This is a genomic window from Amycolatopsis sp. NPDC049868 (assembly GCF_044461365.1).
Lineage (GTDB): Bacteria > Actinomycetota > Actinomycetes > Mycobacteriales > Pseudonocardiaceae > Amycolatopsis.
Window position 1 is genome coordinate 223,590 of the sequence record NZ_JBITKV010000001.1, and the last position, 99,362, is coordinate 322,951.

The window sequence follows — 99,362 nt, forward strand, 5'->3', positions numbered from 1 at the left end:
GCGAAGCACGCTTTCGGCGGCGCCACCCAGGCCTTGCGCGAGGCCATCTTCGAGGTCACCTAGCAGAACCAGGCACGCGCCCGGAGGATGTCGGTCTTCAGCACCGGGGCACCGTCGACCGGGGCGGGGTTTTCCGGAGTCGGCTTGATACCGCCGGCGGCGACGTCGTCGAGGGTTTCGAGGCCTTCGTGACCGACGGTGCCGAAGATCGTGTAGTTCGGTCGCAGCGCGGAGTCCCCGTACACCACGAAGAACTGGCTCCCGTTGGTCGCCGGGCCCGCGTTGGCCATCGCGAGGACACCGCGCGAATACACCTTGCGCGCACCGGTCGGGTCGGTCGGCGCGGGCGGCAGGCCGACGGGCAGTTCGTCCTTGTACTTGTAGCCGGGGCCACCCTCGCCGGTGCCGCTCGGGTCACCGCACTGCAGCACCTTCAACGTCGGGTACGCGGTCAGCCGGTGACACGTCGTGCGGTCGTAGAACCGATGCTTCGCCAGATGCAGGAAACTCTGCACCGTGCACGGCGCCTTCGCCCGATCGAGGGTCAGGTCGATCTTGCCCTGGTTCGTCTTCAGCTGCACCGGAACCTGGCCCCGATCCGGCGTGCGACGGGGGTCCGGCGGCAGCGGGACCGGGCGGGCGGCCGGCTCGTCCGGCGTCTGCGTGTACTGGCACGGCCCCTTCGTGACCTTCGGCGGCGCGCCCTCCGCCGACGCCGTTCCGGTGCCGGCCGCGAGCATCAGCCCGGCTCCCAGCACTGCCACAACGACCTTCGCGATCCTCTGCACGGTTCCTGCCTCCCAGCCGTGGACGAAGAAGAGAGCATAGGGTGAATCCCCGGCGCTCACACAGGTCCGGAAGTAGGTCCGCGGTTAGGGTCGAAGCCGTGGAGATCGCCGAACGACACCAATGGCAGCTGAACGCCCTGACCTTCCTGTACGCGTACACGCAGTACGTCCTCGTGCACGAGCGGGTCATGGCGGGCTTGCCGCCGGAGAAACCGGCGGAGCTCGACAAACCGCGCATGCTCAGGCTCGCCAAGGTCGTCGACGACATGATCCTCGACTTCCGCAAGGAGGACGGACTGACCGACCTCGAACGACGTCGCGTCATCCGCCTCGCCAGAGAGATCAAGTCGCACGTCAAGGAGAAGTGGCCGCCGCGCGAACCGACGCTGACCGAGTGGGTCGCCTCGGCCGCGGCGCACTTCTACTGCGAGGAGCACATCAACAACGGCTACGTCCGGATGGGCCGCGTCTTCGATCCCGAGATGGCGGACCGGTTCCTGGAGCGCGTCGAGTTCTGCCGGGGGCAGACCGTCACGATCACGAAGTACGCCCACAAGGTGGCCGAAGGCGAACAGCTCACGTACGGCGAGACCAACCAGCTCGAAGTCTGGAAAGAGGACGCGATCGCCCATTTGGACAATCTCGACAGCGACTTCGGCGACATCAAGATGTACGTCGAATTCTGACCACTCACGAACCGCGGAGGTCCGCGATGAGTTCTTCGGCCGCCGCGAACGGGTCGAGTTTCCGCGCGACCACGCGTTCGGCCAATTCGGTGAGCCGGTCCCCGGAACGCAGGTCGACGATTTCCGCGCGCAGCCGCTGCACGGCGATCGCCTCGACCTCGTCCCGGGCCCGCGCCGCACGACGGCGGGGCAGTTCGTCGCGCCGGACCAGCCAGTCGTGGTGCTCGTCGAGCGCGCGGACGACGTCCTCGACGCCTTCGCCGCGCGAGGCCACCGTTCGCACGATCGGCTGGCGCCAGCTCGGACCGCGGATCTCCCGGCGTACCAAGGAGATCATCTGTTTGAGGTCGTGCACGGTCGCGTCCGCGCCCTCGCGGTCGGCCTTGTTGACCACGAACACGTCCGCGATCTCCAGCACCCCCGCCTTGGCCGCCTGTATCCCGTCGCCCATTCCCGGCGCGAGCAGGACCACCGTGGTGTCGGCCAGTTTCACGACGTCCACTTCGGACTGACCGACGCCGACGGTCTCGATCAGCACGACGTCGAACCCGGCCGCGTCGAGCACCCGGACGGCCTGCGGGGTCGCCCACGACAGCCCGCCGAGATGGCCGCGCGTGGCCATCGACCGGATGAACACGCCGGGATCGGTGGCGTGTTCGGTCATCCGGATCCGGTCGCCGAGCAGCGCTCCGCCGGAGAACGGCGACGACGGGTCGATCGCCAGCACGCCGACGCGCAGGCCCCGCGCCCGCAGAGCCGTGAGCAGCGCCGAAGTCGATGTCGACTTACCGACACCGGGCGGTCCGGTCAGGCCGACGACCCGCGCGTTGCCGGTATGCGGCGTCAGCTTCGCCGCGACCTCGGGCAAGCGCGGATGGGCGTCCTCGACGAGCGACAGCAACCGGGCGATCGCGCGGGGGACGCCGTCCCGCGCGCGACCGACCAGTTCGTCGATGTCCAGCTGTACCGGCAAGGGCTTTACGGAACGCGGAGGAGCAGCGCGTCGCCCTGGCCGCCACCACCGCAGAGGGCGGCCGCGCCGAGGCCGCCGCCGCGACGGCGGAGTTCGTGGATCAGGTGCACGGCGAGCCGTGCGCCGGACGCGCCGATCGGGTGACCGAGCGCGATGGCGCCGCCGTCGACGTTCACCTTGTCCGCGCTGACGCCGAGCTTGTCGGCCGAGACCAGCCCGACGGCGGCGAAGGCCTCGTTGATCTCGATCAGGTCGAGCGCGTCCGCGGTCAGCTTCTCCTTGGCCAGCGCGGCGAGGATCGCGTTCGACGGCTGCTCGTGCAGGCTGGCGTCCGGACCGGCGACCACGCCGTGCGCGCCGATCTCGGCGAGCGGGGTCAGGCCCAGCTCCTCGGCCTTGGCCTTGCTCGCGACGATGACCGCGGCCGCGCCGTCGGAGATCTGCGACGCGGAGCCGGCGGTGATCGTGCCGTCGGAGGCGAAGGCGGGGCGCAGCTTCGCGAGGCCTTCGGCGGTGGTGTCGGCGCGGACGCCCTCGTCCTGCGAGAAGACGACCGGGTCGCCCTTGCGCTGCGGGATCGACACCGGCGCGATCTCGGCGTCGAAGCGGCCCTCGGCGATGGCGGCGGCGGCACGCTGGTGCGAACGCGCGGAGAACTCGTCCTGCTGCTCACGGGTGATCCCGTAGCGGCTGTTGTACTTCTCCGTCGAAGAGCCCATCGCGACCTGGTCGAAGGCGCAGAACAGACCGTCGTAGGCCATGTGGTCGACGAGCGTGGTGTCGCCGTATTTGAAGCCCGCGCGGGACTTCGGCAGCAGATGCGGCGACTGGGTCATCGACTCCTGGCCACCGGCCACGATCAGGTCGAACTCACCCGCGCGGATGAGCTGGTCGGCCAGCGCGATGGCGTCGAGACCGGAGAGGCAGACCTTGTTGATGGTCAGCGCAGGGACGCTCATCGGGATGCCGGCGGCGACCGCGGCCTGGCGGGCGGGGATCTGGCCCGCTCCGGCGGTGAGCACCTGGCCCATGATCGTGTACTGGACCGCGTCCGGCGAGACACCGGCCTGCTCCAGTGCCGCCTTGATGGCGAATCCGCCGAGTTGTGCGCCCGAGAAATCCTTCAGGGAACCGAGCAATCGCCCGATCGGTGTACGGGCGGCACCCAGGATCACGGAACCGGACACGGCGTCCTCCAAGCATCGGCGCAAGGGCAAAGGGGGTCTTCGCGACCATACCCGGGTCGCGGGCCTCTTGATGGAGCCAGTGTGAGGCGGCGCACGCCGGTCCGCCCGCCCGCACACCTATCCTGCTCTGCATGAACCAGGCGCTGAAACCGTTCGTGACGGCCATCGACCACGTCGGCATCGCGGTCCCCGATCTCGACGCCGCGATCGCCTTCCACACCGAGCATTTCGGCTTGGAGGTCGCGCACGAGGAGATCAACGAGGAGCAGGGTGTCCGCGAGGCGATGCTTCGCGCGCCGGGCACCGCCGGGACCGAGACCGCGATCCAGCTCCTCGCGCCGCTGCGCGACGATTCCGCGATCGGCAAGTTCCTCGCGAAGAGCGGGCCCGGGCTGCAGCAGCTGGCGTATCGAGTGTCCGATGTGGACGCCGCGGCCGCGGCGCTGCGCGCGCAGGGACTCCGGCTGCTCTACGCCGAGGCGAAGCGCGGCACGTCCAACAGCCGGGTGAACTTCGTCCACCCGAAGGACGCCGGCGGCGTGCTGGTGGAACTGGTCGAGCCCGCGAAGGACGGTCACTGACCGCGTGTCAGCGCGGCGGCGATGAACAGGACCTCGCGGTCGATCTCGGTGGGGTCGCCGTCCTCGGTGTGCCGCGCCGTCGCGTGGCGGTGACTCACCGCCCGCGCGAGCAGCCCCGAAGCCGAATCGACGTCGGCGATCGCGAGTTTGCCGCCGGTCGCGGCGACGATCACCGCCTTCACCTGCCGGACGAGCTGCTGGAACCGTTCGGCCAGCGCGTCGCGGACCGCGCGGTGCGTATCGGCCTCCCGCCACAGCAGATGTGAGAGCGCCAGCGACCGGTTGAACCGCCTGTCGAGCTCCACGACGAGGCCGCGAAGACTGCCCGCGAGGTCGCCGGGGACCACCACGACGGCCGGTTCGATCCGGGCGTCGGGCAGTTCGGCGACCAATGCGGCCAGCAGATCCGACTTACGCCGGAAGTAGTAGTGCACGAGGCCTTTCGGCACGCCCGCCCGCTCCGCGATCCGCGAAGTGGGCGTGGCGTCGAAACCGGATTCGGCGAAAAGCGCCTCCGCGGCTCGCAGGATGCGCTGTTTCGCCGAATCCTCTTTCACGCTGTTTCCTCCCGGGTCAGTGCTGTCCCGCCGTCTTGTGCGTCGCCTGGGCGATCGGCATCGCCGCCGCCCCGGCCACCACGGTCAGGACGCCACCGATCCAAGCGGTCCAGGACGCGCCCATGAAGTCGGCGTATCCCATCACCCATGGCGAAATGAACAGCAGGGCGCCCAGAACGATCTGGATGCCTTCGCCGTAGACCATGCCAGGCATCGCAAGCGACGCGAGACCGTCGAGGGCGACCAGCGCGCCGAGGATGACGAGCGTCCACATGGCGGTGTTGTCCGTGGTCATCCAGAGGGGTGAAAGCGCGACCACGACACCGATGACCACCTCCGCCCAGTCATGGGGACGGGTCCAAGGGCGCGTCGTGGGTTCATTCATGCGTGCTCACCTCCGAATATCGGCTGAACCTGCAGGTCGGAGAGATCTCCACCTCCGATGGTCCGCTTGGTTGGCCGGCCGGTCAAGACCGGTCGATAACACTTCGGGATGTGTACGTGCTCCACGTCTCGTACAGTTGTGGACCGGGTTACCCATGAGTAATTTAAGCCGCCAAACGCCGTCCCCCCATTCGCGGAGGTTCCGATGTCGCAGCTCGGCGAGATCCAGCAGGCCATTCTGAACGATGACCTCGGCGCCGTGGCGTCGCTCGACGTGCCGGAGACCTATCGCGGGGTGACCGTGCACAAGGACGAGGCCGGCATGTTCGAAGGCCTCGAAAGCCGCGACAAGGACCCGCGCAAGTCGCTGCACGTGGACGAGGTCCCGACGCCGGAACTCGGCCCCGGCGAGGCGCTGGTCGCGGTCATGGCGAGCGCGATCAACTACAACACCGTCTGGACCTCGATCTTCGAGCCGGTCTCGACGTTCAAGTTCCTGGAGCGCTACGGACGGCTCTCGCCGCTGGCGAAGCGCCACGACCTGCCGTACCACGTCGTCGGCTCGGACCTGTCCGGCGTCGTGCTGCGCACCGGCGCCGGCGTGCACAACTGGAAGCCGGGCGACGAGGTCGTCGCGCACTGCCTCAACGTGGAACTCGAAAGCCCGGACGGGCACAACGACACGATGCTCGACTCCGAGCAGCGGATCTGGGGTTTCGAGACGAACTTCGGCGGGCTCGCCGAGATCGCGCTCGTGAAGTCGAACCAGCTGATGCCGAAGCCGGACCACCTCACCTGGGAAGAGGCGGCTTCCCCCGGCCTGGTGAACTCCACGGCCTACCGCCAGCTCGTCTCGCGCAACGGCGCCGACATGAAGCAGGGCGACGTCGTGCTGATCTGGGGCGCTTCGGGCGGCCTCGGCTCCTACGCGACGCAGTACGCGCTCAACGGCGGCGCCATCCCGGTGTGCGTGGTCTCCAGCCCGGAAAAGGCGGAGATCTGCCGGAAGCTCGGCGCGGAGCTGATCATCGACCGCAGCAGCGCCACCGGTGAGGGCTACAAGTTCTGGAAGGACGAGCACAACCAGGACCCGAAGGAGTGGCAGCGGTTCGGCAAGAAGATCCGCGAGCTGACCGGCGGCGAGGACCCCGACATCGTCTTCGAGCACCCGGGCCGCGAGACCTTCGGCGCGTCCGTCTACGCCGCGCGCAAGGGCGGCACGATCGTCACGTGCGCGTCGACTTCGGGCTACCTGCACCAGTACGACAACCGCTACCTGTGGATGAACCTGAAGCGGATCGTCGGCAGCCACTTCGCCAACTACCGCGAGTCGTGGGAGGCGAACCGGCTGATCGCGAAAGGTCTGATCCACCCGACGCTGTCGAAGACCTACGCGCTCGAGGACACCGGACAGGCCGCGCTGGACGTCCACCGCAACGCGCATCAGGGCAAGGTCGGCGTGCTCGCCCTTGCGCCGGAAGAAGGTCTGGGTGTCCGGAACCACGAGCTGCGCGAAAAGCACATCGACGGGATCAACGCTTTCCGGAACGTTTAGCGCGCCAGAACGCGCTTTCGCCGCGCGTTGCGTGGGTGCTCACCCTTCCGTGACTCCAGCTCGACTACGGTAGAAGGATGAGCCTTGGCGAGGAACGGGAGCTAGTGCCGCTGGGAGCCGGCTTCGACGTGGCGAAGCGCGGTTACAGCCGTGCGCAGGTCGACGAACATCTCGAACGGCTGGACGCCGATCTGAAGATGCTCACCGCCGATCGCGATGCCGCCATCGGACAGGCGGGCGACCTGGCACGGCAGCTGGAGATCGCGCGCGGCGAGATCGCGGACCTGCGCGGACAGGTCGACAGGCTCGCCCAGCCGCCGACGAGTGTCGAAGGCCTTTCCGAGCGCCTGCAGCGGATGTTGCGGCTCGCGCAGGACGAGGCCGCCGACACCAAGGCGCGCGCGGAAGCCGAAGCCGGGCACATCCGCGCCAAGGCGGAGACCGACGCGAGCGCCATGCGGGCCCGCTACGAGCAGCTGCTCAACGAGCTCGACCTCCGCCGCAAGGAGATGGAGGCCGAGCACCGCGGCGTGCTGGAGAAGGCCCGCGCCGAGGCGAAAGACATCACCGACAAGGCGAAGGCCGAGCGCGACAAGCTCGACGCCGAGGCGCAGCAGCGCCGCACGCAGGTCGAAGAGGACTTCGAGATCGCGATGGCGTCGCGGCGCACCGAGGCCATGCACGCGCTGGCCGAGCAGGAGGCAGCGAGCAAGGCCGAGGCGGCCCGCCGTGTCCGCGAGGCCACCGAGGACGCCGCCGCCATCCGCGCGAAGGTGCTCGAAGAGGAGACGGCGGCCAAGGCCGACATCGAGCGCCGTCAGCGCGAGTCCGTCGCCGACGCCAACAAGCGCAAACAGGACTCGATCACCGAGGCCAACGCCCGGCTCGCCGAGGCGGCCGACGAGGCACGCCGCCGCGTCCGGCAGGCCACCGAGGAGTCCAACCGGCGGATCACCCAGGCCACCGAACGGGTCGAAGCGCTCCGCAAGGTGCGCTCCAGCCTGGCCGAGCAGGTCCGCACCGCGCGGACCGCGCTGGCCGAGGCGACGCACGTGCTCGGTGACGAGCCGCATATCCCGGCGGACCTGAAGGCGAAGCCGTCGCCCGACGCGGAAGCCACCGTGCAGCTCCGGACGGCCGATGTGCCGAAGGCCACATCCGGTGCGAAGCCTTCACCGCGACCTGCGGCAGCACAGAAACCGACTGGCGAGTAACCTCTTCACCCGACCGTGCTCACGACGGCCTGCGAGGCCGCCGACGAGCGGTTATCGTCGCTGCTCGCACGCAGGTGCGGGCTGTCAGATCGGTGGAGGTTGCGGATGGCTGCATATCGGACCGTGGTCGTGGGCACGGACGGCTCGGATTCTTCATTCGCCGCGGTCGACCGGGCGGCGGGCGTCGCCGGGGATTCCGGAGCGACCCTGGTCATCGTGTGCGCCTACTACCCCGCCACCAAGGGCGACGTGGAGAAGGCGCAGGACGTTCTCGGCGACGAGGCGTACCAGGTGGTGGGCTCGGCTCCGGCCGAGGACACCCTCCTGTCCGCCCGTGACCGGGCGGCGAAGGCCGGCGCCAAGACCATCGAGACCGCCGCGGTCGTCGGCGACCCGGTCGACTCGCTGCGCAAGGTCGTCTCCGAACGCTCCGCGGACCTGCTGGTGGTCGGCAACCGCGGCCTGAACACGCTCGCGGGCCGCATCCTCGGCTCCGTGCCGTCCGAAGTCGCGCGGAAGTCCGGGGTGGACGTGCTCATCGTCCACACCACCTGATGCCCGAACCCGGCGAGATCTCGCCCGACGCGCTGCAACAGCGCCTCGAACGGATCCTGCTCGGCGGAAAACGCAAGTACACCCGGCTCGAAGTCGCCGAGAAGGCAGGCGTTCCCGAGGAACGCTCTCGGCGGCTTTGGCGTGCGCTGGGCTTCGCGACCGTCGATGACGACGAGGTCGTCTTCACCGATGCCGACATCGAGGCGATCCGTACGGCGGACCAGCTGATGATCTCGGGCCTGATCGATCCGAGTATCGAGCTGGCCGTGACCCGCGCATTGGGCCAGCATCTTTCGCGGCTCGCGGAATGGCAGGTCCACATGCTGTGGACGATGATCACCGAGAACAAGGAGATCGGCAGCAGCGAACGCCAGATCGGGCGGCTCGTCGAACGGCTGCTGCCCGAGCTGGAGAAGGTGCAGGAATTCGTCTGGCGCCGCCACCTGGCCGCCTACGCCGGCCGGGCGCTGGCTCTGCCGGACGAAGACCTCGAAGCGAGGACCGAGGTGGTCGGCTTCGTCGACATGGTCGGCTACACCCGGCTGACCAGGCAGGTCGACGAAGAAGAGCTGACCGGCATCCTCGACCGGTTCGAATCCGTCGCCACCGAGGTGATCGCCGATCATCACGGGCGGATCGTGAAGATGATCGGCGACGAGGTCCTGTTCGTCGCCGATTCCGCCGTCGACGGTGCCGAGATCGCCCTCGCCCTGTCCGAACGCGCCGACGCCGACGAGACCCTGCCCTCCGTGCGCGCCGGGCTGGCTTCAGGCCGGATCCTCAGCCGGTTCGGCGACGTCTACGGCTCGGTCGTGAACCTCGCCGCCCGCCTCACCTCGATCGCTCGGCCGGGCACCATCCTGGTGGACAAGGAACTCGCCATCGAGCTCTCGGAATTCGCGCAGTTCGAGGTCCGCACGCGGCGGCCGGTTTCGGTGCGGGGGTACAACCGGCTGCGGCCTTCGTCGCTGCGCCGGGCGCGGGAACGGCCTTCGGGCATGTTCGCGTCCTCGCAGCAGCTCGCGGCGGAGATGCTGGGGCTGGGTGACGCCACTCCGGAGCCGGTGCCCGCTTCGGACGAGGTCGAGGAGGCCACCGCGGACTCGCTGCCGCCCCGGCCCCGGTCGAAGCGCCGGCGTCGCTGATCCCCCGCCGGGGAGAGCAAGGGACCTTTGCTACCACTTCCGCGAGCGAGCCGGTCGTGAGTTCAGGCGGGCAGCACGGCGTACTGCCGCACATAGAGGTCGGTGTAGGTGACCGGGCCACGCGGGCCGGGGACCTTGTCCAGGTTGATGCCGGTCTCGGGGACGGCGAGGAGCTTGAAGCCGTCGAGCAGCCGCGTCGGGGCGTTCCAGAAGACGCCGGTGCCGGTGTACGCGTCGAAGAACGCGTCGGCGGCTTCGCTGCTTTCGGTCGCGATGCCGGCGGCCAGGCCTGAGGTCCGCTCGTTGGCGATCTCCGCCGCTTCAGGCAGGCCGGAGACCTTCGCGACGGTGACGGTCGCTTCGCGGTCCGAGTCGAGCGCCCATTCGTAGCCGATGGCGTGCTCGTGCGGGGCGAGCGACGGCGTGACGCCGCGTTCGGCCAGCGCGCCGGAGATGCCGGGCCACACGCGGTCGTGCGCGTCTTCGTGGATCAGCAGCAGGTTCAGCCGGTTGCAGACGCCGAGCCGGTCGAGGCTGTTGAAGACCAGGTCACGCACCTTGTCGGTGTCGGCCGCTTCGTCGATGTACAGCACGCCGCCGCCGTCCGCGTGGGCCAGCGTGCGGACGCCGTGGACCGCCGCCTCGGTGGCCAGCGCCCTGGTGCTGTCACCGCTGCCGCGCAGGATGACCAGCGGCACGAGCGCGGGGAAACGGACCAGCGCGGAGGCCGCTTCACGTTCGGCGCGCGGCACCAGCTGGACGACGTCCGGGTCGATACCCGCCTCGGAGAGCGCGGGGGCGATCACGGTCTCGCGCAGGCGCTGGGCCGAGCCGAGCGCGGCGGAGCCCGTGCGGAGCACACCACCGTTGCGCGACTTCACCAGCTGCGAGGCGACGTCGACCGTGACGTTCGGGCGCGCCTCGTAGTTCGCCCCGATCACGCCGACCGGGCGGCGGCGCTCCACCAGCCGCAGTCCCCCGTCCAAAGTGGACACGTCGACGGACCGCTCCTGATGCGGCGCACCCGCCAGGAGACGGAGCTGTTCGGCCATGCCGGTCAGCCGCTCGGGGGTGATGGTGAGCCTGTCGAGCAGGCCCGCGCTCATTCCGTCTTCGCGCGCCTTGGCGATGTCGGCCTGGTTCGCCTCCAGCACGACGTCGGCGTGCTCGACGAGCTTGTCGGCCATGGCGTTCAGCGCGGCGTCGATCGCTTCCGGCGAGGCGGCGGCCAGCGACGGCGCGGCCCGTTTCGCCGATCGAGCGCATTCCTCGACGGCCTTGGCGACCTCGTCCATCTGCTGACTCCTTCCGCGCGGAACGAGCCATCAGTCTGCCGTACCGCCCCGGTCAGGCGACGGTCGGCTCCAGCAGCCACAACCCGCCCGCGAAGAGACAGCTCACCGTCAGCACGGCCATCACCAGCACCCACAGCACCGCGGGCATCCCGGTGAGCCTGCCGAGCTGGTCGGCGTCGGAATCCCTCGCCGCTCCCCGGCGCCGCTTGATCTGCAGCTCGACCACCGGCCGGACGCCACCGAACAGCAGGAACCAGGTCAGCAGGTAGACGAAGATCGCCTGGAACCACGACGGCGCCACCAGCGCGACCAGGCCGAGCACCACCGAGCTCGCGATCACGGTGAAAACCCCGTAGGTGTTGCGCACCATCACCAGCACACCCAGCAGCATCAGGGCCATCACGATCAGCACGACGGTGATCAGATCCGACGAGAGCAGCCCCGCGAACACCAGTCCGAGCACCGCGGCCGCCGGATACCCGGCCAGCGCGGTGAACGCCATCCCCGGCCCCTCCGGTTTGCCGCGGGAGACGGTGACGCCGGAGGTGTCCGAGTGCAGCTTGACGCCCTGCAGCCGTCGTCCGACCAGCACCGCCGCCAGCGCGTGGCCTGCCTCGTGGACGAGCGTGATCAGGTTGCGGGCGATCCGCCATGGCCTGCCCGAGAGCACCACGAGCAGTGCGAGACCACCGGTGACCAGGGTGATCGTGCCGGGCGGAGTGGACTGGGCGATGTCGGAAACCGTTTCGGCGGGAGACGAGCTCACCTCACCAGCTCACCACAAGCCGGATATGTCCTGTGTCAGGCGGTCATGGAACCCCCGATCCCCCGCGTGCGAAACTCCGGGTCGTTGCGCAGGGCGAAGGCCACCCAGCTGCGGAATGGCCGCCAGACCGCGGAAAGCTCCTCCAGCTCCTCGGGCGGCGCTTCCGGCAGGTCGTACGCGGCCCGCATGGCCTCCTGCAACCGTGGCTCACCGGCGGGGAAGACGTCGGGATGCCCGGCGCCCCGGATCAGGATCAGCTGTGCCGAGAACGGGCCGATCCCCGGCAAGCGCTGCAGCCAGCGCAACGCGTCCGGCACCGGCATCGCGCGCAGATACGCGGCGTCGAGCAGACCGTCCTTGGCGGCGTTGGCCACCGCGCGCAACCGCTCGGCCTTCACCTCCGGCAGGCCTCGCCCGGCTTCGGGCCCGGCCAGCACGTCCGGCCCCGGGAACGACCTGAGGACGTGCCCGCCGACGTCCACCGGCCTGCCGAACTTCTCGGCGAGCCGCCTTTTCACCGTGGCGGCCTGCGACATCCGCGTCCGATGGCTCAGGATCGCCCAGCAGGCCGCTTCGTAGGGCGAATGGAACAGCACGGGGCGCAGGCCGGGATACGCCTGTTGCAGGCGGCGCACCACCGGATCCGCCGCGCCGATCTTGGCGAAGCCGACACCGTCGACATCCACCGAGAGGATCCGCCGGACCTGGGCACCGACCTCGACGGCGAGCCCTTCCCCGGCGAAGACCTCCACCTCGATCGTGCCGGGCGATCTCTGTCTGACGGCCGCACCGACGTGCTCCCAACCCGCTTCGGCGGGAAAGGCGAAACGCAGGGTCCCGGGCTCGGCGGCGGCGTCCGCGCGGCACGCGGGCGGGAAATCGGTCAGGAAGCGGATGGACTTGCCGAGATCGAACGGGCCGCGCACCGGGATGCGAAGCGTGGTCGAAGCGGTGTGCTGCAGGATCGAGCCGGTCATTTCGGGCTCCTTCGGCTGGGGAACGGCGACTCCCTCCGACGTTAGAGACGGCCACCGACAGTTTCGGGTCGCGGCGGCGGGAATGTCGCGAACGGGCCGGTCATGGCAGATTCTCGGGTGAACATCGTGAAGGGAGCAGCCATGCCGGACCATCGCGAACGTCTGAGGAGCCTGCTGCGGCCGGGCACCACGACCACCGGCGAGGGCAAGGATTTCCTTGATCTGCTGGGAGAAATCCCGCAGGCGGGGCCACCGACCGGGCTCGCGCAGCGGCTGATGCGCACCTCCGCCGTGCCGATGATCTACGAGCGGTACTGGCGCCCGGCGCTGGGCAGGGTCGCGAAAGGACTGAGCGGGCCGAGCATGGCGGGCGAGGTCCGCATCGCGATCGAAGCGCTCGGCCTGCGCCCAGGCCAGGTCGCGCTGGACGTCGCCTGCGGGACCGGCCGGTTCACGAGGGCTTTCGGCGAGGCTGTCGGCCCGGCCGGGCTCTCCATCGGCCTCGACGGTTCGGTCACCATGCTGGAGAAGGCGCTCGCCGCGCCCAATCCCGCCTCGGTGACGTATCTGCGCGCCGACGCCGTCGACCTGCCGCTCGACGACTCCACTGTGGACGCCGTGTGCTGCTTCGCCGCGCTGCACATGTTCGCCGACCCGGACGCCGCCCTGGATTCGTTCGCCCGCGTGCTGAAACCCGGCGGCTCGCTGGTGATGCTGACCAGCGCCCGGCACGGCGATCAGCCGATGCGGCTGGCGGACACCGTCCTCGGCAGGCTGAGCGGACAGCGGATGTTCGATCGCGGCGAGATCGCGGTGAAACTGTTCCGGCGCGGCTTCGACCACGTCGACGAGCGGTACTCCGGTGTCACGCAGATAGTGACGGGCGAGCTAGGAGCTAACATCCGGAAATGATCCGCTCAGAGCACGCTTCGCCGATTCCTCCCGACGACAGCTACCTCCGTTCGCTGGTCGAAGCGACCGCGGACGCCGTCGCCGCGGCCGAACCACTCGGCTCGGCCCATGACGGCGCGGACGCCGCCACGCGGGACGCCGTCAGCACCGAGATCCACGCGCTGCAGGCGGAATTGGTGGAGTTGAGCCAAGACCTGCACGCTCACCCCGAAGAGGGTTTCGCCGAGCACCGCTCGGTCCGCGCGCTCGGCGATCTGCTCCGGCGGCATGGCCACGAGGTGACGATCGGCGCGGGCGGGCTGGACACCGCCCTGGTCGCGACCACCCCCGGCAGCGGTCCGCATATCGCGGTCCTCTCCGAGTACGACGCGCTCCCCGGGCTCGGCCACGGCTGCGGGCACAACGTCATCTGCACCGCGGGCGCCGGCGGCTTCCTCGGCGCGGCGGCGGTCGCCGAACGGCTGGGCGGCCGGGTCTCGCTGATCGGCACGCCGGCGGAGGAGGGCGGTGGCGGCAAGGAGACCATGGCCCGCGCCGGCGTCTTCGACGACGTCGACGCCGTGCTCATGCTGCACCCGTTCAGCCACGACATCGCCATGCACCCGTTCCTCGGCAGGCGGCAGCTGGAAATGGTGTTCCACGGTGTCGGGGCCCACGCGTCGGCTCAGCCGTTCATGGGGCGCAACGCGCTCGACGCCGCCGTCGCCGCATACCAGGGTGTCGCGGCGCTTCGGCAGCATCTGCCCTCCAGTGACCGCGTCCACGGTGTCTTCACCGACGGCGGCGCGCGGCCGAACGTCGTCCCCGAACGCGCGGCGCTGCTGTTCTATCTCCGGTCCGCGCAACCGGACACGCTGCGCGACCTCGCCGAACGGGTTTCGGCGATCGCGCGCGGCGCGGCGGAGATGACCGGCTGCGGAGTCGAACTCCGGTGGGACGCCCAGCCCGCGTATCTGCCGATCCGGTTCAACACCACCCTCGCCGGACGCTGGTCGGTGCATCAGGTCGACACCGGCCGCAAACCGCTGCCGCCGGGGATCGTGCCCGAATTCCTCACCGGCTCGACCGACCTCGGCAATCTCTCCTACCGGATGCCCGCGATCCACCCGATGATCGCCATCGCCGGACCGACGACCGCCTTGCACACCAAGGAGTTCGCGGCCGCGGCCGGTTCGCCCGACGGCGATCGCGCGGTCGTCGACGGGGCGCTGGGGCTGGCGTTGACGGCCGCCGACTACCTGGCTGACGCGAAACTCCGCGCCGCGGTGCACGAGGAGTTCGAGGCGTCGGGCGGAGCGCTGGACGTGCCTGCCTTCTTCGACTGAGTTTTCTCAGGTAATTCTTCTCAGGAAAGCACAGGGGGATTCCACAGGCGGCTCACAAGTACGGGCGCGAATCTTGTTCCATGACCGAGAACGAGAGTCGGCCCGGCCCCGCCTCCACCGGTGGGCACCAGCCGCCGCATCAGCAGCAGTACCCCGGCTACACCCCTTGGCAGGCCGCGCCGAATCCGCTCTTCGCCCCGCAGCCCGCACCTCGTAAGAAGGGCGGCAAGGTCGCCGTCCTCGTCAGCGCGACGGCACTCGCCGCCGCACTGGTCGGCGGGGTCGGCGGGGCGGCGATCACGGGGTTCGGCTCCGCGTCGCCGGCGTCGGGCACGGGTTCGTCCGCGGTCGCCAACGGGCAACTGGTCGGAAACAACACTTCGGGTGACGTCAGCGGAGTCGCCGCGAAGGTGACGCCGAGCGTCGTGCAGGTGAACGTGACCACCGCACAAGGTGAGGCCGTCGGCTCCGGCGTCATCCTGACGGCGGACGGGCGCATCCTCACCAACGCCCACGTCGTCGCGGACGCCGAGGGCGACGTGACCGTCACGTTGTCCGACGGCAAGCAGTACAAGGCCAGCGTGGTCGGCGCCGACACGAAGGCCGACATCGCCGTGCTCCAGGCGAAGAACGCGAGCGGGCTGACGCCGGCTTCGCTCGGCGATTCCAGCAAGCTCGCCGTCGGACAGCAGGTCGTCGCGATCGGTTCGCCCGGCGGACTCCAGAACACCGTGACCACCGGCATCGTGAGCGCGCTGAACCGCAAGCTCGACGAGTTGAGCAGCGGCCAGGAGCGGCGCTCGCCCTACAGCAGGACCACGAACGAAGCCGGGCCGAGCTACACCGCGATCCAGACCGACGCCCCGATCAACCAGGGCAACTCGGGCGGGGCGCTGGTGGACGCGCAGGGCAACGTCATCGGCATCAACTCGGCGCTGTACAACCCGGCCTCGACCGGCAGCATCGGCATCGGTTTCGCGATCCCCATCAACGACGCGAAGAAGATCGTCGAGCAGATCGTCGGCTGATCCCGCCGTCTGGACCGCGTCAGGGGGCGGCCCAGCAGGCACTGCCCGTGAAGGCCTCCTTTCGCGAGGAGGCCTTCACGGGCTTTCAGAGTTCGTACGTCAGGGTGAAGGTGTGGTTGCCCTCGTCGTCCTGGACGATCTCCGCCGTTCCGGTGATACCGGTCAGCTCACCGTGGCCCGAGCCCGGCAAGACGATCAGGTGATGCCCGTTCTCCCCCGCCGAGTGATGCAGGACGAAGCCGCCCTTACGCCCGCCGACGGAGACGGCCAGCCGTTCGAAGGCGACGTACGCCGACGACGTCTCGTTCACCGCCGTGAGCATCTCGACGGCGCTGGTGCCTTCGACGTCACCGGTGAACGTCTTGGTCAGCAGCACCCGTGAGAACTCGGCGCCTTCGGCCTTCTCCGTGGCTTGGGGATCCCAGCCGTCCACTGTGAACGACGCTGTCGCACTGTTGGTCATGCCACCGAGCCTGCCGGACATACCTGACAGATTGCGTCAGGTATTCCTCACCGCCGCCGGTTCCCGAACAGGCCTCGCGTGATCTCCCGGCCGAGCGCGCTCGCCGCCGAGCGGAGGAACGACTTCACCGCGGGGTTCTTCATCGCCTGCTCCACCATCCCCGGCTCCTGCTTCTCCGGCTTCGGAGCGGGCGCTTCGGGCGGCGGCACCTCACCGGCGGGCGGTGCGGCCACCTTCGCGGCGAGCTTCTCGTACGCCGACTCACGGTCGATCGTCTCGGCGTACTTCGCGTGCAGATCCGAAGACGTCGTCGCCGCGGAGATGGCTTCGGCGCCGATGGAACCCATCTTCGAACGCGGCGCGCGCAGGCGGGTCCAGGCGACCGGCGTCGGCGCACCCCGCTCGGAGAGCACGGTGACGATCGCTTCGCCGATACCGAGCGACGTCAGCGCCGAGTCCAGCTCGTAGTGCTTCGTCTTCGGGTACGTCTTCACCGTCTTCGTCAGCGCCGCCTGATCCTCGGGCGTGAACGCGCGCAACGCGTGCTGCACGCGCGCACCCAGCTGGGACAGGACGTTGTTCGGAATGTCCGTCGGCAGCTGCGTGCAGAAGAACACGCCGACGCCCTTCGATCGGATCAGCTTCACGGTCTGCTCGATACGCTCCAAGAACGCCTTCGACGCGTCGTTGAACAGCAGGTGTGCCTCGTCGAAGAAGAACACCAGCTTCGGCTTGTCGAGGTCGCCCTCTTCGGGCAACTCCTCGAACAACTCGGCCAGCAGCCACATGAGAAACGTCGAGAACAGCGCGGGCTTCGACTGGAGGTTGTCCAGCTCCAGCAAGGTCACCATCGCCTTGCCGTCGGCCTCGCGCATCAGGTCGTGGACGTCCAGCTCAGGCTCGCCGAAGAAGTCCTCGCCACCCTGAGCCTCCAGATTGGACAGCGCCCGGAGGATCACGCCGGCCGTCGCGGCCGAGACACCGCCGATGCCCTTGAGGTCCTCCTTGCCCTCGTCGCTCGTCAGGTGCGTGATGACCGAGCGAAGGTCCTTCGTGTCCAGCAGCGCCAAGCCACGCTGATCGGCCCAGTGGAAGATCAGGCCGAGCGTGGACTCCTGGGTTTCGTTGAGCCCCAGCACCTTCGACAGCAGGATGGGGCCGAAACTCGTGATCGTCGCCCGGATCGGCGATCCCTTGCCGCCCGTGCCCAGTGACAGGAACTGCACGGGGAACGCGGCGGGCTCCCAGGAGTCACCCAGTTCCTCCGCGCGTTTGGCGATCTTGTCGTTGCTTTCGCCCTGTGCGGCGAGCCCCGACAGGTCGCCCTTCACATCCGCCAGCACCACCGGCACTCCCGCGGCGGACAGCTGCTCGGCGATCAGCTGCAAGGTCTTCGTCTTGCCGGTACCGGTCGCGCCCGCGACCAGCCCGTGCCGGTTCAGCGTCGCCAGCGGCAGGCGGACCGCCGCAGCGGCGTCGGCCTTGCCGTCGATCACGACGGCGCCGAGCTCCACCGCCGCCCCGTCGCTCACATACCCCTGCGCGATCTCCTGGGCTGGACCCTGTTCGGCCACTGTCGCTCCCCGATCTGTGACATGACTCACCTGAGGATGCACACGGTGCCAGCAACGCGCCGAACCCGCACGTCGCGCGTCACGAATCCCCGGGTCGGGTTAGGGTTTCGGGGTGAACGACCGCCTAGTCTGGATCGACTGCGAGATGACGGGGCTCGACCTCGGCAAGGACGCGTTGATCGAAATAGCCGCGCTGGTGACCGACGCCGAGCTCAACGTCCTCGGTGAAGGCGTCGACATCGTCATCCACGCCGACGACGAAGCCCTCGACGGGATGCCGGAGGTCGTCCGCGAAATGCACGCCCGCTCCGGCCTCACCGAAGAGGTCCGGCGCTCCACGGTCACCATGGAAGAAGCCGAGCAGCGCGTGCTCGAGTACATCCGTGCGCATGTGCCGGAGGCCAACGTCGCCCCGCTCGCCGGCAACTCCATCGCCACCGACCGCGGCTTCATCACCCGCGACATGCCCCTTCTCGACGCGCACCTGCACTACCGCATGGTCGACGTCTCGTCGGTGAAGGAACTCGTCCGGCGCTGGTACCCGCGGATCTACTACGCCAAGCCCGAGAAGGGCCTCGCGCACCGCGCGCTCGCCGACATCAAGGAATCCATCGGAGAGCTCGACTACTACCGTCGCGTCGCCTTCGTCCCGCAGCCCGGCCCGACCACCGAACAGGCCAAGGCCGCGGCCGCTGAAGTGCAGGAACGCCACGAAAGGTAACCCGTTGCGAGCCCCGGAAACGGGCACGCTAATATAGTGCGGCCGAGGTGATGGGGGATTCCCCGAGCCCGGCGATGGTGGGCGTAGCTCAGCTGGTAGAGCACCTGGTTGTGGTCCAGGAGGTCGCGGGTTCGAAACCCGTCGCTCACCCCATCAACCCCAGTTCGGCCGGTTCTTCCGGCAGGCTGGGGTTTCGCTTTTTCCGGGTATCGGTAACGCGGCGTGGCGCTCGCGCGAGTTCAGGAAGGAACTCGCGCGGAGGATGCCATGAGACGCTGGCTGGTCTTGGGAGTCTTCGTGGCGGCCGGAGCCCGCACGACGTCTCCACCGAATCACGTGCCCGCACCGACACCGGTCACGAACGCCATGAGGGTCCTGTCAGGACGAAATCCGTCCTGACAGGACCCTCATGAAGAACAGGTCAGTTCCGGTCGCCGCCGGTCTTCCAGTCGTCCCACGACATCTGCCAGACCGACCAGCCGTCGGTCGGCTCCAGCACCTGCGGGCCCGAGTTGGTGACCGTGATGATGTCGCCCTTCTTCGAAGTGTCCATCAGCCACTTCGCGTTCTCGGTCGACAGGTTGATGCAGCCGTGGCTCACGTTCCGCTTGCCCTGCGAACCGACCGACCACGGAGCCGAGTGGTAGAAGATGCCGCTGTTCGACATGCGCACCGCGTACTTCACGAACGTCCGGTAGCCGGCCTTGCTGTCCGTCGGGACGCCGTACGTGCTGGAGTCCATCGTGTACCCGGTGTGCTCGCTCATCACCGTGTACGTCCCGGCCGGGGTGCTGCTCGACGGCTTGCCCATCGAGATCGGCATCTGCTTGACCTCTTGGTCGTTCACCACGACCTTCATCTGGTGCGTGCCGCCGTCCGCGGTCGCGACCAACTTGTCGCCGACGACCACCTTGGCGGGCTTGTCCTCGCGGCCGAAGGTGTTGTTGCCGAGGTTCTTTCCGTAGATCGCCGCGTTGACCGAGATCTTCGTGCCCGGCTTGAAGTACTCCTTGGGCCGCCACATCACGGTCTTCTCGCCGAACCAGTGGAACGCGCCCTCGGCCTGCGGCTCGGTGACGATCTTCAGCGCCTTCTCGGTGGCAGCCTTGTCCGGCACGTTGCCGGTGAAGGTGAAGATCAACGGCAGGCCGACGCCGACCGTCTCCCCCTCGACGAGGTTGATCGAGACGCCGATCTGACGGCCGGGCTTGGCCGTCGAGAACGTCGAGGTCGCGGTGACCGGCTTGCCGTCGGTCCCGGTCGCGGCCGCGGTGACGGTGTAGCTCTTGCCGTAGCCGAGCGGCTCCGCCGACTCCCAGCCCGAACCGTCTTCCTTCGGCTTGCCCGCGACGACCTTGCCGTCGGCACCGGTCAGTTTGACCTCGCCCACCTTGCCGTCGGCGACGGCCACCGTGACCGGCTCGCCGGGCGCGACGTTCGCCGCGCCCTGCGCCGGGGTCAGCGTCATCACGGCGGGCTTCGGCGCCGGCGCGGGCGTCCCGCTCGGCTGCGCGCCCCCGGGAGCGCCACCCGGTGACGGCGATTCACCCGACGGTGTACTGGTGCACGCGGCCAGTGTGAACCCGGCCACCAACGCCACCAAAGCCACCCGCGACCGCCCCGTCGCTCCCCAGACCCTCATGCACACCGCCCGTTTCGCGTGGTTACCAACCCCTACGTCTGGCTATAGTCTGCCTGACCGGCCGCAACGCTCGCGGCCGGATGGCCGAATACGCTCCGGCCCGTCGTTAGGGGACCCCCCTGAAACGGGCCCCAGCAACCCTGTGTTAATGTTTTCCACGTCGCCGAGGGGAACACCAAAGCGGCGGAACAAGCAGGCGCCATTAGCTCAATTGGCAGAGCAGCTGGCTCTTAACCAGCGGGTTCGGGGTTCGAGTCCCTGATGGCGCACAGTAACCCCAGGTCAGACGGCCTGGGGTTAGTTTTTTGTGGATCTTGGTTCCGCTTTACTTCCGTCATTCGCCGAACCCAGCGCCGCCAGAACAACGGCTGGGTTCCGGGACGGAGCCTTTCGTCCAACGTAGGTGTCTGTGGTCTGTGACACCCGAGAGTGACCAAGCATGTCGCTGGCCTCTCGTGCCGGAAGCTTGTCGGTGACCAGTGTCGCGACCGTCCGGCGGAAGGTCCGAGGGGTGAACCAGTCACCAATTGAGTGACGCTCCCGGAAGGCTCGCCAGTCCCGGCGCATGTTGCTGGCCTCACGAAGTCCGCCGAGGGAGTTGGGGAACACCCAGCCAGTCAAAGACTCGGGCTCAATCCCCCGTCGCGCAGCGACTCGAGCCCGGCGATCCAGCAGCATGGTGACCAGCCAGTCAGCCAAGGCCACCCCTCGTTGTGCAGTCTCGCTCTTGCCCGGGTTGATCTTCTTACCGTCCGCCTTCGTTCGCACCATGTTGCCTTCGACCCACGCAGTCTTACCGGCGAAGTCTATGTGCTCCCATCGGATTGCGATGGTCTCGCCGGTTCGGTTCCCGGTTCCCCCGAAGTAGCGCATGATGTCCGGAAGGTCTTGCCGCACAGCGACTTCATCAGCGTCGACCTTCGCAAAGATCCCCAACACTTCATCGATCGTAAGCGCCCTAGACGCCTTCTTACGCTTGCGTGTCTCAACTGGCCGAGCATCACGCACCGGATTCACCCCCAGGGCACCATGACGAACAGCCAAACCACAGAACCCTGAGATCACAGCACGACAGGTACGAGCAGTGCTCGCCGACAGTTCGCGGTTGACATCCTGAAGGATCTTGTCGATCCGCCCCGTGGTCATTTCATTAATACGCAGGCCTTCCATCCTGGGGCGCAGCAGCTTACCCCAGCGATTCTCGTAGGTATCAAAGGACGTCCCACTACGATTCCCTAGATCAACCTGCTCCCGAAACTCGGCAAACCAGCGCTCCGCAACGTCAACAACCTTGCTTTCCGGCCTGACCTCTCCCGCGTTAAGTTGCCGTTCCAACAGGGCTTCACGCAGTCGATTAGCAGCCTTCGGCCCGGTTTCAGCCCAGCGAGATACCTTCCGGACGCGACCGTCAAGATCACGAAACTGACAGGTCGCCTGCCAGCTTCGACCGTCCTTTTTGGTCTTATCCTCTTTGGTCTTGATCTTGCCATACGTGCCGACCGGCAAGGGAGGTCTAGCCATGTCTCCGTCCTTTTAGGCTACTTCGGGGTCGAGGGATTCGAACCATGCGATGACCTCTTCGGCCTTGTATCGCAAGTATTTGCCGACGCGTTTGCCCTTTGGTCCGTAGTCGCGTGTGCGCCAGTCGTACAAGGTCTTCACGGGGACTTTGAGGTACGCTGCTACGTCGTCGACCGTCCACAAGGGGTTCATGGGTTACTCCTTTCTGTTATTTGCCAAGGGTTTCTTCGACCTCCTCTCGTGCTATCTGCTTTCGTTCGCGTGCTTTGGCGGCTGCTGTGTTGGCGAGCATGGCGTCACCGAGGGTGAGCCAGCCGACGCCGTCGAAGATCCAGTTCAGGGTGACGATGGAGTCATCGCCGTCTGGGTCTGCGTCCTGGGGTAGTTCGGGCTGGGCGGGTTCGATGGGGTCGCCGCGTTTGAAGGCTTTGCGGACGGCCCGGAGTGCTCCGTGGGTGGTGGAGTAGCGGCGGCTCTTGGTGGAGAAGTGCCCGCCGTAGCCGAGCATGTGCGCCCACTTCTGGAGCTTTCCCCAGCCTTGTGCCCAGGCTTCGCGCTGGGCTTTGGTGCGGCAGTTGAGGGGGCGGGAGCCGAGTTCCCAGCAGGCGAGTAGTTGCCGGGCTTGGTGGGTGTCGTGCTCGGTGTGGAGGTCGATGCCGAGGGAGTCCAGGCGGCGGGAGATGTGGCCGGTTTCTTCGGTGGCCTTGGTGGCGTATTTGGCCAGGTAGGCGGCGACGGCCGTGGTGGTCAGGGTGCCGTGGTCGTCTGCGTCCGCCGGGCTGAGTTTAACGGTGCGGATGTCGACCTGGGCTCCCCAGTGGATCGGCCAGCCGGATGGGTTCACCGGGTGGGGTTGGGTGGTGAACGAGGTCGAGGCGGCCGCGTGGTCGACGTAGCTGCGCAGATGGTCGATCGTGATCGAGGGATCGGGTGCGAGGATCGCGTCCGGGTTGTCCAGGTCGCGGCCGTCGAGCCGGATGAGCGCGTGGAAGTGGATGACGCCGCGTCGCTGGTATTCGGCGACCTTGGCGAAGGACAGGCGGACGCGGGTGTCCCGGATTCGGCCGGCATGGGCCAAGGCCCGGTTGAGGGCGATGGTGGTGCGTCGCCAGAGTTCGCCAGCGTGGAAGTTCCAGGCGGCTTGGTGGCGGTAGTCGTAGCAGTCCCGGCAGATCGGTTCGCCGACGCGGGGATCGTGCTCGTGGTGGCGTTCCAGGCACGTCTGTGGGCGTCCGTGGGGGCATAGCTCGGTGTTCCGGCGAGCCCGGCAGGGACGAACTTGGCCGTTGTGGCCGATCACGCGGGTGTGGACCAGGCCGAAGGAGGGGGCGGTGAGGGTGACGAAGAGGCAGGGGTGTTCGGAGACGGTCTCCGGGACTCCCTTGCCACCCACGAGTCCGGCCTTGACGAGCTGGTAGGTGTCGGCGCGGTAGGTCTGGGCGCATGCCGGGCAGACGGAGGTTCGGCGGTTCTTGCAGGCCACGTACAGAGCACCGTCGGGCATCCCCGCGGTGACCTGATCGATCTCCGTTCCGGCACTGCCGTGCCAGTGGGCTTCGAGCTTGAGCCGGACCGGTCGGGAACATGCGGCGGCGGACATGACGTGCGTGAGCCACCACTGATAGCCGGGCTGGGATACGCGCCGGATGAGGTCGTGGTGAGCGGGGTGGTGCTCGGCAACGGCTCCCGCCCCCAGAACCCTGGGCGTTCCCGGGGTGCTGGGGGTGAGAGTCACTGTCGAGACGGTCATGTGTCAGGCAGTCCAGTCCGCTTTCGGGAAGCGGCACGGGTGGTCTGCCAGGTCGGCGACGGTTGCCCAGCGAAGGCTGTGCATGGGCTCGCCGGTCAGTTTCGAGATCGGGACGATCGTGTTGGTGGCGGTGAACTCCTCAGGGAAGGCCACGACTTCGGGCACTTCGAGATAGGTGGCCAGCCGGGCGCAGGAGATGACGGTGTCGCCGCACTGAACGAAGATCCACACCTGATCGGGCGTGATCGCTATCGGCATGCTGAAGGTCAACATCACAGGTCTCCTTCCGAGGGTTATTTCGTGTTCGTGGTGATCGACCACAGTTGCTGGGTGGTCAGCTCAATGACTGCCGAGCAGTCGCTACGAGGGTCGAGAATGACGATTTCCCAGACGTCTACGTTTCCGCCGGGGCGAATGCTGATTTCGGCGGATGGGTCGAGTTGGAGGCGTGTGTGCATGAATTCTTCTCCTTTAGAAAAGGGTTTCCTGGTTCTGGCAGGACTTGCAGATCAAGGTTCCTTCGGTGTCGCAGTCGAAGAGGGTTCGACAGATGCGGCAGCGAACGGAGTGGTTGACGCGGCAGTCGCGGCAGTACGGGACCTGTGCGTCCTAGGGGATGAAGGGGTGTGTGCAGTCCGGGCAGTGCCGGATGCCGGGCATGCTCGAACGGCGGCCGCTCTTGACCTGCTGCAGGGCGTGTTCGAGATAGCTCGTGGTGTGTGTGAGCGTCATCGGTCGGCCCCTTCGGGCGGTACCGGTGCGGGCTCGACGTCCTTCGAGCTGTTAAGCCGGGTCAGGTGGACCGTGGTGATCACAGCGCCGATCACGAACGCGGCGATAACGACGATGGTCATGATGAGGTTCACCACCGGGTAGAGCCCGGAGAGAAACGCCAGTGCGCAGAGCACGAACAGGGCGAGTGTGACGATGAGACGTTGGGTGTTCATGGGCAGACTCCTAGCGTGAAAGGAATTGCGAAAGGGGTGCTACGCAGCCTTTTTGGTGCGTAGTTGACGGGCGTATTCCACGAGGGAATAAATGTGCGCGTCGGTGAGGTAGGCGGACTTCATTCGCCGGGGCTGGAGCCCTTCGGAGATGAGATAGCCGATGCCCCGGGATTCCGGGGCGATGGTCGCGGCGTTGAAGCCCTGGGTGGCCCAGCCACGTCCAAGGATGATGTCCGAGGAACTGTCGGTAGTGCACCGGAACGCGAGCCGGTAGCCGAACAGGTCCCGCAGTGACGTCGGGATGATGTCCGCCGAGGGGCGTTGCGTGGCTGCCACCACGATGATCCCAGCGGCACGACCCCGGGCGACCAGGTCACGAAGCAGGCGCACAAACGCCTCTTGCTGGTCTTTGCTGCCCATGGTGGCCGAATACATCGCCAGTTCGTCAATGACGAGCGCGATCACATCAATCGGATCGGTCTTAGCGATCTTGCGACGACGAACCCGCTTAAGCTCCGTGTAACGGCGGTCCATTTCGGACTGGAGCTGTTCCAGGCGGTGAAGCGCCATGTCGATGTCGGGGCCGACGAACACGTCGGCGATGTCGCGCCACAGGCCAAGTTCGACCTGTTTTCCGTCGAACAGCCACAGCGACACATCCGGGCAAAGCGCGCAGTGCGCCACAATGTTGTTGAGAGCAACGGACTTACCCGCGCCGGGTTCGCCACCCAACAGGATGTTGCGGTAGATCAGCTCAATTTCCGCGAGCACGCCGTCTTCGAAGATGCCCAAGTGAACCAGGTCGTAGATCGACAGGCCGGACACAGGCACGATGTCAGCGCGGTGAGTGGTCTTCATGAGGGTCACCTCCTGGTGATCAGTCGATATAGTCGGAGAGGTCTTCCCCGTTGACCACCACGGACGAGCGCGCAGGCTCAACCGGCTTCACGGTGGTCTTGCGGGACTTCGCAGAGCCGGATTCGGCCGGCATCGATCCCGGCACGGGAAGCGGGGTGATCGTGGCGCCAGTGATGGGTTCGGTGCCTTCGGTCTTACCGCCGATCAGCGAGGTGAGCTTGGCCAACGGCGAGTCGATCGGTGTGGTCTTGTCCAACGGGTCCCGCCGGATCACATCCACAGCCAGCAGCGTGGACAGTTTCCGCACCCTGTGCAGACGTGCGTCCCGGGCGAAACAAGCCGGGGCGATGTACTCCAACGCGGCTTCGAGATCGCCACCGGACGAACCAGCGCGAACCCACATCCAGATTCGTTCGCCGGTCTTCGTTGGGCGTCCCCACAGCATCAAAGGCAACGCGCCATCGAGATTCATCGTGCGGATACGGGTCTGCTTCAAGCAGGTACGCAGTCGATGCCGGTCGATCACGCACCACATGCGCGCGAAGAAGAACCAGCGAGTGAACGGCACCAAGACCAGCACGAGCAGAACGCCCGCGAAGATCAGCCACGATGTCAGCGAACTGACCTGGGTGTTCAGCCACACCATGCCCGTTCCCCAGGCCGCAAGAACGATGATTTCCACGCGCCAGCGAATCAGCGCACCCATGATCACAAAGGGCATCCACTGCTTCGGCGCGTGCCAGAACTCCAGAACATCGGTACGCCGTCCCCGGGCACCACGAGTAGACTTAGCCATGACTCTCAGCCCTCCAAGGCAGAGTTGATAAAGAAACGAGCAGCACGGGGCCGAACAGGAACCGCCAAGAACCAGAACGGTCCCGTGCTACTCGACCTACTGTGTGAGCTACGCCAACAGATCGTTGAACGTCATGCCCCTGCGAGCTAGCGCAAGATGCGCATTCGCATTGCAGTACAGCGCCATGAAATGGCCATCTGCACGATCGATGTCGTCATAGATATCGATCATCTCATCGGTGTTGATGACTTCCTTGTGTCGTCGCAAGATGTCGTTTTTGATCTCGCGAACAACTCGTTTCCAGCTCAGCGCGTCCTGAGCCTCAGACTCCCAATAGCGGGTGTCCTCAGTGTCGAGAAACATGCGTCACTCCCAAGTCACGAGAACACGGGGGTCAGGACGAAGAAGCCGAACCCGCCTTCGAACCAGCGACGGCCTTGATGTCGGACGCACGGAAAGCCGTCCCGTTCTTGCCGTTCTGTGCCCACGGAATCGCCTGCAACTCCACGGGGTTGACGAGCTGACCGACTGCGACCTTGGGGGGCTGGTGGCCCGTAACGGTCACAGTGATCACCTCCGCCCCGCCGTCGTCCATGGCAACGAGCTGCACAGCCCACATCGGAACGTTGGTGTTGCGCTCGTACCGCTGCTGGCCGTTCTGGTCGGTCTTCGGCTGAACCTCACGACCCACGGTGAACGTGACCTTCGAAGTGTCGATCAAGAGACGCATCTTGCCCTCCAAGGCAGTGAACCTAGTTAGCCGCCCCGTTCTCGGGGACACATCTAGGAAACCGTCTGGAAGCTGGACGCATCACGGCTTGCAGGGACGCGGCAGGACGTCCTACACTGGTCGAAACGTCCCACAGCGTCCCTGGGGGTTACATGCCGAACGAGCGCCTTCGTGGCTGCATCTCAGATGCTGACCTGACCATCGACTCTGTAGCGAGCCACGTTGGCGTTGATCGCAAAACAGTCGAACGTTGGATCAGTACAGGTCGTGTCCCGCACCGAAATCACCGATGGAAGACATCCACCCTTCTAAAGCGAGACGAAATCTACCTCTGGCCGTCGCTGCTAGATGACAAGAGGGTTCAAGGTGCATCAGATGCGGAATTCGTGCAAATCTTCCCGCATCGCGGCGCCGTGCCCCACGAAATGTGGAAAAGTCTGATCGACGACGCGAAAGACACCCTAGATATCCTTGTGTACTCAGGCCTCTTTCTTGTCGACAATCGTCCGGACTTTACCGACGTACTGGCAGAAAAAGCTAAGTCAGGAATGCGGGTCAGGATGCTATTTGGGGACCCGGATTCAGCAGAGATTACGCGCAGAAGTGAAGAAGAAGGCATTGGAACGCACGGCTTGTCGGGTCGAATAAGTGTCACCCTTAGCTATGTATCCAAACTGATAGGCGTGCCTGGTGTCGAAATTCGATTGCATGACACCATTCTCTATAACTCCATCTATCGCAGCGACTCGACAATGCTCGTAAACCCCCATGCTTACGGCTCAGGCGCCCCCTTCAATCCTGTGCTTCACTTGCAACGCGTGCCAGGTGGCCGCATGTTCGATCACTATCAAGCTAGCTTCGATCGCGTTTGGCAAACTGGCAAACCCCTAGAGAGTATGAGGTAAATCTACGTGGCTCGAATTGACTACTTCAATGACCCAAACGCACCTAAGGCCAACAGTGTCGTACCTTCGGTCACAGTAGGCGTGCGAAACAAGCATGGAGCGATCCTGCTTATTCATAAGATCGACAATGATCTGTGGGCACTCCCGGGCGGAGGACATGATGCAGGCGAGTACATTGCAGATACGGCAGTGCGTGAAGTGCGCGAAGAAACTGGAATTACCGTAGAAGTGTCCGGAGTGGTTGGCCTTTACACTAATCCGCATCATGTCATGAAATATGACGATGGAGAAGTGCGGCAACAATTCTCCATCTGCTTCTCAGCGCGAATGCTAGGCGGTGAAGCACGGGAAGACGGAACCGAAACGAAGGAGGTCAAATGGGTTCCAATTGACGAACTTGATGGGCTCAATATTCACCCGTCAATGCGACTTCGGATCGATCACTATCTTGCGAAGCGCTCAACTCCATTCATCGGATGACAGTCGCCCTGTGAGGCGTTGTTCGACGCGCCTCACGCACGCTTCGAGCGGATCAGCAGCCTTCAACCAAGCTTGGTGGACCGGATGATCTTCTGGATAACGGACTAGAATCTCGCCAATTCGGCCACGATAGGTCAATCGTTGACCGTCTGGCCCAGTAGTAAGATCTGCTGTTACCAACGCATCCATGACTGGACTGTCTTCACAATCAAACTCAGATAGCTCGTCTTCCAAACCTCGTTCGCGTGCTTCAAAGCGAGCTCCGGAATGGTGCGCAACAAGATTGACGATCCGAGACGGGAACTCGATTGTGCGCAAGTAGCGTGCGCCATCGAGAGGGTGAAAGCCCGTGGTAGCCAGCGACGAAGCGTAACCAATGTCATGCAACCAGGCGGCGGATACCAAAACGGGCAAATCACTGTCAGCGACCGCCAAGCGGAGCTTCTCTGCTCTCTGCGCAACTGACTGGACATGAGTCCATCGACGACCCAGCGGTGCGACAAATTGCCGAGCGAGTCGTGCAGACTCAGATATCAACTCAGTTGCTTGAACCTCCATAGCCTGACGCTACCTGGTAACTCAAAGTTTGTCGGCACCGCGTAGTGCTTGTGAGAACTTTCTTTACGTCTTCAAGCCGCCCTACCGGGCGGGCGCGCGGTCCGAACAGGCGCGCGGCCGCCCTGGTCGCCTCCGTCTTGGACGGCCGCGCCGGACGCCGTCGGACACGCGCGCAGGACACGGCAGGACGGTTGGTAGAACGCGAAAGGTTGTCACATGACAGCGCGTTCGGGGACGCCACCCAACCCGATCGCCGGATGGTCGAAGCCAGGCCGGACACGGTCAACCCCGCTTCGCGCCGATCTCGCGCGTGGTCACCTTCCGTAACATCGGTCACCTTGCGTAGGTCGTTCCGGGCGCGAGATCGGTTACAGGGTTGACCGTGTCCGGCCTGGCCTCAGGCGGCTTAGGATCGGGAAGGGAGGCGCGTGGATTGGCCGGCATTGGCGGCTTCCCGAACGCGGCTCGCCTTGGCATCCTGGTTCCGTTTTACTTCCGCTAATCACCCAGTCGCATCCCGAAGCTATCCAGATCGACCGGTGTTTGCGTCAGTAAATTGCCCAGGTCATCGGCAAGGTTCGGCACTACCCGGCACCATCCGATTTAGTCGATCTTGAAACAGCGGGTTCGGGGTTCGAGTCCCTGATGGCGCACAGTAGTAGATCAAAGCCCACCGACGGTTTTATCCCGGGTTTCCGGATGCCGTCGGTGGGCTTTGTTCGTATGTGCAGCCGACGTGTCACCCCGATTCAGTTACCGACCGCGTCACGCTGATACCCCGCACGCCGGACTAGCGCCGCCGCCCGCGGCCTAGGCAACCAGCGCCCGGAACGCGCGTGAGACCTAGCTCGGGCTCCACGACCGGCCCTGATGCAGGTCGCACCGAGCGAGCCGGCGCAGCAGCGACGTCGTCCCGCGGTCCAGCGCGACGGTTCGGCAGCCGGCATCGGTCTTGGGCGGGCGAACGCCCCGACCATCTCGTTCGGCGAGTTGCCGCACCGTCCGACTCTCCGGATCGACATCGCCGTCGATTCCCATGCGGGGCACAGTCTCAACGAGGCCGTGTCATCCGCAGTTTTGTGCTTTCGCGGGGTTGCGGTCGTAGCGCAGTCCGCTTCGGCCGACCGAGTGGATCAGGTTCTCCCAGAACCGTTCGAAGGTCAGTGGTGCGCGGACGGAGTCGAGCATCTCCTGGTTGTGCGGACATGTCAGAGTTTTCCGGATGGCGTCGAGGTTGTCCTGTTTGTACTGGCCCTGTGCCGCCAGTTCCTCGGTCGTCCCGTCGGCGAGGCCGGCGACCTCCCAGTTGGAGCCGGCGAACTTGCTGTGCCCGATCCGCCGTCCTGGGATTGTGGTGCTGTGCGCCGCGACCGGGTTGGCGAGTCCGATCGGGTCGTGCACCCACGCGTCGAGCGGAAGCAGCATGCCGGGGCCGCCGATGTTGAAGTAGGTGAATACGTCGCGGCCGTTCGCGGAGGGGTACGCGACCCAGCCCGTCGACTCCGCGTACACGTGGACGGCCGGGGTCTGTTGCGCGGCCAGCTGCTTACGCGCGTCGTCGGCCATCTCGGCGAACAACCGGAAGTCGCTCGCCAGGATCGGGTGCTCGGTCCCGCTGGCCGCGACGTAGGCGGCGCGCTCGTCGGCGATGACCTCACGCTCGTCGATCGGTTCCTCGAGTCCTGCGTACGGGGTTCGCAACCAGCCGCCCGCGACCACGGCCCAGACGGCGACCGCGACGACCGGCACGAACGCCAGCTTGGTCACCCTGATCACCATCACCGGGAGCAGCAGGCAGAACGTCGCGGGAAGCAACATCCTCCCGTGCATGAAGTCCCCGCCGACGCGGACGACATACGCCGCCAGCAGGATGGCTCCCACCAGTGGCACGGCCACCAGCACCACGACTCGGCGATTCACGGACTTCCGCCACACCAGGGCCACCCCGGCGAGCAGACACGCGGCGACCGGGATCCACAGAAGGTACGGATCGGTGAAGTCACCGAAGTAAGCCCATCCGCTGTCCCACAACGCCTCGGAGGCTTCCTTCACCAGCGCCGTGTTCGGGGTGATCAGGCCGTAGTAGCCCATCCGGAACACCTGATACACCACCGGAAGCACAGCCGCGGCTGCCAGCGGAAGCACAATGTGGCGCCAGCCTCGCCAGGTGAGCACCAGCAACCCGGCCATGGCGACCACGCTGAACAAAGCGAGGTCCGGGCGAACGAGCGGCCCCAGCCCGATGACCACCGCGGTCGACCACACCGGACCGAACGGCTGCTCGGTACCGCGCCGCACCAGGAGCCACCACGTTCCGCCGAGCCACAGGCTGATCAGCCCGGTCTCCAGGCCGGAGGTGGCGAAGTCACGAAACGGCGGCAGCGCCAGGACGACCAGCGCACCCGCGGGAAACACGAAGGTGGTCGCGGCAGGTCCGGCCAGCCGCCGGGCACCGTCGAGGGCCAGGAACAGGCCGCCCGCCGAGAACACCAGCCCGACGACCACGGAGATCCACTCAAGGCTGACGCCGGGGAACCAGCCGACCAGCGCCAGCACCGCCGTCCACAGCGTGCTGGTGTTGGCCTCGACCCGCTCCCCGATGTTGAAGACCGGACCATTGCCGGCCAGGATCTGCCGGACCGTCCGCAGCACGATCAGCCCGTCATCACTCATCCAGCGCCGCTGCCAGGCAAGCACCACAAACCCGAGGACGGTGGCCGCGATGGCGACCCAGTTCCACGCCCGGACACGGCCCCGAACGCGAATTCCACCGGGTCTGTCAGGCGTGGATACGGATTCAGCGGTAACTGTGCTCAACTGGTTCTCCAGGTAACTGAAAGACGAACAATCACCCAGAGTTCTGTGATGCGACAACACTGTCCGTGACTGGGCAAGATCCGTAAACGATCTTTCCTCACTCTATCGTGTACCCGAAAAGGACCGGTGCCGGGCAGGGCCATGATGCCCTGCCCGGCACCGGCCGGTCAGTCAGAATCCGAGTGCGAACGCCCTTGGCGCGGTAACCTCTTCACCGAAGGCGAAATCGCCATGCCACAGAACGGAAGCACCCACGAACTTCGTCCCGTCGGACGCCCCGACATACACGTCCCCTCTCGTGCCTCGCGTGTAAGTGACGATGTCGGCCTTGCCGTCGCCGGTGAAGTCACCGATCGCGGGCAATTCGGTCCCATAGGCGAAGTTGTCGTGCCACTTCACGGCATTCCCGACAAACCTCACACCGTTCGACAGCGCCACATAGACATCAGACGCCGTCCCGCGGGTGAAGACCGCGATGTCATCCTTGCCGTCGCCGTCGAAATCACCCGACGCCGGGATCTCGTCACCGAAAGCGAAATCACCGTGCCACTGCAGGGAGTCACCGACGAACTTGCCGCCGTCGGAGAACGCCACGAAGAAGCGGCAGCACACGATGCGAAGGTCAGTGGACTTCTCTCGCAAGCCTCCCAGGCAGCTGCGACGGCCGCGCAGTCCGCGTCGGAGGCTCAACAGGTAGCCGCAACCGCACGTGGGGCGGCGGATGAGGCCAACGAACACGCAAAACGTGCTCACGAGAGCGCGACTCAGGCGTCGGAGTTCGCTCGCCAAGCACACGGTTCCGCACTTGAGGCCGAGGAATCGGCTCGACAGGCGGCTAGTTCAGCCGCCACGGCCGCGCGGACTGCGGCGGCGGCGGCGGACAGCGCTTCTCGTTCTGCGATACGAGCGCAGTCGTCTGCAAACTCAGCTGCTTCCTCCGCTAACACCGCGTTGAAGGCCAAGCGAGCCGCCTACGACTCCGCGATCGCTGCCGGGAAGGACGAGGCCGCCGCCAGAACGGCCGCCGACCAAGCTCTTGGCTATGCTGTCAAGAAGTACAATGACGAGCGCGCACGCTTCGCCTTCGAGAATGCCTACAGGTGTAGCCTGAAGAACAAGGGGGATGCGTCAGGCTATCAAGACTGCATCAGTTTCCTCAGCGCAGGACCGCAGGAGCAAATGCAAATTATCTACAGTCGAGGACGTTTCTGCGCAAAGACTTACGGGGATCACGGGCCCGACTTCAAAGCCTGCATCGCCAACGCGACGACGCCCGAGTTTGCGGCTGACCAGGCTTGGACCATTGTCGGCAAACTCAGCGACTACCTTGGCGTCTGGGCGTCGGGACTGGCGGCAAGCCTGGGCGCACTAGGCTGCGCGCTACTGGAACCGTGCGGAGTTCTCGCCCTGTCGATCGTACCGGAGGGAATGGCACTACTACCGTTTATCGAAGTCGGAGCCGGCGGCCTCCTTGGAAGCGCCATACCGCTACGCGTATACGAAGGACTGAAAACTGCCGCCGTCGAGAACGGCGCACTTTCATCACTTCTCGCGAATGAAGCCAGAATTTCAATGCAGCTGACAGAAACAGAACGTCTCCGACGCCTCGGATTCGACTGGGCACGAGGCGGGGAATTCAAACAACATGAATTTGAGATGGCGGTTTTAATCGAGAAGCAATTCGGTATTAGACTGACCCGTTGGCCCGATAAAAACGGAGGGCCGGACTGGGTCGGAAGTGACGGAAAATTTTACGACGGAATCGGCCCGATCCCCTCTGCGGCGTTTGATCAAGAATGGTCACTTGGGCAGATTCAAACCTCGATCCTGAGACATGTCCGCGTCAAGGCGGACTACGTACCGATCGACACACGAGGACTGACTCCTGAGCAGATCCAAAAGCTCAAGGACTTTATTCGACCACACGAACCATTCGTGTTTATTCTAAGGTGAAATGAGTTGTCCGGAGATTTCATCGTGGCCCCGCCGGGGCGCGTTCAGCCGCCGCAGATGCTGTCATGGATGCCCTCGCGGGGACTACTGCTCCGAGTAGTCGAATTTATCGCCGGCGAAGTTGCGGACGATAAACTTTCCGAAAAGCTGCACCACTTCGCCGAAGGCGGGTACAGTTTTTTCTCCCTCAGTGCATACACAAGCGAGCAAGCTGAAGAGATCATGGTTGTAATCCGAGAATCGCTCCTGCCTGCGGTTGCGGAGTGGTACCCGGACGACGAAGAAGTCTACGACTTTGTAACGGAGTTAGTCGATCTCGTGAAGCAAGCCCAAGAGCTTGAGCTGATCAATTAAACAACCGATGATTGGCGGTGGCTCCTTCTTGACTCACAGAGAAGGAGCCACCGTCACCAATTAGTGGCAATACCGGCCGGCAGACTGCTTGACATCTTCGTAACCTGCTGCGATGAGCGTGTCGAGCACACCTCAGAAGACCGGATGCCGTCGGTGGGCGTTTTTCGTATGTGCGGCCGGTTCGGTTACCGACCGTCTACGCCTCGGGGTTGCTGCCATCCACTCCGATAGCAGGTGTCCCAGCCGGCGTCGTCCACGCAGACCACGACACGGACCCGGCTGAGCTTCGTGCCCGAGTTGTGCTTCAGGTTGCTCCAGTAGCTCGTGGTGCCGCATCCGCTCTCGTTCCAGCGGTACAGCGTCGGGTCGATGACCGCGCCGGTCGCGGCCGAGGCGGTGCCGGTGAACGCCGGTGTCGCCGCCGACGCCACGACGATCGCCGTGGCCGCCCGCCGCAGGTTCCTGCTCAGAAGCTCCTTCATGTTCCCCTCCGATGTGATAAATGAATGACGACTCCAGGGGGAGGCGTCATGCTTCGTATTCACTTCACCGACCATGACCTGGCCCGTGTCCGCGTGGCGGCCGGACCGGATCCGCTGTGGGAAACCGTTCTGGCCATGCAGAAGCTCACGCTCGACGGCGTTCCCGCCTTCGCGCGCTGGCGGCGCCGGGTGCGGGAAGGCCTGCGGGAGCGCGACGCCCGGACCGCGGTGCGTTTCCTGCAGACGATCGCGCCACCCGCCCGGTACTTCCCGGACTTCCTCACCCCCGCCGAATCCGCGTGCGGGCTGAAGGCGGGGTTGGCGGCGCTCCGTGGGACGCCGGCGGATCGGCTCGGGCGCGAAGTCGGGCTGATGGCGAAGCACCACCGTCTGCCCAGTTGGACGCACGGTCTCGCGGCGGGTGCGAGCGCGGCGCTCGATCAGGTCGCCGGGGCGCTCCAGATCGCCCACGACACCCTGGTCGCTCCACAATGGACGAACGTACGGACCCAGGTCGACACCGACCGGGCCTTGCGGTCACGCCTCGCCGGCGAAAGCGGGGCTCTCGGCCTGCTCGAGTCGCTCCGGCCGGCCTTCCGCTGGGAGGCGCCGGTCCTGACCGTGCGTTACCCGATCGACCGCGACCTCCACCTCCACGGTCGCGGTATCCGGCTCGTCCCGTCCTACTTCTGCTGGGACACCCCGGTCGCCCTCGCCGACGACGACCTTCCACCGGTCCTCGTCTTCCCGGTGTCCCACGAGCACGAGCCCGCTCCCCTGCCGAAACACCTGGCCTCCCTGCTCGGCCGGACCCGCGCCACCGTCCTGTACGCGGTCGCGGGCTGCCCCACCAGCGGCGAACTGGCCGACCGGCTCGGTATTTCGGCGGCCGCGGTTTCACGGCACACGACGGTGCTCCGAGATGCCGGGCTTATCGCCAGCCGGCGCCACGGAGCCGTGGTGCTGCACAACCTCACGCCGACGGGTACCGCGCTGCTGGGCTGAGCCCTCAGCGCACGAGCCGCCAGAGCGGAAAGCCGCAGGCAGGGCAGGCCGTCCTGGCCAAGGAGCCGCCGAGAGGCCATGATCAACGGACGTGGTGGTTCCTGGGGGGTGGACAACGGCCGTGTCCGGATCATCGAACGCCAAGACCGGGACGGCGGTCGCCATCGGCGTCACCGCGTTGTGCGCGCTGGTCACCGCGGGAACGGAGTACGCGGGCGCGCTGGAACTACGGATCGGCACGTTCGCACTCGTCCTGCTTCCGCTTTTCTTCGCCTTCGTGATCACGGTCGCCTTCAGCCTGTCGCTGTCCTGGCGGCGTCCGGAGGCGGTCGCACCGATCTGGTCTTGCGCCGGACAGCTCCTGCAACTGCTGACGGTGGTCTTCGTCGTACGGGCCGGCGTCGTGCTGGGAACGTCGCTACCCACGATCATCGAGGCCGGTCCGGCGATCCTCGTGCAGAGCCTCGGAAAGCGGGGACCGCGCTGCTGGCCTTCCCGGCGGCCCTGCTGCTCGGCTTCGGACGCGCGAGTATCGGCGCCACCTTCTCCATCGGCCGCGAACCCAGCATCGCCCTGGTGACCGAGCGCTACGGCATCTCCGGCCCGGAAGGTTCAGGCGTTCTCGCCACCTACATCAGCGGCACGCTCTTCGGATCCTTGTTCTTCTCCGCACTCGCGGGCGTCGGCTCGATGATTCCGCTGTTCAGTTCCACGGCGCTGGCCATGGCCTGCGGGGTGGGCAGCGGAGGCATGACCATCTCCTGCGCGGGATCGCTCGCGCACGGCTCCCATGACCTGCCCCAGAACGACATCCTCGCGCTGGCGACGGCCAGTGACGTGCTGACCTACGTCACCACCGTGCTGCTGGGCGCCTTCGTTGTCCTTCCGGTGCTGGAGCGGCTGTACCGGTCCCCTGCCGCCGTGCGGAATCGGCTGATATCCGGGGACACGGTCGAGCCGAAGGCGACCGTCGTGCCCTCCCGGTTGGTGAGCGGCTTGGCCGTGAGCGTGCTTCTTCTCGTCACCGCGGGATGGCGTGCGGCGCCGGGAATGCTCTTGCTATTGGCTCTCGCCTTCGGGGTACGGCTTCTCGGCGACCGGACCGGCCGGTTCGTGCCGACGGTGCTGTGGGCGGCACTCGTCGGCGCCGTCTTGACCGTTCCGGGGTTGCCGTGGTCGGCGACCATGCTGCGCATCCTGTCCGCCGTCGACCTGCTGACGCTGGCCACAGCCGTGCTCAGCTGTGTCGGTCTGTGCGTGACCATCCGGCAGCTGAGGATCTTGCGGACCCTGAGCTGGCGCGCGGTCGTCGTCACGCTCCTCGTTTTCGCCGGTTCCTTCTTCACCTCGGCCCTGCTGGCACAGGGCGTCCTGTCCCTCGGCGGGTCCACCGGATGAAAGGAAAGCCATGAAGGTCCTGGTAGCAGGCGGAACCGGCTTCATCGGACAGCACGTCGTGCGTGAACTGCTGGCACGCGGGCACGACGTCACCGTGCTGGTCCGCACGCGACCCACGAACCTCCCTGCCGCGGTGACGGTCCGGCTCGGCGACCTCACCGACCTGTCCGAGGAACGGCTCGACACGATCGTCGCAGGCCACAAGGGCATCATCGTCGCATCGGCCGCCGCCGTCGCCGCACCACGCGGCGCCGACATCGCCGCGTTCTTCCACGACGCGAACGTCGCACCCGTCGCCAGGTTGCTCGCCGCCGGATGCCGGGCACAGACCGACCGCGCGGTCATCCTCGGCAGTTTCTACGCCACGCTGCAGCGCGAACAGCCGACACTCCGGCTGGCCGAACGCAGCCCGTACATCGCCAGCAGAATCGAACAAGCCGAGCGCGCCCGCGCCGCGGTCGACGCGAAAACCTCCGTGGCGGTGCTCGAACTCCCCTACGTGGCAGGCACGACTCCGGGCAGGCAATCACCTCTCGAACCCATGGTGCGCAGCATGTCCGTCGGTAGCGCGGACATGCTCGTCTACCCCGGCACCACCGCCGTCGTCACCGTCACCCAGACCGCGCGAGCGGCCGTCGCCGCGCTGGAACGCCGGGCGAACGGGAACTATCCGGTCGTGACGGCGAACCTCCCCTGGGCCGAGCTCTTCACCCGCCTCGCGACCGCGACCGGCCGCCCGCCGAAACGCATCTGGAAACTCCACCCGCGCGCCATCGAGCTTCTGCTCCGCTGGGAAGGGATCCGTCAACGCCGCCAAGGGTTCACCATCGGTTTCCACCCGGCGCAATGGAGCGACCTGCACGCCACCGCCATGGTCCTCGACCCGGACATCGCCCGCATCGAACTCGGCGTCGAGCCGGACGACCTCGGCGAAGCCCTTCGCTGAGCGGCGAGCGAGCACGAAGAGCAGTACGAGCGCCGCGACCAGGTAGGCGTTGCCGACGACGGCTTGACCGAAGCTCCACGTGCGTTCGGCACCGCCTCCACCGGGGACCACGGCGACGGTCCAGCCCGTGAACACGACGGCGGCCATGGCCATCGCCGGCCGCCTGGCGCACAGGTAGCCGATGGCGGGCACCGCCCATACCCAGTGGTGCGTCCACGAGATCGGGCTGACCAGCAAGGCGCAACCGGCCGTCACCAGCAGGGCGGCGGGGTCGTCGCCCTGCTGATGAAGACGCCGGACGAGCCAGATCATCACCACCGCGCAGAGGACGCCGAAGCAGCCGATCACCACTGTCGCGACGCGGCCCTCCGGCAGTGTCCTGGCGACGAATCCTTGCCACGACTGGTTTCCCACCCAACCTTTCATCTCCGCGAAGTGGCCGTTGAAGATCGCGGATGTCCAGTAGCGCACGGAATCCTTCGGCAGCACCACGAACGCGAGCGTCGTCGCACCGAGGAAGGCCGCCGAGGCGCGGGCCGCGTCGGCGATCCGCCGGACGAGCACGAGGTGGACGATGAAGATCAGCGGGATCACTTTGACCGCCGCCGCGAGCCCGATCCCGATCCCGCGAAACCGCGATTCGCGCAGCAGCAGCACATCCGCGATCACGACGGCCATGAGGAGAAGGTTGACCTGGCCGAGTCCGATCGTCTGCCACACCGGTTGCAGGGCGAACGCACCGAGCAGCAGGAGCGGGAGGTACGCGCGCTCGGTGAAGGGCCGGAGCGCGACATAGAGCGAAGGCGCCGCCGCGAGCGCCAGCAGGCCCCAGCACCACTGCGCGGGCAACGCGGTCAGCGGGACGAAGAGCAGCGCGGCGAACGGCGGATAGGTGAACGGCAGTTCCGGCGCCCAGCCGGGCAGCTCGGTCAGGTGGTCGTACAGCGGCTCTCCGTGGAGCACGGCGTACCCGCCGGCGCGGTAGACGGCCGAGTCGACCCCGAGCGGGGTGTCCGAAAGCCACCGGATCAGCGCGATCGCGACGAGTACGGTGGCCGCGAAGCCGACGGCGAGCATCGTCGCGTTGACGCGCGGGGCGTTGATCCGAACCATGGGGAGAACGATCTCCGCTCCGAGGCAGCGGCACATCGCCCGGCGGAACCGTCTTGGCCCGCTACCCGGGTATCACCGGACCGCGGACCCCTACCCCGGTATCACGCTCTTCGTATCCGGCCGCCGGGTGAGGACCCGCTTGCCCAGCCAGCCCGCGTAGACGGCCAGCCCGGCGACACCGGCCTTCCGGGTCGGGCGGGCCGCGATCGCCAGTCCGATGACGAGTTCGGTGGCGCCGTTGCGGTAGGTCCAGTTGCGGACGTCGTCGGCGAAGGCCATCTTCGTCACGGGTTCGAAAGCGGCCGGAGCGGCGAAGTGGGCCAGCCCCGTCGCGGCGATGCCGAGGCCGAGGAGTTTGCCGGTGCGTGTGGACATGAAGTCGCCTTCCCTGTTCAGTCGAGGACGCCGGCACGGCGCCACAGCCGGCGGCTCGGGCCGCCGATGAGGCCGATCTCGGTGAAGTGGTCGACGGCCTTGGCCGCCCACGCCGCCTTGGTCCGGCGCCAGTGCGGATTCGCGATGGCGACCTGGCGGGCTTCGCGGGGGTCGAGGCCGACGGAGGTGTATGCCTTGGGGTGCAACAACTCCGACGTCGCGACGTAGGCCATCCCGGCGATCGCCCATCGGATCAGTTCGCGGCCGACGCGACCGTGACGGGCCCAGGCCCTGCTCAGTTCGTCCTTGGCGAAGCTGATGTGGCGTGCCTCTTCGATCACGTGGATACGGGAGATCATCCGGATCATCGGCTGCAGGCTGTCGTCGCGCATCATTTCGCGTTGCATGCCGTCGGCGAGTTCTTCGACGTAGATGGCGCCGGCGAACAGCAACGCCGGGCCACAGATCGCGCCGAACACCTTGCCCGCGCGGTGCGCCGTGCGGCTCGGGCGCCGGACGATACCGCCGCTCTTCTCGATCGAGCGGGCGAACATGGTGCTGTGACGGCATTCGTCGGCGATCTCGGTGAGCGCGTACTGCGCGTTGTGAGTCGTCGGGTCGCTGTTGTAGACGTGACGCACGAGGCCCTGCATGAGGATCAGCTCGAACCAGATACCCGACGCCGCCGCGGCCGCGGCCTCCTGACGGCTCAGTTCGGCGCGCTGCCCATCGTCGAGACGCTCCCACAATTCGGTGCCGTACAAGGAACAACGCTCCGGTGCCTTGCCGTACGCCCCGTCGACCAACGGGGCCAGCCAGTCGACGTCGACGTCCGGGTCGTAGGAGAGCCGCGCGGAGGAGCGCTGCAGACGTTCGGCGACGCGTTCGCTTTCGGTGTTCGCGGTCATGACGACCTCCTCGGATCCGTGTGCTCCGGCAGCGGTCCGCCGCCGTCCGGGATGACCTGTCCGGAATCGCGGTAGGCCACCGCCTCGTGGAAACCATCGCGTTCGGCGAACTCGCGGAACCAGCGGCCTTCCGGGGTGTGCCGGGTGATGCCGTCGAAAAGCGTCGCGAGCGTCTGGGTGCCGGCCAGCCCCATGTTGTCGTAGGCCTGGTTGATCATCAGCTTCTGCATCACCAGCTGGTTCGTCGGCACGCCCGCCATCCGGTCGGCCAGTTCCTCGACGGCGGCTTCGAGCCGTCCGGGTTCCACCGCCTCCAGCGCGAGTCCCCATTCCGCCGCGGTGGCGCCGTCGATGGTGTCGCCGGTGAGGAGCATCCGCTTCGCGCGCTGGGCCCCGGCGCGGTAGACCCACATCGCGGTCGTCGGGCAGCCCCAGACCCGGGCGGGCGGATAACCGAGGCGCGCGTCGGTCGCCATGATCAGCACGTCGCACGACAGCGCGATGTCGCTGCCGCCGGCGATCGCGTGTCCCTGTACCTGGCAGATGGTGGGTTTCAGCGACCGCCACAGGCTGAAGAAGTCGTCGGTGTTGCGCTTCATCACCCGGTAGTCCTTGACCGGATCCCAGACCGGGCCCTGATTCCAGCGGCCTTCGGTGTCTTCCTCGGCGAACTGCTTGAGGTCGTATCCGGCGCAGAACGACCGGCCTTCGCCGCGCACCACGATCACCCGGACCGCGTCGTCCTCGTTCGCCCGCTCCACGGCCTGCCGGATCTCGCCGGGCATGACGTCGTTGATCGCGTTGAGCCGCTCGGGGCGGTTCAACGTCAGGTAGGCCTTCCGGTCCTCGACGCGGTAGGTCAGCGTCTCAAAGGCCATCGGAACCTCCCAGCGCGCGAAGGGTGAACGTGACCAGGTGCGGGATGGTGTCCGGTCCGCTCTCCCCCGCCAAGGGACCGACCAGCATTTCCGCGCCCGCGCCGACCAGTGCCGCGGCGGTCGCTTCCGCGTCCTGCGAAGGCAGCAGGCCCTTCCTCACGCCATCGGCGATGTTCCTGGCGATGACCTCGCGGAACGCGCGGCGGAAGACCAGTCGTTCGGCCTCCACCACGGCGTCGACCGGCTCGGCCAGCAACGCGTACGCCAGCCTCGGCGCCTTCAACGCCCGCCCGGCGAAAGTCTCGATCACGGCGACCACCCGCTCGCGGACGTCGCCTTGGGAAGCGGCGGCCTCGACGGCGTCGACCTCCCGGGAGACCACCTCGCGGAAGACCTCGACGACGAGGTCGGCCTTGGACGGGAACTGCCGGTACACGCTGCCGGTGCCCACGCCCGCCCGGGTGGCGACCGCGGCCATGGAGCAGCCCGCGTAGCCGGTCTCGGCCAGCAGCGCGATGGCCGCGGCCACGATCTCGCCTCGCTGCGAGTCCAGCCTGGCCTGCGTCTTCGGGGTCCGGCGGTACGGCATGTCAAGGAGTGAAGCACGGATTCCGCACTTCAGCAACGGGTGATTCCGCCGTAGCGCGTGAAGGCCCCCTTCCCTCGGCTGAGCCGAGGGAAGGGGGCCTTCACGCGCAGGGGCACTCAGTTGCGGTTGATCGTGAACGTGCTCGTCGTGTTCCGGATGTCTTCGGCGTTGTCGCTCAGGGCGAGCCCGGTGAACGTCGCCGAGCCGACGGCCGGGCCCTGCCCCGGTTCCGGCAGCTCGTTGACCCAGATCCCGATCCCGGACTTCGCGTCGAACTCGTCACCGCTGCGGTGCGCTCCGGTGATCGACACGTTCGTCAGCACCGTGTCCTCGACCGGGTTCTCCGGACGGTTTCCGGTGTACTTGGTCTGGAACATGATGCCGCTGTACGTCGGACTCTGGATGTCCACATCGGACACCCGGATACCCCGGAACTCCTTGGAGGCGGAGAACATCCAGATCGCGGGGAACGTCTGCTGCCCCCAGAAATGTCCGCCGGTGCGGACCAGCGAGACGTTCTGGACGGTCGTCGGCTGCGGACCGAACCCGAGGAACGGATAGCCGAAGTCGAGCGAGCTGATCGTGATCCCCGAGTACGTCAACGTGTCCGCGATGTACAGGTTTCGGAAAGTGTTGCTGTACCCGCCGTACACCGCCAGCCCGGCCGCGCGCCACGGAAGCAGCACGGTCAGATTCTCGAACACGTTGTCGTACTGGTTGCCCGCGTTGAGATCCGTGGCGGCGAACAGCGCGAAACTGTCGTCACCGGTGGAACGGGCTTCGTTGTTGGTGACCCGGTTTCCCGTGCTGCCGTTGGTGAAGTTGACCCCGTCGGCGAACATGTCGCGGATCCGCGAGTTCTTCACCGTCGTGTTGTCCACATTGGTCGCCCACAGCAGGCACATCTGGTGCTCCACCCAGATGTCGTCGATGGTCATGTTCGTGACGTTCGTGAAGTTGAAGACCTTGCCGGGACCGTCGATCCGGGACGTGTAGTTCCCGAACACGGCGAACCCGCCGAACGTCGAACCGCTCGCGCTCGCCTGCGCGTCGAATCCGATGTCGGTGTTCTCCTGCCCGGCCGGCGCGGTGAACTTCGTGAACCACGGCCCGGCGCCGAGCACCGTGATCGGCTTGCCGTACACGGTGACCTTGTTCGTCATCGGATATTGCCCCGGCGGCAGGAAGACTCCGGTGAGGTTCGGATCCTGGCGGACCTTGTCCAGCGCGGCCTGCACATCCTGCTGCGTGAACCCGGCCGGAACGGCGTAGCGCGCCGGGTCGGGGTTCGCGGTCGCCGTGGCCAGCTCGAAGTTCACGAAGTCGATCGCGTAGTTCAAGCCGTTTCCGGCGTCCTTCTGCAGCTTGATCTTGTGCCCGGCGGGCACGGTCACGCCGAGCAGCATGCTGGCCTCGTCATAGATATGGCGAGCGGGCCCGGCTCCCGGCGAGTTCTGCGGAGCGGCTTCAGGACCGTAAAGCCACGCGTGGCGCGAAGTCAGGTCGATGGCCTTCAGAAAGGTGCCGTCGACGTAGACGTTCAGCGTCGAGTTCTGCCCGCCGCCACCCGCGGCGTCCGGCATCGAGAACCGGGTCACCAGGGTGTTCGTGGCCGCGCGGGTGGTGAATTCGACCGAGGAGCCGGTCGAGTTCAGCGTCACCGCCTTACGCCCCGACGCCTCCCCCGCGAGGTCGCCGATCTTCCGGTTCGGGCCGATCACGGACGCGCCGCCAGCGACCACGCCGTCTTCGGCCTCGTACAGGTCGTAGGGCATGTTCGCGCCGCGACCGACGAACAGCGCCCACGTACTCGTGTTGTTGCCCTGTTTGGCAGGCAACTCGTTGGCGTCGTTCGCGACGACGGTCTTGATCGTGTACCGGCCGTTCCCGGCGGTCCAGGTGCCGACGTTCACCGGCGGAGCGGTGGCCCCGGCGGCGATCGCGCCGGAGTACGAACCAGTGAGTGTCTTGACGACGGCGCCGTTCTGGTCCGTGATCGTCACCGTGACGCCGTGGGCGCCGCCCGACGAGGCGACCGTGCCCTGGTTGCGCACCGTCGCGGAGAAGGTCACGGTGCCGCCCGCCGTCGGGTTGTTCGGCGACCAGGCGGTGGCCGCGACGAGGTCGGAGCTCTGGACCGGCCTGACGACGAGCGCCGTCGCGCCGGTGTAGGAGTTGTTGCCCTCGTCCTGCTCCACGACGGCGTTGGCCTCGTCGACCTTCGCGGTGACCTGGTGGCTGCCCGCCTCCCTGGCGCCGATTGCCGCCGAGACCGTCGCCGACGCTCCCGCGGCGAGTGCGCCGACCGGTGCCGTGCCGACCTTCGCCGTGCCCAGGTACAGGTTCACGTTCGTCGCGCCCGACGCCGCGGTCCCGGCGTTGCGGACGGTCGCCGACACCGTGATCGCGTCGGTCTCCACCGGGTTTTCCGGAGACCACGAAACACCCGAGACCGTGAGGTCGGGATTCGGGGCGGGGACACCGAAGACCTGGAACTCCGCGGCCTGCCCGCCCGGGGCACCGGAGTTGGCGGTGATCCGCAGCCGGACGTCGGCGGCGCGGCCACCGACCGGGATCGTCACGGTGTTGCCACTCGACGGGGTGAAGGTGTACGTCTGCGCGGGCACCAGCGTGGTGAACGCGGCCGCGCCCTGGTCACGCCCTTCGACCGCGATCGTCTGGGTGCGCTGGGCCCACACGGGATCCGGGTCGAGCTTGACCACGACGCGGTCGAGGTCGGCGTCGGCCCCGAGCGCCACGGCCAGCAGGTTCGGATACGCCGCGCCCTCCCAATAGGTGGTCACGGAGTCGTCGTTGGCGTTGGCCGCGACATACGCGTGCTGCACCGAAGACGCCGTGATCGGCTTGCCCAGCGCGAGATTCGTCCCCGCACGCGTCCCCGTCCTGGTCACCGTGCCGCTGCTCGGCGACTGGTTGCCCGCCGCGTCGCGGGCCCGCACGGAATAGGCGACGGTCGCGCTTTCCGGCTGGTCGTCGGTGTAGGTCAGAACGTCACCCGCGACATTTCCTCGCAACTGCCCGTTCGCGTACACGTCGTATCCTGCGACGCCGGTGTTGTCGGCCGATGCCGACCAGGTGAGCCGGATCTTTCCGCTCGACGGCTCGGTGTAGGCGAGATTCCCCGGCGCGGACGGCGGTTGCGTGTCGCCTCCGGCTGGACCGTGCACTTCGAACTCCGAGAGCTGCGCCGCGGGCCAGCCGGTGTTGGCGGTGATGTTCAGCCGCACGAACCGGGTGTTCCCGGTGACGTCGAGGGTGACGGTATTGCCCGTCGCCGGGTCGAACCGGTGGCCTGCCGACGGAACGAGATCGCTGAAGCTCGCGCCGTTCCCGCTGCCCTGCACCGAAAACGTCTGGGTGCGGGCTTCCCAGCCGGAGGGCAGTTTGAGCACGAGCCGGGCGATGTCCGTGGCCGCGCCGAGGTCGGCCTGGATCCATTGCGGGAACTGGTTGTTCGTGCTTTCCCAGTAGGTGGCCTGGTTCCCGTCGCCGACGTTCGAAACGGCGTACCCGGGAAGCCGGCTGCCGGCGGTGTACGTCGCGTCGGCGGCTTCGACGGCGGCAGATGTCGCGAGAGCCGTCGGGGTTTCGCTCGCGGCCATGGCGGGTGGGGTTAGGAGAAGCGACAGGGCGGCATACGTCACTGCGCGCGTCAGTGGGCGCTTCGTTCTCATGACACTCCTCTGTTCCAGGAGGGGACTGAGCGGAATCTTCCTGACTCTTGTCATGTTCTTGCGCTGAAATGTTCAAGAATTACAGCCCATGGGGCGCCTCAAGTCAACGGCCTGTCCTAAATCGCGTGACCGGCCGGAAACGCGCTGCTAACGTCCGGCCCGACCAGGTGCTTTCCCGGAAAGAAGGAGAACGGCGTGCGCCGAGCTGTCGAGTCCCCGAGCCGTATGGACCTTTCGACAGCCCTGGAGCCGTTCATCCATGGAGTACCTGAACCTCGGAATCCTCGCCCATGTCGACGCCGGTAAGACGAGCCTGACGGAGCGCCTGCTCCATCACACCGGTGCCATCGGCACCCTCGGCCGCGTCGACGCCGGGGACACCCGCACCGACACGATGGACCTGGAACGCCGTCGCGGCATCACCATCCGCTCGGCCGTCGTCTCCTTCCGCGTCGGCGACCTGCGCGTCAACCTGATCGACACGCCCGGCCACCCGGACTTCATCGCCGAGGTCGAACGCGCGCTGCGGGTGCTCGACGGCGTCGTCCTCGTCGTGTCCGCCGTCGAGGGGGTACAGGCGCAGACCCGGGTGCTCATGCGAGCGCTCAAGCGGCTGCGGATCCCCGTGCTGATCTTCGTCAACAAGATCGACCGGGCGGGTGCCCGCCACGACGGCCTCCTCGGTGACCTCGCCGAACGCCTCGGCGTCGCCTGCGTACCGATGTCCGAAGTCGACGGCATCGGCACGGCGGCCGCGAAGGTCCGGCCGCTCTCGCCGTCGTCCGGACAGGCCGAGCAACTCGCCGAGCACAGCGACGCCTTTCTCACCGCGTATCTCGAAGACACTTTGACGGCCGAGGACTACCAGGACGAGATCGTCCGCCAGACCCGGCTCGGCCTGGTCTCCCCCGTCTTCTTCGGCTCCGCGCGAAGCGGCGAGGGGATCGGCGAGCTGACTTCGGGCATCCGCGAATTCCTTGCGGGAGCGGGGAAACCCATGCCCGACGACCGGTTGCGCGCCGCGGTGTTCAAGATCGAACGCGGCCGTGCGCACGAAAAGATCGCTTATGTCCGAGTGTTCTCCGGCGAGCTCGGCGCGCGGGACCACGTCCGGTTCCATCGCCCGGGCGGAGCGGTCGCGGCGGAGGCGAAGGTGAGCGCGGTGCGCGTCTTCGAGGTCGGCGACGAGACCGTCGAAAGCCGCGCACGGGCCGGGCAGATCGCCAAGGTCACCGGGTTCAAGGAGATCCGGATCGGCGACTTCATCGGCGTACCCGAAGACGAGGGTGCGTCCACGCAGTTTCCGCCGCCCGCCTTGGAAACCGAGGTCAGCCCGGCCGTACCCGCCGAAACGGCGTCGGTGTTCGCCGCCCTTCAGGAGCTGGCGGAACAGGATCCGCTGATCACCGTCCGGCAGGACGACGAGACACGGCGGATCTCGGTGCGGCTCTACGGCGAAGTGCAGAAGGAGATCATCGCGGAGACACTCTCCGCGCAGCACGGCCTCGACGTCGGATTCAGCCTCACCCGGCCGGTCCGCGTCGAACGGCCGATCGGCACGGGGCATTCGGTGTGGCTCATCACGGAGAAGCGGAATCCGTACTTCGCGACGCTCGGGCTGCGGGTCGGCCCCGGCGTCCCTGGCTCAGGCCTGACCTTCGGCCTCGACGTCGAGCTCGGTTCCCTCCCGCTCGCCTTCCACAAGGCCATCGAGGAGACCGTCGACGCGACACTGCGGCGGGGCCCGTCCGGCAAGGAGGTGATCGACTGCGTCGTGACCGTCACCCATACCGGTTACTTCAGCCCGGTCAGCGCGGCGGGCGATTTCCGCAAGGTCACCCCGTTCGTGCTGGAAGAGGCGCTGCGGGACGCGGGAACCGAGGTGCTCGAACCGGTCAGCCGGATCGAGGTGGAACTGCCGGTCGGCTCGGTGACCGCGACGCTTTCCCGGCTGGTCGAAGGCGGCGGAACCGTCACCGGCTCGGTGGTGCGCGGCGACCGGGCCGAGCTGACGGGCCTGCTCCCGCTCGGCGAGGTCGCCCGGTTCGAGCAGCATCTGCCCGGGCTCACGCACGGCGAAGGCCTGATGACCACCGAACCGGCCGGCTACCGGCCCGGGGTTAGCCCGAATCGGCCAATACCCGGCTAGCCGGAACGAGTACGTTCGTGGTGGTCGGCGAAATCCGCCGTCCGAGGGAAAGGGCGACGATGGATCAGTTTCGCGACACCGCTTCGGCGTTGCGGGAACTCACGGAGTCGATGCGACTCGACGAGCCCCGCGACGAGTTGCTGGAACGGGTGGCGAAGAAGGTGGTCGGACTGCTTCCCGGAGCGGACGCGGCCACGGTGACGCTGTACTCCGACGGCGAACCGAGCACCGTCGCCGCCACCGACGAGTCCCTGCTCCCCCTGGACAAGGCGCAGTACAGCGCGGACGAGGGCCCATGCCTGAAGGCCGCCCAAAGCGGGACGATCGTCCGGACCCTGCTGGACGCCGACGCGGCCGCCCGCTGGCCGGACTTCGCCGTCACCGCCGACCTGCTCGGCGTGCGGACCGCGCTCGCCTGCCCGTTGTTCGTCCCGGACGAGTCGCACTTCAGGCGGCGGGAATCCGAGCCGCTGTCCGGCGCGCTCAATGTCTGGAGCTTCCAGGAGAACGCCTTCGATCCGGTGGAGGCGGCCCTGGTCGCGATGTTCACCTCGGCGATCTCGGCGATCATCCTGACCGCGTCCCGCTGGGCCGCCGCCGAACGGCAGGCGGAGACCCTGGTCGCCGCGTTGGAGACCAGGGACGCCATCGCCACCGCGAAGGGAATCGTGATGGCACGTCTGGAGCTGAACGCCGAGGAGGCCTTTCGCTGGCTCACCGAGGCGTCGCAGCACACGAACCGCAAGATCCGGGAGATCTCGGTGCTGATCGCCGAGGACCCGAGCGCGGTTTTCGGGCGTTAACCCAGCGAGATCCGGCGGCCCTCGCGTGAGGACTCGAGGCCGGCTTCCGCGAGCCTGATGCCGCGCACTCCCGCCATGAAGTCGTACGGATGCGGCGCGTCCTCCACGACGTGGCGGATGAACTGCTCCCACTGGGCGCGGAAACCGTTGCCGAAGTCCTCGTTGTCCGGCACTTCCTGCCACTGCGACCGGTAGGACCGCGTCTCCGCCAGATCCGGGTTCCACACCGGTTTCGGCGTGGCCTCCCTGGGCTGGATGACGCATTTGTGCAGACCGGCGACCGCGCTGCCCTTGGTGCCGTCGACCTGGAACTCCACCAGTTCGTCGCGGTGGACACGCACGCACCAGGACGAGTTGAGCTGGGCGATGACCCCGCCTTCGAGCTCGAAGATCGCGTACGCGGAGTCGTCGGCCGTGGCCGCGTACCGCTCGCCCTTCTCGTCGACGCGCTCCGGGATATGGGTGACGGCCTTCGCGGTCACGGCGTTGACGGCGCCGAAGAGGTTCTCCAGCACGTAGTTCCAGTGGCAGAACATGTCGACGACGATGCCGCCGCCGTCTTCGGCGCGGTAGTTCCAGCTGGGACGCTGCGCGGACTGCCAGTCGCCCTCGAAGACCCAGTAGCCGAACTCGCCGCGCACGGAGAGGATCTCGCCGAAGAAGCCGCTGTCGATCAGGCGTTTCAGCTTGAGCAGGCCGGGCAGGTACAGCTTGTCGTGGACGACGCCGTTCTTGACCCCGGCCGCCTCGGCGTGCCGCGCCAGCGCGAGCGCGCCTTCGACCGACTCGGCCACCGGCTTCTCGGTGTAGATGTGCTTGCCCGCGTCGATGGCCCGGACGATCGACTTCTCGCGGACCGCGGTCAGCTGCGCGTCGAAGTAGAGCGGAAGGTCGTCGTCGCCGAGCGCGGCGTCGAGATCGGTGGTCCAGCGGGTCAGCCCGTGCCGGGTGGCGATCTCTTCGAGCTTGTCCGCGTTGCGCCCCACCAGGACCGGCTCCAGCTGGACCCGCGAACCGTCGGCCAGCTCGACCCCGCCCGCCTCCCTGATCGCCAGGACCGAGCGCACCAGGTGCTGCCGATAGCCCATCCGCCCGGTGACGCCGTTCATCACGACGCCGAGTTTCCGCGTGGTCATCCGTTCTCCTTTGAAAGCGCTTTCCTGCCCACATCCTGAAAGCGCTTTCTCACCCTGTCAAGACCGATGCGAGGAAAGTCCCTCCGGCTCAGGACGCGGGATCGTAGGCGCGGACGGCGTCGAGATACTCGGTGATGGCGTCCCGGTTGCGGAGCAGGCATTCGGCCCGCCGGGTCATCCGGTCGCGTTCGGCTTCCAGGGTTTCGAGCATCTCCGCGGTCGCGTCCGGGAAGTAGATCTGCCGGGGTTTGTCCAGGCACGGCAGGATCTGCTTGATGATCCTGGTCGGCAGCCCGGCGTCGAGCAGGCCGCGGACCTGGATGACCCTGTCGACCGACGCCTCGGCGTAGTCGCGGTAGCCGTTGGCCAGCCGCTCCGAGATGATGAGACCCTGCTCCTCGTAGTACCGCAGCAGACGGCGCGACGTCCCCGTCCGCTCCGACAGCTCCCCGATCCGCATGTGCGCCACCTCACCCCGGCCGACTTGACCTTCACATCTATGTGATGGTTCGAGCATACGGGCATGACTTCGAAACTCCCGCTCGGCGCGCTGCTCGCGCTGACCACGGCGGCGTTCGTCACCGTCCTGACCGAGGCACTGCCCGCGGGTGTGCTGCCCGCGATGAGCGCCGGGCTCGGCGTCGGCGAAGCGGCGACCGGGCAGCTGGTGACGGTGTACGCGATCGGCACCGCACTGACCGCGATCCCCCTGTCCGCCGCGACCGCCGGCTGGCGCCGCAAACGTCTGCTCCTGGCCGGAGTGGCCGGATTCGCCGTCGCCAACACGGTCACGGCGTTGTCCACGAACTATCCCCTGACCCTCGGCGCGCGGTTCGTCGCCGGGATCGCGGCGGGCGTGGTCTGGGCGCTGCTGGCCGGTTACGCCCGGCGGCTGGCGCCGGAACCGGTGCAGGGCAAGGCGATCGCCGTCGTGATGACCGGTATCCCGCTCGCGCTCTCGCTCGGCATCCCGGCAGGCACGTTCCTGGGCGGCGTCTTCGGCTGGCAGGTGACGTTCTCCCTGATGTCGCTGCTCGCGCTCGGCCTGCTGGGCTGGATCGCGCTGGGCGTCCCCGATTTCCCCGGACAGGACAAGGGCGGCAGGCTCCCGGTGCGCAAGACCCTCGCCGTGCCCGGCGTCGCCGCGGTCCTGTTCGTGACGCTGACCTTCGTGCTGGCGCACAACATCCTTTACACCTACATCGCCACCTTCCTCGAACACGTGTCGATGGGCGGCTCGGTCGACCGGATTCTGCTGGTGTTCGGACTGGCTTCGATGGTCAGCATCTGGCTCGTCGGCGTCCACATCGACCGGCGGCTTCGTCCACTGACCGTCGCGGGCACCGTCCTCGTGGCGGCCGGAGCGACGATTTTGGCTCTGCTGGGCGGGAATCCGGCTTTGGTCTACGTCGCGGCGATCCTGTGGGGACTCGGCTGGGGTGGCATCCCGACCCTGCTGCAGACCGCCGCCGCGCGGGCGGGGGACCAGGGCGGCGCGGCGGATATCGCGCAGGCCATGCTGGTCACCCTGTGGAACGCGGCGATGGCGGGCGGCGGGATCGCCGGCGGCGTCCTCCTCGACGGATTCGGTGCCGAGTCGTTCCCCTGGAGTGTCCTGGTGCTGCTCGTGCCGACGCTGGCCGTGGTGCTGGTGGCGCGACGGCACGGGTTCACAGCGGCAGTTCCGGATGACTCCGGATCGCTTCGAGAACCAGGTCGACGGCGGCGCGAGGCGCGGACCCGCGCCTGATCGCCGCGGTGATGGAGCGGTCGACCGGCGTCGCGAGCTCGCGGGTGGCGACGCGGTACCGCTTGTCGACGGCGAGGCCGGGCAGGAGCGCGATCGAAAGCCCGGCCTCGACATGCTGCAAGGTCATCATGTAGTTGCTGAACCGGGCGATCACGCGCGGCTCGAAACCGGCTTCGCGGCAGAGCCGGGTGGCGAGGTTCGCCATATACGACTGGGGGATGTCGAACGCCCAAGGCTCGCTCGCGTAGGCGGCGAGGTCGGCCGGACCCCGGCCCGCGGCCGGATGACCGGGCGGGACGACGAGCACGATCGGGTCGGTCGCGAGCGGCACCAGGTCGAGGTCGGGCCCCAGCGGCTGCTCGACGAAATCCGTGGTCGTGATGATGACGTCGGCGTCGCCGACCCGGAGCGCGGGCATGCTCACGTGCGGTTCGAGTTCGAGCAGTTCGATCTGGAGGCGCGGATGCGAACGGGCCAGCCGGTTCACCGCGGGGACGGCGATGGTGTGGATCGCGCTCTGGAAGGCGCCGAGGCGGACATGCCCCGCGGGCCCCTCGCCGAGACCGCGCAACTCGGCCTCGACGGTGTCCATATGGTCGAGGATCGCTCGCGCGCGGCGCGCCAGCATGCGTCCGGCCGGGGTCAGCCGGACGCGGCGGCCGGTGCGTTCCAGCAGTTGCGTGCGTGTCTCGACCTCAAGGACCGCGAGCTGCTGGGACACGCTCGACGCGCTCAGGTTGGCCGCCTTCGCGACGGCGCGGACGGTGCCGAGCGTGTCGAGCCTGCTCAGCAGGCTGAGCCTCCACGGGTTGAGCATGACACCATTGTTGTACGGATCATCCGAACAGCACAGCCGGAATTGTGAGATGGACGTGTCGCTCGGCTCCGCTTTACCGTCGGGACATGGCTGCTCCCCTCACCGACCTGTCCACCGCCGACCGTTTCTGGGCCGACGCCGACCGGCATCTCGTGCGCTACGCCGGGGCCGGCGACTTCACCCGCGAGATCATCGACCACGCCGCCGGGAGCTACCTGTTCACCGAGTCCGGGCGGCGGATCCTCGACTTCACTTCCGGGCAGATGAGCGCGATCCTCGGGCATTCGCATCCGGAGATCGTCGAGACCGTGCGACGGCAGATCGGCTCGCTTGACCACCTGTTCAGCGGGATGCTGAGCCGCCCGGTCGTCGACCTCGCGCGACGGCTGGCCGAGACCTTGCCGTCGCCGCTGGAAAAGGCGCTGCTGCTGACCACCGGGGCGGAGTCGAACGAAGCCGCGATCCGGATGGCGAAGCTGGTGACCGGGAAGCACGAGATCGTGTCGTTCGCCCGGTCGTGGCACGGGATGACGCAGGCGGCGGCGAACGCGACCTACAGCGCGGGCCGCAAGGGTTACGGTCCGACCGCGCCGGGCAACTTCGCCATTCCCGCGCCGAACTCGTACCGGCCGGATTTCCTCGGCCCGGACGGGGAACTGGACTGGAGGCGCCAACTGGACTTCGGGTTCGAGATGATCGACGCCCAGTCCGTCGGCAGCCTCGCGGCGTGCATCGTCGAACCGATCCTCAGCTCCGGCGGGATCATCGAGCCGCCGGTCGGCTACTTCGCCGCCCTGCGGGAGAAATGCCGTGAACGCGGGATGCTGCTCATCCTCGACGAGGCACAGACCGGCTTGTGCCGCACGGGAAACTGGTACGCCTTCGAACGCGACGGCGTCGTCCCCGACATCCTCACGCTGTCCAAGACGCTGGGCGCGGGCCTCCCGCTGGCCGCGGTGATCACGAGCGCGGAGATCGAACAGGAAGCGCACGACCGCGGCTACCTGTTCTTCACCACGCACGTCGCGGACCCGCTGGTGGCGGCCGTCGGGAACACCGTGCTCGACGTCCTCACCCGCGACCGCCTCGACGAACGCGCCACCGAACTAGGCGCCTTCCTCCGCCGGGGCCTCGACGACACCGCCGCCCGTCATCCCGTCGTCGGCGACATCCGCGGGCGGGGCCTGCTGGTCGGCGTGGAACTCGTCGTGGACCGTGCCACGAAATCCAGTTCCGACGAACTGGGCGCGCTGGTCACGCGACGCTGCCTCGACTTGGGGCTGCACATGAACATCGTGCAGTTGCCGGGGATGGGCGGGGTCTTCCGGATCGCTCCCCCGCTGACGGCTACCGAAGACGAGCTGGCGGAAGGGCTGGCGGTGCTGGATCAGGCGATCGGGGACGCGACCGCTCTGGTGTCATGAACACCTTCCCAAGTACATGAAGGCCCCCATCCTTGCGCCTAGGTACAGGAAGGGGGCCTTCATGTACTGCTGGGGCAAGCACTCACGAAGCCCTGAACTCCCGAAGCAAGCGTGCGACCTCGCCCGGCCGCTCCAGGAACGGCGAATGACCGACCCCCTCGACGACCTCCACGCGGGCCCCGACCGCCGAATACCGCGCGAAAGTCTTGTCACAGTCGTAAAACCGATCCCGGCGCCCGAGGATCACCAAGCACGGCAACCCCAAGGACGCCACTTGCGCATCGAGAGGACGAAACGCGAGTAGCCGTGCGCGTTCCACGAGTACCACCCGGGCCATCGCGGGCGCGGTGACGGCGTGATCGGCCAGGTCCTGCAGGGGGTCGTGGAACCAGCCCGAACGGCGGAACCGGGAGACGGACCGGACCCACCGCCGATGGGCGATCCGCCGCACGAGCGCGCCGACCATCGGCAGCAGAACCGAACTCCCCGGCGGAAAGGACGCGTAGCTGTAGTCCGGCGCCTGCCCGATCAACACCAGGGAACCCACCCGCGGCGAGATCCCGGCCAGCGCCAAGGCGACATCCGCACCGAAGGAGTGACCGGCGACCAGGACATCCTCGACGCCCAGCGCATCGAGGACACCGGCCACCATGCGCGCCTGCGACACCGCGTCGAGCCCGGACGAACCACCGGTGCATCCGTGCCCCAGCAGATCCACCCGGATCACGTGATGCGCCGCGGACAGGCCGAGGGTGAGCCGGTCGAACCAGTGCACCGACCCGCAATACCCGTGCAGCAACACCAACGGCGGCCCGGCGCCGTCCTGACGCACATGGACGGCGACGCCGTTCACGTCGAGGAAGTCGCCGATGGGGGAACGAGACACGCCCCCAAAGTAGCTCAGACCGGCGCGCTCTCCCTGTTGCGGGACAACAGGAAGGCCGCGACCCCGGCGGGCAGGAACATGAGCACGCCGTAGACCCCGGCGGGCACGGCCATCGCCTTGTCGCCGAGCACGGAGAACGCCACGGCGATCGCGAGGGTGGCGTTGTGGACGCCGATCTCCATGGCCGACGCGATCGCCTGCCCGCGGTCCACATGGAACAGCCGGGGCACGTAGTACCCGATCACGAGGCTGAGCACGGAAAGCGCCAGCGCCACCGGCCCGAGCGTGCCGATGTTGTCCACCAGCGTCCGGAATTCCTGCGCGATCGCGGCCGCGATCACCAGCACGAGCACCACGGCGGAGCCGATCTTGACCGGTTTGCGCATCCGCTCGGCCCAGGCGGTGAACCGGCTCCGCACGACCATCCCGAGTACGACCGGGATCAGCACGATCGCGAAGACCTGCACGAACTTCGCGGGCTGGAGCCCGACAGAGGCGCCGCCGTCGAGGAATTCGGCCATCGACAGGCCGACCACCAGCGGCAGGGTGAACACGGCCAGCACGGAGTTGATCGCCGTGAGCGTGACGTTGAGGGCGACGTCGCCACCGGCGAGGTGGCTGAACAGGTTCGCCGACGTTCCGCCGGGCGAGGCGACGAGCAGCATCATGCCGACCGCGAGCACACCTTCGAGGCCGAACAGCAGGATGAGGCCGACACAGATCACGGGCAGCACGATCATCTGGCACACCAGCGCGATGACGGCGGCCTTCGGGTACTTCAGCACCCGCGTGAAGTCGCCGACGGTCAGGGTCAGCCCCAGCCCGAACATGACGAGCGCCAGAGCTATCGGCAGGAGGATCGAAAACATCGCCGAACCCATCGAGGGGCCTCCGTCCGATATGCCCTTTTCAGATCGGCAATCGTGTCAAGCGGCGAGAACCCGGTCAAGGCACCGAAACCCAGACGTGACCCCACTTGACATTCCCGAGAGCAGTGCTCACTATAGTTACAAGCTATAACGAGACCGAGAAGCAATCAGGGAGAGCGCGATGAGCACGCTGACCGAGGTGGTCCTGCCGGGCAAGGTGGAGCCGGAAGGCCTGGAACTGCGGGAACGCCCGCTCCCCGAACCCGGGCCCGGCCAGGTCGTGATCGCGATGGAGGCGACCGGTGTCTCGTTCGCCGAACAGCAGATGCGCCGCGGCAAGTACTACGACCAGCCGCCCTTCCCCTTCGTCCCCGGCTACGACCTGGTCGGCACCGTGCTGACCACCGGCGACGGAGTCGACGGCGCCCTCACCGGCCGGCGGGTCGCCGCGCTGACGAAGGTGGGGAGCTGGGCCAGCCACGTGGTCCTCGACGCCGCCGACGTCGTGCCGGTCCCGGACGGCCTCGGCGCCGAGGAGGCCGAGACCGCGGTGGTCAACGGCATCACCGCCTGGCAGATGCTGCACCGCAAGGCCAGGGTGCGCGCCGGGCAGACGATCCTGGTCCACGGCGCGAACGGCGGGGTCGGTTCGCTGCTGGTCCAGCTCGCCGCGCAGGCGGGCGTGCAGGTGATCGGCACGGCGTCGAAGCGGCACCATGAAGCGTTGCGGCGCAAGGGAGTCATGCCGATCGACTACCGGACCGAGGATATCTCCGCGCGCGTAGCCGAGCTCGCGCCCGAGGGTGTCGACGCCGTCTTCGACCACGTCGGAGGAGCCAGCGTGCTCGCGTCGTGGAAGCTGCTCGCCCGCGGCGGCACCCTCGTCTCCTACGGCAGCGCCGCGACCCGCGACGACGAGGGCTCCAAGCAGTGGCCCGTGCTCAAGATCCTCGCGCGTGTGCTGGTGTGGAACAGCCTGCCCAACGGCCGCAACGCGTACTTCTTCAACGTCTGGGCGGGACGGTCCTTCACCAAGAACCGGTTCCGTGCCCGCCTGCGCGAGGACCTCACCCAGGTTTTCACAGCCCTCAAGGACGGCACGATCACGGCAGAGGTCGCGGCACGGCTGCCGTTGAGCCGGGTCGCGGAAGCGATGCGGCTGGCCGAGTCCGGCACCATCGCGGGCAAGGTGGTGCTCACGCCGTAAGAGTTCGGTAACCGCACTTTGCGCCCCGCGCGGGGTTCAATGGACGCATGAAACGCAAGCGGGTGCTCGCCGTCGTGGCGGTCGGACTGGTGGCGGCGGTGGCCGCGGGCCTCTACTGGTTCCAGCCGTGGAAGCTTTGGGTGAACGAAACGGTCCAGGAGGCGCTGCCCGTGGCCCAACCCACCGCCCAGCCCTCGGCCCAAGCCACCGAAAGTGCCACGCCCGCCCCGAAAGAGCCCACGGTCGTGGCGACCGGCGCGCTGATCAGCCACGAACACGCGACCACCGGCGACGTCCGGATCCTGCGCGCGGCCGACGGATCGCTGGTGCTGCGCCTCGAAAACCTCGACACGAGCAACGGCCCGGATCTGCGGGTCTGGCTCACCGACGCACCGGTGCTTCCCGGCAAGGACGGCTGGTCCGTATTCGACGACGGTGCGTACGTGAGCGCCGGGAAACTCAAGGGCAACAAGGGAAGCCAGAACTACACGCTGCCGGCGGGCACCGATCTGGCGCACTACTCGAGCGTGACGATCTGGTGCGACCGGTTCAACGTGTCCTTCGGCGCGGCCGAGCTGGCCAAGGTCTGACAAGTCACGCGAGCCGGTCCACGGCGTACTCCATCTCCGCTCGGACCGCCCGCAGATCGATTCCGCCGGGATCGATGATCGAGGCCACGGCGATCCCTCGCAACTGCCCCACCAGCGCCGCCGCGTAGGCGTCCGGGTCGCGGACGCCGGTGATCGAACCGTCCGCGAGCCCGGCGGCGACGGTCTGCGCGATGGCGAACCGGTACCGTCGATCGGCCTCGGTCATCGCCGACCGCACCGCCGGATCGCCGACGGTCGCGTCCGTCCAGAGCACCACGAACGCCCGGTTCAGCGGCGGCATGTCGGTGAGCAGCTCGAAGAAGATGTCCAGCAGGGCACGCAGCATGTCCATCGGGCTGGGTGTCAGCCCGCCGGTCCGCGTGGCGACGGCGGCGCTGAAGGCGTCGGCGAACTTCTCCGCGGCGAACTCGACGAGCCGCTGCACCAGCGTCTCCTTCGAGCCGAACAACTGGTAGACGACGCCGCTCGGATAGCCGGTCCTCGCGCAGATCATGCCGATCTTGAGCCGGGCGAAGCCTGCCTCGCCGATCAGGCGGGCGGCGGTTTCGAGAATCCGTGTCCGCGCGATCTCCTGGTCACGCTGGACCTGGTGCTCCTCCGCAGACGAATCCACGCCGAGATCCTCCCATGACTTCGGGTTCGTCACCCGTCGACGCGGCGTTACGATCCGGATATGAGGATCGCCTTCGCCGCCGACGACCGGAACGCCACCACGGACGCCGTTCAGGCCTATCTCGCCGAGACGGGCCACGAGGTGCTCCGCCCGGCGACGTCGGACGTCTGGCCGGAACTCGGCGCGGCGGTGGGCAGGGCGGTCGCGAACGGCGAGGCCGATTTCGGCGTGGTGATGTGCTGGACCGGGACGGGCACGGCCATCGCGGCCAACAAGGTGCCGGGAGTCCGCGCGGCGCTGGCCTGGGACACCTGGATCGCCGCGGGCGCGCGCAAGTGGAACGACGCGAACGTGCTGGCGCTGAGCCTCAAGCGGCTCGCCCCCGACGTGGCCGTCGAAATCACCGACGTGTTCCTTTCCGGTGTCGTGCCCGACCCCGATGAATCGGCGAATATCGCCCGGCTCGGCGAAATGGACGAATTCCGCCGGTGAACGGCACCGAACCAGTGAACGGTTAACGCTGTCGAACGTATTAGGCCGTTCGCAGGAAAATCACCACTCTACGTAGTGATGCTTCCCATATTGGTCCAGACCACGTACCGTCTCCCGCAACAAAGCGTTCCGCATGGAGGTGGTCGATGAAGACTCATCCCCGCCTGCCCGGCTTCGGCCGAGGCAACGCGATGTCGCCGATTTCCCTTTGACGAAATCATCTCCAAGATCATTTCCCGGCACCGGGTTGTAAGGAGTGAAATGTCGAGAAAAAGATGGCATCTGGTCGGCCTGTTCACGGCCGTCGCGGCGCTGGCCGTCGGTCTGGTGACCGTCCCGGCGAACGCGGCGGGCGGGGTCGGAGCCACCCTGACCAAGGGTTCGGACTGGGGGTCCGGCTGGGAAGGCAAGTACACGATCACCAACAACTCGGGATCGGGCCTGACCTCCTGGACTCTTGAGTTCGATCTCGCGGCGGGACACTCGATCGCATCGCTGTGGGACGGCAGCTACACCGTCTCCGGCCAGCACGTGACCGTCAAGAACACCTGGAACGGCAACATTTCCAACGGTGGGTCCACCAGCTTCGGCTTCAACGTCAAGTACTCCGGCGCTTACACCGCGCCCGCCAACTGCAAGATCAACGGCGGCTCCTGCGACCCGGGTGGCGGCAACCCGACCACGACGCCGACCACGCCGACCACCACTGTGCCCACTACGTCGAATCCCCCGACGTCCACCAGCACGAGCAACCCGCCGACCACCACGACTTCGAACCCGAACCCGGGCGCGAAGAAGAACCTCGGCTACTTCGTGCAGTGGGGCGTCTACGGCCGTAACTACCACGTGAAGAACATTCACACGTCCGGTTCGGCGAGCAAGCTGACGCATATCAACTACGCGTTCGGCAACGTCACCAACGGCTCCTGCACCGCCAACGACGACACCTACGCCGACTACGACAAGTTCTACGACGCCGGGTCCAGTGTGGACGGTGTCGCGGACACGTGGGACGCGGGCGCGCTGCGCGGGAACTTCAACCAGCTGCGCAAGCTGAAGAAGATGTACCCGGGGCTGAAGGTGCTGTGGTCGTTCGGTGGCTGGACCTGGTCCGGCGGCTTCGGCCAGGCCTCGAAGAACCCGGCCGCCTTCGCGGAGTCCTGCTACAAGCTGATCAAGGATCCGCGCTGGGCCGACGTCTTCGACGGCATCGACATCGACTGGGAGTACCCGAACGCCTGCGGTCTCACCTGTGACACCAGCGGTCCCGCCGCGATCAAGAACGTGGCACAGGCGCTGCGCACCAAGTTCGGCTCCTCGTTCCTGGTCACCGCCGCGATCACCGCGGACGCCAGCAGTGGCGGCAAGATCGACGCCGCCGACTACGGGCCCGCGTCGGCGTACTTCGACTGGTACAACGTGATGACGTACGACTTCTTCGGCGCTTGGGCGGCGCAGGGCCCGACGGCCCCGCACTCGCCGCTGACGTCCTACCCCGGCATCCCGCAGCAGGGCTTCAACTCCGACGAGGCCATCCAGAAGCTCAAGGCCAAGGGCGTCCCGGCGAGCAAACTGTTGCTGGGTATCGGTTTCTACGGCCGAGGCTGGACCGGCGTCACCCAGGCCACCCCGGGCGGCACCGCGACCGGCGCGGCACCGGGCACGTACGAGGCGGGCATCGAGGACTACAAGATCCTCAAGAACAGCTGCCCGTCGACCGGCACGATCGCGGGCACCGCGTACGCGAAGTGCGGCAACAACTGGTGGAGCTACGACACTCCCGCGACCATCAACGGAAAGATGGGCTGGACCAAGAACCAGGGTCTCGGCGGCGCGTTCTTCTGGGAGCTCAGTGGCGACACCTCGAACGGTGAGCTGGTCACGGCCATGCGCAATGGCCTGAACTGAGAGGTTGACAGTGGCTAAGCGGACTTGGATCCAGGCCATCGGCCTGTCCGCCGCTGCCGCAACGGCCGGCGCGGTCCTCGTGATCGCGCCGGCCTCCGCGGCCGGCGGCGTCGGCGCCGCCTTCAGCAAGGGCTCCGATTGGGGCTCCGGCTGGGAAGGCAAGTACACGATCAGCAACAACTCGGGTTCGAGCCTTCCCGCCTGGACGGTCGAATTCGACCTCCCCGCGGGACACTCGATCGCTTCGCTGTGGGACGGCAGCTACTCGGTCTCCGGGCAGCACGTGACGGTGAAGAACACCTGGAACGGCAACCTGTCCAACGGTGGCAGCACCAGTTTCGGGTTCAACGTCAAGTACTCCGGGACCTACGTCGCCCCGGCGAACTGCAAGATCAACGGTGGTTCGTGCGATCCGGGCGGCGGCGGGCCGACCACGACGCCGACCACACCCACCACCACGACCACCACGTCCTCCCCGACGACGACCACGAGCAACCCGCCGCTGCCCGGCGGCCGTGGCGCGCCGTATCTGTACATGGGCTGGGGCAGCCCGCCGAACCCGCAGACGGTCATGAACGCGACCGGGATCAAATGGTTCACGATGGCGTTCATCCTGTCGTCCGGTGGCTGCAATCCGGCTTGGGACGGCAGCCGCCCGCTGCAGGGCGGCGTCGACGCGAACGCGATCGCGCAGATCAAGGCCGCGGGCGGGCAGATCGTGCCGTCCTTCGGCGGGTGGAGCGGCAACAAGCTCGGCCCGAACTGCTCGACGCCGGAAGCGCTCGCCGGCGCCTACCAGAAGGTGATCGACGCCTACGGTCTCAAGGCGATCGACATCGACATCGAGAACACCGACGAGTTCGAGAACGCGGCCGTGCAGGACCGCGTGCTGAACGCGCTGAAGATCGTGAAGGCGAACAACCCCGGCATCCAGACCATCCTCACCTTCGGCACGACCACCACCGGCCCGAACTTCTGGGGCCAGCGGCTGATCGACCAGTCGAAGGCACTGAACGCCGGGATCGACGTCTACACGATCATGCCGTTCGACTTCGGTGGCGGCGCGGACATGTACGGCAACACCATCAACGCCGCGAACGGTCTGCGGGACAAGCTGAAGTCGGCTTTCGGGTGGAACGACGCCACGGCGTACGCCCACCTGGGCATCAGCGGGATGAACGGTCTTTCGGACCAGCGGGAACTGACGAGTCTCGACACCTGGACCCGGATCACCAACTGGTCGAAGACCAACAAGATCGCCAGGCTGGCGTTCTGGTCGACCAACCGTGACCGGGGCTGCCCGAACGGCGGGGTCGCCGAGAACTGCAGTGGTATCGCACAGAACGACTGGGACTTCACGCGGATCACCGCGGCCTTCTGACGTCCCTTCGAACCGCGGGCCCGCACCGATGCTGCACGGTGCGGGCCCGCTCCTTCGCGCGCTGTCCTTGCGTGCGCATCGATCGCATCCAGAGGACTAAATGCGGTTCCTGGCCCTGAGTACGTGAAGGCCCCCTTCATTGCGTCTAGCGCAGTGAAGGAGGCCTTCACGCGCTACCGCGACCTCAGGGCAGGGCGTTCAGGAACGGCTCGTGGGCGTTCTGGAACTCCCACCCGTAGTACCGGTCCCAGTTGATCGACCACGTCATCAGCCCGCGCAGCGCGGGCGAAGCACCGCCGCGCAAGGAATACGACCCGCATCCGGAGTTCTTCACCAGGCAGTTCAGCGCCGAATGCACCGCCGCCGGCGCGGTGTGCCCGTTACCCGCGCTGACCGCGGCGGGCAGGCCGAACGCGATCTGGTCCTCACGCAGCCCCGGGAACCGGAATCCGGTCGAGGACACCGTGAAACCCGCCTTGATCATGTCGGTCATCGCGATGTGGAAATCCGCGCCGCCCATGAAGTGGTACTGGTTGTCCAGGCCCATCACCGGTCCGGAGTTGTAGTCCTGGACGTGCAGCACGGTCAGCGCGTCCCGCATCGCGTGGATCACCGGCAGGTACGAACCCGTCCGGTTGTCGGCACCGCCGAGACCGCCGTAGTACTGGTATCCGGTCTGCACGAAGAACGTCTCCGGCGCCATCGTCAGCACGAATCCCGCGCCATAGCGGGTTTTCAGCGTCTTCAGCGCCGAGATGAGATTGACGATCACCGGCGTGGTCGGATTGCGGAAGTCGTTGTCGCCGGAGTTGAGGTACAGCGAGTGGCCCTCGAAGTCGATGTCGAGCCCGTTCAGCCCGTACCGGTCGATGATCGCGGACACCGAACTGACGAAGGCGTCGCGAGCCGCGGTCGTGGTCAGCTGGACCTGGCCGTTCTGGCCACCGATGGAGATCAGCACCTTCTTGCCCTGTGCCTGCTTCGCGCGGATCGCGGCGATGAAATCCGCGTCGCTTTCCACCGTCGGGCATTCCGCGACCGGGCACCGCGTGAAGCGGATGTCGCCTGAGGTCACCGAAGTCGGCTCACCGAAGGCCAGGTTGACGATGTCCCACGCCGCCGGGACGTCGGCCATCCGCGTGTAACCGGAGCCGTTGGCGAAACTCGCGTGCAGGTAGCCGATCAGCGCGTGCTTCGGCAGGCCGGTGTCGACGCAGCCGGAGGTCGTGGCGCCCGCCTCGGCGGTCTTCGGCGATTCGCCCGCGCTGTTGTACGCGGCCACCGAGTAGTTGTGCGACGAGCAGGCCGTCAGTCCCGAGATCGTCGCCGAAGTCCCGGTCACCGTCGCGACCACGGTCCCGCCCTCGTACACGCGATAGCCGGTCACCGTCCCCGCCGAAGCGCCCCACGAGAGCGCGATCGACGAGTTCGTCACCGCGCCCACGGCCGGGTTTCCCGGAGCCGGCGGCGCGCCGGGGGTGCCACCGCCGGGCCCGTCGAGGCTGATGTCGTCCGCGTAGTAGGTGCCGGACCCGTACCAGCCGTGGACGTACACCTCGGCCGTCGTCTGCGTAGCCGACGTCGTGAACGAGAGCGACAGTTGCGTGTAGGAGGTCGCCGCGGTCCAGGTCGACGGCCCGCCCGTGACGCCGAGGTACACGGGGTTCCCGTTCACCCAGGCCGAAACCGCGTAGGTCGTGTTCGGCCGGACGGATACCGTCTGTGCGCATTTTCCGATCGTCGAGCCGGGCGTGACCGAAACGGCGTAACCGCCCGAACGGACCGGCGTGCTCACGGCCGCGCCCGCCGCGCAGGACCAGCCCGAGGTCGAACCCGCCTCGAAACCGGGATTGAGGAGCAGGTTGGCCGCGTTCGCGGTACCGCCGCCGGTGATCAGGCCGGTGAAGGTGAGCACCAAAACGGCCAGAAATGCCAAGGATCTGGAACGCCTCATCGCGATTCCTCCGGGAAAGGGCGGCCTGCCGCCGCGCTGGGCTAATTGTCTAGACCAATCCGGCGAAAGTCCATACCCCGGGCCCACCAGGGTCCAAAGACCCGACTACTCCGGGCTCCTATACCGGTGTGACGCGCGGGCGCACTCCGTAACGTCGGAAAGGTCAAAGAGGGCTGGGGGCTTTCGGGAGGTGGGGATGATGGAGACGCACAGGGGCTCGCCGAGAACGGCCGATGCGGCGTGATGACCGTGCCCGGGAGTGTGACAGTCGTGCGCTCCACCCACCAGCCCCGCCCGGGAGAACCGGACGGCGAACTGATCCGCGCGGCGATCAGCGGCGACCGGCGGGCCGTCGAGGGCCTGCTGGCCCTCCTCCGGCCGATCGTGTTCCGGTACTGCACCGGGAGGCTGGGCGGGACGACACGCGGATTCTCCAGCGCCGAGGACTGCGCGCAGGAGGTCCTGATGGCCGTCCTCGTCGCCTTGCCGCGCTACAGCTACCAGGACAACAGCTTCCTGCCGTACGTCTTCGGGATCGCCTCGCACAAGGTCGCCGACGTCCGCCGCAACCTCGCCCGCGACCCGTCCGCGCCGGTGCCCGATCCGGAGCCCGAACAGGACGTACCGTGGAACCCGACGTTCGAAGAGGTCGAGAAGGCGGATCGCAGCCGCCGGCTGTCGCAGCTGTTCGAGGTTCTTTCGGCGAAGCAGCGCGACGTGCTGGTGCTGCGAGTCATCCACGGGTACAGCGCCGAAGAGACCGCCGTCGCGCTGGGCATGGCGAGTGCGGGCGCGGTCCGCGTCACCCAGCACCGGGCCCTCAACGAACTGCGCCGCGTGCTGCGCGAGAATCCCGACTTCGCCGGCGGGTTCACCTTCTTCTAGGAAGTGGACTTGCGGCGTTGGGTGGCGTAGACGGCGGCGGCGGTGCGGCGTTCGAAACCGAGCTTGTGCAACAGGGACGACACGTAGTTCTTGACCGTCTTCTCCGCCAGGTACAGCTTTTCCGCGATCTGGCGGTTGGTCAGCCCGTCGGCGATGTGGTCGAGCACCCGCCGCTCCTGCGGGCTCAGCTGTTCGTACCGCGGGTCCGGGAGGTCGGTCTCACCGCGCAGCCGGTTCATCACCGACGCCGTCAGCGTGCTGTCCAGGAGCGATCCGCCCGCGGCGACCGTGCGGACGGCCTTGACGAGCGCGCCGCCGGAAACCTGCTTGAGCATGTATCCGGCCGCGCCCGCCATGATCGCGCCGAACAACGCGTCGTCGTCCGAATAGGAGGTCAGCATCAGGCAGGCGGGCGGCGGGTCGACGGACGCCCGGATCTCCCGGCAGACGCTCACGCCCTCGCCGTCCGGCAGCCGGACGTCGAGCACCGCGACCTGCGGTTTGACCGCGGGGATCCGCACGTACGCCTCGGCGGCCGTGGAGGCTTCGCCGACCACGGTGAAATCGTCCTCGGCCTCGAAGACGGTCTTGAGCCCGGTGCGGACGAGTTCGTGATCGTCCAGGAGGAACACCGAAATCGTCATCCCACACTCCCCTGTCGGGCCGGCAGCTCCACCGACCAGTCGAGCCTCGTGCCGCCTTCGGGCCGTGCTTCGACGCGGAACGTCCCGTTCCACCGCGCCGCGCGTTCGGCGAGGTTCACCACCCCGCTGCGATGGCCGGGTTCGGCGGGCATGCCGACGCCGTCGTCCACCACCGAGAGTTTGAGCCAGTGCCCGTCGCGGTCGACCGCGACGTCGACCGCGACCGTCGTCGCCGCGGCATGTCTGACCACATTGGACAGTGCTTCGCGGAGGGTCGCGATGAGGTCCGAGCGGACCGTGTCCGGCACGGTCGAATCGAGCGGCCCGTCGAACCCGACCCGGGGTTCGGAAGCGCAGCCCGCGTCCAGCGCGACCCGCAGCAGCTCCGACCGGAGGCTGCCCTGCGCCTCCGCCGGTTCCTGCAGGGAGAAGATGCTGTTGCGGATCTCGCGGATGGTGCGGTCGATCTCGTGCGCGAAACCGGTCACCCGGTCGGCGACGGCGGGTTCGCTCGCGAGCCTGCTGAGCCCCTCCAGCCCGAGCCCGATCGCGAACAGCCGCTGGATCACGAGATCGTGCAGGTCGCGGGCGATCCGGTCACGGTCTTCGAAGACGGCGAGCCGCTGCCTGTCCTGTTGCGCGCGGGCGAATTCGACCGCGAGCGCGGCGTGCGCGGCGAAGGTCTCGGCCAGCTGCACGTCGTAGGCGGAGAACGGCGTCCGGTCGCGGAACTTCGCCACCAGCAGGACACCGAGCTTCTCCTCGCCGACGAGCAGCGGGACGGCGATCGTCGAGTCCAGGCCCTTGATCGCCGCGGGCATCGCGGAAGCGTTGTCGCCCTGGTATTCGAGGACCTTCTCGCCGTAGTCCCGGACCACGACGGGTTTGCCGGTGGTGAACGCCAGCCCGGTCGCGGTGCCCTCGGTCGGCACGGTGACGCCGGCGAGTTTGTCGGCGTCCGGGCCTGGCGGCTCGACGATCTCGAAGACCAGCCGTCCGTCTCCGCTGGGCAGGGCCACCGCGCCCGCGGTGCCGCCGGCGACGACGCGAGCGCGTTCGGCGATGAGGTGCAGGGTCGGGGTCAGATCCTGGTCGGTCAGGAGCGCCCCGGTGACGTGATAGGAGGCTTCGAGCCAGCGCTCGCGCCGCTGCACCTGGTCGAACAGCGCGGCGTTCTCGATCACCACACCGGCCGCCGCGGTAAGCGCGACGAGCAGGTCGTCCTCGGATTCGGTGAACTCCTCACCGCCCGGTTTGCGGGCGAGGTACAGCATCCCGAAGATGCGGCCGCGCAGCCGGATGGGCACCACGCGGGCATCGTCTTCGGACGGCGGCCGTTCCCAGGCGTCGCCGAAGCGGATGAACTCGTCCGAATCGAGCACACTGAGCGCGCCGAACGGCGCACCGGTCAGCTCGCAGGCGGATTCGACCATCCGCCGCAGGACGTCGGACAGGCTGAGATCGTGGGCGATCCCCGCCACCGCGTCCAGAATCCTGGGCGCTTTGGCGTCACTCGCCGCACTCACCCGCCGCACCGCCGTCACCGTCCTGGAGTAACTCCCCGGGCAGTGGGGTCAGGAATGACAAACGCGCCCGGATCGCTCATCTGGTGCGTCGATCACGGACAGTGCTTCGTTACTGCAAGCGCCGAGGATCCTTCGACCGGTTACCGACTCGATGGGGATCCTGAGATACCGGGAGTCCGTCCCGCCGGTCCAGCAGCCCAGCGGCAAGGTCGCGAGTTCGGCGGTCACCAGTGGATCGCGCACCTCGGCGGCGCGGCCGACGACGGTGACGAACCAGCCCGCCCCCAGGTCCTCGGCGAACTCGTCGACGGCGAACGCCACCACACTGTCGAGCACCCCGGCGAACAACGCGCTCTGCGACGGGGTCCGTACCACGATCGCGCCGTGGTACAGCACGAACCGCGCCGGCTGGATGGCGGGCATGGCCCGGGAGGTGAACACCACCCGGCCGAGCCCGGCACGCGCGAGCAGCGCCAGGCACTGCTCGCGGTCGAGCGTCTCGAGACCCAAGGAGTCGGACATCGGCATCCCCGCGTTCTCGTCGTGTGCTTCGTCGAGAACCACGGTCCCCGGCTTACCAACTCGCCGGTAGGGCCGATGTACCCGGCCCGTGCGGGGGATGCCGGTCCGGCGGGGTCGATGTCGCGTGACTGGATGGACGACACGCGTGATCAGACGGACGACACACGTGTCGTCCATCCAGTCACGCGTGTCGTCCACCTGATCACACGCGCCGTCCCCTCAGACACGCATAACCGCCGAAGCGACACGGGTCCTCACGACCCACCGGACCGAAAACGCACCTAAGCCTTGGGCGACAGCAGTACCACGGGGATCTCCCGCTCGGTCTTGGTCTGGTACTGCGCGTAGTTCTTGAAATCCGCGGTGATCTTGGGCCACAGGCGGGCACGCAGGTCGGCGTCGGCGACGCTCGCGACCATCGACTTCGGGGCCTCACCCTTCAGCGTGACCTGGACGTCGGGATTGTCGCGGAGGTTGAGGAACCACGCCGGATGCTGGTCGTCGCCACCGCGGGAGGCGACGATGACGTACGCGTCGCCCTCGCGCAGCGGCGAGGTCAGCAGGACGGTGCGCGGCTGGCCGGATTTGCGGCCGATGGTGGTCAGTTCCAGGACGGTCATCCCGGCGACCTGCCAGCCGGCGCGGCCGCCGCTGACTTTCTGGATGACGCGGTGGACGGCGTTCATGGTCTTCAAGGCGAAATCGGAGGGCATGCGGAGAAGGCTACTCCGCTTTGGCTGCGACTTCGATTCCGTCCAGCAGGACGGACAGCGAGAACTCGAACGCCTCCCTCGCCTCCTGCTCCAGATAGGACACCGTTTCGTCCTCCATCCGGAACGCCTGCTCGGCCTCCATCCAGGTCAGCGTCGGGAACCGCTCGGCGAAGTCCGGCGAGACCTCCTTCAGATGCGCAGACCTCGCGTACCACCACTCGTCGTCGGACTGCCCCGTCACCTTCTCGGCCAGCCTGGCCTCCGAAGCCGTCCTGGCGGGCTCGCGCACGCACGCGTACAGCGCGCTGACCAGCCGTCGCAGCGCCGCCGGGCGTAATCCGGTCCGGCGCAGGATCTTCACCAGCGCCTCCAGCACGACGTACTCGTTCGGCCCGAGCACCGGCCTCGCCTGCGAGACCTGCAGGACCCACGGGTGCCGCAGGTAGAAGTCCCAGAGATCCTCGGCCCACCGCGCGGCGTCGGCCCGCCAGCCGCCTTCGTCGTAAGTGGCCGGAAGCTCGGCGAGCGCCTTGTCGTACATGAGATCGACCAGTTCGCTCTTGCTCGGGACATAGGTGTAGAGCGCCATGGCCGTGCGGCCGAGCCGGTCGCCGACCGCACGCATCGAGAGGCCCGCCATACCCTCGGCGTCCGCGATGGTGATGGCGGTTTCGACGATCAGATCCACGGAAAGCCCCGGTTTGGGGCCGGGCCGCTCGGCGTCCGGCGGGTCGGTCCGCCACAGCAGTGCCATCGACCGCCGGGGGTCTCCTTGCGCCGCGTAGACGACCACTTGCCAACTCCTTACAGCATAAACTAACCTCTGCTACCCTCACTTTACAGGCTAAAGAGTTCCAACCAGGGGAGAGCCATGCCTTCGGCCGCCGACAGCCACGACATGATCCAGGTGCGCGGAGCCAGAGAGAACAACCTCACCGACGTCTCGGTCGACATCCCCAAACGCCGCCTCACCGTCTTCACCGGTGTCTCGGGCTCGGGGAAGTCGTCCTTGGTGTTCGGCACCATCGCCGCGGAATCGCAGCGGCTGATCAACGAGACCTACACCGCGTTCATCCAGTCCTTCATGGCCCCGGTCGGACGGCCGGACGTGGACGCGCTGCGAAACCTGAGCGCCGCGATCGTCGTCGACCAGGAGCGGATGGGGGCCAACTCCCGCTCCACGGTCGGCACCGCGACCGACGCGCACACGATGCTGCGGATCGTCTTCAGCAGGCTGGGGCAGCCGCATATCGGGACGTCGGGAGCGTTCAGCTTCAACCTTCCCGAGGGGATGTGCCCGGAATGCGAGGGGCTGGGGAAGGTCTCCAGCATCGACGTCGACCAGCTCGTCGACAAGGAGCTTTCGCTCGACGAAGGGGCGATCACCGTCCCGAACTTCGCGCCCGGCAGCTGGTACTGGAAGGGGCTGGCGGAGTCCGGTTTCGTCGATCCGGCGGTCAAGCTGAAGGACTACACCGCTCAGCAGTGGGAAGACTTCATGCACAAACCCGCCACCAAGATGAAGCTCGGCGGGATGAACACCACCTACGAGGGCCTGCTGGTGAAGGTGCAGCGGCTGTTCCTGTCGAAGGACAAGGAAGCGACGCAGCCGCACATCCGGGCCTTCGTGGACCGGGCGATCACCTTCCGGCGATGCCCGGCGTGCGACGGCGCGCGGCTCAACCAGGCGGCGCTGTCCTCGAAGATCGAGGGACTGAACATCGCCGACTGCTCCTCGATGCAGATCAACGATCTCGCCGATTTCCTCCGCAAGATCGACGATCCGTCGGTCGGCCCGCTGATGCAGACCCTGCGCGGCACCCTCGACTCGCTCGTGGAGATCGGCCTCGGCTACCTGAGCCTCGACCGTGAGTCCGGGACGCTTTCGGGCGGCGAGGCGCAGCGCGTGAAAATGGTGCGGCACCTGGGTTCCAGCCTCACCGACGTCACCTACGTGTTCGACGAGCCGACCGTCGGGCTGCACCCGCACGACATCCAGCGGATGAACGGTCTCCTGCTCCTGTTGAAGGACAAGGGGAACACGGTGCTCGTCGTCGAGCACAAACCGGAGACGATCGAGATCGCCGACCACGTCGTCGATCTCGGGCCCGGCGCGGGACCGAACGGCGGCCAGATCTGCTACACCGGCGACGTGGCAGGCCTGCGGGCGTCCGGCACGCTGACCGGACGGCACCTCGACCACCGGGCGCGGCTGCGCACCGACGTCCGCGCGGCACGCGGGCAGATCGAGATCCGCAACGCGACCCGGCACAACCTGCGCGGTGTCGACGTCGACATCCCGCTGGGCGTGCTGACCGTGGTCACCGGGGTCGCCGGTTCGGGGAAGAGTTCGCTCATCCACGGTTCACTGTCCACAAGGGACGACGTGGTGGTGCTCGACCAGTCGGCCATCCGCGGCTCGCGGCGCAGCAACCCGGCGACCTACACCGGCCTGCTCGACCCGATCCGCACCGCGTTCGCCAAGGCCAACGGCGTCAAGGCGGCCCTGTTCAGCGCGAACTCCGAAGGCGCGTGCCCGAAATGCAAGGGTATCGGGCTGATCTACACCGACCTGGCGATGATGGCCGGGGTGGCGACGGTCTGCGAGGAATGCGAGGGCAAGCGGTTCACCGCGGAGGTCCTGACCTACAAACTGCGGGGCAAGGACATCAGCGAGGTGCTCGCCATGCCCGTCGCCGAGGCGCGCGAGTTCTTCCCGTCGGGGCAGGCGCGGACGATCCTGGACCGGCTTTCCGATGTCGGCCTCGGCTACCTCGGGCTCGGACAGCCGCTCACGACGCTGTCCGGCGGGGAGCGGCAGCGGATCAAACTCGCCATCCGGATGGCGGAGAAGTCGGCGACCTACGTCCTCGACGAGCCGACCACCGGCCTGCACCTCGCCGACGTCGACCAGCTGCTGGGCCTGCTCGACCGGCTCGTCGACGACGGGAACACGGTGGTGGTCATCGAGCACCACCAGGCGGTGATGGCGCACGCGGACTGGATCGTCGATCTCGGGCCGGGCGCGGGAACCGATGGGGGTCAGGTGGTCTTCACCGGGACTCCGGCCGATCTGGTCGCTTCCGGTGACACGCTCACTGCGCGGCACCTTCGCGCCTACGTGGGCCGCTAGCGCGTGCTAGGAACGGTCCTTTCCTTGCGAAATTTGCAAGGAAAGGACCGTTCATTGCACACGGGACCGACGCCGAACCGCTTCACGACCGGCCACCGCACCGATAATCCCCAGCACCACCAGAGCCAGCCCCGAAGTCACCATCTCGGCAGGCGAAGCCGCCAGCGGCGAAACCCCGGTCACCGACTCCAGCCCCACCACCGCGGTCAGCACCGAGTAGGCGCCGATCGCCGCCCACACCAGCCGCACGCGCCGCCGTTCCGTCCAGTCCGCGAACCGCAGCAGCCAGGCGAGTCCCGGCACGATGAGGATCGCGTGCATCGCCACCGCGTGCAGCGGCTTCAGCGCGCCGGCGGTGGTGTACGCGAGCTGCGGGTTCCCGCCCCGCGCCTCGACGACGCCGCTCGCGATCATCGCCGCGCCCGCGCCCAGCGCCACCAGCAGCGCGACGAGCCCGAACCGCACCGCGAGCCGCATGCTCGCCGTCGTCTCCCCTTCGCCGCGCATCGCCGCGGCCGTGAACGTCACCGCCGTCAGGATGATGACGCCGCCGCCCGCCGCGAGCGTCGTCGACACGGCGTTGTCGAAGCCGGTCTCGAAGTTGAAATGCGACGGCACCCCGCGCCAGGCCTGCATGCTCACCAGCGCCGTCTCCACGACACTCGCCACCGTGAAGACGCCGAGCAGCGCGTTCCGCACGCGTGGCCGCACCGCGACATACGACGTCGCCCAGGCGACGGTGACCAGCGTCAGCCCGAACGAGAGGCCGAACGTGACCGCCTTCCGCATCGACAGCGGCCCGGTCCACGAACCACCGGACGCGACCAGCACGACCGCGTGCACGAGACCGCTGAGGAACAGGAGCGCCCCGGTCGCGTAGGCGACCCGTTCGATCGTCCGAATCATGCTGTCGAGTGTCTTCCGCGGCGACGCGGAAAGCGTCGGCCGTGAAGCGACATCTCGCGTACGTCCGCCTACGTACCTGAGACGCCCCTCAGCGAAGACGGCGGTAGAGACCAATGGGCTGTTACTCTGGCCGACATCATGCCCCGCATCCTTGTCCGCGTCGCCGCGCTGATCGCCGTTCTCGCCCTCCTGTTCGGTGTGCCGTGGTGGACGATCGTCGGCTCCCCCGAACTCCCGGCCGCGCTCGAAATCCTCGGCACGATCGTGTTCGCCGCCGCGGCGCTCGCCGTGCCCGCCTGCATGATCCTCGGCCACGGGCCGTGGCAGCGCGACCTCGCGGCGAAGATCGGCGACCTCTCCCTCGGGCTGATCTGGCTGCTGTTCTCGTTGTCCGTACTCGGAAACGTGTTGAGGCTCGTCCTCGCGGTGTCCGGAGTGGACAGTGCGGCGGGCATCGTGTCCGGCGTCGTCCTGGTGGCCTTCGCGGCGCTGGCGGCGTACGGGATGGTCGAGGCCCGGCGCGTGCCGAGACTCAAGGAACTCGACGTCGTGCTCCCCCGCCTCGGCGCCGGACTCGACGGTCTCCGTTTCGCGATCATCACCGACACCCATTTCGGCCCGCTGAACCGGACGAAGTGGTCGGAGAAGGTCGTCGAAGTGGTGAACGAACTCGACGCCGACGTCGTGGCCCACGCGGGCGACCTCGCCGACGGTTCCGTCGCCAAGCGGCGGGAGCAGGTCGCGCCGCTCGGGAAGGTGCGGGCGAAACTCGGCAAGTTCTACATCACGGGCAACCACGAGTACTTCGGCGAGGCGCAGGCCTGGCTCGACCATATGCGTGACCTCGGCTGGGAGCCGCTGCACAACCGGCATCTGCCGGTCCGCCAAGGCGGCGACACACTGGTCTTCGCCGGGATCGACGACCCGACCGGCGCCGCTTCCGGCCTGCCCGGCCACGGCCCCGACCTCCCCGCCGCGCTCGACGGCGTCGCCGCGAGCACGCCGGTCGTCCTGCTCGCCCATCAGCCGAAGCAGGTCAAACAGGCCGCCGAGGCAGGCATCGACCTCCAGATCTCCGGGCACACGCACGGCGGCCAGATCTGGCCGTTCCACTTCCTGGTCCGGCTCGACCAGCCCGTATTGGCCGGGCTTTCGCGCCACGGCGAGCGCACGCAGCTCTACACGAGCCGCGGCACCGGCTTCTGGGGACCGCCTCTGCGCGTCTTCGCGCCGAGCGAGATCACCCTCCTGACCTTGCGAAACGGCAAGTAGTCACCCCGTCGCGACACCTCCCCGGTGTCCTGTCGGCACCACCGACAAATTTTTTTGTCTTGACAACTGAGACTTTCGGAGCGAGAGTTGTGCCAACGCACCCCGAGCCCCGAAAGGCAGAAACCGATGACGATCACCGCCACCCGGACCCACATCGCGCTCCCGGCCCGAGCCCTGCTCGCCTGCGGCGCCGTCTCGGGCCCGCTGTACTTCCTGACCTCGCTCACCCAGGCCGCCGTGCGCGACGGCTTCGACCTGACGAAGCACCCGGCGAGCATGCTGAGCAACGGCGACGCCGGCTGGATCCAGGTGACGAACTTCCTGGTCACCGGGGTCCTGATGATCGCGGGAGCGATCGGGCTGAGCCGGACGCTCGAACCGGGCAGAGGCAGCACGTGGGGGCCACGGCTGCTGGGTGTTTTCGGCGTCAGCCTGCTCTTCGCCGCGGTCTTCAAGGCCGACCCCGGCAACGGCTTCCCGGCTGGCTCCGGTCCGGCCACCATCAGCACCGCCGGCATCCTGCACATGGCCGCCGGCTCGGTCGGTTTCCTCTCGCTGATCGTCGCGACCTTCGTGTTCGCGAGCCGTTTCTCCCGTGAGGGCCACCGAGGCTGGGCCGTCTACTCCCGCGCCACCGGCATCGCGTTCTTCGCCTCCTTCGCCGGGATCAGCTCCGGCAACGCGAACGCCGTCGTGATGCTCACCTTCTGGGCCACCGTGATGCTGGCCTGGGGCTGGGTCACCGCCGTCATCCTCCGCGCAAGCCGCTAGACACCCCTAGGAGAATTCCCGCCATGAGCACCGTGACCTCGCAAGACGGCACCACCATCGCCTACACCCGCACCGGCTCCGGCCCCGCCGTCATCCTGGTCGACGGCGCGATGTGCCACCGCGAGTTCGGCCCGGCCACGCCGCTGGCCGCCGAACTGGCCGCGCATTTCACCGTCTACACCTACGACCGCCGCGGCCGCGGCGAAAGCGGCGACACCGCGCCGTTCTCCGTCGCCCGCGAAGTCGAGGACATCGCGGCGCTGATCAAGGAAGCGGGCGGGACCGCCCACGTCTACGGGATCTCGTCCGGCGCCGCGCTCGCCCTCGAAGCCGCGAAGGCCGGGCTCCCGATCACGAAACTGGCGGTCTACGAGTTCCCGCTGGTCGTCGACGACACCCGCCCGCCGGTGCCGGCCGACTACGACGAGCGGCTGGAGAAGGCCATCGCGGAAGGACGGCCCGGCACCGCGATCAAGACCTTCATGCGGGAAGGCGTCCGCGTCCCGGCGCCGGTCGTCTTCATGATGCAGTTCATGCCCATGTGGCCGAAGCTGAAGAAGGTCGCGCCGACCCTGCGCTACGACGCCGCGTTGTTCGACGGCCTGCACGACGGCACCCCGTTGCCCGAAGGCCGCTGGGCGAGCGTTTCCGTGCCGACGCTGATCATGGACGGTGGCAAGAGCCCGGCCTGGGTCCGCAACGGGGTCGCCGCGCTGGCGAAAGCGGTACCCGGCGCCGAGTACCGCACGATCGAGGGCCAGACGCATATGCTCAAGCCGAAGGCCGTGGCCCCGGTACTGATCGAGTACTTCACCGACTGACGGAGCGATCACGATGATCGAACTGGTCGAAGGCGACATCACCGAACAAGAGGTCGACGTCGTGGTCAACGCCGCGAACTCGTCACTGCTCGGGGGCGGCGGGGTGGACGGCGCGATCCACCGCCGCGGCGGGCCGGAGATCCTCACCGAATGCCGGGCCCTACGCGCGGGGCATTACGGCAAGGGACTGAAGACCGGAGAGGCGGTCGCCACCACGGCGGGCCGCCTTCCGGCGCGCTGGGTGGTGCACACCGTCGGGCCGGTGTGGTCCGATTCCGAAGACCGCTCGGCGCTGCTGGCGGCGTGCCACCGCAACTCGCTGCACGTCGCCGCCGATCTCGGCGCGCACACGGTGGCGTTCCCCGCGATCTCGACCGGGATCTACCGGTGGCCCATCGAGTCCGCGGCGGAGATCGCCCTCGAGACCGTGATGAACACGCTTTCGGCCGGATCGTGTTCGGTGGAACTGGTGCGGTTCGTGCTCTTCGGGACCGCCGCCTACGACGTGTTCCGGGAACAGGCGGAAGCGATGGGCCTACACACCAGCAGGTGAAGCAGCCTGCGTGACCAGCTCCCGGGGCGCCCCGCTCCCGTCCGCGGGGACCGACCAGACCGCCGAGTCCACGCCGTAAGCCACGGTGCGGTCGTCGAGCCAGGCCGCCTGGTCGTCCACGCTCCGCGTCTCGGCCAGCAGGGTCTCTTGCCCGGAAGCCAGGTCGAGGACCGCCAGCCGCCACGGCGCCGCGAGATCGGCGGAGACCTTCTTCTTGAAGGCGATCCGTTTCCCGTCCGGCGAGAGCGACGGGCATTCGACGTTCTCCCGGATCATCCTCGCGACGAGTTTCTCGTAGTCCGCCTCGACCAGGTACGTCTTCCCCTTCGTCCCCACGGTCGCGTAGAACTTCTTGCCGCCGGGGGCGAAGGTGATCCCCCAGTAGTTCACGTCGGACGAGTAGTACGGCTTTCCGTCGAGCAGGAGCCCCATCTCCTCGATGCTCTTCATCAGCTTCCCGGTCGTCAGGTTGAAGATCCCGGCTCTGGTCGAAAAACCGGTCTCCGCATAGGAATCCCCGTTGACGAACAGCGTCCAGTAGGCGAGCTTCCCGTCCGGCGAGACCCGGCCGCGGCTGGGAGTGCCGGGCAGTTCGATCCGGCGGATCTCCTTGAGATCCTTGTCCAGCACGATGACGTCGGTCATCGGCGGCAGCACCCCGGGCTGCGCGGCCAGGCACAGCGCCGTCCCCGCCGAAGCGGCGAACCGGTCGCAGCTGAGGCCGGACACCTTCCGCGGTTCGCCGGGCCGGTCGGCCGGAACGGTGGCGAGATGGCCGAATTCGGGGCCTTCGGCGGTGTTGCGGAACAGCAGCTGTCCCTTGGCCTGCACCGAAACCGGCTGCCCGGTCACGACGGCGACCGAGTTCACGGCCGGCCCGCGGTCCCGGGAGAGAACGCCGTAGCCGACGGCCGCCGCGATCAGCACGACGACCGCCGCCACCACTCCCAGGATCCGCGCCCTCATGCGTAGGTCCGCAACGGGCGGAGGACGGCGGCCGCCACGACCACCACGGCCAGCGCGCCCGCGGCGACCAAGACCGCGGCATGCAGATCCCAGGTGGTCCAGGCGAGTCCGAAAAGGACGGACGCGAGCATCCGCGTCGTCGCCTGCCCGGTCTGCACCAGCGCCAGCCCGCCCGCCCGCTGGTGTTCGGGCAGCAGCGGTCCGGCCGCGGCCATCAGGACACCGTCGGTGGCCGCGTAGAAGACACCGTGCAGTACGAGCGCCAGCACCGCGAGGATGCCGCCGTCCACCGGGCCGAGCAGCGCCAGCAGCGCGACGACCAGCGCGACATGCCCGCCGAGGAACACCTTCCAGCGGCCGATCCGGTCCGAAAGCCTGCCGAGCGGGACGGCGAGCAGCAGGTACACACCCGCGGTTCCCAGCGGCAGCAAGGGAAAGAAGACCGCGCCGAGCTCCCAGCGGCGCTGCAGCACGAGGTAGAGGAACGAGTCGCTGAGGGTGACCAGGCCCAGCAGCGCCGCCCAGACACAGATCCGCCGGAACGACGCCTGCCGGATCAGGCCCGCGGTCTCCCGCAACGAGACCTTGGGCCGTTCGGCTCGCGGCTTCGGCTGATGGTCCTTGACCAGCACCACCAGGATGATCACGCCGATCGCGGCGATGCAGAAACTCGTGAAGAACACCGAGTCGTAGCTGCCCAGGCTGAGCCAGAGCACGGCCATCGCGACCAGCGGGCCGAGGAACGCGCCGAAGGTGTCCATCGCGCGATGCACGCCGAACGCTCGGCCGAGATGTTCGGGATCGCTGCTCAAGGTGATCAGCGCGTCGCGCGGGGCGGTCCGGACGCCTTTGCCGGTGCGGTCGGCCGCGAGCACCGCGCCGATCGCGACGGTGGACGAACCCGCCAGCATCAGGCCGATCTTGCCCACCGCCGAGAGCCCGTAACCGAAGCAGGCGACCGCTTTGAGCCGCTGCCAGCGGTCCGCGAGATGGCCGCCGACGAGCCGGACGACGGCGGTGACACCGGAGTAGAGGCCGTCGAGCACACCGAACTGCAGCGGGCTCAGGCCGAGACCGAGGACGAGGTACAGCGGGAGGACCGCGGTCACCATCTCCGACGAGATGTCGGTGACGAGGCTGACCAGGCCGAGCGCGACGACATTCCCGGTGACGGCCCGTTTGACGCCGCTCTTCGGGACATCCGCCGCGGCGTCCGCTCCCCTACTGGTGGCTATGTACATGGGAGACCTCCAGCGCCGTGAGGAGGTGCCGCGACGCGACGCGGCACCTCCTCACGGGAATCAGTGGCAGGTGTAGGTGGGAGAGGAGTCGATCGTCTTGCCGTCGAGACCGATCAGCTGGGTCGAGAAGGCGTTGTCCGACATGTTCAGCTTGAGCACGCCGTAGGTCGAGATCGCCTTCGCCGTGGCCGGGTGTTCGGTCTTGACCGGGTAGAGGGTCGCTCCGCCGCCACCGCCGATGATCTGCACCGGACCGGCGGCGTCCTTGTCCCCGGCGGCGTTCTGCGGGTAGAAGCGCTCGTAGTGGTGATCGTGCCCGTTGAGCACCAGGTCGACCTTGTTCTGGACCAGGGTCTCCCAGAGCGTGGCCATCTTGTCGTTGTCGCCGTGGTCACCCGAGGTGTAGCGCGGGTGGTGGTAGTACGCGGCGACGCAGGGTTTGGTGTTGCCCTGCAGATCCTGCTTGATCCAGTTCAGCTGCTCGTCGCTGATCGCGTTCGCGGCCAGGCCGGGCGAGAACTCCGTGCTGTCGATGGCGACGAAGTGCCAGTTGCCCATTTCCCAGCTGTAGTAGGTCTTCCCGTTCGGCGTCGCGATCTTGCCGAAGTACTGCTTGTAGGCGCCCAGCGGGGTGTGGTCGTAGGTCTCGTGGTTGCCGGGGACCGGGTGCATGATGCTCTTGTACTTGCCCCAGGTCTTGTCGAAGTAGCTCGTGAAGTCCTCGATGTGGGCGTCGTCGTACTGGTTGTCGCCCATGGTGATCACCGCGGCCGGGTTCATCTGGCCGACCAGTGCGGCGGTCTTCGGGTGGATGCACGAGGACGAGGAAGCGGTGCACTGTTCGGCGATGTCACCGGAAGCGGCGAGGACGAACGACGAACCGCCCGCCTGCGTGGTCGCCTGGATCTGGTTGCTCGCCGCCGAGGTGTTGCCGGCGGCGTCCTTCGCACGGACGGTGTAGGTGTACGCGGTCGACGCGCTCAGCCCGCTGTCGGTGTAGGAAGCGCTTTCACTGGTGCCGACGACCTGGCCGTTCCGCAGCACCTCGTAGCCGCTGACACCGACGTTGTCCGTCGAACCGGTCCACGTCAGGTCCACAGTGGACGACGTGACCGAACCGGCCTTGAGGTTCGACGGCGCGGTGGGTGCCTGCGTGTCGCCGGAGGAGTCCGACGTCCCGTAAACCTGCATCTCCCAAAGGGAGTAGCCGTAGCTGGTGGCGCGTTTGGTGCCGACGAGGCGCAGGTACCGGCCGCGGCCGGACAGCCCGGTGAGATCGTCGGTCCCGCCGTTGCCGCCGGTGACGGATTTGATCGAGGTCCACGCCGATCCGTCGTTGGAGACTTCCAGGCGATACGCGGTGGCGTACGCCGCCTCCCAGTTCAGCTTGACCCGGTTGATGGCCGACGGGCCGCCGAGGTCGATGCGGATGAACTGCGGGTCCACGCCTTCCGCGCTCGCCCAGCGGGTGCTCGTGTTGCCGTCGACGGCGAGCGGGCCGCCGTAGGAGGACGACTCCACCGAGGAGACGAGGACGGGTTTTCCTTGGGACAAAAGGACATCAGCGGCTTGCGCATTGCCGCTGAGCAGCGTCGGCAACAGGATGACGGCCGCGCCAAGTGGCAGTAGTCGGGTTCGGGCCTTCACATCGATCTCCCCGGGAATCCGTGGCGGCGGGTTGAGAGGGACGGGTGCGCGGCGATTGTTCGTTTGGTAAGTTTCCTAACGAATGCGTACGGTAATCCGTACCACTCAGTGAGTCAAGACGTAGACTCGTCCCATGACCGGCGCATTGATCTTCGACTTCGACGGGACGCTGGTCGACACCGAAGCGGCCGTCCTCGTGGCCTGGCAGGAGACCTTCCGCGCCCGCGGTGACGAACTCCCCCTCGACGTCTGGCACACCGTGATCGGCACACAGAACACCGCCGTCGCGATGTTCGAACTGCTGGAGAAGAACGACGAGAACCTCGACCGGGTCGCGGTCCGCACCGGCGTCCGCGCCAGGGTCACCGAACTGCTGGAAGCCGTGGGGCCACGTCCCGGCGTCGAGGAATACCTCGAAGACGCGAAGGAGCGAGGCCTGCGGCTGGCCATCGCGTCGAGCTCGACCGGCGACTGGGTCACCACGCATCTGGAGCGACTGGGCCTGACGGACGCGTTCGAGGCCGTCCTCACCGGCGACCTCCACGAGGCGAAGCCGAGCCCGGACCTGTACCTGGCCGCGCTCGCCGCGCTGGACCTGCCCGCGGCCGAGGCGATCGCGTTCGAGGACTCACCGCACGGCGTCACCGCGGCGAAGGCCGCCGGGCTCCCGTGCGTCGCCGTGCCGAACGCGATCACCGCGGTGCTGAACTTCGACCACGCCGATCTCGTGCTGGGCTCACTGGCCGACAAACCGCTCGGCGAGCTGCTCAACCGCTGATGCCGCGCTCGGTGTTACGCCGCTGATCACGCGAGTTCCGGCTTCAATCACGCGAGTTACGCCTTCGATCACGTGAGTCCGGTGCCCACCCCGGCCCACAGGGGCTCAGCCGTTGAGCAGTTCAGTCAGCCGGGCCAGGAACGGGCGCTGCCCCTTGAGCAGCTTCTCCTCGGCGTCGGCCAGCCCGAACCAGGCGACCCTGTCGACTTCCGGGAACTCCTGCGTCCGGCCGGACCGTGGCGGCCACTCCATCTCGAAGGTGCCCGGCACGACCTGAGCCGGGTCGAGGTCTCCCTCCACCGCCCAGACCGTGACGACCTTGCCGCCGGACTGCTTCACCTCGCCGAGCGGCAGGTACTCCCCCTCCGGCGCCGGCAGGCCCAGTTCCTCCTGGAACTCGCGCCGCGCCGCGGCCTCCGGCGTCTCGTCCGGCTCGTACTCGCCCTTGGGCACCGACCAGCCGCCCGCGTCCTTCTTCGCCCAGAACGGCCCGCCCATATGCCCGAGCAGAACCTCGGTCAGCTCGCCCGACCTGCGGAAGAGCAGGATCCCGGCACTCGTCTTACCCGCCATGCCGTCCAGTCTGGCCTTGCTCCGACCGGGTGATGTGACCGGCCCGCGAAAAAAGTTTCCGCCCGGATGTCGATTCGCGTCGAGCCCGTCCGACGCGTTGTCAGAAGCCGCCCGACAGACCCTCCCGGAAGGACCGGAACCATGACGCAGACCATCACCCCCGCCAAGACCACCGCCACCCCGCGTGCCGCCAAGGCGCAGGGCGCGATCCAGTCGGCCGTCCGGATCGTCGTCTCGTTCCTCTTCCTCTGCCACGGTTTGCAGGGATTCGGATTCTTCGGTGGCGTCGACGGTGCGGGCGGTTCGGTCGAGCTCGGCTCCTGGCCCGGCTGGTACGGCAGCGTGATCGAACTCGTCGGCGCCGCGTTCGTGCTGGTCGGCCTGTTCACCCGGCCGGTCGCGGTACTGCTCTCCGGCGTCATGGCCTACGCCTACTTCACCGTGCACGCGCCGGAAGGCCTGCTGCCGTTGCAGAACATGGGCGAGCTGTCGACCCTCTACTGCTGGATCTTCCTGCTGATCGCCGCGATCGGCCCGGGCACCTACGCCCTCGACACCCTGCGCCGCCGCCGCTGAACGAGAATCGCGAGGCCCTTTCCTGGATTCGTTCCAGGAAAGGGGCTTTATCGCGTTTCGGCGTAGTTAAATTCGGACATAACATGGAATTACCCCCCGAAAGAAAGTTCCCTACAGATGGGGTGTCCGGCATCCTCTGTCGTATCAATGGTTTAGACCACCTTGAGCCGGAAGGATGCGTCATGACCCAGACAGCCGCCACGACCACCGAGGTGGGCCCGATCGCTCCCAAGTGGCAGGGACTGGCCCTCTCCGTCGTCCGTGTTGTGGTCTCGTTCCTCTTCCTCTGCCACGGCCTGCAGAAGATGGGCCTGTTCGACAAGGCCGCCGTGCCGGTCGGCACCTGGCCGGGCTGGTACGCCGGAGTGATCGAAACGGTCGGTTCGCTGCTCGTCCTGGCCGGTCTGTTCACCCGCCCGGTCGCGGTGCTGCTTTCGGGCACGATGGCGTACGCGTACTTCGTCGTGCACCAGCCCGACGCGCTGCTGCCGTTGCAGAACAAGGGCGAGACGGCCGCGCTGTACTCCTGGATCTTCCTGCTGTTCGCGGTGGTGGGACCGGGGACCTACGCGCTCGACACGCTGCTCCGGCGCCGGCGCAAGTCCTGATCGCCCGCCGATGCCAGGAACGGTCCTTTCCTTGCGAAATTTGCAAGGAAAGGACCGTTCCTAGCACTCCGGAGAGGTGTCAGCGGCCCTGTGGCAGCCCCGCCGCCAGATCCGACAGCGCCAGCACGTGCTCCATCAGCACGGTCAGCACCTGCTTCGTCGACTCGCGTTCCCGCGCGTCGCACAGCAGCAGCGGGACGTCCATGCCGACGTCGAGCGCCTGCCGGACCTCCTCGGTGCCGTAGCGATAGGCGTTGTCGAAGCAGTTGACGGCGACGACGAACGGCAGCCCGCGGCGCTCGAAGAAGTCGACGGCCGCGAAGCAGCTGTCGAGCCGCCTGGTGTCGGCCAGCACGACGGCGCCGAGCGCGCCTTCGGCCAGCTCGTCCCACATGAACCAGAACCGGTCCTGCCCGGGCGTACCGAACAGGTACAGGATCAGCTCGGGGTTGATGGTGATGCGGCCGAAGTCGAGGGCCACCGTGGTGGTCGTCTTCTTCTCGACACCGGTGAGGTCGTCGACGCCCTCGGACGCCGCGGTGATGACCTCCTCGGTGCGCAGCGGGGGAACCTCGCTGACCGAGCCGACCATCGTGGTCTTACCGACCCCGAACCCGCCGGCGATGAGGACCTTGACCGCGTTCGCGGTCAAGGATCGCCGGGGCTCAGAGTTTCCGGATGCCATCAAGAACCGCCTGGAGTACGTGTTTGTTGGGGGTGTCGGTGACCGGGGTCGCGGTGCGGAACAGCACGAGGTTCTGTTCGATGAGGTCGCTCAGCAGCACCTTCACCACCGGCAGCGGCAGGTCGATGCGCGCGGCGACCTCCGCGACGGAGGTCGGTCTCTGGCACAGATTGAGGATGCGCCCGTACTCCGGCTCGAAGCCCGCGACCTCGTGCGAGGAACGCATGGCGACCACCAGGGTGATCAGGTCGAGGCCGAGCGTGTCCGAGCGGGTGCGCCCGCCCGTGACGGCGTACGACCGGACCAGCGGCCCGGCCTCCTCCTCGAACCACGACTCGTGCCGCCCGCTCATGGCGACGTGGGAGTCGCGGCGCGGGGCGCCGAGGTGAGCACCGCGCCGACCCGCTTGACCATCAGGTTCATCTCGTAGGCCACGAGGCCCATGTCCGCGTCCTCCTTCGCCAGCAGCGCGAGGCACGCGCCGCGGCCCGCGGCGGTGACGAACAGGAAGGCGTGGTCCATCTCGACCATGGTCTGGCGGACGTTGCCGCCGCCGAAGTGCCGTCCCGTGCCCCGCGCGAGGCTCTGGAACGCCGACGCGACCGCGGACAGGTGCTCGCCGTCCTGCTCCGACAGGTTCCCGGACCGTCCGATGAGCAGGCCGTCGGCGGACAGGACTACCGCCCTGTCGGCACCGCTGACGCGCTTGACCAGGTCATCCAGCAACCAGTCGAGTTCACTGACTCCCGCGTTGGCCATCTAGTCACGATCTCCGTACATGTCGAGGTCGGTGTAGTCGTCGGTGGGTTCGGTGTCCCGGCCGCGGCGCGTGCCCTGCTGGAACGCGGCGAGCCGGTTCCTCGCCAGCTCGGGGGTGTCCTCGCGGACCTCCTCGCGCTGGGCGGCGGGCCGGTCCTCCATCAGCTGGGGGACCAGGTTCGCCTGACGGCGGCGCTGCGGCAGCGGTGGCCTGCCGGGCGCCTCGGGGCCGGGCCGCCGGGTCTGCGGCGGACGGCCGTCCTGGGGCCGGGTGTCGGCGGGCGGCCACGCCGGCGGCTGCACCGGCTGCGGACGGGCCTCGGCACGCGCGGGTTCCGGGCGGATCGGCTCCGGCCGCGGCGTCTCCGGCCGGGGCACCCGCGGCGGGCGCGGGGGCAGCGGCGGCAACGCGGCCGAGGTCTGCTCCGGACCCTGCTGCGCCTGCGGCTGGGGCTGAGGTTGCGGCGCGACCGGCATCGGCACGGGCAGTTCGGGCCGCTCCGCGGGGAGCTCGGTGCGGTGGCGGGCACGGCGGCCCGGAAGCAGCGGCGCGGCCTCCGGCACCTCGGTGCTCTCGGGGTCCACCTCGTCCTCCGGCTGATCAGACGGGACCGGCGCGAGCAGGTCGGTGCGGACGAGCACGATGGCCCTGGTGCCGCCGTACGCGGATTCGCGCAGGTGCACGGAGATCCCGTGCCGCGCGGCGAGGCGCGCGACCACGAACAGGCCCAGCCGCGGCTCGGCTGACAAGGCCATGATGCCGAAGTCCGGCGGATCGGCCAACATCGCGTTCAGCTCGGCGGCCTGCTCGGGCTCGATACCGAGACCCTGGTCCTCGACCTCGATGACGACACCCTTGCCGACCACGTTGCCCCGCAGCTCGACGCGCGACTGCGGCGGCGAGAAGGAGGTCGCGTTGTCGATCAGCTCCGCGAGCAGGTGCACGAGGTCGCCGACGACCGGGCCCTGCACCGCCATCGCGGGCATCTTCGCCGTCTTCACCCTGGCGAAGTCCTCGGTCTCGGCCGAGGCACCGCGGGTCAGCTCGGCGAGCGTCACCGGCTTGCGCCACTGACGGCCGGGCTGGCCGCCGCCGAGGATGATCAGGTTCTCGGCGTTGCGGCGGGCGCGGGTGGAGAGGTGGTCCAGCTGGAAGAGCGTGTCCAGCTGCTCCGGGTCCTCCTGCTTGCGCTCGGCCTGGTCGAGCACCTTGAGCTGGCGGTGCACGATGACCTGGCTGCGGTGCGCGATGTTGAGGAACACCGTCTTGGTGCCCTCACGGGTCCTGGCCTCTTCGACGGCGGCCGCGATGGCGGTCTGCTGCGCCTTGTTGAAGGCCTCGGCGACCTGGCCGATCTCGTCGTCGCCGTGGTCGAGGAAGTGACCCTTGTCGTCGAGGTCGACGGGTTCACCCGCCCGCACGCGGTCCACCAGTTCCGGCAGCCGGATCTCGGCGACGTCGAGGGTGTCCTCGCGCAGCCGGGCCAGCCGTCCGATGAGCCGGTTGGACAGCCGCAGGGCGATCACGAACACGCCGATGGCCACCAGCAGCGCGATGGCCGCGGCGATGGCCGACGTGATCAGCGTCCGGTCGGCGTCGTCGACCGCCTGCGTCGTGGCCGTACCACTCTGCTCGACGAAGCCGCGCATCATCGCGTCGCTGACGCCGCGCGCGGCCTGCAGCCACGTCTGCTCGGGGATGGGGAGCGTGGCCTTGCTGTTCTGCAGGAAGGTGTTCTCGACCGTGTTGACGGCCTTCCACGGATCGCTCGCGACGAGCTGGTCGAACTTCGCCTTGACGTCCGGGAGCATCCGCGAGACCGACGACTCCAGCTGCGAGCGGTAGGAACCGACCTCCGTGACATACGCGCGGTAGGTCTCGTCGGTGAAGCCGCCGCCCGCGACGGCCGCGGCGGCGAGGGCGTTCGCCCGCTGCATCTGGTCGATCGCGGTGAACAGCGGGACCGCCGTGATCCGCTGATAGGCGTTCTCGGCGTTCGGCGCGTCCTGCGCCAGCCCGGTGAGACCGTCGACGAACTGGTCGAGGATCTGGTTGTAGAAGGTGAAGGCGTCCAGCAGCGGGAGCTGACCGGAGTCGGCCGACTGCCGGATCTGCGGCATCTTCTGGAGGAGCCCGTTCAACGTGGCGATGTTGCGCTGCACGCTGTCGGGCGAGTCGCCGATGAACTTCTGCAGATGCGCGGCGACCCCCTGGGCGGCGGCGTCGGTTTTGACGCGCTGCTCGGCGAGCGTGGCGTGCTGCGACCGATCACCGGCGAGTTCGCGCAGCGCCAGGCGCCGCTCTTCCTGTACTTGGACGAAGAAGGGGAGGGAAGGGGCTTCCGAGTCACGGATCCGCTGCGCGTAGTCACGACCGTCGACCGCGTCGAAGATCAGGTACCCGCCGATCGCGAGACCGACCAGCATCAGCGCGATGCTCGGAATGAGCGCGATCGTCAGAACGCGCGAACGAATCGAAGAGCCGCGGCCTCGTCGAAGGGAATTCTGCTTCACCGTGGTCCGTTTTCCTTCCGGCAGTTTTTGGTGTCGGGTCGCCGGGGATCTCATACCCGCGGGATCCGATAGCCGGATCAACACAGCGTGGTCCGCTCCGCCCGCGAAGACGCTAGGAGACCCAAACGGGTGAGTCAAGTCCGGACGCGAAGGGTAGTCACATATGGCCGTGACCTGCTGACGAGAGGTGGCCGGACCAGGAAAGTCCACCACGTGGGACAGGACCCCCGGCTAAGTGACCCACCAGTAGATCACCTGGCGGTTTAGCGCAGGCAGCGGCTTGATCGACACTCTTCGGACTCGATCAAGTCACCCCTCGCGGCCTCCGTGTCTCAGCGGAGAAGTCGACGAAAACTACTCGCCGTGACGTCGCTCACGCTTTCGGACCAGGGCTCCACATACCGTTCGGTTTGCGAACGACATCACCGCGGAGGAACGCCGTCGTAACACCCTTCGATCCGCGGAATCGAGAATTACCGAGGCTAATCACCGAGGATTCGGCCAAATGATCTTCCTTCGCGCGGCCGAGCTCGTCGTCGATGAGCGCCTCGACCCGCCCGGACGCGTCCCGCAGCATCCGGACGCCCGCCCAGCACAGGGTCACCACCCCGCAGATCAGGATCGCGACGAGAACCGTCTCCACCGGGTACCGGGAGCCGAATTCGTTGAGCAGAAAACCGGAGGCGACACCGAACACGGCGACGACGACATAGGCGAACGACACGATCCCCTCCTTCTCCAGGCGCCGTGGCCCGCGCCTCGCCGGTGAGACGGGCGGCGCGGGTTTTCCTTACGCCACAGGGGAAGGATCTACGTCACACTCGCGGCGAGAGCGAATATCGAGATTAACAGCGGACTCGCGAAAGATCGCCCGTTCTCCCCCGCCGGGGCGAGGCGATCACCTATTTGCCACCCATTTCCGAATGCGGTTCACCATTTCCGCCACACCGGGTATCACTCCGCGCTCAGCCCCGAAGCTCCCGAAGCGTCGTGACGGCGCGGAGCACCTCGCCGTAAGTCGTGTAGAGCGGCGCGAGCCCGAACCTCAGCACGTTGGGCGGGCGGAAGTCCCCGATCACCCCGCGGTCGATCAACGCCGCCATCGTCTTGGCCGCGTCGTCGTCGAGCACCGAGATCTGGTGCCCGCGGTCCCGGCCGCGCGGGGTCGGGATCGTCGCGCCGTCGAGGAGCTCGTCCGCGCACCGGAAGAAGAAGTCACCGAGCGAGAGGCCCTTCTCCCGCAGCTGTCCGCGATCCACGCCGTCCCAGACGTCGAGGGCCGCGTCGAGCGCGAGCAGCGAAAGGATGTCGGGCGTGCCCGCCCGGCCACGCGCGATGCCGTCGTGCGCCTCGTACGCGCCCCGCATCGCGAACGGGTCGCGGTCGCCCGCCCAGCCCGCCAGCGGCTGCTCGAACCGGTCCAGCCATTTCGTCGCCACGTAAAGGAAAGCGGGCGACCCTGGGCCGCCGTTCAGGAACTTGTAGGTACAGCCGACGGCGAGGTCCACGCCTGTCGCGTCCAGCTCGACCGGCAGCGCGCCGACGCTGTGGCAGAGGTCCCAGAGCGCCAGCGCCCCGGCGCGGTGCAGCGCCGCGGTCAGCGCGGCCATGTCGTGGGCGCGCCCGGTGACGTAGTCGACGTGGTTGATCAGCGCGACGGCCGTCCGCTCGCTCACCTGGGCGGGCAGGTCCTCGGCGACGACCCGGCGCACCGTGCGCCCGGTCAGCCGGGCGGCCTCGTCGGCGATGTAGCCGTCGGTCGGGAAGGTGTCCGCGTCGACGAGGATCTCGTCGCGGCCGGGCTGGAGCCGGATGGCGGCGACCAGCGCCTTGAACAGGTTCACACTCGTCGAGTCCGCCACGACGACCTGCCCCGGCGCCGCGCCCACCAGCGGCGCGATCCGCTCGCCGACCCGCACCGGCGCCTCCCACCAGCCCTCCGACCAGGACCGGATGAGCCGCCCACCCCACTGCTCACGGACGACCGCGGCGAGCCGTCCGGCCACGTGTTTCGGCGGGGCGCCCAGCGAGTTGCCGTCGAAATAGGCGACGGCCGCGTCGAGGTCGAATTCGTTTCGCTTGTGCGCCAAGGGATCGGCCGCGTCCAGCGCCGCGGCCTCGGCTACGAGGTCAGTCACGGCCACCATCGTCGGCGAGCGTGTTCCAGAAGTCCAGTTCGTACGACTGAAAAAGCCGCGCGTGCGTCCGGGCGTCCTTTTCGGACAGTTCACCGGCGTCGAGCGCGGCCTGCACGGCTCGGACGGCCAGGTCTTCGAGCTCGGGCGACGGCGCGCCGAAGAAGTCGAAGAAGGCGCATGCCTCGTCGTCGAAGCCGTACCGCTCGCGCATCGCGGCGACGAACGCCGGGTACGCCTGGCAGCCCGCGCGCGGTTCGAAACCGGGCGATTCCCCGGCGAGCGCCAGCCCCTCGCCCGAAGCCAAGGCCGCGAAGCGAGGTGAAGGAAACTCCGCCAGTCAACTCGCGTGCCGAACCGGTCATCGCCGAGGTTCCTCCTTGTTCGGGGCTGACGCGGTGAAAACGGAAAAGGTGGACATTTCGCGTAGCGCAACCGTGGCCGCGATTCTCTATCCAGCACTGACGACAGCCCTTACAGTGTGCCTGATCAGGCAGCATCGAGGAGGCCAGCGTTGACCACCCAGCCGACCGTCGCCGAGCAGATCGAAGGCCAGACCATCCCCGCCCTGCTTCACCGGAACGCCCAGGAGTTCGGTGAGCTGCCGGCGGTGACGTCACTCGACATCGAGGGCAAGCCGACCCTGACCTGGGCCGAATTCCGCACCGCCATCGCGGAGGTGTCACGCGGGCTCGCCGGTCTCGGGCTCGGCGTCCGCGACCGGATGCTGATCATGGCGCCGAGCAGCCCGGAACACCTGATCGCCGACCTCGCCGCCGCCCATCTCGGCGCGATCCCCTGCACCGCGTACGCGACGCTCAGCCCGGAGCAGATCGGGTTCGTCGCCCGGCACAGCGCCGCCGGTGTCGTCGTCCTCGCCGGTGCCGACGAACTCGGCCGCTGGTCGCAGGTCCTCGACGACCTGCCCGCGCTGAGGCATGTCGTCGTGCTCGACGCGTCTGTGACCCCCCAGGACGACAAGCGATTCCTGTCGTTCGCCGATCTTCGCGCGGCGGGCGCCGAAGCGCACGCGGCCGACCCGGCGGCGTTCGAGACGGCGTGGTCCGCGATCACCCCGGACGACCCGCTGTCGATGATCTACACCTCCGGCACCACCGGCGACCCCAAGGGTGTCGTGCTGTCGCACCGCAACGCGATCTACCAGGCCGTCGCCGTCCAGAAACTGCACGACTCCCCGATGCACGCCACGAACATCGCGTACCTGCCGCTGGCGCATATCGCCGAACGGGAACTGTCGATCTACATGCCGATCGTGTGGGCCGGGCACGTGCACACCGTCGGCGACCCGACGGGTGTCGTCGGCGCGCTGGGCCAAGTGCACCCGAAGAGCTTCTTCGGTGTCCCGCGGGTGTGGGAAAAGATGGTGGCGGGCTTGAAGAACCTGCTCGGCTCGCTGCCGGAGGAGAAGCGGAACGGCCTGATCGGCGCGAACGAACTGCTGCAGCAGGGCTACAAACTGCGCAGTGACGGCGAGGAGGTGCCGCCGGAACTCGCGGAGAAGATCGCGCAGACCGACGCCGCCGCGCTCGCGCCGGTGCGGGCGATGCTGGGCCTCGACCAGATCGAGGTCGCCTCCAGCGGCGCCGCCGCGCTGCCGGTGGAGATCCTGTACTTCATCGCCGGGCTCGGCGTCGAGATCCAGGAGGTCTGGGGCCTGTCCGAGACCACCGGCGCGGTCACCTCGAACACACCGTCGGCGTTCAAGGCCGGTTCGGTCGGCCGCCCGCTGGAGGGCATCGAGGTGAAGGTCGCCGAAGACGGCGAACTCCTCGTCCGCGGCGCGATCGTGTTCCTCGGCTATCTGCAGGCGGACGGCACGATCAAACCCGACGTCGACGCCGACGGCTGGCTCGCCACCGGCGACATCGGGACGATCGACGAACGCGGCTTCGTCACCATCACCGACCGCAAGAAGGAACTGATCATCACTTCGAGCGGCAAGAACATCGCGCCGACGAAGATCGAAGGGCTGCTCAAGGAACACCCGCTGATCGGGCAGGCCGTCGCGATCGGCGAGAAACGGCCGTACGTCACGGCGCTGATCGTCATCGACGACGAGATCGCGCCGGGCTGGGCGACCGCGAACGGCATCCAGCCCGCGGAGGGCGAATCGCTCGCCGACAACGCCGAGGTCCGCGCGGAAATCGAGAAGGCCGTCGAGGCGGCGAACGCGCGGCTGGCCAGGATCGAGCAGATCAAGCGGTATCACGTGATCCCCAAGGCATGGACGCCGGAAAGCGGGGAGGTGACGCCGACTTTGAAGCTGAAGCGGCGGGTCATCAACGACCGGTACGCGCCGACGATCGCGGACCTGTACGCCGCCGCCCCCGAACCCGCCCCGGCCGCCGGTTCCTGACCCCTCGCGCGTGCCAGGAACGGTCCTTTCCTTGCGAAATTTGCAAGGAAAGGACCGTTCATTGCACGCGGACCGGGCCGAAAAGAGTCGCGACCGGCCGGCGACCGCTGCTAACTTGCCGCCGTGGATCTCTTTTCCCGATCTTGGGCGGCACTGCTCGCCGCCGTCGCCGAAACCCCCGACGAAGACTTCGACAAGCCGTCCGGCTGCGCCGGCTGGCTGGTGCGGGATCTGGTGTGTCACCTGGTGATCGACGCCCAGGACGTCCTGATCACCCTCGCCACCCCCGCCGACACGGAACCGACGCGCGACGCGGTCACCTACTGGGAGGTCTCCGAGAAGCCGCCCACCGGGGAGGACGACCTCGACGCGCTGATCGTGCGGCTCGCCGCCGCGTACCAGGAACCGCGGCTGCTCAAGTTCCACCTCGACGACGTCGGTTCCGCCGCCGGCCGGGCCGCCCGCCTCGCCGATCCGGCGGCCAGGGTCGCCACCCGTGACATCGTCCTGTCCGCGGGCGACTTCCTCTCCGCGTACGTCCTGGAGTGGACGCTGCACCACCTCGACCTGGTCGCGCATCTCCCGCAGCTCGACGGCCCCGCCGCCGACGGTCTCGCCGAGACGCGGCGGATCATGGAGCGGCGCACCGGGGAGACCTTCCCGGCGTCGTTCTCCGACACCGACGCGCTGCTGGTCGGCACCGGCCGCCGTCAGCCGACGGACGCCGAGAAGGCCGAACTCGGCGACCTGGCCGCGAAGCTGCCGTTCGTGATCGGCTAAACCGGACGACACGCGTGATCGAACGGACGACTCACGTGATCAGACGGACGACACGCCGGATCACGCGTGTCGTCCGTCTGATCACGCGTGTCGTCCGCCGGATCACGCGTGTCGTCCGCCGGATCACGCGTGTCGTCCGCCGGATCACGCGTGTCAGGCCGTTCGGGTCGATTCCGTCCACTTGCGCAGCCGGGGTGGCACACGCTTTTCGAGGCCGTAGTTCTCCAGATGCGCGCTGAAGACCTCGTCGAAGGCGCGCTGCACGGTCTCGGTGTCCCACACCGGCCGTTCGAGGATGGGCTGCTTCAGATACGGCTGTCCCATGATGTGCAGCTGCGGCCCGTTGCAGCGGATCATCTGCCCGGTGATCCCGTCGGATCCGGAACCGAGCAGGAAGAGCACGACCGGCGCGATCCGTGACGGCGTCCGGTCCGGCGGGCAGGCCCGCAGCGACCGTTCGGACTTCCACACCATCCGGGTGTGCGCGAGCGGGCAGACCGCGTTCACCCGGATCCCGCTCTCCTCCAGGTCGAGCGCCCACGAGTAGGTCAGCGACGCGACGGCGCCCTTGCTGGCGGCGTACACGCCGAGTTTGCGCTGCCCGAGCGACGCCCCGGACGAGATGTTGACGATCGAGCCCGGCCTGCCCCGCGCGACCATCGCCTTGATCGCCGCGAGCCCGGTGTACATGACGCCGAGGACGTTCACCTCGACCAGCTCGCGGGCCTGCTCGACGTCGTCCTCCCACGGCAACGCCTCGTAGTTCAGGCCCGCGTTGTTGACCAGCCCGTCGATCGCGCCGAACTCCGCGAGGCAGAGGTCGACGATTTCCTGCGCCTGCTTCGGATCAGCGACGCTGTGGCCGCTGGCGACCGCTCTGCCGCCGAACCTGCGGATGTTCTCCGTCGTCCGTTCGGCCAGTTCGGCGTCGATGTCGTTCACCACGACGGCCCCGCCCGCCCTCGCCACGTGCACCGCGAACGCCTCGCCGAGGCCCCGTCCCGCCCCGGTCACGACGACGGCCTTGTCGTCGAGCAAACCGTTCATCGCCTTCACCCCTTTGACCCAGCCGGCCTCCACCTCCAGGCCGGTCTCTACTCAGTGTTGGCCCATTCGGCCCAGCCGGAACCGCGGCGGCGGCGAACGGCGGCCCGGCTGCGCCGAGCGAGGACGGGGCGATCGGCGCGCAGATACCCGCGGACGAGTCAGGCCGGCATCACCCACCGGTCAGACGGCGTAGCCCGATCAGCCCAACAGGCGAAGGATCGGCCGGTCTTCTGTTCGTCTCCCTGTAGCCGGAGGCATACTGAACGTTGTCCGGCGGGACGGCAACTGTGACTCCCTCGTCGCCCACGTAACACGGCAGGCAAGAATGCGAGGGAAGTAAGTTCACCCGATCGGGGGGAGGTGGTCACGCAGTGAAGATGAACGCGGCGCCACGGATGACCGCCGCCCTGGCGAACCGCGAGTTCCGCGCACTCTGGCTCGCCGAGGTGCAGTCCCTCATCGGGGATCAGCTCACCATCGTCGCGCTGGCGATCCTCGTCTACGACCGGACAGGCTCCGCGTTGCTCTCCGCGGTGGTCTACTCCCTGACCTTCCTGCCCGCGCTGGCCGGCGGTCTCGGCCTCTCCCAGCTGGCCGACCGCTACCCGCGGCGCACCGTTCTCGTCGTCTCGTCCCTGATCCAAGGCGTGCTGATCGCGATCATGGCGATCCCCGGCACCCCGCTCGCCCTGCTGTGCGGGCTGGTGGTGCTGGCGCGGCTCGCGAACGCGCCCGGCAACGCGGCGCAGAACGCGCTGACCCGCGAGGTGTTCACCGACGACGACCTCTATCTCAAGAGCCAGGACATCCGCGGGATCTCCACCAACACCGCGATGCTGCTCGGCCTGGCGGGCGGAGGCCTGCTGGTGTCGCAGGTCGGGGCGAGCTGGGCGCTGGCACTGGACGCCGCGACATTCCTGCTGAGCGCGGCCGTGGTCCGCTTCTCCGTCTCCCGGCGGACGGCGGCGTCCAACGGCAACGGCAGCTGGTTCGGCGCGGTGAAGCAGGTCTTCGGCAACCGCCACCTGCGGGTGCTGATCTGGTTCTCGTGGCTGGTCGGCCTCGCCGTCATCCCCGAAGGGCTGGCCGCGCCGCTCGCCGCGGAGATGGGTGTGGGGAAACAGGCCGTCGGCTGGCTGCTGGCCGCCGATCCGCTGGGGTTCGTGATCGGGGCCTTCCTGCTGTCCCGGTTCGTCTCCGCGGAACAACGGCGGAAGCTGCTCGGCGTGCTGGCGGCACTACCGATGGTCGCCCTGATCGCCTTCGCACTCGAACCGGGGCTGATTCCGGCGTTGCTCCTGCTGGCGGCGGCGGGTGCCGCGGGGGCGTACCTGATCACGGTGAGCGCCACGTTCATCACGTGGGTCCCGAACGAACTCCGGGGCGGTGCGGGTGGGGTGTACCGCACGGGATTGCGGGTGGCTCAAGGAATAGGGGCGGGACTCGGCGGGCTGGCCGCCGATCGGCTCGGGGCGGCGACCTCGGCCATCGCGCTGGCAGGCGTGGTCGGCCTGCTGCTGGCCGTACTGGTCGCGCTCAGCTGGGGGCACATCAACGGATCCAGTCCGGAACCGTTGCTGTCATGAGGAATCCACACGGGACACTGCTTCCACACCTCGGCAAAAAGAAACGACTCTCGATCAGAAGTCACGGCTCGACACTGTCCGACACCTCCCGGCCACCTCGTTGCTGCGAACTAATACCTTGTCCGGGCTCAGAAGTCACGACTGGACACTATCCGTCACCCCTTCCGCGACGCGTCTCGAAAAACATTCAGCCGCCAAGATCAGAAATCACGGGACATGATTGCCACCTCCGGTCCGTGTTCGCGGGCACCCTTGCCGCTGTCGGACAACTGTTGCGATGGGATGATACCGGCCGTGGAATACGAACGGTGTATCAGTCGGTACCGGTGAGATTACTCAGCCGTGCCGTCCGGGTGGAAAAGAGGTAGCAATTGCCAGCCGAGACCGGCGACCGTCGCCAGCACGGTGACGGCACCGGCGACCTTGACGACGCAACGGCGACGGCCGCCGCGGACAGCGGTGTACCGGTGACCGAACGCGGGCAGGCAAGCCCGGAAGGTGACCAGGCCGGACCTCCGGAGCGCCATCCCTACGATCCCAGGGCGTGGGCGCTGTGGCAGCGGCCGAAGCGGTTCATCGCGTTCCTTTTCGCGATGGAGGCCATCGGAATCGCGATCATGGTCGTCGCGACGATGAATTCCACGAATCCGGGAAGAATCGACTGGGTTCGTTTCGCCATTCTCGCCGTCGGCGCCACGGCGCATATTCAGCTCACTCAGCGGCAAGAGGAAAGACGGCGAGATCGAAGCCGTACCGTCCTCATCGACCTCACCGCGGTATGGACATTTCCGGCCGCGGTCATCCTGCCGCTTTCACTGACGCTTTCCATCATCGCGATCGTCCGGATCCAGCATTGGTTCATCGCCCGGCGGCCCGCGCACAACTTCGTGTTCTCGTCGGTCACCCACGGCGTTTCGGTGACACTGGCCTCGCTCACCTTCGCCGCGTTCGGACCGCATGAATGGGGAAGGATTTCCGGCTGGGACACCCTCGGCGAGTTCGGTGTCCTGATCGTCACCGGGATGGTCTTCGAAGCGGTGCAGATCGCCTACATCGGCGGCATCCTCGCGATCGGCTCGCCGAAGCGGCCGTCGCTGTCCACCGTGCTCGGCAACGCGGCGGACAACCTGCTGGAGGCCATCACGATCGGCCTCGGCGCGGTCACCGCGGTGCTGCTGTTGATCATGCCGCCGATGGTGATCGTGATGGCCGTGGTGACGGTGGTGTTCAATCGCCTCGCCGAGATCGACCAACTGCAAAACGACGCGCGCACGGACCCGAAAACCGGTGTTCTCAACATGCGCGGATGGTCGGAGTCGGCCGATCGGGCGCTCGGAAGGACTGCCCGATCGGACGACAACCTGGCACTTCTGATGATTGATCTCGACCACTTCAAGTGGATTAACGACACATATGGACACCCGGCGGGCGACGACGTCCTCCGCGATGTGGCGCGGAAATTGGACGAGGTCACCCGGCCCGCCGACGTCGTCGGCCGGTTCGGCGGCGAGGAATTCCTCGTACTGCTGCCGGATATCGACGAAACGGCCGCCAAACTCGCCGCCGAGCGAGTGCGCAGCGCTATCGCCGAACTGCATATAGTGACTACCGACAAAAGGGGCAGCCGAGTGACCATCTCAGGCCGCACCACCTCGATCGGGGCGGCACTGTTCCCTCGTCACGGTGAATCCCTGGAGGAACTCCTGCACGCCTCCGACGCCGCCGTCTACGTGGCCAAGGAGAACGGCCGGAACCAGGTGCGCTTCGCCCAGGACGTGGACCGGCCCGCGCCCCCGCCTGTCACCTGACCCAGGGACACCTGGGGGTGAACCCGGGGGGTTATCCGGATGTCGGCCCCGATCGGCGGATGGCACCCTTGACGCCATGCCAGCGACAGCCGACGCCGCCGCTCGTCCTGCCCGGATCCGGCGGCCATGGTCGACTTCGGGCTGGTTACTGCTGGTCACGGTGCTGGTGTTCGGCTTCGGTCTGATCGCGTCACGGCCCGCCTCGCCGCCGGACCAGGGACCACCGACAGGTGATCTCCTCGCCGCGCAGAACGCGGTCGACGCACTGGTGCGGCCGGGGCCGGTCGAGAACGTGCTCGCCGAACTGCCCGCCGATTTCACCGCGGTCAGCGGCATCACCCCGGGGGTGATGACGGCGCGGGACGGCACCGTGCGCGCCGTCCACACCGACGGCGGTTGCTCGGCGCCCTGGGGCGACGACAACACCAAGTGGGACTACGCGGTCCCCTGCAAGGCCCACGACCTGGGCTACGACATCCTCCGCTATGCCGAGCGCAAAGGTCATCCGCTCGGGCAGGAGGCCAGGGCCGCCCTCGACGACCGGCTCTCCGCCGACATGCACAACGCCTGCGTCCTCAATCCGATGGACTCACGCGGCACGTGCGACGTCGTCGCCTCCCTCTATACCGCCGGTCTGGTGCTCAACTCGTGGCACCAGCGCTGGGGGCCGCCGGTCGGCGACCCCCTCGGCCCGATGATCGTCGGTGTGCTGGTAATCGGCGCGCTGCTGGTGTTCCGGCTCCGCGGCTGGGTCCGCACCCGCCGGACCGCCGTCACGCTCCCCCGCGAGCCGCGGCCGGTCGTCGCGGTCGGCCGGTGGGCGTTGCTCGGGGTCGCCGGTGTCGTGCTGATGCTGCTCGGCGAATCCGCCGTCGCGCTCGCGCACTGGGCGGGGGCGCCGGAGCGGTCGTTGTGGCCGTTCACCTGGCTGGCCCAGCTCTGTCCGCTCATCTTCTTCGCGGTCGGCCGGATCAACGAGGCCGGCTGGCGGTCGATCCGCGCGAGCGGCGGCCGCTACCCGCAGTACCTCGCCGACCGGGCGAGCCCGCTGCTGCGCCCGGCGCTGATCTTCGCCGTGGTCGCGCTGGTCGTCCCGCTCGCGCTGGAAGTGCTGGGGATCCCGACGGGCACGAACGCCACGGTCATGCGGATCGCGCTGCATCCGCTCTGGCTGCTCGGCGTCTTCCTGCTGACCGTCGTCCTCGCGCCGGCGCTGCTGGCGCTGTATCACCGGACGCGGGCCGCCTCCGTCGCCGGGCTGCTGGGGCTGACCTTGGCGAGCGAGGCGGCCGCGCAGTGGTCCGGCTCGGCCGTCCCTCGCTACGCGGAGACGCTGTTCCTCGCCCTGTTCGTCCAGCAACTGGCGTTCGCCCACGCCGACGACGTCCGCCCGCCGCGTGGCGTGCTGGTGGCGACGGCGTTCACCGGCGCCGCCGGGCTGGGTCTCACGGTCGCCGTCCGCGGCGAAGGAGCGATGCTGCTCGGCGGTCCCGGCGCCCCGGCCGCGCTTTCGGGTCCGCCGTGGGGTGTGCTCCTGCTCGGCCTGGTGCAGCTCGCGCTCCTCGGCCTGCTCGCCCGGCCGCTGACCCGGCTCGGCGGACGGCCGGCGGTCGCCGCCACCGCGCGCCTCGTCCTGCGCGCCCCGATGAGCCTGTACCTCGGCTTCCTGTCGGCGATGCTGCTGCTCGTGGCGGTCGTCTACCTGCCGGGGCCGTTCGTGGACGGGCTCAGCTGGCTGGCCCGGCCGAAGATCCTGCTCGCGATGGCCCTGCTGGCCGTGCCCGCCGTGCTCGTCTTCTGGTGGTTCGAGCGACATTCGGGACCGCAGCAGCGGGCGGTCGACGAGCCGGGCCTGCGCGCCATGGTGTTCTGCCGCGCGGCGGCGACGGTCGGCATGGCGTACGCGATGCTCGGCGTGTTCGGGTTCGCGCTGACCCGCTTCGGCGGCGCGTCCGCCGACGCCGACCTCCTCGGGATCCGGTTCGGCCCGGTCCAGAGCCTGGTCAACCTGCTGCTCGGGGTGTATCTGCTGCACACCGTGCGCAACGGCACGAGCCGGATGACCGGGACCTGGCTGGTCTGCGCGGTCGCGTGCACACCGCCTTTGATGACCGCCCTCGACGGGCGGCACGTGAGCGCCGCTTCCGTCGCCTTGCCGGTCGCGACGATCGTCGTCGCGGTACTCGCGGCGGCCGCCACCCTGGTCCCGGCCCGCGCGGCCCGGCGTGTCCTCCCCTGACCCATACGGCGCTGACCAGGCATTCTCCGTACGATTGAACAGAAACCGGTGGTGCATGCCACATCTTCGGGGGGATGTGTAATCCTGCGACAACCCGCAACAGGCACCATGCGTCCCTTGAAGAGACCGTCGAACCGGTAACGACCAGAAGGAGCAGACCGCGTGGAGTACCCGCCTCGGAATGGGCATGGGGATCGACGTCCCGCCCGGCCTAGGCAGGACGCGCCCGGACGCGTTCCTTCCCGCCCGGCCTCGCCCCATGGAGCCCGCCAGGCCGAGGGCCGGCCACCCCGGCGCCCGGCCCCGCAGCGCGCCCCTCGACGGTCGTTCCGCGGGCCCAAGATCGCCCTCGGCCTCGTCTCGCTGCTGGTGATGGGCCTGACCGGGTACGCGTGGGCCGCGATGGACGGCCTGACCTTCGCGAACGTCGGCATCGGCGCGGACGAAGGCGAGAAGCCCGCCGATGGCGCCCGCGACATCCTGCTGGTCGGCCTCGACAGCCGCACGGACGCGCAGGGCAACCCGCTGTCGAAGGAGGTCCTGGCCCAGCTGCGCGCCGGACAGGCCGACGGCGAGCTGAACACCGACTCGCTGATCTTCGTGCACATCCCGAACGACGGCTCCAAGGCCGTCGCGATCTCGCTGCCGCGCGACTCCTACGTCGACATCCCCGGTGGCTTCGGCAAGCACAAGATCAACTCAGCCTACGCTCGCGCGATGCTCGACGAGCGCAAGAAACTGCAGGAAGACGGCGTCTCCGACCCGAAGGAACTCGACCAGAAGGCCAACGAGGCCGGGGCGAAGACCCTGATCAAGACGGTCGAGCAGCTGACCGGCTCGACCATCGACAACTACGCCGCCATCAACCTGCTGGGCTTCAGCGAGATCACGCAGGCCATCGGCGGGGTCGACGTCTGCCTCAACGACGACGTCAACGACCAGTTCTCCGGCGCGAAGTTCACGAAGGGCCCGCACACCATCTCCGGGGTCGAGGCGCTCGGCTTCGTCCGGCAGCGGCACGGGCTGCCGCGCGGCGACCTCGACCGGGTCGTCCGGCAGCAGGTGTTCATGGCCGGGATGGCGCGGAAGGTGCTCTCGGCGGGCACGCTCGCGAACCCCGGCAAGCTCAACGACCTGATCACGGCGATCAAGAAGTCGGTCGTGCTCAACCAGAACTGGGACGTCTTCGGTTTCGCGCAGCAGATGAAGAGCCTGACCGGCGGTCAGCTCGAGTTCCGGACGATCCCGATCGTCAACATCGAGTACAAGACCCCGAACGACGGCGTCGCCATCCAGGTCGACCCGAAGCAGGTCAAGAACTTCGTCCAGGGGCTCGCGGGCCCGCAGCCCGGCGAACAGCAGCAGGCACCGCCCGCCGAGTCGGCCAACAAGGCGACCACGGTCGACGTCCGCAACTCCACGAACCGGGACGGGCTGGCCTCGTCGGTGCTGAAGCAGCTCGTCGACAAGGGCTTCACCGCGGGCGACACGGCCACCGCGAGCGCGCGCAAGAAGACGGTGGTCTGGGTCGCGAAGGGTGAGAAGGCGGCGGGCCAGGCGGTCGCCGACGCGCTCGGCGGCAACCCGACCGTCCAAGAGGACAAGAGTGTCGAGGCCGGGCACGTGATGGTCTTCCTCGGCTCGGACTTCAAGGCGCCGAGCGGCGCCGAAGGCTCGGGTTCCTCGCAGAACGCCGCCGGTTCGTCGGCCGCGGCGCCGCCGCCCGAGCAGTCCGACGAGAAGCCGATCACCGCCGAAGGCGTGCCCTGCGTCAACTGACGCGCTCCTCTCAGCCCGGACGTCGCTCCAGGCCGCGTGTCGCGAAAGCCACTTTCAGGACGTCAGATGTCCCGAAAGTGGGGTTGGCGGCACCGGCGCGCCCCCGGGGGGGGGGGGGGTGCTTAACCCCCT

96 protein-coding genes, 2 tRNA genes and 2 pseudogenes (1 of these 100 only partly in view) are annotated in these 99,362 nt (G+C 67.7%); 44 read left to right on the top strand and 56 right to left on the bottom strand.

Going from position 1 to position 99,362, the window contains the following annotated elements; all coding sequences use genetic code 11:
- Positions 1 to 63, top strand: partial view of a PLP-dependent aminotransferase family protein gene (locus tag ACIBTM_RS01130; protein ID WP_395874342.1) — the 3' end only. Its footprint begins 1,317 nt before the window's first position; the window shows 63 of its 1,380 coding nt (coding positions 1,318–1,380); its start codon lies off the left edge, out of view; it ends in the stop codon at positions 61 to 63.
- Here ACIBTM_RS01130 and ACIBTM_RS01135 read toward each other — a convergent pair.
- Positions 60 to 740 (bottom strand): peptidylprolyl isomerase, encoded by a 681-nt coding sequence (locus ACIBTM_RS01135; RefSeq protein WP_395875764.1) that lies wholly within the window; start codon positions 738 to 740, stop codon positions 60 to 62. The genes ACIBTM_RS01130 and ACIBTM_RS01135 overlap by 4 nt on opposite strands.
- A 146-nt stretch (positions 741 to 886) precedes the next feature.
- Between ACIBTM_RS01135 and ACIBTM_RS01140 the strand changes: the two genes are divergently transcribed.
- Positions 887 to 1,474: a hypothetical protein gene (locus ACIBTM_RS01140; protein ID WP_395874344.1), complete on the top strand. Its 588-nt coding sequence runs from the start codon at positions 887 to 889 to the stop codon at positions 1,472 to 1,474.
- 4 nt (positions 1,475 to 1,478) lie between these two features.
- On the opposite strand, the gene meaB is transcribed toward ACIBTM_RS01140, so the two are convergent.
- The gene (gene meaB / locus ACIBTM_RS01145; RefSeq protein ID WP_395874346.1) at positions 1,479 to 2,447 is read right to left on the bottom strand and encodes a methylmalonyl Co-A mutase-associated GTPase MeaB; all 969 of its coding nucleotides are present in this window, start codon (positions 2,445 to 2,447) and stop codon (positions 1,479 to 1,481) included.
- Positions 2,448 to 2,452: 5 nt separating this feature from the next.
- Entirely contained in the window at positions 2,453 to 3,634 is a 1,182-nt protein-coding gene (locus ACIBTM_RS01150; protein ID WP_350576209.1) for an acetyl-CoA C-acetyltransferase, read from the bottom strand.
- 131 nt (positions 3,635 to 3,765) lie between these two features.
- Between ACIBTM_RS01150 and mce the strand changes: the two genes are divergently transcribed.
- Complete coding sequence (mce, locus tag ACIBTM_RS01155; RefSeq protein WP_395874349.1) at positions 3,766 to 4,215, top strand: methylmalonyl-CoA epimerase; 450 nt, start codon at positions 3,766 to 3,768, stop codon at positions 4,213 to 4,215.
- On the opposite strand, the gene ACIBTM_RS01160 is transcribed toward mce, so the two are convergent.
- Both ACIBTM_RS01160 and ACIBTM_RS01165 read right to left on the bottom strand, forming a co-directional pair.
- Entirely contained in the window at positions 4,209 to 4,772 is a 564-nt protein-coding gene (locus tag ACIBTM_RS01160) for a TetR/AcrR family transcriptional regulator (protein ID WP_395874351.1), read from the bottom strand. The two genes, mce and ACIBTM_RS01160, sit on opposite strands and share 7 nt — an antisense overlap.
- A gap of 16 nt (positions 4,773 to 4,788) precedes the next feature.
- A complete protein-coding gene (locus ACIBTM_RS01165; RefSeq protein ID WP_395874353.1) occupies positions 4,789 to 5,157 on the bottom strand; it encodes an SPW repeat protein in 369 nt (122 codons plus the stop codon).
- A 204-nt stretch (positions 5,158 to 5,361) separates the two neighbouring features.
- Here ACIBTM_RS01165 and ccrA point away from each other — a divergent pair, with 204 nt between their 5' ends.
- The 4 genes from ccrA (at position 5,362) to ACIBTM_RS01185 (ending at position 9,625) form a co-directional block, all read left to right on the top strand.
- Entirely contained in the window at positions 5,362 to 6,711 is a 1,350-nt protein-coding gene (gene ccrA / locus ACIBTM_RS01170) for a crotonyl-CoA carboxylase/reductase (protein ID WP_395874355.1), read from the top strand.
- Positions 6,712 to 6,788: 77 nt separating this feature from the next.
- Positions 6,789 to 7,925, top strand: coding sequence for a chromosome segregation protein (locus ACIBTM_RS01175; protein ID WP_395874357.1), 1,137 nt, complete (start codon positions 6,789 to 6,791; stop codon positions 7,923 to 7,925).
- Positions 7,926 to 8,030: 105 nt separating this feature from the next.
- Complete coding sequence (locus ACIBTM_RS01180) at positions 8,031 to 8,480, top strand: universal stress protein (RefSeq protein WP_340683602.1); 450 nt, start codon at positions 8,031 to 8,033, stop codon at positions 8,478 to 8,480.
- A complete protein-coding gene (locus ACIBTM_RS01185) occupies positions 8,480 to 9,625 on the top strand; it encodes an adenylate/guanylate cyclase domain-containing protein (RefSeq protein ID WP_395874359.1) in 1,146 nt (381 codons plus the stop codon). The genes ACIBTM_RS01180 and ACIBTM_RS01185 overlap by 1 nt, the downstream gene beginning before the upstream one ends.
- A gap of 62 nt (positions 9,626 to 9,687) precedes the next feature.
- Here ACIBTM_RS01185 and ACIBTM_RS01190 read toward each other — a convergent pair whose 3' ends face one another.
- Genes ACIBTM_RS01190 through ACIBTM_RS01200 form a run of 3 tightly spaced genes read right to left on the bottom strand, consistent with a single transcriptional unit; the run spans position 9,688 to position 12,663 of the window.
- Positions 9,688 to 10,920: an aldehyde dehydrogenase family protein gene (locus tag ACIBTM_RS01190; RefSeq protein WP_395874361.1), complete on the bottom strand. Its 1,233-nt coding sequence runs from the start codon at positions 10,918 to 10,920 to the stop codon at positions 9,688 to 9,690.
- Positions 10,921 to 10,972: 52 nt separating this feature from the next.
- The gene (locus ACIBTM_RS01195) at positions 10,973 to 11,686 is read right to left on the bottom strand and encodes a M50 family metallopeptidase (RefSeq protein WP_395874363.1); all 714 of its coding nucleotides are present in this window, start codon (positions 11,684 to 11,686) and stop codon (positions 10,973 to 10,975) included.
- Positions 11,687 to 11,721: 35 nt separating this feature from the next.
- Positions 11,722 to 12,663, bottom strand: coding sequence for a DNA-3-methyladenine glycosylase family protein (locus ACIBTM_RS01200; RefSeq protein WP_395874365.1), 942 nt, complete (start codon positions 12,661 to 12,663; stop codon positions 11,722 to 11,724).
- A gap of 141 nt (positions 12,664 to 12,804) precedes the next feature.
- On the opposite strand from ACIBTM_RS01200, the gene ACIBTM_RS01205 reads away from it, so the two are divergent.
- The 3 genes from ACIBTM_RS01205 to ACIBTM_RS01215 all read left to right on the top strand — a co-directional run bounded on the left by ACIBTM_RS01205 (position 12,805) and on the right by ACIBTM_RS01215 (position 15,928).
- Entirely contained in the window at positions 12,805 to 13,575 is a 771-nt protein-coding gene (locus ACIBTM_RS01205; RefSeq protein ID WP_395874367.1) for a class I SAM-dependent methyltransferase, read from the top strand.
- A complete protein-coding gene (locus ACIBTM_RS01210) occupies positions 13,572 to 14,900 on the top strand; it encodes a M20 family metallopeptidase (protein WP_395874369.1) in 1,329 nt (442 codons plus the stop codon). Before ACIBTM_RS01205 ends, ACIBTM_RS01210 begins: the two co-directional genes overlap by 4 nt.
- Positions 14,901 to 14,980: 80 nt before the next feature.
- A complete protein-coding gene (locus ACIBTM_RS01215; protein WP_395874371.1) occupies positions 14,981 to 15,928 on the top strand; it encodes a S1C family serine protease in 948 nt (315 codons plus the stop codon).
- 85 nt (positions 15,929 to 16,013) lie between these two features.
- Here ACIBTM_RS01215 and ACIBTM_RS01220 read toward each other — a convergent pair whose 3' ends face one another.
- Both ACIBTM_RS01220 and ACIBTM_RS01225 read right to left on the bottom strand, forming a co-directional pair.
- Complete coding sequence (locus ACIBTM_RS01220; RefSeq protein ID WP_395874373.1) at positions 16,014 to 16,391, bottom strand: DUF3224 domain-containing protein; 378 nt, start codon at positions 16,389 to 16,391, stop codon at positions 16,014 to 16,016.
- A gap of 47 nt (positions 16,392 to 16,438) precedes the next feature.
- Positions 16,439 to 17,965 (bottom strand): helicase HerA-like domain-containing protein, encoded by a 1,527-nt coding sequence (locus ACIBTM_RS01225; RefSeq protein WP_395874375.1) that lies wholly within the window; start codon positions 17,963 to 17,965, stop codon positions 16,439 to 16,441.
- Positions 17,966 to 18,077: 112 nt separating this feature from the next.
- On the opposite strand from ACIBTM_RS01225, the gene orn reads away from it, so the two are divergent.
- Together orn and ACIBTM_RS01235 are read left to right on the top strand one after the other, a co-directional pair.
- A complete protein-coding gene (gene orn, locus ACIBTM_RS01230; protein ID WP_076153439.1) occupies positions 18,078 to 18,686 on the top strand; it encodes an oligoribonuclease in 609 nt (202 codons plus the stop codon).
- A gap of 77 nt (positions 18,687 to 18,763) precedes the next feature.
- Positions 18,764 to 18,839 (top strand) — tRNA-His (locus ACIBTM_RS01235).
- 268 nt (positions 18,840 to 19,107) lie between these two features.
- On the opposite strand, the gene ACIBTM_RS01240 is transcribed toward ACIBTM_RS01235, so the two are convergent.
- A complete protein-coding gene (locus ACIBTM_RS01240) occupies positions 19,108 to 20,328 on the bottom strand; it encodes an Ig-like domain-containing protein (RefSeq protein ID WP_395874377.1) in 1,221 nt (406 codons plus the stop codon).
- A 196-nt stretch (positions 20,329 to 20,524) separates the two neighbouring features.
- Between ACIBTM_RS01240 and ACIBTM_RS01245 the strand changes: the two genes are divergently transcribed.
- Positions 20,525 to 20,597 (top strand) — tRNA-Lys (locus tag ACIBTM_RS01245).
- A 28-nt stretch (positions 20,598 to 20,625) separates the two neighbouring features.
- Here ACIBTM_RS01245 and xerC read toward each other — a convergent pair.
- The 10 genes from xerC to ACIBTM_RS01295 all read right to left on the bottom strand — a co-directional run bounded on the left by xerC (position 20,626) and on the right by ACIBTM_RS01295 (position 26,942).
- Complete coding sequence (gene xerC / locus ACIBTM_RS01250) at positions 20,626 to 21,849, bottom strand: tyrosine recombinase XerC (RefSeq protein WP_395874379.1); 1,224 nt, start codon at positions 21,847 to 21,849, stop codon at positions 20,626 to 20,628.
- Between the two features lie 12 nt (positions 21,850 to 21,861).
- On the bottom strand, positions 21,862 to 22,041 hold the full coding sequence (locus ACIBTM_RS01255) for a helix-turn-helix transcriptional regulator (RefSeq protein WP_395874381.1): 180 nt from the start codon (positions 22,039 to 22,041) through the stop codon (positions 21,862 to 21,864).
- Positions 22,042 to 22,057: 16 nt separating this feature from the next.
- Entirely contained in the window at positions 22,058 to 23,584 is a 1,527-nt protein-coding gene (locus tag ACIBTM_RS01260; protein WP_395874383.1) for a replication initiator, read from the bottom strand.
- Between the two features lie 18 nt (positions 23,585 to 23,602).
- Positions 23,603 to 23,872, bottom strand: a complete 270-nt coding sequence (locus ACIBTM_RS01265; protein WP_395874385.1) for a hypothetical protein — start codon at positions 23,870 to 23,872, stop codon at positions 23,603 to 23,605.
- A 336-nt stretch (positions 23,873 to 24,208) separates the two neighbouring features.
- On the bottom strand, positions 24,209 to 24,331 hold the full coding sequence (locus ACIBTM_RS01270; RefSeq protein ID WP_395874387.1) for a hypothetical protein: 123 nt from the start codon (positions 24,329 to 24,331) through the stop codon (positions 24,209 to 24,211).
- On the bottom strand, positions 24,328 to 24,546 hold the full coding sequence (locus ACIBTM_RS01275) for a hypothetical protein (RefSeq protein ID WP_395874389.1): 219 nt from the start codon (positions 24,544 to 24,546) through the stop codon (positions 24,328 to 24,330). The genes ACIBTM_RS01270 and ACIBTM_RS01275 overlap by 4 nt, the downstream gene beginning before the upstream one ends.
- Positions 24,547 to 24,585: 39 nt before the next feature.
- Positions 24,586 to 25,404, bottom strand: a complete 819-nt coding sequence (locus ACIBTM_RS01280; protein ID WP_395874391.1) for an FtsK/SpoIIIE domain-containing protein — start codon at positions 25,402 to 25,404, stop codon at positions 24,586 to 24,588.
- A 19-nt stretch (positions 25,405 to 25,423) separates the two neighbouring features.
- Positions 25,424 to 26,200: a hypothetical protein gene (locus ACIBTM_RS01285; RefSeq protein WP_395874393.1), complete on the bottom strand. Its 777-nt coding sequence runs from the start codon at positions 26,198 to 26,200 to the stop codon at positions 25,424 to 25,426.
- A 108-nt stretch (positions 26,201 to 26,308) separates the two neighbouring features.
- Complete coding sequence (locus ACIBTM_RS01290) at positions 26,309 to 26,563, bottom strand: hypothetical protein (RefSeq protein WP_395874395.1); 255 nt, start codon at positions 26,561 to 26,563, stop codon at positions 26,309 to 26,311.
- Between the two features lie 31 nt (positions 26,564 to 26,594).
- A complete protein-coding gene (locus ACIBTM_RS01295) occupies positions 26,595 to 26,942 on the bottom strand; it encodes a hypothetical protein (protein ID WP_395874398.1) in 348 nt (115 codons plus the stop codon).
- A 140-nt stretch (positions 26,943 to 27,082) separates the two neighbouring features.
- Here ACIBTM_RS01295 and ACIBTM_RS01300 point away from each other — a divergent pair, with 140 nt between their 5' ends.
- Both ACIBTM_RS01300 and ACIBTM_RS01305 read left to right on the top strand, forming a co-directional pair.
- Positions 27,083 to 27,835 carry an XRE family transcriptional regulator gene (locus ACIBTM_RS01300; RefSeq protein ID WP_395874400.1) on the top strand — a complete coding sequence of 251 codons (753 nt, stop codon included), beginning with the start codon at positions 27,083 to 27,085 and terminating at the stop codon, positions 27,833 to 27,835.
- 6 nt (positions 27,836 to 27,841) lie between these two features.
- Positions 27,842 to 28,315, top strand: a complete 474-nt coding sequence (locus ACIBTM_RS01305; protein ID WP_395874402.1) for an NUDIX hydrolase — start codon at positions 27,842 to 27,844, stop codon at positions 28,313 to 28,315.
- On the opposite strand, the gene ACIBTM_RS01310 is transcribed toward ACIBTM_RS01305, so the two are convergent.
- The 3 genes from ACIBTM_RS01310 to ACIBTM_RS01320 form a co-directional block, all read right to left on the bottom strand.
- Positions 28,295 to 28,873: an HD domain-containing protein gene (locus tag ACIBTM_RS01310; RefSeq protein WP_395874404.1), complete on the bottom strand. Its 579-nt coding sequence runs from the start codon at positions 28,871 to 28,873 to the stop codon at positions 28,295 to 28,297. The genes ACIBTM_RS01305 and ACIBTM_RS01310 overlap by 21 nt on opposite strands.
- A 1,065-nt stretch (positions 28,874 to 29,938) precedes the next feature.
- Positions 29,939 to 31,546 (bottom strand): arabinofuranosyltransferase, encoded by a 1,608-nt coding sequence (locus ACIBTM_RS01315; RefSeq protein ID WP_395874406.1) that lies wholly within the window; start codon positions 31,544 to 31,546, stop codon positions 29,939 to 29,941.
- A 315-nt stretch (positions 31,547 to 31,861) separates the two neighbouring features.
- Entirely contained in the window at positions 31,862 to 32,284 is a 423-nt protein-coding gene (locus ACIBTM_RS01320; RefSeq protein ID WP_395874408.1) for an FG-GAP-like repeat-containing protein, read from the bottom strand.
- Here ACIBTM_RS01320 and ACIBTM_RS01325 point away from each other — a divergent pair.
- Together ACIBTM_RS01325 and ACIBTM_RS01330 are read left to right on the top strand one after the other, a co-directional pair.
- Positions 32,234 to 33,643: a hypothetical protein gene (locus tag ACIBTM_RS01325; protein ID WP_395874410.1), complete on the top strand. Its 1,410-nt coding sequence runs from the start codon at positions 32,234 to 32,236 to the stop codon at positions 33,641 to 33,643. The genes ACIBTM_RS01320 and ACIBTM_RS01325 overlap by 51 nt on opposite strands.
- A 6-nt stretch (positions 33,644 to 33,649) precedes the next feature.
- A complete protein-coding gene (locus ACIBTM_RS01330; RefSeq protein WP_395874412.1) occupies positions 33,650 to 33,997 on the top strand; it encodes a hypothetical protein in 348 nt (115 codons plus the stop codon).
- 185 nt (positions 33,998 to 34,182) lie between these two features.
- On the opposite strand, the gene ACIBTM_RS01335 is transcribed toward ACIBTM_RS01330, so the two are convergent.
- A complete protein-coding gene (locus tag ACIBTM_RS01335; RefSeq protein ID WP_395874414.1) occupies positions 34,183 to 34,479 on the bottom strand; it encodes a hypothetical protein in 297 nt (98 codons plus the stop codon).
- Positions 34,480 to 34,527: 48 nt separating this feature from the next.
- Between ACIBTM_RS01335 and ACIBTM_RS01340 the strand changes: the two genes are divergently transcribed.
- The 3 genes and pseudogenes from ACIBTM_RS01340 (at position 34,528) to ACIBTM_RS01350 (ending at position 37,828) form a co-directional block, all read left to right on the top strand.
- The gene (locus tag ACIBTM_RS01340) at positions 34,528 to 35,484 is read left to right on the top strand and encodes an ArsR/SmtB family transcription factor (RefSeq protein ID WP_395874416.1); all 957 of its coding nucleotides are present in this window, start codon (positions 34,528 to 34,530) and stop codon (positions 35,482 to 35,484) included.
- A 121-nt stretch (positions 35,485 to 35,605) separates the two neighbouring features.
- Positions 35,606 to 36,882, top strand: a pseudogene (locus ACIBTM_RS01345) (DUF3100 domain-containing protein).
- A 10-nt stretch (positions 36,883 to 36,892) separates the two neighbouring features.
- A complete protein-coding gene (locus ACIBTM_RS01350) occupies positions 36,893 to 37,828 on the top strand; it encodes an NAD-dependent epimerase/dehydratase family protein (RefSeq protein WP_395874418.1) in 936 nt (311 codons plus the stop codon).
- A gap of 234 nt (positions 37,829 to 38,062) precedes the next feature.
- Here the strand turns inward: ACIBTM_RS01350 and ACIBTM_RS01355 are convergent.
- The 6 genes and pseudogenes from ACIBTM_RS01355 to ACIBTM_RS01380 form a co-directional block, all read right to left on the bottom strand.
- Positions 38,063 to 38,977, bottom strand: a pseudogene (locus tag ACIBTM_RS01355) (glycosyltransferase 87 family protein); the annotation flags it as partial.
- A gap of 54 nt (positions 38,978 to 39,031) precedes the next feature.
- Complete coding sequence (locus ACIBTM_RS01360) at positions 39,032 to 39,316, bottom strand: hypothetical protein (RefSeq protein ID WP_395874420.1); 285 nt, start codon at positions 39,314 to 39,316, stop codon at positions 39,032 to 39,034.
- Between the two features lie 17 nt (positions 39,317 to 39,333).
- Positions 39,334 to 40,224 (bottom strand): diiron oxygenase, encoded by an 891-nt coding sequence (locus ACIBTM_RS01365; protein WP_395874422.1) that lies wholly within the window; start codon positions 40,222 to 40,224, stop codon positions 39,334 to 39,336.
- Complete coding sequence (locus ACIBTM_RS01370; protein WP_395874424.1) at positions 40,221 to 41,102, bottom strand: crotonase/enoyl-CoA hydratase family protein; 882 nt, start codon at positions 41,100 to 41,102, stop codon at positions 40,221 to 40,223. The genes ACIBTM_RS01365 and ACIBTM_RS01370 overlap by 4 nt, the downstream gene beginning before the upstream one ends.
- Complete coding sequence (locus tag ACIBTM_RS01375; RefSeq protein WP_395874426.1) at positions 41,092 to 41,691, bottom strand: TetR/AcrR family transcriptional regulator; 600 nt, start codon at positions 41,689 to 41,691, stop codon at positions 41,092 to 41,094. Before ACIBTM_RS01375 ends, ACIBTM_RS01370 begins: the two co-directional genes overlap by 11 nt.
- A 116-nt stretch (positions 41,692 to 41,807) precedes the next feature.
- Complete coding sequence (locus ACIBTM_RS01380) at positions 41,808 to 45,386, bottom strand: CARDB domain-containing protein (RefSeq protein ID WP_395874428.1); 3,579 nt, start codon at positions 45,384 to 45,386, stop codon at positions 41,808 to 41,810.
- A 259-nt stretch (positions 45,387 to 45,645) separates the two neighbouring features.
- On the opposite strand from ACIBTM_RS01380, the gene ACIBTM_RS01385 reads away from it, so the two are divergent.
- Entirely contained in the window at positions 45,646 to 47,535 is a 1,890-nt protein-coding gene (locus tag ACIBTM_RS01385; protein WP_395874430.1) for a GTP-binding protein, read from the top strand.
- A gap of 59 nt (positions 47,536 to 47,594) precedes the next feature.
- Positions 47,595 to 48,338 (top strand): GAF and ANTAR domain-containing protein, encoded by a 744-nt coding sequence (locus ACIBTM_RS01390; RefSeq protein ID WP_395874432.1) that lies wholly within the window; start codon positions 47,595 to 47,597, stop codon positions 48,336 to 48,338.
- On the opposite strand, the gene ACIBTM_RS01395 is transcribed toward ACIBTM_RS01390, so the two are convergent.
- Both ACIBTM_RS01395 and ACIBTM_RS01400 read right to left on the bottom strand, forming a co-directional pair.
- On the bottom strand, positions 48,335 to 49,474 hold the full coding sequence (locus tag ACIBTM_RS01395; protein ID WP_395874434.1) for a Gfo/Idh/MocA family protein: 1,140 nt from the start codon (positions 49,472 to 49,474) through the stop codon (positions 48,335 to 48,337). The two genes, ACIBTM_RS01390 and ACIBTM_RS01395, sit on opposite strands and share 4 nt — an antisense overlap.
- Positions 49,475 to 49,562: 88 nt before the next feature.
- The gene (locus ACIBTM_RS01400) at positions 49,563 to 49,934 is read right to left on the bottom strand and encodes a MerR family transcriptional regulator (RefSeq protein WP_395874436.1); all 372 of its coding nucleotides are present in this window, start codon (positions 49,932 to 49,934) and stop codon (positions 49,563 to 49,565) included.
- A gap of 63 nt (positions 49,935 to 49,997) precedes the next feature.
- On the opposite strand from ACIBTM_RS01400, the gene ACIBTM_RS01405 reads away from it, so the two are divergent.
- The gene (locus ACIBTM_RS01405; protein ID WP_395874438.1) at positions 49,998 to 51,224 is read left to right on the top strand and encodes an MFS transporter; all 1,227 of its coding nucleotides are present in this window, start codon (positions 49,998 to 50,000) and stop codon (positions 51,222 to 51,224) included.
- Here ACIBTM_RS01405 and ACIBTM_RS01410 read toward each other — a convergent pair.
- Positions 51,145 to 52,041, bottom strand: coding sequence for a LysR family transcriptional regulator (locus ACIBTM_RS01410; protein ID WP_395874440.1), 897 nt, complete (start codon positions 52,039 to 52,041; stop codon positions 51,145 to 51,147). The two genes, ACIBTM_RS01405 and ACIBTM_RS01410, sit on opposite strands and share 80 nt — an antisense overlap.
- Positions 52,042 to 52,127: 86 nt before the next feature.
- Here ACIBTM_RS01410 and ACIBTM_RS01415 point away from each other — a divergent pair, with 86 nt between their 5' ends.
- The gene (locus ACIBTM_RS01415) at positions 52,128 to 53,465 is read left to right on the top strand and encodes an aspartate aminotransferase family protein (protein ID WP_395874442.1); all 1,338 of its coding nucleotides are present in this window, start codon (positions 52,128 to 52,130) and stop codon (positions 53,463 to 53,465) included.
- A gap of 82 nt (positions 53,466 to 53,547) precedes the next feature.
- Here ACIBTM_RS01415 and ACIBTM_RS01420 read toward each other — a convergent pair whose 3' ends face one another.
- Both ACIBTM_RS01420 and ACIBTM_RS01425 read right to left on the bottom strand, forming a co-directional pair.
- Positions 53,548 to 54,351: an alpha/beta fold hydrolase gene (locus ACIBTM_RS01420; protein WP_395874444.1), complete on the bottom strand. Its 804-nt coding sequence runs from the start codon at positions 54,349 to 54,351 to the stop codon at positions 53,548 to 53,550.
- Between the two features lie 14 nt (positions 54,352 to 54,365).
- Positions 54,366 to 55,232: a bile acid:sodium symporter family protein gene (locus ACIBTM_RS01425; RefSeq protein ID WP_395874446.1), complete on the bottom strand. Its 867-nt coding sequence runs from the start codon at positions 55,230 to 55,232 to the stop codon at positions 54,366 to 54,368.
- A 169-nt stretch (positions 55,233 to 55,401) separates the two neighbouring features.
- Here ACIBTM_RS01425 and ACIBTM_RS01430 point away from each other — a divergent pair, with 169 nt between their 5' ends.
- Together ACIBTM_RS01430 and ACIBTM_RS01435 are read left to right on the top strand one after the other, a co-directional pair.
- On the top strand, positions 55,402 to 56,427 hold the full coding sequence (locus ACIBTM_RS01430) for a medium chain dehydrogenase/reductase family protein (protein WP_395874448.1): 1,026 nt from the start codon (positions 55,402 to 55,404) through the stop codon (positions 56,425 to 56,427).
- Positions 56,428 to 56,474: 47 nt separating this feature from the next.
- A complete protein-coding gene (locus tag ACIBTM_RS01435) occupies positions 56,475 to 57,017 on the top strand; it encodes a DM13 domain-containing protein (RefSeq protein WP_395874450.1) in 543 nt (180 codons plus the stop codon).
- Positions 57,018 to 57,021: 4 nt separating this feature from the next.
- On the opposite strand, the gene ACIBTM_RS01440 is transcribed toward ACIBTM_RS01435, so the two are convergent.
- Positions 57,022 to 57,651, bottom strand: coding sequence for a TetR/AcrR family transcriptional regulator (locus ACIBTM_RS01440; RefSeq protein WP_350596257.1), 630 nt, complete (start codon positions 57,649 to 57,651; stop codon positions 57,022 to 57,024).
- Positions 57,652 to 57,711: 60 nt separating this feature from the next.
- On the opposite strand from ACIBTM_RS01440, the gene ACIBTM_RS01445 reads away from it, so the two are divergent.
- The 3 genes from ACIBTM_RS01445 (at position 57,712) to ACIBTM_RS01455 (ending at position 61,432) form a co-directional block, all read left to right on the top strand.
- Entirely contained in the window at positions 57,712 to 58,143 is a 432-nt protein-coding gene (locus ACIBTM_RS01445) for an RpiB/LacA/LacB family sugar-phosphate isomerase (RefSeq protein WP_395874453.1), read from the top strand.
- A gap of 261 nt (positions 58,144 to 58,404) precedes the next feature.
- The gene (locus tag ACIBTM_RS01450; RefSeq protein ID WP_395874455.1) at positions 58,405 to 60,051 is read left to right on the top strand and encodes a glycosyl hydrolase family 18 protein; all 1,647 of its coding nucleotides are present in this window, start codon (positions 58,405 to 58,407) and stop codon (positions 60,049 to 60,051) included.
- Positions 60,052 to 60,088: 37 nt separating this feature from the next.
- Positions 60,089 to 61,432 carry a cellulose binding domain-containing protein gene (locus ACIBTM_RS01455; protein ID WP_395875765.1) on the top strand — a complete coding sequence of 448 codons (1,344 nt, stop codon included), beginning with the start codon at positions 60,089 to 60,091 and terminating at the stop codon, positions 61,430 to 61,432.
- 184 nt (positions 61,433 to 61,616) lie between these two features.
- Here the strand turns inward: ACIBTM_RS01455 and ACIBTM_RS01460 are convergent, their stop codons facing one another.
- The gene (locus ACIBTM_RS01460; protein WP_395874457.1) at positions 61,617 to 63,386 is read right to left on the bottom strand and encodes a chitinase; all 1,770 of its coding nucleotides are present in this window, start codon (positions 63,384 to 63,386) and stop codon (positions 61,617 to 61,619) included.
- A 243-nt stretch (positions 63,387 to 63,629) separates the two neighbouring features.
- Between ACIBTM_RS01460 and ACIBTM_RS01465 the strand changes: the two genes are divergently transcribed.
- The gene (locus tag ACIBTM_RS01465; protein WP_395874459.1) at positions 63,630 to 64,271 is read left to right on the top strand and encodes a sigma-70 family RNA polymerase sigma factor; all 642 of its coding nucleotides are present in this window, start codon (positions 63,630 to 63,632) and stop codon (positions 64,269 to 64,271) included.
- Here the strand turns inward: ACIBTM_RS01465 and ACIBTM_RS01470 are convergent.
- From ACIBTM_RS01470 to ACIBTM_RS01490, 5 genes are all read right to left on the bottom strand, one after another.
- The gene (locus ACIBTM_RS01470; protein WP_395874461.1) at positions 64,268 to 64,915 is read right to left on the bottom strand and encodes a response regulator; all 648 of its coding nucleotides are present in this window, start codon (positions 64,913 to 64,915) and stop codon (positions 64,268 to 64,270) included. The two genes, ACIBTM_RS01465 and ACIBTM_RS01470, sit on opposite strands and share 4 nt — an antisense overlap.
- Complete coding sequence (locus ACIBTM_RS01475; protein WP_395874463.1) at positions 64,912 to 66,459, bottom strand: GAF domain-containing protein; 1,548 nt, start codon at positions 66,457 to 66,459, stop codon at positions 64,912 to 64,914. The genes ACIBTM_RS01470 and ACIBTM_RS01475 overlap by 4 nt, the downstream gene beginning before the upstream one ends.
- 30 nt (positions 66,460 to 66,489) lie before the next feature.
- Entirely contained in the window at positions 66,490 to 66,969 is a 480-nt protein-coding gene (locus ACIBTM_RS01480; RefSeq protein ID WP_395875766.1) for a pyridoxamine 5'-phosphate oxidase family protein, read from the bottom strand.
- A 275-nt stretch (positions 66,970 to 67,244) separates the two neighbouring features.
- Complete coding sequence (locus ACIBTM_RS01485) at positions 67,245 to 67,676, bottom strand: nitroreductase family deazaflavin-dependent oxidoreductase (RefSeq protein ID WP_395874466.1); 432 nt, start codon at positions 67,674 to 67,676, stop codon at positions 67,245 to 67,247.
- A 10-nt stretch (positions 67,677 to 67,686) separates the two neighbouring features.
- Positions 67,687 to 68,469, bottom strand: coding sequence for a TetR/AcrR family transcriptional regulator (locus ACIBTM_RS01490; protein ID WP_395874469.1), 783 nt, complete (start codon positions 68,467 to 68,469; stop codon positions 67,687 to 67,689).
- Between the two features lie 78 nt (positions 68,470 to 68,547).
- On the opposite strand from ACIBTM_RS01490, the gene ACIBTM_RS01495 reads away from it, so the two are divergent.
- Positions 68,548 to 70,809 carry an ATP-binding cassette domain-containing protein gene (locus tag ACIBTM_RS01495; protein WP_395874471.1) on the top strand — a complete coding sequence of 754 codons (2,262 nt, stop codon included), beginning with the start codon at positions 68,548 to 68,550 and terminating at the stop codon, positions 70,807 to 70,809.
- Between the two features lie 51 nt (positions 70,810 to 70,860).
- On the opposite strand, the gene ACIBTM_RS01500 is transcribed toward ACIBTM_RS01495, so the two are convergent.
- Entirely contained in the window at positions 70,861 to 71,715 is an 855-nt protein-coding gene (locus ACIBTM_RS01500; protein ID WP_395874473.1) for a hypothetical protein, read from the bottom strand.
- Positions 71,716 to 71,853: 138 nt separating this feature from the next.
- Here ACIBTM_RS01500 and ACIBTM_RS01505 point away from each other — a divergent pair, with 138 nt between their 5' ends.
- The 4 genes from ACIBTM_RS01505 to ACIBTM_RS01520 all read left to right on the top strand — a co-directional run bounded on the left by ACIBTM_RS01505 (position 71,854) and on the right by ACIBTM_RS01520 (position 75,132).
- A complete protein-coding gene (locus ACIBTM_RS01505; protein ID WP_395874475.1) occupies positions 71,854 to 72,987 on the top strand; it encodes a metallophosphoesterase in 1,134 nt (377 codons plus the stop codon).
- A gap of 126 nt (positions 72,988 to 73,113) precedes the next feature.
- A complete protein-coding gene (locus ACIBTM_RS01510) occupies positions 73,114 to 73,758 on the top strand; it encodes a DUF998 domain-containing protein (RefSeq protein ID WP_395874477.1) in 645 nt (214 codons plus the stop codon).
- Positions 73,759 to 73,781: 23 nt separating this feature from the next.
- Positions 73,782 to 74,579: an alpha/beta fold hydrolase gene (locus ACIBTM_RS01515; RefSeq protein ID WP_395874479.1), complete on the top strand. Its 798-nt coding sequence runs from the start codon at positions 73,782 to 73,784 to the stop codon at positions 74,577 to 74,579.
- A 13-nt stretch (positions 74,580 to 74,592) separates the two neighbouring features.
- Complete coding sequence (locus ACIBTM_RS01520) at positions 74,593 to 75,132, top strand: O-acetyl-ADP-ribose deacetylase (protein ID WP_395874481.1); 540 nt, start codon at positions 74,593 to 74,595, stop codon at positions 75,130 to 75,132.
- On the opposite strand, the gene ACIBTM_RS01525 is transcribed toward ACIBTM_RS01520, so the two are convergent.
- From ACIBTM_RS01525 to ACIBTM_RS01535, 3 genes are read right to left on the bottom strand one after another with little or no spacing between them, the layout of a single operon-like run.
- The gene (locus ACIBTM_RS01525) at positions 75,115 to 76,098 is read right to left on the bottom strand and encodes a TolB family protein (protein WP_395874483.1); all 984 of its coding nucleotides are present in this window, start codon (positions 76,096 to 76,098) and stop codon (positions 75,115 to 75,117) included. The genes ACIBTM_RS01520 and ACIBTM_RS01525 overlap by 18 nt on opposite strands.
- The gene (locus ACIBTM_RS01530; RefSeq protein ID WP_395874485.1) at positions 76,095 to 77,339 is read right to left on the bottom strand and encodes an MFS transporter; all 1,245 of its coding nucleotides are present in this window, start codon (positions 77,337 to 77,339) and stop codon (positions 76,095 to 76,097) included. Before ACIBTM_RS01530 ends, ACIBTM_RS01525 begins: the two co-directional genes overlap by 4 nt.
- Positions 77,340 to 77,399: 60 nt before the next feature.
- Entirely contained in the window at positions 77,400 to 78,986 is a 1,587-nt protein-coding gene (locus ACIBTM_RS01535) for a discoidin domain-containing protein (protein ID WP_395874487.1), read from the bottom strand.
- A 133-nt stretch (positions 78,987 to 79,119) separates the two neighbouring features.
- Between ACIBTM_RS01535 and ACIBTM_RS01540 the strand changes: the two genes are divergently transcribed.
- Complete coding sequence (locus ACIBTM_RS01540) at positions 79,120 to 79,764, top strand: HAD-IA family hydrolase (RefSeq protein WP_395874489.1); 645 nt, start codon at positions 79,120 to 79,122, stop codon at positions 79,762 to 79,764.
- A gap of 105 nt (positions 79,765 to 79,869) precedes the next feature.
- Here the strand turns inward: ACIBTM_RS01540 and ACIBTM_RS01545 are convergent, their stop codons facing one another.
- Positions 79,870 to 80,337 (bottom strand): NUDIX domain-containing protein, encoded by a 468-nt coding sequence (locus ACIBTM_RS01545; protein WP_395874491.1) that lies wholly within the window; start codon positions 80,335 to 80,337, stop codon positions 79,870 to 79,872.
- Between the two features lie 141 nt (positions 80,338 to 80,478).
- Here ACIBTM_RS01545 and ACIBTM_RS01550 point away from each other — a divergent pair, with 141 nt between their 5' ends.
- Positions 80,479 to 80,913 carry a DoxX family protein gene (locus tag ACIBTM_RS01550; RefSeq protein ID WP_395874493.1) on the top strand — a complete coding sequence of 145 codons (435 nt, stop codon included), beginning with the start codon at positions 80,479 to 80,481 and terminating at the stop codon, positions 80,911 to 80,913.
- Positions 80,914 to 81,095: 182 nt separating this feature from the next.
- Positions 81,096 to 81,521: a DoxX family protein gene (locus tag ACIBTM_RS01555; RefSeq protein WP_395874495.1), complete on the top strand. Its 426-nt coding sequence runs from the start codon at positions 81,096 to 81,098 to the stop codon at positions 81,519 to 81,521.
- A gap of 79 nt (positions 81,522 to 81,600) precedes the next feature.
- Here ACIBTM_RS01555 and ACIBTM_RS01560 read toward each other — a convergent pair whose 3' ends face one another.
- The 7 genes from ACIBTM_RS01560 to ACIBTM_RS01590 all read right to left on the bottom strand — a co-directional run bounded on the left by ACIBTM_RS01560 (position 81,601) and on the right by ACIBTM_RS01590 (position 87,921).
- Positions 81,601 to 82,206 (bottom strand): ATP/GTP-binding protein, encoded by a 606-nt coding sequence (locus tag ACIBTM_RS01560; protein WP_026466899.1) that lies wholly within the window; start codon positions 82,204 to 82,206, stop codon positions 81,601 to 81,603.
- Entirely contained in the window at positions 82,187 to 82,558 is a 372-nt protein-coding gene (locus tag ACIBTM_RS01565) for a DUF742 domain-containing protein (RefSeq protein ID WP_016336739.1), read from the bottom strand. Before ACIBTM_RS01565 ends, ACIBTM_RS01560 begins: the two co-directional genes overlap by 20 nt.
- Positions 82,555 to 82,965, bottom strand: a complete 411-nt coding sequence (locus tag ACIBTM_RS01570) for a roadblock/LC7 domain-containing protein (protein ID WP_037306800.1) — start codon at positions 82,963 to 82,965, stop codon at positions 82,555 to 82,557. The genes ACIBTM_RS01565 and ACIBTM_RS01570 overlap by 4 nt, the downstream gene beginning before the upstream one ends.
- Complete coding sequence (locus ACIBTM_RS01575) at positions 82,966 to 85,479, bottom strand: nitrate- and nitrite sensing domain-containing protein (RefSeq protein ID WP_395874498.1); 2,514 nt, start codon at positions 85,477 to 85,479, stop codon at positions 82,966 to 82,968.
- A gap of 373 nt (positions 85,480 to 85,852) precedes the next feature.
- Positions 85,853 to 86,203 (bottom strand): hypothetical protein, encoded by a 351-nt coding sequence (locus ACIBTM_RS01580; RefSeq protein ID WP_395874500.1) that lies wholly within the window; start codon positions 86,201 to 86,203, stop codon positions 85,853 to 85,855.
- 241 nt (positions 86,204 to 86,444) lie between these two features.
- Entirely contained in the window at positions 86,445 to 87,626 is a 1,182-nt protein-coding gene (locus ACIBTM_RS01585; RefSeq protein ID WP_395874502.1) for a kynureninase, read from the bottom strand.
- Positions 87,610 to 87,921 carry a hypothetical protein gene (locus tag ACIBTM_RS01590; RefSeq protein WP_395874504.1) on the bottom strand — a complete coding sequence of 104 codons (312 nt, stop codon included), beginning with the start codon at positions 87,919 to 87,921 and terminating at the stop codon, positions 87,610 to 87,612. The genes ACIBTM_RS01585 and ACIBTM_RS01590 overlap by 17 nt, the downstream gene beginning before the upstream one ends.
- A gap of 207 nt (positions 87,922 to 88,128) precedes the next feature.
- Between ACIBTM_RS01590 and ACIBTM_RS01595 the strand changes: the two genes are divergently transcribed.
- Both ACIBTM_RS01595 and ACIBTM_RS01600 read left to right on the top strand, forming a co-directional pair.
- Complete coding sequence (locus ACIBTM_RS01595) at positions 88,129 to 89,991, top strand: AMP-dependent synthetase/ligase (RefSeq protein ID WP_395874506.1); 1,863 nt, start codon at positions 88,129 to 88,131, stop codon at positions 89,989 to 89,991.
- 123 nt (positions 89,992 to 90,114) lie between these two features.
- Positions 90,115 to 90,771, top strand: a complete 657-nt coding sequence (locus ACIBTM_RS01600) for a maleylpyruvate isomerase N-terminal domain-containing protein (RefSeq protein ID WP_395874508.1) — start codon at positions 90,115 to 90,117, stop codon at positions 90,769 to 90,771.
- A 153-nt stretch (positions 90,772 to 90,924) separates the two neighbouring features.
- Here the strand turns inward: ACIBTM_RS01600 and ACIBTM_RS01605 are convergent, their stop codons facing one another.
- Complete coding sequence (locus ACIBTM_RS01605; RefSeq protein WP_395874510.1) at positions 90,925 to 91,818, bottom strand: SDR family NAD(P)-dependent oxidoreductase; 894 nt, start codon at positions 91,816 to 91,818, stop codon at positions 90,925 to 90,927.
- Between the two features lie 371 nt (positions 91,819 to 92,189).
- On the opposite strand from ACIBTM_RS01605, the gene ACIBTM_RS01610 reads away from it, so the two are divergent.
- The 4 genes from ACIBTM_RS01610 to ACIBTM_RS01625 all read left to right on the top strand — a co-directional run bounded on the left by ACIBTM_RS01610 (position 92,190) and on the right by ACIBTM_RS01625 (position 99,230).
- Positions 92,190 to 93,404 carry an MFS transporter gene (locus tag ACIBTM_RS01610; RefSeq protein ID WP_395874512.1) on the top strand — a complete coding sequence of 405 codons (1,215 nt, stop codon included), beginning with the start codon at positions 92,190 to 92,192 and terminating at the stop codon, positions 93,402 to 93,404.
- Positions 93,405 to 93,775: 371 nt separating this feature from the next.
- Positions 93,776 to 95,212: a GGDEF domain-containing protein gene (locus ACIBTM_RS01615; RefSeq protein WP_395874514.1), complete on the top strand. Its 1,437-nt coding sequence runs from the start codon at positions 93,776 to 93,778 to the stop codon at positions 95,210 to 95,212.
- Between the two features lie 76 nt (positions 95,213 to 95,288).
- A complete protein-coding gene (locus ACIBTM_RS01620) occupies positions 95,289 to 97,451 on the top strand; it encodes a phospholipase A2 (protein WP_395874516.1) in 2,163 nt (720 codons plus the stop codon).
- A 372-nt stretch (positions 97,452 to 97,823) separates the two neighbouring features.
- Complete coding sequence (locus ACIBTM_RS01625) at positions 97,824 to 99,230, top strand: LCP family protein (RefSeq protein WP_395875767.1); 1,407 nt, start codon at positions 97,824 to 97,826, stop codon at positions 99,228 to 99,230.
- The last annotated feature ends 132 nt before the right edge of the window (positions 99,231 to 99,362 follow it).

What these genes read in the sequence shown, in the direction of transcription:
- ACIBTM_RS01350 (WP_395874418.1), top strand. Translation starts at nt 36,893, where the DNA reads ATGAAGGTCCTGGTAGCAGGCGGAACCGGCTTCATCGGACAGCACGTC.
- ACIBTM_RS01380 (WP_395874428.1), bottom strand. Translation starts at nt 45,386, where the DNA reads ATGAGAACGAAGCGCCCACTGACGCGCGCAGTGACGTATGCCGCCCTG.
- ACIBTM_RS01585 (WP_395874502.1), bottom strand. Translation starts at nt 87,626, where the DNA reads ATGGTGGCCGTGACTGACCTCGTAGCCGAGGCCGCGGCGCTGGACGCG.
- ACIBTM_RS01430 (WP_395874448.1), top strand. Translation starts at nt 55,402, where the DNA reads ATGAGCACGCTGACCGAGGTGGTCCTGCCGGGCAAGGTGGAGCCGGAA.
- ACIBTM_RS01365 (WP_395874422.1), bottom strand. Translation starts at nt 40,224, where the DNA reads ATGACCGCGAACACCGAAAGCGAACGCGTCGCCGAACGTCTGCAGCGC.
- ACIBTM_RS01555 (WP_395874495.1), top strand. Translation starts at nt 81,096, where the DNA reads ATGACCCAGACAGCCGCCACGACCACCGAGGTGGGCCCGATCGCTCCC.
- ACIBTM_RS01415 (WP_395874442.1), top strand. Translation starts at nt 52,128, where the DNA reads ATGGCTGCTCCCCTCACCGACCTGTCCACCGCCGACCGTTTCTGGGCC.
- ACIBTM_RS01625 (WP_395875767.1), top strand. Translation starts at nt 97,824, where the DNA reads ATGGGCCTGACCGGGTACGCGTGGGCCGCGATGGACGGCCTGACCTTC.
- ACIBTM_RS01560 (WP_026466899.1), bottom strand. Translation starts at nt 82,206, where the DNA reads ATGGCATCCGGAAACTCTGAGCCCCGGCGATCCTTGACCGCGAACGCG.
- ACIBTM_RS01510 (WP_395874477.1), top strand. Translation starts at nt 73,114, where the DNA reads ATGACGATCACCGCCACCCGGACCCACATCGCGCTCCCGGCCCGAGCC.
- ACIBTM_RS01435 (WP_395874450.1), top strand. Translation starts at nt 56,475, where the DNA reads ATGAAACGCAAGCGGGTGCTCGCCGTCGTGGCGGTCGGACTGGTGGCG.
- ACIBTM_RS01270 (WP_395874387.1), bottom strand. Translation starts at nt 24,331, where the DNA reads ATGACGCTCACACACACCACGAGCTATCTCGAACACGCCCTGCAGCAG.
- ACIBTM_RS01385 (WP_395874430.1), top strand. Translation starts at nt 45,646, where the DNA reads ATGGAGTACCTGAACCTCGGAATCCTCGCCCATGTCGACGCCGGTAAG.
- ACIBTM_RS01470 (WP_395874461.1), bottom strand. Translation starts at nt 64,915, where the DNA reads ATGACGATTTCGGTGTTCCTCCTGGACGATCACGAACTCGTCCGCACC.
- xerC (WP_395874379.1), bottom strand. Translation starts at nt 21,849, where the DNA reads ATGGCTAGACCTCCCTTGCCGGTCGGCACGTATGGCAAGATCAAGACC.
- ACIBTM_RS01335 (WP_395874414.1), bottom strand. Translation starts at nt 34,479, where the DNA reads ATGAAGGAGCTTCTGAGCAGGAACCTGCGGCGGGCGGCCACGGCGATC.
- ACIBTM_RS01180 (WP_340683602.1), top strand. Translation starts at nt 8,031, where the DNA reads ATGGCTGCATATCGGACCGTGGTCGTGGGCACGGACGGCTCGGATTCT.
- ACIBTM_RS01185 (WP_395874359.1), top strand. Translation starts at nt 8,480, where the DNA reads ATGCCCGAACCCGGCGAGATCTCGCCCGACGCGCTGCAACAGCGCCTC.
- ACIBTM_RS01215 (WP_395874371.1), top strand. Translation starts at nt 14,981, where the DNA reads ATGACCGAGAACGAGAGTCGGCCCGGCCCCGCCTCCACCGGTGGGCAC.
- ACIBTM_RS01165 (WP_395874353.1), bottom strand. Translation starts at nt 5,157, where the DNA reads ATGAATGAACCCACGACGCGCCCTTGGACCCGTCCCCATGACTGGGCG.
- ACIBTM_RS01360 (WP_395874420.1), bottom strand. Translation starts at nt 39,316, where the DNA reads ATGTCCACACGCACCGGCAAACTCCTCGGCCTCGGCATCGCCGCGACG.
- ACIBTM_RS01265 (WP_395874385.1), bottom strand. Translation starts at nt 23,872, where the DNA reads ATGTTGACCTTCAGCATGCCGATAGCGATCACGCCCGATCAGGTGTGG.
- ACIBTM_RS01515 (WP_395874479.1), top strand. Translation starts at nt 73,782, where the DNA reads ATGAGCACCGTGACCTCGCAAGACGGCACCACCATCGCCTACACCCGC.
- ACIBTM_RS01135 (WP_395875764.1), bottom strand. Translation starts at nt 740, where the DNA reads ATGCTCGCGGCCGGCACCGGAACGGCGTCGGCGGAGGGCGCGCCGCCG.
- ACIBTM_RS01505 (WP_395874475.1), top strand. Translation starts at nt 71,854, where the DNA reads ATGCCCCGCATCCTTGTCCGCGTCGCCGCGCTGATCGCCGTTCTCGCC.
- ACIBTM_RS01465 (WP_395874459.1), top strand. Translation starts at nt 63,630, where the DNA reads ATGACCGTGCCCGGGAGTGTGACAGTCGTGCGCTCCACCCACCAGCCC.
- ACIBTM_RS01290 (WP_395874395.1), bottom strand. Translation starts at nt 26,563, where the DNA reads ATGTTTCTCGACACTGAGGACACCCGCTATTGGGAGTCTGAGGCTCAG.
- ACIBTM_RS01340 (WP_395874416.1), top strand. Translation starts at nt 34,528, where the DNA reads ATGCTTCGTATTCACTTCACCGACCATGACCTGGCCCGTGTCCGCGTG.
- ACIBTM_RS01480 (WP_395875766.1), bottom strand. Translation starts at nt 66,969, where the DNA reads ATGCCGATGTCCGACTCCTTGGGTCTCGAGACGCTCGACCGCGAGCAG.
- ACIBTM_RS01410 (WP_395874440.1), bottom strand. Translation starts at nt 52,041, where the DNA reads ATGCTCAACCCGTGGAGGCTCAGCCTGCTGAGCAGGCTCGACACGCTC.
- ACIBTM_RS01175 (WP_395874357.1), top strand. Translation starts at nt 6,789, where the DNA reads ATGAGCCTTGGCGAGGAACGGGAGCTAGTGCCGCTGGGAGCCGGCTTC.
- ACIBTM_RS01300 (WP_395874400.1), top strand. Translation starts at nt 27,083, where the DNA reads ATGCCGAACGAGCGCCTTCGTGGCTGCATCTCAGATGCTGACCTGACC.
- ACIBTM_RS01210 (WP_395874369.1), top strand. Translation starts at nt 13,572, where the DNA reads ATGATCCGCTCAGAGCACGCTTCGCCGATTCCTCCCGACGACAGCTAC.
- ACIBTM_RS01605 (WP_395874510.1), bottom strand. Translation starts at nt 91,818, where the DNA reads ATGAACGGTTTGCTCGACGACAAGGCCGTCGTCGTGACCGGGGCGGGA.
- ACIBTM_RS01495 (WP_395874471.1), top strand. Translation starts at nt 68,548, where the DNA reads ATGCCTTCGGCCGCCGACAGCCACGACATGATCCAGGTGCGCGGAGCC.
- ACIBTM_RS01445 (WP_395874453.1), top strand. Translation starts at nt 57,712, where the DNA reads ATGAGGATCGCCTTCGCCGCCGACGACCGGAACGCCACCACGGACGCC.
- ACIBTM_RS01390 (WP_395874432.1), top strand. Translation starts at nt 47,595, where the DNA reads ATGGATCAGTTTCGCGACACCGCTTCGGCGTTGCGGGAACTCACGGAG.
- ACIBTM_RS01370 (WP_395874424.1), bottom strand. Translation starts at nt 41,102, where the DNA reads ATGGCCTTTGAGACGCTGACCTACCGCGTCGAGGACCGGAAGGCCTAC.
- ACIBTM_RS01550 (WP_395874493.1), top strand. Translation starts at nt 80,479, where the DNA reads ATGACGCAGACCATCACCCCCGCCAAGACCACCGCCACCCCGCGTGCC.
- ACIBTM_RS01520 (WP_395874481.1), top strand. Translation starts at nt 74,593, where the DNA reads ATGATCGAACTGGTCGAAGGCGACATCACCGAACAAGAGGTCGACGTC.
- ACIBTM_RS01400 (WP_395874436.1), bottom strand. Translation starts at nt 49,934, where the DNA reads ATGCGGATCGGGGAGCTGTCGGAGCGGACGGGGACGTCGCGCCGTCTG.
- ACIBTM_RS01190 (WP_395874361.1), bottom strand. Translation starts at nt 10,920, where the DNA reads ATGGACGAGGTCGCCAAGGCCGTCGAGGAATGCGCTCGATCGGCGAAA.
- ACIBTM_RS01395 (WP_395874434.1), bottom strand. Translation starts at nt 49,474, where the DNA reads ATGACCACGCGGAAACTCGGCGTCGTGATGAACGGCGTCACCGGGCGG.
- ACIBTM_RS01450 (WP_395874455.1), top strand. Translation starts at nt 58,405, where the DNA reads ATGTCGAGAAAAAGATGGCATCTGGTCGGCCTGTTCACGGCCGTCGCG.
- ACIBTM_RS01205 (WP_395874367.1), top strand. Translation starts at nt 12,805, where the DNA reads ATGCCGGACCATCGCGAACGTCTGAGGAGCCTGCTGCGGCCGGGCACC.
- ACIBTM_RS01460 (WP_395874457.1), bottom strand. Translation starts at nt 63,386, where the DNA reads ATGAGGCGTTCCAGATCCTTGGCATTTCTGGCCGTTTTGGTGCTCACC.
- mce (WP_395874349.1), top strand. Translation starts at nt 3,766, where the DNA reads ATGAACCAGGCGCTGAAACCGTTCGTGACGGCCATCGACCACGTCGGC.
- ACIBTM_RS01570 (WP_037306800.1), bottom strand. Translation starts at nt 82,965, where the DNA reads ATGGCCAACGCGGGAGTCAGTGAACTCGACTGGTTGCTGGATGACCTG.
- ACIBTM_RS01375 (WP_395874426.1), bottom strand. Translation starts at nt 41,691, where the DNA reads ATGCCGTACCGCCGGACCCCGAAGACGCAGGCCAGGCTGGACTCGCAG.
- ACIBTM_RS01565 (WP_016336739.1), bottom strand. Translation starts at nt 82,558, where the DNA reads ATGAGCGGGCGGCACGAGTCGTGGTTCGAGGAGGAGGCCGGGCCGCTG.
- ACIBTM_RS01545 (WP_395874491.1), bottom strand. Translation starts at nt 80,337, where the DNA reads ATGGCGGGTAAGACGAGTGCCGGGATCCTGCTCTTCCGCAGGTCGGGC.
- ACIBTM_RS01485 (WP_395874466.1), bottom strand. Translation starts at nt 67,676, where the DNA reads ATGCCCTCCGATTTCGCCTTGAAGACCATGAACGCCGTCCACCGCGTC.
- ACIBTM_RS01540 (WP_395874489.1), top strand. Translation starts at nt 79,120, where the DNA reads ATGACCGGCGCATTGATCTTCGACTTCGACGGGACGCTGGTCGACACC.
- ACIBTM_RS01525 (WP_395874483.1), bottom strand. Translation starts at nt 76,098, where the DNA reads ATGAGGGCGCGGATCCTGGGAGTGGTGGCGGCGGTCGTCGTGCTGATC.
- ACIBTM_RS01220 (WP_395874373.1), bottom strand. Translation starts at nt 16,391, where the DNA reads ATGACCAACAGTGCGACAGCGTCGTTCACAGTGGACGGCTGGGATCCC.
- ACIBTM_RS01530 (WP_395874485.1), bottom strand. Translation starts at nt 77,339, where the DNA reads ATGTACATAGCCACCAGTAGGGGAGCGGACGCCGCGGCGGATGTCCCG.
- ACIBTM_RS01275 (WP_395874389.1), bottom strand. Translation starts at nt 24,546, where the DNA reads ATGAACACCCAACGTCTCATCGTCACACTCGCCCTGTTCGTGCTCTGC.
- ACIBTM_RS01500 (WP_395874473.1), bottom strand. Translation starts at nt 71,715, where the DNA reads ATGATTCGGACGATCGAACGGGTCGCCTACGCGACCGGGGCGCTCCTG.
- ACIBTM_RS01280 (WP_395874391.1), bottom strand. Translation starts at nt 25,404, where the DNA reads ATGAAGACCACTCACCGCGCTGACATCGTGCCTGTGTCCGGCCTGTCG.
- ACIBTM_RS01620 (WP_395874516.1), top strand. Translation starts at nt 95,289, where the DNA reads ATGCCAGCGACAGCCGACGCCGCCGCTCGTCCTGCCCGGATCCGGCGG.
- ACIBTM_RS01425 (WP_395874446.1), bottom strand. Translation starts at nt 55,232, where the DNA reads ATGGGTTCGGCGATGTTTTCGATCCTCCTGCCGATAGCTCTGGCGCTC.
- ACIBTM_RS01315 (WP_395874406.1), bottom strand. Translation starts at nt 31,546, where the DNA reads ATGAGTGATGACGGGCTGATCGTGCTGCGGACGGTCCGGCAGATCCTG.
- ccrA (WP_395874355.1), top strand. Translation starts at nt 5,362, where the DNA reads ATGTCGCAGCTCGGCGAGATCCAGCAGGCCATTCTGAACGATGACCTC.
- ACIBTM_RS01200 (WP_395874365.1), bottom strand. Translation starts at nt 12,663, where the DNA reads ATGACCGGCTCGATCCTGCAGCACACCGCTTCGACCACGCTTCGCATC.
- ACIBTM_RS01240 (WP_395874377.1), bottom strand. Translation starts at nt 20,328, where the DNA reads ATGAGGGTCTGGGGAGCGACGGGGCGGTCGCGGGTGGCTTTGGTGGCG.
- ACIBTM_RS01310 (WP_395874404.1), bottom strand. Translation starts at nt 28,873, where the DNA reads ATGGAGGTTCAAGCAACTGAGTTGATATCTGAGTCTGCACGACTCGCT.
- ACIBTM_RS01405 (WP_395874438.1), top strand. Translation starts at nt 49,998, where the DNA reads ATGACTTCGAAACTCCCGCTCGGCGCGCTGCTCGCGCTGACCACGGCG.
- ACIBTM_RS01255 (WP_395874381.1), bottom strand. Translation starts at nt 22,041, where the DNA reads ATGAACCCCTTGTGGACGGTCGACGACGTAGCAGCGTACCTCAAAGTC.
- ACIBTM_RS01285 (WP_395874393.1), bottom strand. Translation starts at nt 26,200, where the DNA reads ATGGCTAAGTCTACTCGTGGTGCCCGGGGACGGCGTACCGATGTTCTG.